Source organism: Thermanaeromonas sp. C210 (genome assembly GCF_013167955.1).
In the GTDB taxonomy this organism is placed as follows: domain Bacteria; phylum Bacillota; class DSM-521; order Neomoorellales; family Neomoorellaceae; genus UBA12545.
The window spans coordinates 749,082-850,082 of sequence record NZ_BLWF01000001.1; the positions used below are offsets into that span (position 1 = coordinate 749,082).

Below are 101,001 nucleotides of genomic sequence, written 5' to 3' on the forward strand. Positions count from 1 at the left end.
TTCACCCAGGGCGAGTAAATGGCTGTCACCCGATATGAGACAATCGGGTTTTCCTGCTTTAATGCATTCTAAAAAGCGATTATCACTTGGGTCAGCTTTAATAACATTAATTTCTACATGGGGCAGAATCAAAATAGTGTTACTAAGAGTGATTAAATCTTGCAACAATTGCTGCCTTTCTTCTAAGGTGCCGACTTTGGCAAATTGTGGTCTAAGGAAGACCCCTATATATTCCGCTATAATCGCTGGGCTAACCACAACTTCGATTTCCCGTCTACCCAGAGATCTACTATACGGCCAGGTGGGCCTGCCGTCGCCAACAGACCTGATATAACTACATTTGTATCCAAAACTACTTTCATTTACCTTCTCTGTACTCCTTAATCTCTTTTTCTATATCTGCCGGAGTTAAATTATTCATAGCAGCTCTGGCTCTAACGTCAGCCAGGGCTGCTTTTAAGGCCAGCCTTTTATTTTCTTCGGCGGATTTCTGCAATAACCGGTATTTTTCGTAATCCATGAGCACAGCTTTAGGTTCACTATTGATCGTAATGATTACGGGCGAGCCATCCTTTAGAGATTCGATGTAGGAAGTAAGTTTAGGCCGAACCTCGTTTATGCCGGCTATGCGTTCCATCTTTACACCCCCTTAATCTTAACATTGACCTTTTCCTTAAGTGTAATATGCATTCTTGAGGTGATCAAGTATGACCAAGGGCCTGCAAAATTTCAGTAGGCAGTGAAAGGAAAAAGGCTAGAGGTAGCGGCCACCTGCCCCTGTGTGGTATAACAGGGGTGGAAAAACCTCAAGAGGTGGAAGAACGGCGAGCAGACACTTCGCCGGCACTTTTTATGCTTCCTTAAGGAAAGGAAGGAATCAATATGTCTACTCGACAACGAAAACTTCTTTTTTTGATGGGGTCATTCTTGCTCCTTAGTATTTTAGTCTTCGGATTAACTCGAGTTAGTGCTAGCAACCCGTATATGAAAATTTTAGTTCATCGCTTGCGGGGTATGGCTGGGGAAGTTCTGATAAAGGAGGGCGGCGGAATTGGGGAGAGAACCATTACAGGGGCTTATGTCCTGGTAGATAATAAGCTTAAAGAAACGCCAACCGAAACGGTTTCCATTACTATTAACAAAGGTAAACCAAACGAATATAGCTTTCAATTAGTGAAAATAATGAAAAACGGCCAGGTTGTCTCGGTTCGCCCGGCCAGAGAAGGCGGCCCTCTTTATCTTACGGTTGGTAAAAAGAGAGTAGTTTTTACGGATCTGGCTCACAAAAGTCTATGGGTAGCTGATCTTGCTACGCTTGATCAACCGAAGAATATTCAGCCCGAAGTCGTAGGCAATATATCCCAGCAAGATTTATATAAAAAGAAAGAGGAGTTGGCCAAGCGGGGAATAGATCCGGACGAACGCATTCTTTACTGGGTGAGCCAACCGATACTTTCGCCTGACGAGAATAACATAGCATTTTCTTCTAACCGGCTTGGCTATCCCGGAAACTGCAACTCGTCTTTATGGCTAACGGACCTGCAGGGCAATACCAGGTTGCTGGTAGACGAAAGGGATAGAGGCTCGATAGTACCGGTGTGCTGGGCAAATTATGAAGTGGTTATATACCAGGGAGCCGCCGGCGAACTGAAAAGTGTGAATGTGAATACAGGGAAAACCGAGGTCTTAGTTAATCATGAAATAATGATTACAGGTGCTTCTCCAGACGGTAAATATATCATTTACAATCCTTCAAAAGACGGGCTAGTTCAACCTGATCATTATGTGTTCAATTTTGAGGAGAGGAAGTCCTATTATATCGCTGTACCGGAAGGATTTAGGACGCAAGGCTTCTACGGATGGGATGAGGATAACAAAAAAGTGGCGTTTTACGTTCAAGATGCCCAGGCCAAGACTAAACTCCTCATTCTTGATTGTGCTTCCATGGCCGTAACTTCGCTGGACGCACCGGAAGGTAAGACTTTTGAGCAAGGTGGGAGCCCCGAGTGGGTAGATGGGAGAGTAATTTTTGCCGCCGGTGGCAAACTATACGCTTACCAAGAGATGGTAAAGGTGTGACTAAGAGGGTTCTTACCGCTTTATGCCTGGTGGAAATTTAGGGTTCTTGGGGTTTGCTACCGGATTACGTAATATTTCAGCCCGGTGATATTTTTACGCCTCAAGGAGGAGTTGTTCTAGGGCCCTCCCATGGACAGCAAAATATAAGGCAATAACGAAGGAAGGAGGTGGATATCTTGCAACCTTGGTATTTAACAGCTTTTATTCAACTCTTAGTCAAACTTTATCCAGTGATTATTGTCGCTGCACTGTTTTTCTGGTCAATAGGAATACTCTTTCCTCCAGAGCAGAAACAAACAACTGCTAGAATGGTCGTATTTAAAGTACTAATTTCCTTGTTACTGGCAATATGGTTCTCAAATTCATTGAACCTTTACCTGGGCCTAAGATAAAGATGTAATCGCATACTAACTTCCACCGCATGTCCAAAGCCAGGAGGTTCCCGGGGTGACTCACGCCATTCCGGGAAGCCGCTCGCCGCCATGAGTATACCGTAGCGGATTTGATGCGGCTTTACCACCGGTATCTTGAGAATGAGGACCATCTTTGGCGTATTCCCGGCTTTCTCTAGGGAAGCCTAATTGGATTTAAAAGCAAGCGAACAAGGGTAAGGGTAGTCAAATAGGCGTCTGATGGTAAAAAGAGGGAACCGCTTTCTAGTAGGAGGCCCGAAAAGACCCGCCGGCAAGACCGCGGGTCGCAAGTTCGACCGGCTTTTCTATTTTACGATCATCACCGAAGTCGCCTTAATCAGGGCAGTAACTCGGTCGCCTACGGCCAGGCCCAAGTCGTTGGCCGCCTCTCCGGTGATGAGCGCGGTTATGCTTTGTCTACCGCCGATGTCGACGACGACCTTCGCCATCAAACCATCGGTTGCGATGTGACGGACAGTCCCTCTCAACTGGTTGCGGCCGCTGATCTTCACCTTTACCACCTCCCTATTCAACAGGTTGCCCGCCTACTCCTTATAGTGTCCTCCTAAAGGCCCCGCTGCATAAGTGCTACGCCCCAGGGCGGGTTGTCGCAGGCCGGAGGTTAGGGTAAAGCATTTAGGGAATTTTTTTAGGTCAGAAGGGGCAAAATGCTAAACGGTGGTAATCCGGACTAAGCGGGAGGTAGGATATGAAGGCGATAATCATGGCCGGGGGCGAAGGCTCCCGGCTTCGTCCCCTGACCTGCCGGCGACCCAAACCTTTGGTTCCGGTAGCCAACCGGCCGGTCATGGAATACTGTGTGGATCTTTTACGCCGGCAGGGCTTTGCCGAAATCGGTGTCACCTTGCAATACCTGCCGGGCCTCATCCAGGAATACTTCGGTGACGGGTCGGACTTCGGCGTTCACCTGCACTATTTCGTGGAGACTACCCCCCTGGGCACCGCCGGGAGTGTAAGAAATGCTGCCCCTTTCCTGGACCAGACCTTTGTGGTGGTGAGCGGAGACGCCCTTACGGATTTTGACCTGCGAGAGGCCGTGGCCTTTCACCGGGAACGGGGGGCCCTGGCCACCCTAGTCCTCACCCAGGTGGAGAATCCCCTGGAATACGGGGTAGTCATTACCGATCCCGACGGTAAAATTAGAGCCTTTCTGGAGAAGCCGAGCTGGGGTGAGGTCTTCAGCGACCGGGTGAATACGGGCATTTATATCCTGGAGCCGGAAGTCCTGGACCTGATACCCCCGGACAGGCCCTTTGATTTCAGCAAGGACCTTTTCCCCCTGTTATTGAAAGAAGCTAAGCCCCTTTATGGCATTACCCTGGAAGGATACTGGTGCGATATTGGCAACATTACCCAGTATTGGCAGGCCCACCAGGACATCCTTTCCGGTAAGGCCAGGGTAAGGATAGTGGGGGAGGACCGGGGCAACGGCCTGGTAGCCGGAGAAGGGGTGGAAATACATCCCATGGCCGAAATCCGGGGGCCGGTCCTTATAGGGGGATTCTGCCGCATCGGGCCGGGAGCCAGGGTGGGTCCTTATACGGTGCTGGGATCATATTGCCGGCTGGGGGAGGGCGCTAGGGCGGAGCGGGCCATACTCTGGGACGGAGTGACCCTGGGCGCCGGAAGCCGGGTAGAGGGTGGCATTCTCCTCAGCCGCGTTTCGGTGGAAGAGGGGGCGCGGGTGCTGGAGGGAGCCGTGGTGGGGGACGCCGGCCGTATCCTGGCCCGGGCCGAGGTACGCCCTCAAGTGAAGGTCTGGCCGGAAAAATGCGTGGGCCAGGACTCCGTCCTGCGGGAATCCCTCGTCTGGGGCCAGGGTACCGGACGCCCCCTGTTCACCGGGAGCGCCGCCCCCGGGTTCTTAGGTGGGGACTTTACCCCCTCCCAGGCGGCCAGGCTGGGGGCCGCCTTCGGCGCCACCTTTAAGCCCGGCGCCACCGTAGGCGTTAGCGCCTTCGCGGGGCCCGCCGGCGATATGCTGGCCAAAGCCGTGGCCGCCGGCCTCATGAGTACGGGAGTCAAAGTAGTAGAAATGGGCCGCCTCCTTATGCCGGTATTCCGCTTTGCCGTGCGCTCCCTGGAGCTTAACGGGGCCTGCCACCTGAAGGAAGACGCCGGAGTGCGGGGTAAGGTGTGGCTGCACCTGGTGAACGGAAGGGGAGCCGACCTTCCCCCGGCAGACGTGCGCAAGGTGGAAAACATCTTCTGGCGGGAAGACGTCCGGCAGGTAGAGGGAGAGGAAATTGCCGAAGCTGCTTACCAGCCGGGCCTGGTGGAGGCCTACCTTGATTATCTGCTGGGCACCCTAGATACGGATAAGATAACCCGCCGCCGGGTGCGAGTGGCCCTGGGCTGCCAGGAAGGGAGCGCCGAAACGGCGTCACGTCTCCTTTCCCGGGCCGGGTGTGAAGTGATACGCCTGGACTTCGCTCCCCGCCGCACTTGGGGCGAGATCCAGCGGGAGCTCCCCTTTTTTGCCCGGGAAATAGGCCGCTACGGCGCCGAGCTGGGCGCCGTCATCGACAAGAATGCTGAAAGGCTTTTGCTCCTGGATGCGGGCGGTTTCCTGGTGGATGAGGCGCGGCGGACTGCCCTCCTGACCCGCATTTACCTGGAGGAAACCGAAAGCAAAACCCTGGCCCTGCCCATGGTGGCTCCCCGGGCGGCGGAGATCGTGGCTGCTGACCTGGGCGGGCGCATCCGGCGAGTCAAGAATCATCCCGGCCTGGTGCACCAGGCCGTACTGGAGGAAGACGGCCCCGGCCGCTACTCCCAGTTCAACCTGCAGTTCGATGCCCTGGCGGCCTTGGCCTACCTGATAGACTGGCTGGCAAGGCATGATCTGTCCTTGGCCGAGGCTGTAGACGGCTTGCCGGCCGTTTATCGAAGTACCAGGCTGGTCCCCTGTCCTTGGCAGGCCAAAGGAAGGGTCATGCGGTCCCTGGTAGGGGAAGAAGATGGGCGCCGGGTGGAGCTGCTGGACGGCATCCAAGTAAGCTATCCCCAGGGATGGGCCCTGGTACTGCCCGACCAAGAAGAACCCTTGTACCGCGTGTACAGTGAGGCCTTCAGCCAGGAGGCCGCCGAGGAACTGGCCGCCTTCTACGAGAAGAGACTGCAGGAGATTATCCGCAGGGGTGAGTCCCCCGGGCTTTAAACCTTAGGTTTCTGGCTTAGCCGGCAACCCGCAACCCGCAACCCCTTCCCCCGGAAACCGGCCGGCCTCTCCCCGGGCTGCCGGCCGCTAGTCTTTCTACCGGCCCGGGTCGGCCCAGAGCCCTTTTCCCGCCCCTCCCGGCTGGAGTATAATAAAGTGAGTGCTGATGAAGGCAAAGTGTGGATGGCACGGGAGAGAAATCGAAGACAAAGGAGGGCGCCTGTGTTGCAGATTCGGTGGCACGGCCGGGGAGGCCAGGGAGTGGTCACCGCCGCGCGCCTGTTGGGGCGGGCGGCGGCGGTTTACGGGGGCAAGTTTGCCCAGTCCTTTCCTTCCTTCGGCACCGAGCGCCGGGGAGCCCCCGTCACGGCCTTTACGCGGCTGGCCGACGGACCCCTCAGGGATCGGAGTCAAATTTACCGGCCCGATTGGGTAGTAGTGCTGGATGCTTCTCTCTTGGGGGGTGGGGATATATGGCAGGGCCTGGGGCCGGGAGGGTGCGCCCTGGTCAACGTTCCTCCCCCTTTAAAGGTTTCTCCTCCCTCCGACGTAAACCTCTACCGGCTGGACGCCGCTGGTATGGCCCGGGAGATCTTGGGGACCTTGCTGGTCAACACGGCCATGGTGGGCGCCCTGGCCGGCCTTACCGGTTGGGTTAATCTAGAGGCGGTCAAGAGAGCTACGGCCGACCTCCTGCCTGCTGCGGCAGTGGAGGAAAACTGGCGCCTGGTGGAAGCCAGCTTCAGGTGGGGAGAGGAAGTAAGGAAAGGCAGGCGGGAGAAATGATTCCGAATTTACCCACACCACATCTTAAGTTTCGTACCGGATCATGGCGGACGGCCCGGCCGGTGCTGCAGGCCGGCAGGTGCAACAACTGTTTAATATGCTGGCTTTTTTGCCCTGAGGGGTGCATTCAGAGAGAAAAAGGGTACATAACTATTGATCTCGATTACTGCAAGGGGTGCGGTATCTGCGCCCACGAGTGTCCGCGCCAGGCCTTGAAGTTGGTAGAAGAAGTTGTACCCGGCGGGGAAGAAGGTGAAACAAGTGCGTGAATACATAAACGGCAACGAAGCGGTGGCGCAGGCCGTACGCCTCGCCCGAGTGGAAGTGGTGGCTGCTTACCCCATCACGCCCCAGTCGCCGGTGGTAGAAGAAATAGCGGCTCAAATTGCCCGGGGGGAATTGGACGCCGAATATATTCGCGTAGAATCGGAACACGCCGCCCTGACGGCCTGTTACGGGGCGGCGGTGACGGGCATGCGGGTCTTCACGGCCACTTCTTCCCAGGGCCTGGCCTATATGTTTGAAATGTTGCACTATGTCAGCGGCAGCAGGGTGCCGGTGGTTATGGCCGTGGCCAACCGCGGCCTGGCCGCCCCATGGACCATCTGGGCCGACCACCAGGACAGTATTGCCTGCCGCGACACAGGGTGGATACAGCTTTATGTGGAAACCGCCCAGGAGGCTCTGGACACCTGCCTCCAGGCCTATAGGATAGCCGAATGCCCGGAAGTCCTGACCCCGGTCATGGTCTGCCTGGACGGCTATGTTCTTTCCCATACCGAGGAAATCGTGGAAATTCCCGCCCAGGAAGTCGTAGATGCATTCCTCCCGCCCTATAAGCCCCGGGAAGTAGTGGAACCCGAACGGCCATTGGTCTTCGGAGTAGGTGCCGGTCCTGATATATATCCCGCCTTCAAGCAGGCCCAGCAGGCGGCCATGGACCGAGCCCGGGACGTCATCTGCCGGGTGGATGAGGAGTTTTATAGAATTTTCGGCCGACGGTACGGCGGGCTGGTGGTTCCCTACCGCTGTCAGGGTGCCGAAGTTGTCCTGGTCACCCTTGGAGCTACCATGGGTACCGTCAGGGAGGTGGTGGACCGGCTGCGGCAGGAGGGCAGGAGGGTAGGTGCCTTGCGCCTGCGGGCCCTGCGCCCCTTCCCGGCGGAAGAGCTGCGGCGGGTTCTGGCCGGGACCCGGGTGGTGGCCGTCCTGGACCGCAACTGCTCTTTTGGCTACGAAGGTGCGGTCTGCACGGAGGTAAAGGCGGCCCTGCTGGGCCTGGAGAAGCCGCCGGCGGTAGCCGGGTTTATACTAGGCTTGGGCGGGCAGGACATCCGGCAGGCCGACATTGAGGATATTTTCCGGCGGTGCCTGGCTGCTAGCTCCGGGGCCGTGCACCAGGTAGCTGCGGCTCAATCCTGAGAGGCTGGGAGGGAAGACGGCGGTGAAAATTACAGAGCTACCGGAAGAAGAGTTGGTCTATGGATCCTTCGCCTGTGCCGGGTGCGGAGGCATCCTGGCCGTCAGGCTGGCCCTGAAAGTCTTGGGGCCCCGGACGGTCATCGTGACCACGCCCAGTTGTCTCCTGGGGGTTACCACCTTTTATCCCCAACTAGCCTTTAAAGTGCCCTGCGTCAACGTGACCTTCCCTAGTACGGCCGCGGCGGTGAGCGGGGTAGCCACAGGTCTCAAACGCCGCGGCAGGGAAGACGTCCACGTCCTGGGCGTGGCCGGAGACGGCGGTACGGTGGATATAGGGCTGCAAGCCCTTTCCGGCGCCATTGAGCGCGGGCATAATTTCATCTTTCTGTGCTATGATAACGAAGCTTATATGAACACCGGCGTACAGCGGAGCAGCTCGACTCCCCAGGGCGCTCGTACCACCACTACCCCTGTAGGGCTTAGAGGAAAGGGCGAGGACCGCGCCAAAAAGGACATGATGCGCATCGTAGCCGCCCACGACATACCCTATGCGGCCACAGCCAGCATAGGTTACCCCCAGGATTACCTGCGAAAAGTACATAAGGCCAAAGAAACAAAGGGGCCCGCTTATATCCACGTCTTGGCTCCCTGCCCGCCGGGGTGGGGCTACCCCAGCCACTTGACCGTGCACCTGGCCCGCCTGGCCGTCCAGACGGGGCAGTGGCCCCTGGCGGAGTATGAAAAGGGGCGTCTGACCCAGAAGAAGATCGATAACCCCCGGCCGATAGAGGAGTACTGGTCCCTCCAGGCCAGATTTGCCCATTTACTTTCTTAACATCATTTCCGCCCGGGCTTCGGCCGCCACCTCGCCGGTGGGCAGTTCGGCCCAGGCTTCCAGTTGGAAAAGGGGCGGTCGTTTCTTAACAAGCCGGCTGAAGAAGGTGAGCTCCTGCCCTATGGGTAGGGGCTTGCGGAAGCGCACCTCCATTCGGGCGGTAACCGCCCAGTAGCCCATCCGGGCCAGGTGGTTGGCCATTAATTCGTCCAGGATGGTGGTGATCAGCCCTCCATGGAGCATGCCGGGATAGCCCTGGTGGAATACGCCCGGGGTGAAACGGGTGCCAACGCAACCGTCTTCCCGGGCGAAAAATTCTAAATGCAGCCCCAGGGGATTATCGGGGCTGCAGCCAAAACAAAGATGCCGCTGGGCAGCCCTTTCGGGAGCACCCATAGGAATTAACCCTTCTTTCCAAGTTATCTCCAGGGAGTGACCTGGTGGCGGTAGAACAGGAGGGGCTTCGGGTCGGGATCCATGTCCGCGGCAACGACCCGGCCTACCACGATGACGTGATCCCCGCTGGTATATTGCCCTGCAACCTTACACTCCAGGTTGGCCAGGGCCCTCTTCAAACGCGGAGTATGTACCTTCCTGGACGGCTCCAGTTCCAGCCCCAGGGCTTTGATCTTGTCCGTATCCCTTCCGGAGCGGGAGCCGCAGAAGCTGGCTATTTCTTCCTGATCATGAGCCAGCAGGGAAAGAACGAATTCTCCCGCCTGCCGGATGAGCTCCAGCACATATCGCTGGGGATGGAGGGCTACGGTGATTTGGGGCGGGTCCATGGATTCCTGCGTAACCCAGGCCACGGTGGTGAGGTCGTGGACCTCCCCTTTTTTGGCCCCTATAACCGCGCAGGGGCACACAAGCAGTCCCAACGCTTCTTCAACACGCGCCTCGCGCATGGTTAGATACCCCCTTGGTAAGTTTTCCTCTACCTTCCTGTATTATTATACCATATGGTCCGACGGCGGGCTGACATTTGCCGACGGGCTGAACCTTTGCGGCCTTATCCCCGTTCCTCGCGCGGAAAGGGCAGACCGCCGCCGAAAAAGCTCTAACCTTGGCAGCAGCCGGACGGGATCAGACCGAAACCGGGACTGCACCCCCCACTTTCTCAGGCCTCGCTGGCGAAGACCCGGTAGTTTAGGTCCGGGAAAATGTTGTCCCTTTCCTCTATTTCCCGCAGCCTTTCTTCGTTTATTTCCTTCCTCTCCATACCGGCCTTTAACTCCCAGAAGTGGAGGAGGTGTTTTTTAGTCCTTTCCACTGCGTACTCCACCATGGTGCCCGTTTTCATGATAAAGGCCCAATCGCTGCTCTGGGCAAGCAAGAGCTCGCGGGCCGCTTGGTTCAAGGCCCGCTCTTCCAGGGGGCTGGGGCGGACATAACGGTTGGCTAAGGTGATCATGGCCTCGGCGGCGTTGTGGAGGTGGCGGTAGATCCAGTCGTTGGAACCGTCCAGCCATACTTCGTTGTAGCCGTGGTTCCCCCAGCTGGACATGCACGGGGTGGCCGGCTGATTCTTGGGGAAGCGCTCCAGGTAGTCGCTGGGGGTAAGAAACCCAAAGGGCCGGTGGCTTAAGCCCGCCACCTGGCGGAAAAGGGATTCCAGCCACTGGGGACCCTCAAACCACCAGTGGCCGAAGAGCTCGGCATCGTAAGGGCAGACTATGAGGGGCGGCCGGTCCATATGGGCGGCCAGGTACCGTATCTGGTGTTCCCGGTTAAAAAGAAAATTGCCGGCATGGATTTGGGCTTTCCGGCTGGCCCACTCGGGAACGTAGGGCTCCTTCAAATTGGTCTTACCTGTGATGCGGTAATACTTCAATCCCGTATCCACCCTCAGACCTGAGGGGTGGATGTAGGGCCTTATATATTCGAAGTCCAGATCATAGCCTATGTCCCGGTAAAACTCGCGATAATCGAAGTCCCCGGGATAACCTTCTTGGGCGCTCCACACCTGTTCGGAAGATTCCAGGTCTCGCCCGAAGGCCGCGACACCGGAAGGGGTCATAACCGGGGCGAAGATGCTGTACCGGGGACGGGGAGTGGCGTAAAGGAGGCCATGGGCATCCACGAAAAAGTATTTCAAGTTGTACCGGCGCAAGATGGCATCGTCTCCCGGGTTGTAGCCGCACTCAGGCAGCCACAATCCCTCCGGGGGCTGTCCGAAAAGGCGGATGTGATTTTGAACGGCCGTTTGGACCTGGGCCCTTACCACTTCCCGCTGCAGCCCGATGAGGGGAAGATAACCGTGGGTGGCAGCACAGGTTATCATCTCCACGGCCCCCGCTTCCTGGAGCTCGCGCCAGGCGGCCACCAGGTTGCCCTTATAGAAGGTGTAAGTACGGTAGGTATCCTCAAACAGTCTTTGATACATGCGGGCCACAACATGGAAGCGGGCATCATTGCGGGTGCGCCAAACCTCCCTGGCGGCCAGCTCCCGCAGGCGTTCCAGATAGGCCAGGTAGCGCCTCTGGATAAAATCGTCGGCCATCATGCTGGCCAGGGGAGGGCTCAAGGAAACCGTCAGCCGGACGGGAACGCGGTCTTCCAGCAGCCGCTGCAGCACCCGGATAAGGGGTACATAAGTTTCTGTAACCGCTTCATGGTACCATTTCTCGGCCAGGGAATATTCTTCTTCGGGATGACGCACATAGGGCAAGTGGGCGTGGAGTACCAGAGCCACGTAGCCTAAGGGCATAACATCACCTTTCTAGGGTACTTAAGACCGGCGGTTAACCAGGGCCGGAGAGCTCAAACCGGCCCCGCCCCTACCCACCGCCTGCCAGCAAGCCTCTATAGGAGGCCAGAGGGGATCGATTACCTGGCTAGGCCGGTCGGCCGGAGTGGTCACGATATTGGACCGAACCAGGACGATAAAGCCGTGCTGTGGGTGGAGGCGACCTAAGTCCACGCAAAAGGTGCTGTTGGGTTTGCCCACCGGGATGTACCAGTTATCGGCGAAATCGGTAATGGCGATTTCAAAATAGGGGGCATGAAGGAAATCGTGAGGATTGCGAGTCAGATCATAAACCCGTAAAACGGGCCTGGATTCCTGCCAAGATCCGGCCCCGTAGAGCCGCTCGAACTCTTCCATTTTATCCCCCGTTATCTCCCAGTAGGCGTAGAGCCAATAGGGATCCTTGACCAGCAGCACGATCTGATCCTTACCGTATTTGCCGGGCAGATCGGCCGGGCGTTCAGGAAGGGAGGGCATGGCCTTGCGGGCTACCGGGCGGCTCCTCATAGCTAAATACCAGAAGGTTCCTGTCAGGGCAATGAGAAGGATTAAGATTAAAGCCACCAGCATATGTTCCTTCCCCTTTACTCCGAGTTGAACTTGCGTCCAGCTCTTCCGCCGTTCAGGCGGCAAATAATCTGCTACCCTTGGTGGAATAATGGCTTAAGGAGTTTAATTCATGCTTATTATGTCCAGAAGGACGAAGTTTATTTTACAGGGGCTGCAAGCATTTTTTGAGACTTTAACCCGGTGGAGGAAAGCAGCATTGCCGCGGGAATTATCCTTGGGAAACGGGCGCTTGTTAATCAATTTCGATGGAAGATTTAATATGCGCGATCTCTACTATCCCTATGTGGGCTGGCCTAACCACATAAGCCATTTGGGCGGGGAAAAAAGCAGGATCGGCCTCTGGATCAATGGCGAGTTTACGTGGCTGGAAGAATCCGGTTGGGAGCTACAGGTGGGCTACAAGCCGGGAACTTTGAACGGACGGGTCCAAGGGGTAAACAAGGCCCTGCAGGTGGCCCTGGAGATAGAGAACGGCGTCCACTACCGCTGGGACGTCTTTCTGGAGAAGGTAACGGTGCACAATCTGGCCCCCATTTACCGCGAAATCAGGTTATTTTTTTACCACGATTTCACCTTGAACGAATCTCCCCTGGGTGATACGGCTGCCTACCTCCCGGACCGGGGGGTAATCCTCCATTACAAACGCGGCCTCCATTTCCTCATTAACGGGCGGGCGGGCAGCGAGGGCTTCTTCCAGTACGCCACCGGCAACAAGCGGTTTCGCGGCGCAGAGGGCACCTGGAGGGACGCGGAAGACGGGCACCTGGAGGGCAACCCCATTCACCACGGCTCCGTGGACAGCACGGCGAGTTTCCGCCTGTACCTGGCTCCGGGGGAAAAGGGAGAAGTGCGCTACTGGATCGCGGCAGGCCGGGATTGGCCCGAAGTAGCGCGTGCCAACGGGGTGGTGCTCTCCGCCGGCCTGGATCGCCTGCTGGCCGAGAACGGGGCCTACTGGCAGGCGTGGGCCCGCAAATACGACCGCGATTTCGGCGACTTACCGCCACCGGTGGTGGATCTGTACTACCAGAGCCTTCTGGTGATCCGCACCCAGAGCGACAGCGGCGGCGCCATCTTGGCTGCCAGCGACAGCGACATTCTGTACGAGGCGCGGGACCACTACGGGTACTGCTGGCCGCGGGACGGCGCCCTGGTGGCGGCGGCCATGGACCAGGCAGGCTACCCCGAAGTCTCTTTTCCCTTTTATTATTATTGCTCCCGGGTCCTGGATCCCAGGGGATTTTTTTATCAAAAATACAATTCCGACGGCACCCTGGGTTCCAGCTGGCTACCGCCGGTACACGGTAAGAAGAGCATTATCCCCTTCCAGGAAGACGAAACCGCTCTGGTCCTCTGGGCCCTAGGTGAAGCCTGGAAAAAGTACCGGGACTGGCGCCTGATTAACGATCTCTACCATACCCTGGTCCGGCCGGCCGCAGAATTTCTCCTGTCCTACCGGGATGCCCGCACCGGCCTTCCCCTGCCCAGCTACGACCTGTGGGAGGAGCGCCGGGGCGTTTTCACCTTTACCGCCGCTTCGGTTTATGCCGGCCTTAAGGCCGCCGGTCTGCTGGCCCATTATGCCGGAAGGCCCGAGGAAAGGGATAAGTACCGGAGGGCGGCGGAACAAGTAAAGAGGGGAATAGGAGAACACCTGTATTCTCCCACCCTGGGACGCTTCGTGCGCGGTATCTATGGAGACGACGAAGGCCGGGCAAAAGTAGATCACGTCTTGGATGCCAGCCTGTTAATCTTGGGAGTCCTGGAGGTCTGGCCCGCGACGGATCCCCGCCTGCGGCGAACCGTCGAGGCTGTGAAACAGGGCCTCAGAGTCAACACCCAGGTGGGCGGTATCGCCCGCTATACAGGTGACTACTATTTCCGCCGCAGCGAAGATCTCCAGACCGTCCCCGGAAACCCGTGGTTCATCTGTACCCTGTGGCTGGCCATCTGCCTGGCCAAGGCGGCCCGGGGATTGGAAGAGCTAGAAGGGGCGCGCGGGATCTTAGAATGGGCGGCCGCCCGGGCCACCCCGGCCGGCATGCTGCCGGAACAGCTCCACCCTTACACCGGCGAACCCCTTTCCGTCTCGCCCCTTACCTGGTCCCACGCCACCTTTGTCAGCGCCGTAGAAACCTACCTGCGCTGCCGGCGGCAGCTCCAGGAAAGCGGCAGCCCCGGCGGTCAGCCCTGATGTATCTCCACTTTTTAGCCGGGCAGATTTAGCTCCCGCTCGCTCCGTGAGCCTCGCGGACCAAACTTGCGCTCAATTTTCGGCCTCCGGCGGGGTTCCCGGCTCATTCGGCTTCCGTGCCTCAGGAGCCAGCCTCGGCCGTCCATGGCCTCGGCCCCGCCTTCGGCCTCAGTTTCGCTAAGTTTGGTCTTCCGCTCGGCTCAAGTCGCTCGCTTAGAGCTAAATCACCCTCATCAAAACGGGGGGACATATAGGGGCCCGCCCGGGTGATTTTACGGTCCCGGTGTGATAGAATACAACTGTATTCATTTCAGCAGCCGAGAACCCGGGAAGGTGAAGAAATGCTGGCCAACCGTAAGCCCCCCTGGAAGTTAAAGGATGCCCTTTTAGTCCTGATCCTCCTGGTCGCCGCCGGGTACGGCTTTAGCCTGTTTTTGAGGTGGGCCCGTCCGTCCCTGTCCCTATCGCGGCAGTTCCTGCTGGCCGGCCTGGTCCAGGCCGTGGCGGTCCTGGGGGGCCTCCATTATGTAGTGCGCGTAAAGTACGGCGGCAGCCTGGCCCAGCTGGGCCTCAAGAGGCACCGGTTTGGACGAGCTTTCTTCCTGGGGGTGGTCGGGGGAACCGTCCTTTTTATCCTAGTGATCCTGGCCGGTGCCCTGCTGCAAAACCTCCTGCCCGACCCGGCTCCCCAGCCCTTTGCCGAACTCGTCCGCCGTGCCCGGAGCTTCAGGGATTTACTGGTACCCCTGTTTCTGGGCGCTTTCCTGGCTCCCCTGACGGAGGAGCTTTACTTCCGCGGCTTCCTTTATCCTATATTAAAGGCGCGGTACGGTCTCCTGGCCGGGCAGATCTTAAGCAGCCTGGTATTCGCCCTCCTGCACTTCGACTGGCTACGGTTTTTGCCCCTGGCCATGGGAGGCCTGGGACTGGTCTACCTCTACGAGCGCAGCGGCTCCCTTATTACCCCGGTGGTGGCCCACGGGACCTGGAACACCATCATGATCTTGATCATTTACGTCTCCCTGCACCTGGCCTGATCCTGTTTCCCCTTAAGAATATCTCCACCATATTATATGGGGGAGGTATTCTTAATGAAGAGGATGCTACAAGAGGAAGCCGGGTGGATCCTGGGGACCCACCAACTTCTTTCCGGAGCTATCGTTACTCGCTATCCGGGGAGGCCGCGGATCGTTCCCTATTTCGCCCACCTCGCTTTATACGGCGTCCTGGCGGCAGGAAATTACGGAGATAGGGTCCGGGCCTACCTTGAATGGTATGTAGCCCACCTGGAGCGCCCGGACCGTTTCGGCCTTTACGGAACGGTTTACGATTACCTTGTCGCGGCCGACGGCCGGGAAATACCCGAGGAAGGGTACGACTCCTCGGATTCCTACGCGGCTACTTTTTTGAGCCTGGTACGGCGTTATTACGAGGCCACCGGGGACCGGGCCTGGGTGCAGGCCCACCGGGAAGAGTTAGAAACGGTGGCGGGAGCCATGCTGGCCACCGAGCAGAAGGACGGCCTCACCCTGGCCCGGCCGGACTGGCCGGTAAAGTACCTAATGGACAACTGCGAAGTATACCAGGGCCTTATGGATTACGCCGCCCTGCAGGAAGAAGTGTGGGGGGATGCAGACCGGGCCGGCTTTTACCGCCGGAAAGCCTCGAGGGTAGCCGAAAGCATCCAGCGTAAAATGTGGGTCGGAGAAGGCTTCAGCCCGGCCCTTTATGCCGCCGGGCTGCGCTTGCGGCCCAACTGGAAGAATTGGTATCCCGATGCCCTGGCCCAGCTGTTCCCCATCACCTGCGGCCTTCTGGAGCCGGGTAGCTCCCAGGCCCGGCAAATTTACCGCTCCTTTTTGCGCAACTACCCTTCCTGGCACCTCGTCCCTTCCTCCACGGCCTTCACCTCTCCCCTGGTGGCCTGGGCGGCAGCCCTGGTGGGCGATGAGGAACGGCTTTCGACATACTTCCGGGAGGTACGAGAAAAAGTTATTGGCGCCGGGCGCCCGTGGCCGTGGCATGCTGCCGAATCCGGCGTTCTTGCCGTGGCCCTCCGCCTGTGCTTGTAAGAGCAGCATACAGTATACATGCGCCCCCTCCGTTGACGGGTTTTGTAGGTTTGTGGTATATTGCTTTCGGCTTGGGAGAGTTCAAGGGGGAAGGGAAGAGCAATGGAGCTATACAATGCAGGCAAAATTTATCGCAATCTTTCGGTAGCCAGATTGGTCGAAGCAGCCCTGGCGAGGGGAGAGGGCATTTTAGCCAGCAACGGCGCGCTGGTTGTCAACACCGGCAAGTACACCGGGCGTTCCCCCAACGACAGGTTCATCGTCGACCTGCCTTCGGTGCACGATAAGATCAACTGGAACAACATAAACCGTCCCTTCGAGGTCGAAAAATACCGCCGCCTCTACCGGCGGCTGACAGCCTACCTCCAGAAGAGGGACCTTTTCATTTTTGACGGGTTTGTTGGCGCCGATCCCCGTTTCCGCCTGCCGGTGAGGGTGATCAACGAACTGGCGTGGCAGAATCTCTTCGTCCACCAGCTCTTTATCCGGCCCACCCCGGAAGAACTGGCCGCCCACCGGCCCCAGTTTACGGTAATCTGCGCCCCGGGCTTTAACGCCGAACCGGAACTGGACGGCACGCGCTCGGAGGCTTTCATTATTTTAAACCTCGAAGAGAAGCTGATAATCATCGGCGGCACGAGCTATGCCGGAGAAATGAAAAAGTCGGTATTCACGGTAATGAACTACCTCCTGCCCCAGCAGGGGGTGTTTCCCATGCACTGTTCCGCCAATGTAGGCGCTGACGGCGACACCGCCCTGTTTTTCGGCCTTTCCGGCACGGGCAAGACTACCCTGTCGGCCGATCCCCAGCGGCGGCTCATCGGCGATGACGAGCACGGGTGGTCGGAGGACGGGATCTTCAATTTTGAGGGCGGCTGCTACGCCAAGTGCATTTGCCTTTCAGCGGAAAACGAGCCCCAGATCTGGAACGCCATCCGCTTCGGTGCGGTTTTGGAGAACGTTGTGGTAGATGAAGAAACCCGGGTGCCCGCTTACGATTGTGCCGACTTCACGGAAAATACCAGAGCCGCGTACCCGGTGGACTTCATCCCCGGAGCCGTGATCCCCGGCATGGGCGGCCATCCCCGGACCATCGTATTTTTGGCGGCTGATGCCTTCGGCGTCCTGCCCCCCATTGCTAAACTTACTAAGGAGCAGGCCATGTACCACTTCCTCTCCGGCTACACCAGCAAGCTGGCGGGGACGGAGAGGGGAGTAACTTCCCCCGAAGCGACCTTTTCCACCTGCTTCGGCGCTCCCTTCTTGCCCCTGGCCCCGGCGGTGTATGCCCGGATGCTGGGGGAAAAGTTGGAGGAGCATAAGACCAATGTGTACTTGGTTAACACCGGCTGGTCCGGTGGGCCCTACGGGGTGGGCCGGCGCATGAGCATAAATTATACCCGCGCCATGGTGACGGCCGCCTTAAAGGGAGAGCTGGAGAAGGTGGAGTTGGAGCCGGACCCCATCTTTAGGGTCCTGGTCCCCGTAAGCTGCCCCGGGGTGCCGCCGGAAATCTTAAAGCCGCGCAATACCTGGCAGGATCCCCAGGCTTACGATGACATGGCCCGCAAGCTGGCCCGGCTTTTTGCCGAGAATTTTGCCCAGTTTGAGGGGGTGGCCCCGGAAGTAGCTGCCGCCGGTCCCCAAGTTTCTTAGAAGAAAGGTATCCCGGTTTTTAGTGGGAGGGCCTGCTGGGCCCTGAGAGCGTGCGCCGGGCAAGCAGGCGAGCTTTAAGACTTTGGATACGCAGTTAGAAAACCCCCTAACCCCCGGGGTAGGGGGTTAATTTCTTTATCCCTGAACATAGAGGAGCGCGGGCCCGGGGGAGGCCTCAACCTCAATGCACCGCATTGGATATGGTAACCACCATGCTTACTTCTCCCGACCTGCTGGCCTCCTCAAACATTTTGCGCAGCCCCTTCCACACTTCCTCCTCAGAACCGTGGAGGTGGGTGCTTAGGGAACCCACGGAGTAATCGATGTTTTCCCGGGCCAGCATCTCAATGGAGGCGTTGATTATTTCGCTGGCCCTGGTAGTCTTTTGGGGGTAGAGACTTACTTCTGCGCAGATCAACCGCGAACCCTCCTTGGCGGATTTTTCTATATAGTTTCTTACGGAGTGGAAAGGTTTATGCAACCGGTAGAGGTGCAGGCTGTTTTGCAGGCCCTGGAACGGGCCTATCCCCATGCGGGACCTCAGCTGAAATTTGAGAACCCCTTTCAACTGCTGGTGGCCGCCATCCTGTCGGCCCAGACCACGGACAAACAGGTTAATAAAGTCACCGCAAGGCTTTTCGCTAAATATCCCACTCCCCGGGATCTGGCCCAGGTTTCCCCGGACGAGCTGGAAGAAGACATCAAGTCCCTGGGCCTTTTCCGCTCCAAGAGCCGCAACCTGGTGGCGGCGGCCAAAATGCTGCTGGCCCAATACGGCGGAGAAGTGCCCCAGAGCCGGGAGGAACTCATGGCCCTGCCGGGAGTGGGGCGCAAGGTGGCCAATGTGGTCTTAAGCCAGGCCTTCGGCAGGGATGTCATCGCCGTGGACACCCACGTTTTCCGGGTGACCAATAGAATAGGGCTGGTCCGGGCCAGGACCCCGGAAGAGGCCGAGGAGCAGCTCACCGCCATCCTGCCCCCCGGTTCCCGGGGACGAGCCCACCACCTTTTCATCTTTCACGGCCGCTACTGCTGCCTGGCCCGCAGTCCCCGGTGCGGGGAATGCCCCGTCCGCGGCTACTGCCGTTACTGCGACGGGCATCACGGGAAAAGTTGATGCAGATCACTTACAGGGAGGCGGAAGGGCGGGTAGAATGGGGGGCGAAAAGCAGCAGAAGGGAGCGGATTTGGCTGTGAAACGTAAGATAGTACGTATCGACGAGGAACTCTGCACCGGGTGCGGCCTCTGCGTTACGCCTTGTGCGGAAGGGGCCATAGAAATAGTCGACGGCAAGGCCAAGGTGCTGCGGGAGGAACTCTGCGACGGCGCCGGCGTCTGCCTTCCCATCTGTCCCGTAGGCGCCCTATCCATTGAAGAGCGGGAGGCGCCTGCCTTTGACCCGGAGGCTGCCGCCGCCAACCTGGCGGCCAAGAGGGCCAGGGGAGAAAGGGTAGCGTGTTTCCGCTGCGGCGCCGGCGAGGAGGAAGCAGTGCTCCTTTTCGCCCGTCACCGCGGGGAGAGCACCTGGGTGTGCACCCGCTGCCTGCCCGTCCTCATCCACGGTTAGGCAGGAGGTGTTGGCTAAAAGGCCGGGGATTTCCCGGCCTTTTGGCGTCTTGGGGGGGCCCTTACCTCACGCCTCCCCGCCCACAGCGAGAATGTGCTGAAAGACGACTTGATCCATCACGCGGGTAAGTGATACACTTGCTTACGTGGAGGTGGAGCATATGGAGTACCAGAATGTTACTCTTTCTCTGCCTAAGGAGGTGCTACGCCGGGCAAAACATATCGCTATCGAGCGGGGAACCTCGCTCTCGGGGCTTCTCACCCAGCTACTCGAGGACCTTACGCGCAGGGAAGACGAGTACCGCAAGGCAAAGGAGTGTCACCTGGCCATGCTGGACCAGTTTGACCTGGCAACGAAGGGAAACGTTACATGGACCAGGAGCGATCTCTATGAGCGGTGAAAATGCCGAACGGCAATTTGTGGATACCAACGTGTGGGTTTATGCCCACGATACTTCAGCAGGAGAAAGGCATGCCCGGGCTAAAGCATTGATTACCGAATTATGGCAATCGGGCAACGGCTGCCTCAGCGTACAGGTATTGCAGGATTTCTACGTGACGGTAACCCAAAAAGTCCGGAAGCCGCTTTCGCCGGAAACGGCAGCACGGATCATTGAGTATCTATCGAACTGGCGCGTGCACACGCCGGATGCCCGTGACGTGCTTGCGGCCATCAATATTCAACAGAGGTACGGGATATCCTTTTGGGACGCCATGATTATTCGGAGCGCTGAGGCACTGGATTGCAGAGTGATTTGGTCTGAAGACTTGAATCCTGGACAGTATTATGGCGAAGTGAAGGTTGTAAATCCCTTTTCTTGTGGAAACACCAAGGGCTCATGAGCCTAGCCGAGCGGTACTTGGAACTTCGTAGCGCCTTATGAACCGCCGTATACGGAACGGTACATATGGTGGGGTGGGGGACGGGGTTAGCCGCCCCCTCCCACCCGATTATAAGTTTTGTTTGGTATAGTTTAAAAGGCCGCCGGCCAGGAGGATTTTCCGCTGGCGCGGTGACAGGCCGTGGCGCACCTGGAAGGAGGTGCCGCGGGTTACATTCCGGACGGTGAGGACCTCGGCTTCCAGCCCGCCGCGGAGGTCGAGGGTCAGCCGGTCGCCCGGAGCTATGCCGTCATAATCCTCTTCGCGGACAAAGGTGAGGGGCAGGATGCCGAAGTTGATCAAATTACTGCGGTGGATGCGGGCAAAGGACTTGGCAATGACGGCCTTGATGCCCAGGTACATGGGGCACAGGGCGGCATGTTCCCTGCTCGAACCCTGGCCGTAGTTTTGCCCGCCTACGATAATTCCCTGGCCTGCTTCCTGGGCCCGCCTGGCGAAGGTGGGATCGATGCCCTCAAAGGCGTGCTGCGCCAGGGCCGGTATATTAGAGCGCAAAGGCAGGTATTTGGCCCCGGCGGGGGAAATATCGTCGGTGGTGATGTTATCGCCCAGCTTCAGCAGCACGGGTGCCGTGACCACTTCCGGCAGGGGATGCGCCGCAGGCAGGGGTTTGATATTGGGGCCACGCTTGATCTCCACCTCCGTCCCGGCGGCCGGAGGGAAGATGAGGAGCGAATCGTCCACGGGAAAGCGCTCCGGCATAGAGATGGAAATCGGAGGCATGCCCAGGTCCCGCGGGTCGGTAAGGACGCCCGTGAGGGCAGTGGCCGCCGCCACTTCGGGGCTGGTCAGGTAAACGGAAGCATCGGCCGTGCCGCTGCGCCCGCGGAAGTTGCGGTTGAAGGTACGTACCGACACACCGCCCGAAGGCGGGGCCTGTCCCATTCCTATGCAGGGACCACAGGTACACTCTAGGATCCTGGCCCCGGCGGCGATGAGGTCGGCCAGGGCACCGTTCTGGGCCAGCAGGTAAAAGACCTGGCGGGAACCGGGAGAAATAACCAGGCTCACCTCAGGGTGCACGCGTCGCCCCTTCAGAATGGCGGCCACCCGCATCAGGTCGGCATAGGAGGAATTGGTGCAGCTGCCGATGGCCACCTGGTCCACCTTGATCGGTCCCACCTCCCGCACCCTGGCCACCCTGTCGGGCATATGGGGCCGGGCCACCAGGGGCTCCAGGCTCCCCAGATCGATATCCAGCACCTGGCTGTAGACGGCATCCGGATCGGGCAGGAGCTCCACCCAGTCCTCCTCCCGTCCCTGGGCCCGCAGGAAGGCCCGGGTCACCTCGTCGCTGGGGAAGATGGAGGTAGTGGCGCCCAGTTCGGCCCCCATATTGGTGATGGTGGCCCGTTCGGGAACCCATAGGGTCTTCACCCCGTCGCCTCCGTATTCGATGATCTTGCCCACGCCGCCCTTAACGCTCAAGAGCCGCAGGACCTCCAGGATCACGTCCTTGGCGCTGACCCAGGGCGACAGGCGGCCGTGGAGGTTGATGCGGATCACTTCCGGCATGGTAAAATAGAAGGGGCCGCCGGCCATGGCTACCGCCACCTCCAGGCCCCCGGCGCCTACGGCCAGGGCGCCTATGCCCCCCGCGGTAGGCGTGTGGCTGTCGGAACCCAGAAGGGTGCTGCCCGGTACGGCAAAGCGCTCCAGGTGAACCTGGTGGCAGATGCCGTTCCCCGGCCGCGAAAAAACAATGCCGTACTTGGCGGCCACACTTTGCAGGAAACGGTGATCGTCGGCATTTTCAAAACCGGTCTGCAGGGTATTGTGGTCCACATAGCTTACGGAGAGCTTGGTGCGTACCCGGTCTATCCCCATGGCCTCGAATTGGAGGTAAGCCATGGTGCCGGTGGCGTCCTGGGTGAGGGTCTGATCGATGCGGATGGCTATTTCCTCACCCGGCACCACCTTTCCTTCCACTAGATGACGGGCGATGATTTTTTCCGCTAGGTTCTGGCCCATGGGCTGCTTCTCCTCTCCTTTCGTCAATAGGATAGCCTAATCCGGAGAGAATGGCAACCCTGGGCCCTGTGCTATCATGACTGGGGAGGAGGGCCGCCATGGTCGTGGGCATCTGCACAATAGAACTCCGGCTTCCCGGGGCCTTGACCTTGAAAGACAAGCGGCGGGTCATAAAAGGGTTGCTGGAACGGGTGCGCCACCGCTATCAGGTGGCCGCCGCGGAAGTAGACCACCAGGGGCACCGCAGCCGCGCCACCTTAGGGATCGCCTGCGTAAGCAATGCCGGGGCCCACGCCGACGAGATCTTGGCCGCCGTGGTGCGCTTTATCGAGACCCAGGCGGACTTGGAACTCCTCGATTACCATACAGAGATATTATAGGAAGGAGCGGCTGTTAAAGGATGCCCTTTCATGTAGTCCTGGTGGAGCCGGAGATACCCCAAAATACGGGCAACATAGCCCGGACCTGCGCGGCTACCGGGAGCGTCCTGCACCTGGTCTATCCCCTGGGCTTCACCTTAAGTGAAAAGCACGTAAAACGGGCCGGGCTGGACTATTGGGGCCAGGTGGTCATCGAGGAACACGCCAGCTGGTCCGCCTTCTGCCGGGCTCATCCCCGGGCCAACTGCTATTACTTTTCCACTAAAGGCAAGCGCCTTTATACGGAGCCCCGCTACCGGGAGGGGGATTTTCTTATTTTTGGCCCCGAGACCCGGGGCCTGCCGGCGGCAATTTTGGAGGGAGCGGGGGACAGGGTGCTGCGCATCCCCATGCGGCCGGGGCTGCGCTCCCTCAACCTGGCCAACAGCGTGGCCCTCGTTCTTTACGAGGCCCTGCGCCAGGTAGGGTTTCCCAGCCTGGTGTAGGTAGATGACCCGGGGCACTTCTTCCTGAACTCTAAATCACACCTGGTTCAAAGTAGGCCGGCTCAGGTGCTTTTTGCGCATTGACAGTCTTCTCCTGTTTAACTACCATAGGTTCAGACCCCCCGGAAAGGAGGAAGCCCGGGCCGGGACGAAGCGCTGTGCTCTTGGCCTGGGAACTGCTTTGCTGCAAGGGTTCAGTTACAACGGTTACGAATTTACTTTCGGCCAGCGAACTTACGTCATGGGCATCCTCAACGTCACCCCGGATTCTTTTTCCGACGGCGGCCTCTATTTTGACTTGGAGAAGGCGGTGGCCAGGGCCCGGGAGATGGCGGCCGCCGGCGCCGACATCATTGATATAGGCGGCGAGTCCACCCGGCCGGGGGCCGACCCCCTTCCCCTGGATGAGGAGCTCCGCCGGGTCATCCCGGTGGTGGACAGGCTGTCCCGGGAGCTCTCCGTTCCCCTTTCGGTGGACACCTACAAGGCCGAGGTGGCCCGCGCGGCCCTGGAACACGGGGCCACCATCATTAACGATATAAGCGGCCTGCGGGCCGATCCGGAAATGGCCCGGGTGGTGGCAGACTTCGGCTGCCCGGTGGTGGTAATGCATATCAAGGGCACGCCTAAAAACATGCAGGACAACCCCACCTATGAGGACGTCATCGGCGAGGTAAAGGACTACCTGCGCCAAGGTGTGGAAATGGCCGTAGAAGCCGGCCTGGCCAGGGAGAAGGTTATTGTGGATCCGGGCATAGGCTTCGGCAAGAACCTGGAGCACAACCTCGAGATCCTCCGGCGGCTGGAGGAATTCAAAGACCTGGGCCAGCCCCTTCTGGTGGGCACCTCCCGCAAGACCTTTATCGGCCGGATCCTCGATTTGGAGCCCAGGGAAAGGGTGTGGGGGACGGCGGCCACGGTGGCCTTGAGCATTGCCCGCGGCGCCGACATCGTTAGAGTCCACGATGTCCGTGAGATGAAACAAGTGGTCCGGATGACCGACGCCATAGTGAGGGGAAAATATGACGGATAAGATCACCTTAAGGGGAATGTCCTTTTACGGGTACCACGGGGTGCTCCCGGAAGAAAAAGCCCTGGGCCAGCGCTTTCTGGTAGACGTGACGGTCCACCTGGACTTGTACGCGGCCGGCCAGAGGGACAGCATCCGGGAAAGCATCGATTACACCAAAATATACGGTCTGGTCAAGGAGATAGTCGAAGGGGAAAAGTTCAACCTCATAGAAGCCCTGGCCGAGAGGATTGCCGGAACGGTACTGGCCAGTTTTAAGAGCGTCCAGCAGGTGGAAGTGACCGTTACCAAGCCGGAAGTGCCCATTGCCGGCATCCTGGCGGGAGTCCAGGTGCAGATTACCAGGCGCCAGCTTACCCGGGTTTACCTGGGCCTGGGCTCCAACATCGAGCCCAAGGAAGAGTATATCCGCCAGGCCGTGCGCCTGCTCAACGGCCATCCCCGGATTACAGTCCGCCAGACTTCTTCCCTCTACTACACGGAACCGGTGGGCTACAAGGACCAGGACTGGTTCCTCAATGCGGTGGTCGCCTGCGATACCGACCTGAGCCCCGTGGAGCTCCTGCAGGAAACCCAGCGTATAGAGGTCCTTCTCCAGCGGGAGCGCAAGATCCACTGGGGGCCGCGGACCATGGACATCGATATTATCCTCTACGGCCAGGAGCGCATCAATTTGCCCGAGCTCATCGTTCCCCATCCCCGGGCCTTTGAGAGGTCCTTTGTTCTGGTGCCCCTGGCCGAACTGACCGACGGCGAGATCTATGCCGGCAAGACGGCCAAGGACTTCCTGGCTCAGCTGAAGGAGCCCAGTAAGGTGGAGTACTATGGGCCATTAAAATATTAAAGTGAGGTCGGTTGGACCATGTTCGACGTACCCAAAATCGAGCAGGCGGTGAGGATGCTCCTGGAAGCCATCGGCGAGGACCCGCAAAGGGAGGGGTTGAGGGATACCCCCCGCCGGGTAGCCCGCATGTACCAGGAGATTTTTGCCGGACTCGAACAGGACCCGGCGGATGCCTTCAGCGTGCTTTATACCGAAAAGCACGAGGAACTGGTCCTGGTGAAGGATATACCCTTTTACTCCATGTGCGAGCACCACCTGCTGCCCTTTTTCGGCAAAGTGCACCTGGGCTACATCCCCCGCCGGGGCCGGGTGGTGGGCCTGAGCAAGCTGGTGCGGGGCGTTGAGACCTTCGCCAGGCGCCCCCAGCTCCAGGAGCGCATGACCAAGCAGATAGCCGATGCCGTCATGGAGCACGTCGGCGCCCTGGGCGTCATTGTGGTCATCGAGGCCGAGCACATGTGCATGACCATGCGGGGGGTGAAGAAGCCCGGCTCCCGGACCATCACCTCCGCCGTGCGGGGAGTCCTCCATGACGACGAGGCTCTGCGGTCGGAAGCCCTGTCCCTCCTTAAGGGTTAAGGCGGCTTTCCCCGCGGTCAGAGAGCCTAGGAACATCACCAAAGAAAAACGGGAGTATCAAGCAAGACCCTCATCGTTCGAAGGTCTTCAGAACATTTTCAGGAAGGGGCGCATCGAAGTCGAGTGCTACTACGATCTTCTCTTTAGCACTGCCCGGAACCGGACTAAGTCAAGGATCGGTATGGATGCCCCAAGGTTTAAGCGGCCCATTCGTTAAGGATAGCCTTCAGCTCGCGAAAGACGGCGGCCTGGCTGCGGCCAAGGATGGCTCTGCGGGACTGTAACCCGTCACCACGTCGACGACGGTGATGGTGTAGGCGAAATGGCCCAGGGAAGAACCGCCATGATGCTCCACCAGGTCGACTTCCAGGGCACCGGGGCGGTTTTCATTCCAAGCATAACATTCAATTGGCACCTTGCTACGAAGCCTGGAGCCGGGTTTTGGGTGGGGCAGGGTACGTTTAGGCTTAGGAGAGCGCCATTTAGCTATTCTTCTAGCCAAAGTAGGGCGGCTAATTCGAGCCAGCTGTTCCCGTATCTGAGGAGTGAGGAGGAGCTCTCCGTGGCTGGCCAGGAGCTCAGCCGTAGAAAGGAGTACTGGATGGAGGCGTTCGGCACAAGGATAATCCAGGGCCTCCCAAACGAGCTGGATGGCCGGGAGTGCCTCCAAATACTTTAATGGTTTAGAACGCTTTTTAGCTGGCTTTTTGGCAGGAATAGGATTATTTAAGACATAGATAGCATACTTACGGTTATAGCCGAGCATCTTGACTACCTCGTCGATAATCTGGGATTTTTCGGTTCGGGAAGCGGCCTGAGAGTAACGCTGGTGCATGTTGTTTAAATACTCACGGCGACTATTTAATGACATCCTCAATACACATCCCCTCGGTAAGATTTCGCCGTGAGTGAGTCGTTCCCCCTTCGGTTATATTTTAAGTGAGTGATCGCGCGTTCTTGACTCCGACCTATTGAGGGCTGTATAATAAAGCTAGCTTCAGGTCGTCGGGGTGTAGCTCAGTTTGGTTAGAGCGCATGGTTCGGGACCATGAGGCCGGGAGTTCAAGTCTCCCCACTCCGACCACTATTCACTAAAGGCAGAAGGCGCAAGTGAAGCGCCTTCTTTCTTTTGGGCATGAAGAAAACCGGGCGCGAGCCCGGTTTTCTTCATGCGCCCGGCAGGCCGTTGCAGACAAAATGCTGCCTTATTGTACCATATTTTACACAAACATTACCTTTAAGCACTAGTCTCGGTAAAGAGAAGATCCAAATAGTCGACCTCACCAAGGTTACCGAAAAATAGAATATGCTTTCTGGCAAACTCTTCGCGCGTCCAATTGCCGTCACCATAGTACTCGCGCAGTGTATCGTAGGGAGTAGCGGATATGATGAACGCATCAAGGGTTACATTCTTTAACTCGCCCCTTGCGGCCCAATCCTGGGAGAGCTTTCGTAGGCGCTCATGCAGCCGGGTTTTGTCGCTGGTCCAGTAAGCCTTTTCATATACCATACCATGTGGCTCAACAAATACGATGCGCTGGGACCCGCCTTCCTTGATCCAAAGGATGAGATCCGGGAAAAACCCCTCGTTCTCGAAAAAACCGATACCCTTACCCCGGGTCAGGTTGCGGAGAAGGAATATCTCTTTTGAGGCCAGCTTTCCGGCCGCTTCCCGCCGTACATACTCGCGCAGGTCTTGAACGAACCGCCGCTCGCTCTCCTTTAGGCCCGGTGGTGTAGTTTTTATTCGAACATCGCGGTCGAGCAGCAACGGCTGATAGAGATGCCGGTCAAAATGTATATTCGGCAACTCGCTGGTTTCTTGCTCGTAAATGCGTTGGCCTTCGTCGATGAGTTGTTTCACAGCAGCAATAAGCTGTCTTTCAGACCTGGGTATCTTGACCGTATAGTCCTGGAAGTTGGGGTGATTTTCCCGGAGCAAGCCGTAGACCATATTCCGGGATTCCCATCGCTCCTGGCAGACACGGTAATACTTCTCAAGGTATTTGCGCAGGATGGAGAGCACAGTTTCCTGAAGCAGTGCCACCTGCTCACAGGACCGCGGCCTAACGACCGTCTCGTCGGCTATGAGCCTATAAAGACGGGGCTCGTCAGCTTCCAGTAACCGCCGGGGGGTCTCCGGTCGCAAAACAAGGTTGGAGAATCTTTTTTGCTCCTTGAACTTCAGCAGCTCTAGATAAACCGTCTGCCAGTCCACCAGATCCAGGCTCTCGCGAGGGATAACTCGCTCCTGCCCGGCCCGTATGGAGGCCGTGACCACTCCGTCCGCCTGGCTACGAATGGCTTCTACTTTCAACGACATATCCACCGTGACGCGGGCGGCAGGATCGGGGGCCAACAGGATCTGGCACTCATTGGTGAAGCTGCGACCCGCCGGGAGCTCCGGCACCACCAGCCCCTTAGCCAGGAAGTCCCGGTTAGGCCGGATCGCTAGTGGTATTTCCACATGCCCCTCAGTTTCCACGCCCTCGCGTTCCAGGTACTCGCGGAACTGGGCCATGTAGTTGGCCCTTACGGCGAAGATGTTCAAGGTCTCCAGTAGTCGGAGATGCTGCGGGTGCTCACCGTCCAGGGCCGAACTGCGTTTAAGGCTGAAATCTCGCCCGCGCAACCGCACTCCCCGGCCAAAGAGCTGAATGATCTGGGAGCCTTCGCTACGGCCAATATTCAAGAGGCCCATGTTGGAAACCCGCCAGCTATTCCAGCCCTCTATGAATTTCTTGGCGCCTATTAGAATGTTGATAGTCGTATTAGAGTCATTGATAGAAGCAAACAGCGAATCGGATATTGCATCGTCTTCCACGACAATTCCGCTGTCGTCTTGTCGCACCAGTTTCTTAAATTCGCTGGTATCGCCGATATAAATTAAACCAAAGTAATCTCCTGACCCGCCTACCTTTAAGCCCAACTCGCCTTCCTGGCCCCGGAGGTCGCAGATGTGCAACGCGCCGCCGGCCGGGGCAAAAAACACTTTTGCCAGCACATCCTGGTAAATGGCCTGCGGGTCAGTGACCAAACCGCGTAGGTAGGCAAACCTCCCGGCAAATAAATCCTTCCCGTCCTGGTCAATGAGACCACTTTGGCCCTGGACAATCTTTTCGATAGTTCTTACCGCCCATCCATCTCGGTTGGTTAGGAAGCGGTGCAGGAAACGCGCCACCGTGAGCACGTCGGAGCGCTTTTGTTTGTTCTCGCTGTAAACCGCGTTCACGCTGCTCCCGACAAAGACCCACAAGGGTTTTTCCAGGTTGTAGGGCCGCAGGGCTTCCTCCTGCTCTAAGAAGCACCGCTGCTGTTCGTAAAAGCATAGCAGGTTGCCTAGTAGCAAGGTGTCGGTGTCTTCTTCGCTGATCTCCTCACGGAGGTTAAGGATCTGGAAGTCCTTGCCGTAGCCGTCGCCGTAAAAATAGCGGTAGGAATAGTCGAAGACGATACTCTTGCCATATTCGGCCGTCAACTCGTCGTCGCGCGCGGCCGTAAGGGCCTGGCCAAAGGTGGCACTGTACTCGAACGTGAAGCCTGTTTCCCCCAGGGCATCACGAAATTTGCGCCAGGCCTGGCCACCAGTGCCCTTGTGGCCCTCGTCTACAAAGATAAGGTTGTTGCCCTGGAAGCACTCTATCGGTACTCTTACCCCCACACCCCGCTTTTCCTCTACCAGCTTGGTAATCTCGATAACGCGGACCGTATGGCGGTCGGTCAAGGACAGCCCGCTCTCCTCCAGACTGAACCGTTTACACGGGATGTTGGAGGCAGCCATCTCCTCCATATGCTGCTCGGTCAACCCTTCGTTGGGCGTGATTAGTAAAATGTTGTCTAGCGGCTCGCGGTTGTAGTGCAGGAATTGGTGATAATTGAGCTGCATAATTAGCGTCTTGCCGCTGCCCGTGGCCATCCAGAAGGCCACTTTGTTCAGGTCGTCCCTGGTGAAAGGCACGTCCGGTGGTTCGCCGGGGGCCTTGCTGGTATTACGGGCCAAGACAAATGCATTTAACCGGCGGAGCAGTTCGCCTGGACGGTTAAAACGCCAATCCAGGAATATCTCGGTGTAAAGCAAGGCCAGGTACTGAAAATACTTCAATGTGACCGGCCTGGACCGCCCCTGGTTGATGGCGGCAAGATGCCGGCGGATGTTATCGTCGTAGCGCTTTAGCTCATCTAACGGGATCTGGAGTTTGTCACCGCGACCCGCTAAGCGGTGGTAAATAAAGCTCCGCCCGTCGGAATCAAAACCTTCACCGGCGTCCTTTAAGTCCGATAACAGTTCCTTATTACTCCGATAGCCAAAAAGGCTGTTCAGCCAAGCCAGCAGGACCAGACGTTCGCGGTAAGAGGACAGTATCAAAGTAGTTGTCCATTTCCACTAAAATGAATTTGCGGTGGCCACCATCTTCCCGGTTTAAATTGATGACTGCATGTCCCGTAGTGCCGGAGCCGGCAAAGTAGTCGAGCACTAAGGATTTCTCCCCGCAGTTTGAGGCCCGTAGGCAGTCTTCCACAAGGTAGATGCTTTTTGGGTAGGAAAAGATTTCTCGCTCTCCGAGCAAGTCTTTGAGCACTTTTGTCCCACTTTCGGTGGCCGAATACTTGGCATCCTCCCACCATGTTCCCGGGAGTGCCCCCTCCTGGTTTGGACGATATTTTCTGTAGACCTGCCATATACCATCAACAAGCTTGGCGGTCAGATTAGTAGAAGCTTCTTCTTGCGCGCGCTCCCACCCCAAGTTCCAAACCCGCTCATTTTCTTCCGAATCAAGCGGGAGTACAACCTCCTCATCTAGCCTGGGCTCTTCAACGGGCACCCACTTTTGATCGTTTTCAGACCAAACCATTGATGGCACGCGGACTGAACCATCTTTTGATACAAAAATAGGGTAAAACAGCTTAGGCCGGTCAATTCTTCTTGAATTAGCGCCTGTTGCTCTAAAGTTAACCCATGTAAAGATTCCGTGCTCGTCCGATTCGGGGTAGCGCGCTTGCTTCTTCTCGTCTCTAGGCAACCGGCCAACATCTGCTTGCTCGGTCTTACCAAAGAATAAAGCGTACTCGTGATTTGGAGAAAAACCGGAGGCCACTGCCCGGCCGTGCGGGTTGCTGCGCACAACCACAGTCGCAAGATGGTTCGTCTCACCAAAAGCCTGCCGAAGGTAATTGGTGAGCAAATGGGACTCGTAGTCGTCTATTGCTATGCAAATAATAGAGTCGTGGCTCATCAGTCTTATGCTATTTTGAATGCGGTCGGACATCATGCTCAACCACGAGGAATGTTTATAATCATTCTTATAGATAATTTGACTTGCTGCTGTGTTAAATGGCGGGTCAATATAGATGCACTTAACCTTCTCCCGGTACTTCTCGAGCAGCAAATTTAATGCCTGGAAGTTTTCGCCGTGGATCAGGAGGCCGTCGGTTTGCCCGTCCAGGTCTTCAAAGCTGGCCAGCAGCCGGTCCACAAAGTTCCCGTCGAAGTACCTGGTATCCAGTACCAGCGTGGGATGGGCCTTAAGAAAAGCCACCCGCTTTTCCTCCCGTGTCTTCAGGGGCACGGTAAAAAGGTTTTGCTCCTCCTCGTCGATGTGGAAGAGTTCCTTCCACTCAGCCCACTGGGCATCGTTCGCGGCGATTTCCTTATAAAACTCCTCTTTAATATTACCCACCGTGATACAGTACTGGGTTTCGGTAACGAATTTTTTCTTTTCGAAGAGCTTTTTCTGGAAGTCTTCGATCTGGGCCAGGAAGGTAATAATTCGCAGCCCGATGGACCGGATTACCCGCATAACCTGGAACCATCCCTCGGCCAAGGTTTCGCCGGCCGCCTCGAGATCGTCCAAATTTAACACCTCGTTCTTCAAATAGAAATCCAGCTCCCGCGTCAAGAAACCTTTCAGGTCCTTGTGGATAAAGAAGTCCGAGGTGTTGCGGCGGGTGTACTGGCGGAGGTGGTGCTCCAGATAAGACACGCTTTTGTCGTCAGGCGTCCGGAGCCGTTCCGCAGTCAAGGCCACCAGGGCGTCATAGTTTTCTTCAAACTGCCGGGGGATTTCCTTCAGGGCCTCGGCGATAATAGCGTCCTGTACGTGGTTGCGGGTGCCGTACTTGACCTTCTCCTGTTCTGTCAGCGGCCGGAACTCGAAGGGAATAGTTATCTCCCTGGCCTGCGGGTCAAAGTTGGATTCCCCGGCCCTGGGGAAGAAGAACCGCTTGTCGCCCTTGTTGTTGTCCTTCTCCAACTGGGCCTCCTTCAGCTTAAAGTGAACGGCCACTCCATTGGGTGCTTGATACCGGTAATCCCTGAAATACTCGGCCGTCTTGACGTAATATTGGTCGCTGTTAGCCCAATATAAATAGACCTCCTCCCCGTTATAGGGGATGGCATATTTCTCCTGCTTGGAATAACGGCGTTTCGAGACGAAGTCGCCGTTGTCGTAGTAGCGGCTAAAGAAAGTATAAAGGTGGTTAAAAATCAAGTTCTCTAGGGCGGCCCGGTCTTTTACACCCACAGCCCGGGCCTGGAGATCAAGGTATTGCCGGCCCAGGGGCGTGCTGTGGAAAGCTTCGGCCAGTCTTCCGTCGCCGTCCAGGGCGTCCTCGCCGAAGGACTCGCGTATTTGCCGGGCTACCCGTTGGACCTCGGCAGCGACCCGGCTCTGCTGGACCAGTATGCCGCTATTGAGCTCGGCAGAAACGGCCTCGACCAAGTCCTTTTCAATAAACCTCTCGATGACTTCCCGCTTGTAATTCATAATGCGGTAAATGCCGAAGTCCAGGTCGGCACAGTCGAACTGAAACAGCGTACGGAGTAGTCCTTTGAGCTTCTCTACAGCCTGTTCCATTGTGGGAACCTCCTAGGATTTTGGCTAAACGGTTACACAGGAAAGGGCGGCCATACATTCCACCGGCTCCGGTTTCTACACTTCTCTGATATTATTCGCCACGGAAAAGGAAGCTCCTACCTCGAGAGCAAGAATTGCCCTAAGGCTCCTCCGGTGGAGCACTCCTACAAGCGAAAAAGGAAAATCCTGCCTCAGTAGGTAGGCAGGAACTCCGGTAGGGTGAATGAACAATAAAGCCCTTGGCCTAAAGTTGTGAGGACCAAGGGCTCGTAAGCTCAGTTATAAGTTTTTGGAACTTAGGGGCCTTATGAACCGCCGTACACAGGCAGGCACCTGTGAGGTGTGAGGAGAGGGAGCCCGCAGCTAAGTACTATCCGATACTTTTCCCCGGACCGTGCTAATGCCGGCCGGTTCCGGCAGACCTTACTTTCCCTCGAAGTAGCGCTTCAGGAGGCCCTCCAGGGCGCGGGCGTGCCTGGCCTCGTCCCGGGAAGACTCATCGAAATAGTCGTGGGCGTGGTCCAGGTTGTTCTCCTTGGCCTGGACGGCGGATTCCCTCTTCCCGTGGTTGGCCTTCCTTTCTCCGGCCAGCATTTTCTCCAGGTTTTCCTTGGTAGAGGAAGAGATCATGCCGTTGAGTTCGGCAAAATGGGCGGCATGCCAGGCCTCATCCCAGGCGATCTTCTCCAAAGCCTCGGCTATCTCCGGATATCCTTCCCTTTGGGCCTGCCGGGCCATGGCCAGGTAAAGGCCGACCTCCATGGTCTCTCCGCGGAAATTGGCCTCCACCGCCTCCTGCAGGGCGGTTCCTTTGGTGACGCCCAGTTGTACTTCATTGATCAGCTCAGACATGGAAACCCCTCCTAATTGTTAATAGTAGTGATTACTAATAAGCTCTGGGATTATTATAGACCCTCTCTTTTCCTTTGTCAACACTTAGACCCCAAGAAAAGAGTTAAATCTTCTAACATGGTTACACTATCTCCGTAGATTATGCATATCGGGAGGGAAAGGCATGGTGAAGGATAATAAAGAATATACACCCTTCGAAGGTGGGCGGACGTCCCCAGGGCAGGGAAGCCCTGCGCGTCGGACAGGGGGAAAAGAGCTCCGGGAACCGGCAATTGCCATGGAGGGCCCGGAGGGTCGGGAGCCCCAGGGGGGAGGCGGTCGCCACCGGCAACCGGCCGACCTTCCCCAGGGTAAAATAGGCTCGGGCTTCATGGTCACGCCCGGCGGGCAGCCGCCCCTGGAGGCAGAGAGCGAAGGGGAAGGATAGGCACAGGGGGGGGTTACGGTGAGAGGTTGGCCTGGGGCTGGGCCTGGACGTGGACGACGACGCGTTCGCTGATGAGCACCAGGGTGACTTTCAACTTAAAGGAGCGGCCGTTTATTTTTACCACCCGGTCGTCCACTAGCCCCGGAACCAGCACGAGGTTGATCTTGGACACTTCCTGCCCCACGAGGGGCGCCATTAACCTTTGCACCTCCTTGGCCAGGGCCAGGGAGATGGCCTGGCCTTCCAGAACGGGGGGCTTGCTGTTGGGGGGAAAAGTTATGATGGGCTCGACGGCGGTAACCACCTGGAGGTGCTGTTGGGCCACCTTCTCCTTTACCTCGGCCAGCTCACATGCGGTGGCGTCCAGCTGCTGGCGCAATCTTTCGCTGGTCAGGTGGAGCCAGTCCAGCTGCTGGGCCAGCCGCACATTGGCCGCGACGGCTCCGACGAGTACCCCCAGGAGGAAGAAGGCCAAGTAGCGGCGGCGGGAGCCCGGCATTTACTTTCCCCCTGCCAGCGAGGTAATTATGAAATATCCCACCTGGGCGCCGGAGAAGGCCCCGATGATCAACAACAGCTGCTTCAGCAGGGCCCGGAACTGGCCCTCCAGCAGGCCCAGCTCCAGGACCTCCAGGGCCGTAAAGGTGCCGCCGATGGCCGCTACCATGGCCCATATCTTGATATCCAGGGCCAGTTGGGCCATGGTCCTTAGCGGGGGCTGCCCTGCCAGAAGGGCGGCCAGAGACCCGACCAAGGAGGCGCCGAGGATCACGCCCAGGGCGGTAAAGAATACCAGCAGCAGCTTGGGGAAAAAACCTTCCATCAGAGCTACTGCACCCTTTCGCGGACTTGGAGGTAAAACGCTACTGACGCCTTCCGGCAGCAGCCCCCTAAATAATATATGGCGGCCGGGTGGGGAAAATTACCCCTGCCGGCTGTTTTCCGGTACCCTTCACGACTGCGCCTGGTGCCCGGGAAGTTTTCCGCCTCCGGCGGAGGAGTTTTGGCGACCGATGTAGAAATGATGCACAGCTATGGACTATAGGCCCTTTGTCCACTTACACGTACATAGCGAATACAGCCTCCTGGACGGCGCCGGCCGCCTTGAAGAGCTGGCGGCGGCCGCGGCCGGGATGGGCATGCCCGCCCTGGCCCTAACTGATCACGGGGTCATGTACGGCGCGGTGGAATTCTACAAGGCCGCCAGGGCCAAAGGGATTAAGCCCATCATCGGGTGCGAGGTCTATGTGGCGCCCCGCGGCCGCCGGGACAGGGAGCCCCACAAGGACGATTTCCAGTACCACCTGGTACTCCTGGTGGAGAACGAAACCGGTTACCGCAATTTGTGCGCCCTGGTGTCGGCCGGCTTTCTGGAGGGCTTCTATTACAAACCCCGGGTAGACCGTGAACTCCTGGCCCGGCACCGTGAGGGTCTCCTCGCCCTGAGCGGCTGCCTGGCGGGGGAGGTACCCGAACTGCTCCTCAAGGGACAGGAGGAAAAGGCCAGGGAGACCGCCGCCTGGTACCGGGAGGTTTTCGGGCCGGAAGGCTTCTTCCTGGAAATACAGGACCAGGGCATTCCCGAGCAGAGGGAGGTCAACCGCCGCCTGGTGGCCCTGGCGGAGGAGCTGGGCATCCCCCTGGTCGCCACCAACGATGTCCACTACGTCCGCCGAGACCAGGCCCACCTCCACGACGTCCTCCTCTGCATTCAGACGGGCAAGACCCTGCAGGAGGAGGACCGCCTGCGCTTTCCCACCCCGGAGTTCTACCTTAAAAGTCCCCGGGAAATGGAGGACCTTTTCGGCGAGTTGCCCGCCGCCCTGGACAACACCGTCAAGATAGCCGAGCGGTGCAGCTTCGATTTTACCCTGGGCCGGCTCCACCTGCCCGAATACCGCCCGCCGGGGGGACAGGATACGGCCGCCTACCTGCGGAGCCTCTGCTTTGAAGGGTTGGAGCGGCGCTATTCCCCGCCCTCGGAGGAGGCCAGGCGTCGCCTGGAATACGAGCTGGACATAATCGAAAAAATGGGGTACCCCGGGTACTTCCTCATCGTGTGGGACCTGGTCAATTTCGCCCGGCGGCGGGGCATACCCGTGGGTCCCGGCAGGGGCTCGGCCGCCGGCAGCCTGGTGGCCTACTGCCTGGGCATAACCAACATCGATCCCCTGCGCTACAACCTCCTCTTCGAACGCTTTCTCAACCCCGAGCGGGTGAGCATGCCGGACATCGACATCGACTTCTGCTTCGAGCGCCGGGAGGAAGTCATCCAGTACGCCCGGGAGAAGTACGGCGAGGAACACGTGGCCCAGATCATTACCTTCGGCACCATGGCCGCCCGGGCGGCGGTGCGTGACGTGGGCCGGGCCCTGGGCTGGCCCGTGGCGGAGGTGGACCGGGTGGCCAAGATGGTCCCGGCCGAACTGGGCATTACCCTGGACCGGGCCCTGGAAACGGCTCCCGACCTCCGCAGGCTCTACCAGAGCAGTGCCAGGGTGCGGGAGCTCCTGGACACGGCCCGGGCCGTGGAGGGCTTCCCCCGCCACGCCTCCACCCACGCGGCAGGTATCGTCATCACCCGGGAACCCCTGATACACTACCTGCCCTTGCAAAAGACGGGCGACGCGGTGACCACCCAGTTCTCCATGCAGGCGGTGGAAGAGCTGGGCCTTTTAAAAATGGACCTTTTGGGCCTGCGGACCCTTACGGTGATCGGCCACACCCTGGATGCCCTCCGCCGGGAGGGGAAAGCCCCGGAGGTGGAGGACTTCCCCCTGGACGACCGGGCCACCTATGAGCTCCTCTCCAGCGGCGAAAGCACCGGCGTGTTCCAGCTGGAGAGCTCGGGCATGCGGTCGATTTTGCGGAACCTCCGGCCGGAGCGCTTTGAGGACATTATAGCCCTGGTGGCCCTCTACCGGCCGGGGCCCCTGGGCAGCGGCATGGTGGAAGACTTTATCCGGCGGAAGCACGGCCTTACCCCCGTCACCTACCCCCACGGGGACCTGGAGCCCGTGCTGCGGGAAACCTACGGCGTCATCCTCTACCAGGAACAGGTCATGCAGATAGCCCACATCATGGCCGGTTACACCCTGGGGCAGGCCGATGAACTCCGCCGGGCCATGGGCAAGAAGAAACCGGAAGAAATGGCCCGCCACCGCAGCCGCTTCATCCAGGGAGCCATGGAGAAGGGGTATGACCCGGAGCTGGCCGCCCGGATCTTCGATCTCATGGAGTACTTTGCCGGCTACGGGTTCAACAAATCCCACAGCGCGGCCTACGCCTTGGTGGCCTACCAGACGGCCTACCTTAAGGCCCACTACCCCGTTGAGTTCATGGCGGCCCTCCTGAGCAGCGTCAGCCAGCACCTGGAGAAGGTGGCCGTTTACCTGGAGGAATGCCGCTGCCTGGGGATTCCGGTGCTTCCTCCGGATGTCAACGAATCGGGCGTGGACTTCAGCGCCGGCGGCGGCCGCATCCGCTTCGGGCTGGCGGCGGTGAAAAACGTGGGCCGGGCGGCGGTGGAGGCCATCATCGCGGCCCGGGAGGCCGGAGGGCCCTTCACCTCCCTCACGGACTTCTGCCGCCGGGTGGACTTGCACACCGTCAACAAGCGGGTCCTGGAAAGCCTCATCCGGTGCGGCGCCTTCGACTCCCTGGGGAAGGGGCGTCGCCAGCTCCTGTCCATTCTGGACGCCTGCCTGGACGCGGCCGGCCGCAGCCAGGAAGACCGCCGCCGGGGCCAGGTTTCCCTCTTTGACATGGTAGAGGCGCCGCCGGACGACCCGCCCCTGCCCCCCGTGGAGGACTTCTCCAAGGCGGAGATCCTGGCCATGGAGAAAGAACTCCTGGGATTCTACTTGAGCGGCCATCCCCTGGAGCCCTTTGCCGGCCTGCTGGAGCAGAAGGTGTCCCACACGGTGGCCCGGCTGGCCGAGGCGGACGACGGCGCGCCGGTGGTGGTGGGGGGGGTGGTGGCGGGCCTGCGCCGAGTAGTCACCCGTAAGGGCGAAACCATGGCCTATCTCCTGCTGGAGGACTTCGGCGGGCAGGTGGAAGTCCTCCTTTTCCCGCGGGTGTATGCCCGCTGCAGGGAGTGGCTCAAGGACGACCTGGTGGTGCTGGTGGAAGGCCGGGTGGCGGTGGAGGAAGAGGGAGTTAAGGTTCTGGCCGACCGGGTGGAGCGGCTGGAGCCCGGGCGGGACGCTCGGCCCCCGGAGGCCGTCCCGCTAGCAGGGGATGACCGGGAGGACGGGGACCCGCCTTCTCCCAAATTGTACCTTAAGGTGGAAAGGGAGGAGGGCCTGGAGGAACTCCGGCGCCTGCTGGCCGCCTACCCCGGACCCCACCCCGTGTACTTTTACTTCCCCCGCAACCGCCGCTGGATCCTGGCCAACCGCCAGCTCTGGGTAAGCATATGCCCCCCGCTGCTCCGCAACCTCATTGATACTTTGGGGAAGGATAGGGTAAAAGTAATAGCAGAAAAATAAGAACGGAAGAAGGTGAGGCAGCAGGAATATGCCGGCCGGGGTGGAATAAGCTTAATTGAATAAGGCCAGTTAAGAACAAGGAGGGGAGGGCGTGTGGACAACACAGTCGTTACAGGTGAATATATAGTAGTCAAGGCCCTGGAAAACGGGGTGACGATTATAGGCCTCACCCGGGGCAAGGACACCAAGTTTCACCATTCAGAAAAGCTGGACAAAGGGGAGGTCATGGTCGCCCAGTTTACAGAACATACTGCGGCCATGAAAATACGCGGAAGGGCTGTGGTGCTTACCAAGTTGGGTAGCCTGGAAGCGGGGGAGTGATGGGGGATGTGGACCGTAATCTATATTGCGGCCAACCAGAAGCTGGCCCAGCGCCTCAAGGACATTTTGACCCAGGAAGGGGTGCTGGTGAAGCTGAGACCGGTGGGAACATCCCAAGGAGAGACCCTCGGAGGCTACGAGATTCTCGTCCCCGAATCCGAAGCTGAAGAAGCCCATGAGATTTTGAGTTCGGCCCTCGCACGCTGAAGTCCAGAAGGCCATAGGGAGTGAAAGCGTGAAGACGATAGGTGTGCTCACCAGCGGCGGGGATGCGCCCGGAATGAACGCCGCCATCCGCGCCGTAGTGCGCAAGGCCTCCAAAATGGAGATGGAAGTTATCGGCGTCGCCCGCGGCTATGCCGGCCTGATCCAGGGGGACTTCCGGCGCCTGGACTCCGGCTCCGTGGCGGACACTATCCACCGGGGCGGTACCATCCTTTTGACGGCGCGCTCGGAAGAATTCCGCACCGAGGCCGGCCGGGCCCGGGCCCTGGAGAACGCCCGGCGGGAGGGCATGGAGGGCCTCATCGTCATCGGGGGCGGCGGCTCCTTCCGCGGCGCCCTGCATCTGCACAAAAAAGGCCTGCCCGTAATAGGGATACCGGCCACCATTGACAACGACATTCCGGGCACCGACTACGCCATCGGCTTTGACACGGCCCTCAACACGGCGGTGGAAGCCATCAACAAGATCCGGGATACGGCCACTTCCCACGAGCGCATCTTCATTATCGAAGTGATGGGCCGCGATTCCGGCCAGCTGGCCCTGGCCGCGGGCCTGGCGGGCGGGGCCGAGACCATCCTCATTCCCGAGATGCCCATCGACTACGACGAAGTGGTCCGCCGCCTGGAGCAGGGGCGGCGGCGGGGCAAGCTCCACAGCATTATCGTGGTGGCCGAGGGAGCGGCGAGCGGCCTGGAAGTGGGGCAGGAGATAGCCCGGCGAACCAAACTGGAGAGCCGAGTCACCATCCTGGGCCACATCCAGCGGGGCGGCATTCCCACCGCCTTTGACCGGATTCTGGCCAGCCGTCTGGGGGCCCGGGCGGTGGAGCTCCTGGCCCAGGGGGTGAGCGGCCGCATGGTAGGCATGCAGGCCAACCGGATTGTAGATATTCCCCTGGAAGAAGTGCTGCAGGGGGAGAAAGGCATCGAGGAGGAGGTTTACCAACTGGCCAATGACCTGGCCCTTTAAACCCGAAAGACACCGTACCAAGATCGTGTGCACCCTGGGGCCGGCCAGCGAGAAGGCGGAGGTCCTCAAGAAAATGATCCTGGCCGGCATGAGCGTGGCCCGCTTCAACTTCTCCCACGGCAGTCACGAGGAACACGGCGCCCGCATGGCGGCCGTGCGGCAGGCCGCGGCCGAGGTGAGGGCCAGGGTGGCACTCCTGCTAGACACCCAGGGGCCGGAGGTCCGCCTTGGAGAGGTGAAGGCGGGGGTAGTCCTACAGGAGGGGCAGGAGGTTATTCTCACCCCCGCTCCCGTGCTGGGAGATGAAAGGCGCCTGCCCGTCAACCTACCGAGTCTTCCCCGGGAGGTGCGGCCGGGCCAGGCCGTCCTCATAGACGACGGCCTAATAGAGCTTGAGGTTTTGAACGTCGGCGGGGAGGAAGTACGGTGCCTGGTGCGCAGCGGGGGAAGGGTGTCCAGCCGTAAGGGCGTAAATCTCCCCGGCGCGGCCGTGGACCTGCCGGCCATGACGGATAAAGACCGGGAAGACATCGAATTCGGCCTGGCCCAGGGCATCGACTTCGTGGCCGCCTCCTTTGTGCGCTCGGCCAGGGATGTTGAAGAAATACGCCGGTTCCTGAAGGAGCGCGGTGCCGGCGTGGGGATCATCGCCAAGATCGAGACCCGCGCCGGGGTGGAAAACATCGACGAGATCGTGGCCGCCGCCGACGGGATTATGGTGGCCCGGGGCGACCTGGGCGTGGAAATACCCGTGGAAGAAGTGCCTCTGGTGCAGAAAATGATCATCCGGAAGTGCAACGAGGCCGGCAAGCCGGTGATAACGGCCACCCAAATGCTGGAGTCCATGATCACCAACCCCCGGCCCACCCGGGCAGAGACGACGGACGTGGCCAACGCCATCCTCGACGGAACCGACGCCATAATGCTGTCCGGGGAAACCGCCGTCGGGCGCTACCCGGTGGAGGCGGTGGCCACCATGGCCCGCATTGCCCGCCGGGCCGAGAGGAGCCTGCCCTACGAAGAGATCCTGAAGCGGAAGGGCTTGGCCGATGAGCGGACGGCCACCGACGCCATAAGCCACGCCAGCTGTACCATCGCCCTGGAGCTGGGGGCGAGGGCCATCATCACCCCCACGGCCTCCGGCGCCACGGCCCGCCGGGTGGCCAAGTACCGGCCGCCGGCGCCGATCCTGGCCACCAGCGCCGACGAAAGGGTTTTAAACCAGCTCTGCCTGGTGTGGGGGGTGGAGCCCCTCCTGGTGGAAAGGGCCCGGGGAACGGATGAGATGGTGCAGGCCGCGGTAAACGCGGCCGTTGCGTCGGGACAGGTCCGGGAGGGCGACCTGGTGGTCATTACCGCCGGCGTGCCGGCCTTTATACCGGGCCGCACCAACCTCCTCAAAATACATATCGTGGGCGAAGCCTGGTACTAACCCCTCGACCGCGCCTTGCGCCTGAGGCCGTTCCGCCTGCTCCGGGAGCGCCCCCCTGCCGGTAAGAGGAACGGCACGGCGGCTTCCCCCGGAGGGGCGCCGTAGGGCTCGATGACAATGCGGCCGCCGTTGAGGCGGGCTATCTCAGGATAGGGCCGTTCCTCGGCCTTCCCGGGCGCCCGGGCCACGGCCCCGGCGATACGGATCTGGGAGGGTTGCATGCGCAAGGCCAGCACCACGGACCCTTCATCCCCCAGGTACCCCGCGTGGGCTACGCCCCTTAAGGTACCCAGGATAAAAATGCTGCCTCCGGCCTTCACAGTGGCCCCCCGGTGGACGTTCCCCAGGAGCACCAGGTGCCCCTCCACGGCCAACTCCTGGCCGGACCGCAGGTTGCGCTCCACCAGGGCGGTGGGCAGGTCTTCCTGCACTGCCTCCGCTGGGGTGCAGGCCGTGGGTGGAGTCCGGCGGGCAAGTTCCTGCTGTTGGGCCGGGATGAGGCCGTGGTGACGGCAGAGCTCTTCCAGCTCGGCCGCCTGGCTGGTGCTCAAGGGGCGGGAAGGGGAAAGAATAAAGGGCGCGCCCTGGAAAAACCCGCGGGCCGCCGCGAATTTAGCCGCCAGGGCTCCCTTGAGCTCTGCAAAGTCGCGGTTGCCATCCAGAAGGATAACCAAGCCCTTGCGCGTACCTTTAATGGTGATGATGTCCTGGGACACCTAGGATAACCCCTTTATCGTCAAAATTTGCCAGCAAAAAAAGAGATTCGCCTTTACACCCCAATTTCCTGCCGGCCTGCAAAAAAATCTTGCTCCTTGTCGTATACCGGCGAAGAAAGAGGTAGAAGGATGAAGCTACGTTTGGGTTCGCAAATCATCCCTTGTCGCGGCATCATTTTCGACAAAGACGGCACGCTCCTTGATTCCTTTGTCATCTGGCCCCGGCTTATCCGCCGCCGGGTGGAGTACCTGGTACGCTACTTTACCCTGCGGCAGGAGGTCAAGGAACTCATCATGCGGGCCATGGGCCTGGGGGAGGACAATACCGTGGTCCGCCGCAGCCCCATTGTCGTGGGCACCCGCTACCAGACCGCCGCAGCCGTGGCCACCGTCCTTTTCCTTTACGAGGGCATCCCCTGGGATGAGGGCCTGCAAAAGACCCTGGCGGCCTTTGCCTCCTGTGATGAGCAGGGCGGGCTGGACTGGCAGGCGGTCCTCATACCGGGGGTTGAGGAGGCTGTAAGGCGTCTCCACGGGGCGGGCTTCCGCCTGGCTGTGGCCACCAACGACGACCGGAAAAGAACCGAGGCGCTCATGGATCTGTGCGGTCTTAAACCCTACGTCTCCGCCTACGCCTGCCAGGACGAGGTGGGCAACAGCAAGCCGGACCCCGAAATGATCTACCTGGCCGCCCGGCGCATGGGCCTGTCGCCTTCCGAGTGCGCCATGGTGGGGGATTCCCTCCTGGACATGGAAATGGGCAAGCGGGCCGGGGTGAAGGTGACGGTGGGCGTCACCAGCGGGGCCTGCAGCGCCTCCGAACTGGAGGGTCTGGCCGATGTCATCCTGCCCGGCGTGGCCGCCATGCTCCCGGCGGGGGAAGCCGCGAGGGAGGGTGGCCGCTGATGTTCGACTTGGACCGCCTCTGGCAGTTGATGGAGGGGCCCACGGCCGTTGTGCTCCAGCGCGCCTCCGGGGTGGCGGCCATCGTCCTGGCCGCCGTGATACTCCTCAAGGTAGCCGACCGCCTGATCACGCGCTTCTTCGACCTGGCCCGGATCGAGGACCACAAAAAGAAAACCCTGGAAACCCTGTTCCGGTCGGGGGCCCGGTATTCCATTTACCTCCTGGCCTTCCTCACCGTCCTCCCCGTTTTGGGGGTAAACGTGACCGCGCTCCTGGCCAGCGCGGGGATCGTCGGCCTGGCCGTGGGCTTCGGCGCCCAGAGTCTGGTCAAGGACCTCATTACCGGCTTCTTCATCATCTTTGAAGACCAGTTCCGAGTGGGAGATTTCGTGCAGATAAACGAAAAGGTGAGCGGCACGGTAGAAGAGCTGGGCCTGCGCATGACCACCATACGGGAATGGTCGGGGGCCAAATATTACATTGCCAACAGCGAGATAAAAACCGTGCGCAATTACAACCGGGAACAGCTCCGGGCCATTGTGACCGCGACCTTCCCCTTCGAGGAGAATCCCCGGCTCATCCGGGAAGTACTGGAACAGGTCTGCCGGGAGGTGGAGAGGGAGTACTACGACGATTTTCTTCCGGGGGAGAACGGCCTGGCCGAGCCCCCGCAAATCTACGGCGTGACCGACATTGATAAATCGGAGAGGGGTGCCCAGTTTACCATCATTGCCAAGACCAAACCAGCCTCTCTGTGGAAAATTGAGAGGATATTGCGGGAAAGGATATGGCTCGCCTGCCAGGAGCGGGGCATCAAGCTGGCCTACCCCAGGAGGATATATGAGGGGTGGAGCGAGGCCGAGGCCGGGAGGCCCTTGCCAGGAGACTGACCTTGTGGTAGAATAATCTCGTCAAAAACGTGCCGAAGTGGTGGAACTGGCAGACGCGCCGGACTCAAAATCCGGTGGGGCTCACACCCCGTGCGGGTTCGACTCCCGCCTTCGGCACCAGTAGGAAAATCAAGGGTTCACGGGTTTGGCGAAAGTTTCCAGAGACACTTTAAAACCGTGAATCCGTTCCCGATGAAAAAGCCTCCTACCGGCCAGAAACGGAAGGGAGGCTTAAACTTTTCTATGCAGGTCGTAAGGCTTAACCCAGCACCCACCACATGGCGGGAGGTACTAGAAGAGTTTATCTTGAGGAAACAGGCCGAAGGTGCCTCCAAGAGGACTCTCGACGATTACCGTGAGCATGTTACCCCCTTCTTCGCCGAACATCCCACATGCTGTGCCTCATTTACCTGCGGGCCTTCTTCCAGTACTGCCTTGAGGAAGGCTACATAAGCACCAACACATTAGCGGGCTTCAAGCGGAAGAAGGTGAGCGACAGGTTTGTCAACCTCGAAGTAGGGATTATAAAGCCTCCAGGAAGTTACCGTACACCGATGAACACCAACGGCCTCCGCAACCTCCTTGTCCGTCTTGCCTAGAACGAGCAGATCTATAGCGTTAAGCTGCTCTATTGAAAGGGCCTCTTTGTGTTGGGTTTTGTTGGACTTTGTAGCCATATTTCACGCCTCCCCGTGAAAATCCGTTTTTTTTACCCCATTTTGTGTGCAAAGCACCGGACCGGCGGTCTAAAGGCCAGGGGTATAAGAGGATTGAAGCCCCTATCCCCCCTTGCCAAAACCTGCGGTCATGCAAAGAAGCCCAGGCCGGCGGTCTACATGCTGGCGGTTCCAGGGATTTTTGCCTCCCCTACCCTCCGGTGACGAAAGACGAAATGATTTCGCTTTTCGCCATGTCAAGGTTGTCAAGGTAAAACCGGCCAGTGTCAAGGTTGACAAGGTTCGCTTGTTGCACTTCCACAGGGTTTTGTTTCTCTTGTTGCACTTCACCCAAAGCCTTCCGGCACTGCCATTTATACCGCCGGTTAGAAGCCACTTTTTTCTCGGTAGCGTAGGGAAGTATCCCTGCAAAGATAGAGGCCACTTGTAGGCTATTTCTAGGCCGTTCTAGAAGGCCTACAGCCCCAACCTATGGGCCAGCAGGACAAGGACTTCCTTCTCGTAGCGGTAGAAGTTGCTTTCGCTTATGCCTAACTCCTGGGCCACCCTCCAGGGTGGTAAACCGTCGAAGAAGTGCAGTTATCCACCAGCACCGGCCGGCCGGTGGCTTCGTCACAGATTTCGGAGACGGGAACACCAAAAAACTCAGCAGTTTTTTTGCGGTAGTGTGGCGGAATATAGTTCTGGCCTCTTTCCATGCGGCAGTACCAGGTTTCGTTAAGGCCGATTTGAGCGGCCATATATTTGAGGGTCAACCCTTTCCGCACCCGTAGGAGCCTAAGGTTAGTGACCATAGAAGCCCTCCTTTCGTTTTGCTCAATGCTATGATAAACTTGGTGCAGAGAAAATCTTCGTGCGACATTTCGTGCGACAGGGAGGTATCGGATTGCCCACGCCAGCGGGTTCAGGTTTGGCTTCCCATGTTCGAGCTAAGCCCCCTTAATGCCGCTTATGCCCGTGATTTACAGCGAGCACAAAAAGAGTGGCGAGGCGAGCCTGTTATTTGGCTGCTCCCTGATATGAAGGAGGTCAAGCGTTGGTACTGGGATTTTCGGAGGTTTAGACTTTGGGAATGCGCAGTGCCCAGCGAAACGATAAACCGGATTCTTGTCCTCCATGTAACCGAAGAGGGGTTTTGCTACCCTCCTGTTGAGATAGGGCTGTCCCAGTCCTGGGAAGGGAAAATACCTGAGGATCTTTTCCGAAAGTGGCTGAATGTGGGCCGGGTGTCTCTAGTGCCTGGCTGCAGAGAAATCAAGATAACGAGGCCGGTTTTTGAAGGCGACAGGGTGAGTTATGAAGAAAGGCTTTTGGAGGTAGAGCCAGGGCAGGTTATGCCTATTGTGTCGCTAGTTGAAAATACGAGGTAGATTACTTTCGCCTGGCCGCCACCTGGAAGCCATCTTCCGCCGCCGGTTAGCCCGGAAACCGAGAGCCAAGAAATATGCGGGCCAGTTGTTTGGGAAGAAAACCCGTTGTCGCCTGAGCTTCCTACCGCTTTAGACCGCTCGGGCAATAGAAGCCTGAATGTTTTGCTGCAGTGGCCGGAACCGAAGCAGGAGGGCAGAGGACAAGCGGAAGGAGAGGGAGAGGCAGAAGCTGAAAGTCTTTTTAAAAAACTCTCCCACTTGAGCAGGATTTTGCCCACAGAAAAGCTAAAACTTACTTAACCAAGGCATACTATGTAAGGGCTGGAATGCGTCTTAGGAGGGAAGAACATGGCCCGCTTCATTGTCTACCTCGAACCCGCCGAGGAAGGAGGCTATATCGCTTCTGTACCGGCACTACCGGGTTGCGTCACCCAAGGGGAAACTAAGGAAGAAGCTTTGGCAATGGCCGAGGACGCCATAAGAGGGTACATCGAGAGCTTAAAAAACATGGGGAGCCGCTACCCTTTGGCTTTTGGAAGAGCAGAAAAGAACGTCTAGTCTAGGGAGGTATAGCAATATGCTTTACCGCTACAAAGTTATCCTAGAGTGGGACGAGGAAGGTAAGGGGTATGTTGTTTCCGTGCCCGCCTTGCCCGGATGTTTCACCCAAGGAGACACCGTTGAAGAAGCCCTGGAGAGGGTAAAAGAGGCTATAGCGGGCCACCTTGCGGCTTTAGCTCAAGAAGGTTTACCCCTGCCTACTAAAGACGTTGAAATAGCTGAAGTGCAGGTAGAGATAGCCTCATGAGCAGGCTGCCCAGGGTTACAGGTAAAGAAGTAGTCAGTGCGTTGAAGAAGGCTGGCTTTGTGGTGGTAAGAATACAGGGTAGCCACCACCATTTGCGGAAGCCGGGTGCTAAAAGTCTGGTTACTGTTCCTGTACATTCTGGTGAAATCCTAAAGCCGAAGCTTTTGAAGAGCATACTGGAGCAGGCCGGACTAACCGTTGAGGAGTTCAAAAACCTTCTTGCTTGAGCAGGATTTTGCGAAAATGTAGCGAGAATCTGATGGAGAGAGGCTAATCCGGTGGTGCCGGCAGGAGGGCCGAAACCGGAGGTTGGAGGCAAGGAAACGCAAGGCCTCCAGCGGTGGGCTTCAGTGGCCTGCAATGCTGGACGCAAAATCCGGTGGGGCTCACACCCCGTGCGGGTTCGACTCCCGCCTTCGGCACCAGTTGGAAAATCAAGGGTTCACGGGTTCGGGCAAATCTTCCAGAGGCACTTTAAAACCGTGAATCCGTTCCCGATGAAAAGCCTCCTACCGGCCAAAACGGGAAGGAGGTTTTAAGTTTTTATGCGGGTTGTAAGGCTTAACCCAGTACCAAAGGTCTGGCAGCACACTAACCCTCCCGTCCGTTTTTCGCCACTTGTACAGGTTTCTAGAAAGCGTTTCTCCCCTCGTGGCATTGCTATAACAGCTCCCTTAGCTCTTCTGGCGATAGCCTGGTACTTTTCAAAATGGCGCTGACCACCTTAGGCGATAGCGTCTCCTTACCGTGTACCGGCACTGTGGCCCAGCGGCTTGGATCTTGTAGGTGGCTCAGGAAGTGGTGGCTTCCCTGAATACGTATCACAACGAATCCGGCTCGCTGTAAGGCCCGTAGCATCTCTTTTCCTGTGACCCGCGGAAGCCTGCTCAAGCCGGTATCACCACTTCGGCTATCGAAATATCTACATCACCCGAAGGAACCGGCTGGCCCGTGACCTTGAGGCCTTCTACGGTCACGGCAATAGCTTCTTTTACTCGTTCTAGGGCCTCCTCCCGTGTCCTTCCCTGGGTGGCACATCCCGGCAGGGCCGGAACAGTAGCCACGTAAACACCTGTTTCCTCATCCCATTCCAATATTACCTTAAAGCGCATTGGTCTCATTCCTCCCTGCTCTTAGCATTCCAATTATCATCCGGCAACATATAGCCTTTGGCAGTTAACAAGCTTGCAATGGTCACTTACTCCTTGGGTACAATTTTACCACAACCAGTGGGCAACATAGGGGGTTTCGCGCGAAATAGTTACCCGGACGCGTGGCTGTAGGCGAAATCTATTAGCCTGCCGCGGTAAAACCTGCCGGCCTTGTCAAGGAAGAAGTGATACCCGATGCCTGTCCATCGGGTGCCGTCGGGCTCTACGCTGTCTAAATGCCACTGGTGGACATCGTATACCGTACACCGGCTGGCGGCCGCGTGGTGCAGGACGATGTATTCGGTACTGCTCCGGCGGGCCGGTTTGTCACGGAAGGCCAGGTGGGTCTCGATGATACGCATAGAGCCCACAATCCTTTGCGGGAGGGACTAAAGTCCGCGGGACCGCTGTCGATATGTTGAAGTGAAGGCACAGCAGGGAGGCGGAATCACTACCAGGGAGGGAGGTGGGAGGAGGTGCTTATAATAACCCGTAAGGAGGGCCAGTCCATCATGATAGACGGCCGCATACGGGTGAAGATAGTCGAGGTAATCGGCAATTATGTCCGGGTCGGCATCGAGGCGCCGGAGGAGGTGCCCGTGAAGCGGGCTGAACTTCTGGAGGGCGCGTGGCCGGCCTCACAGGGCGGGAATGAAGCGGCCTGATACCCGCTCGCAGCAGCTCTAATGAAGTTAACTAATCACAAGGAGGTGGATTTCGGCTTCCCGGCAGGTTACCACCTGCCCTCCGCTGGAAGCGGCAAGGGAAATAGACAGGGCTTCCCAGGGAAGCCGGAGAAGGTATGAGGATTAACCACAATATCTCGGCGTTAAACACCTATCGTCAGTTGTCAATTAACAACATGATGGCGGCTAAGTCGTTGGAGAAATTGTCGTCAGGCCTCCGTATCAACCGGGCTGGGGATGATGCTGCAGGCTTGGCCATCAGCGAGAAGATGCGGGCCCAGATTCGCGGACTGGAGATGGCGTCTAAGAATGCGCAGGATGCTATCTCGCTGATTCAAACGGCTGAGGGCGCACTAAACGAAACCCACTCCATCCTGCAGCGGATGCGGGAGCTGGCCGTCCAATCCGCCAGCGATACGAATACCGCCGTTGACCGGTCGGAAATACAGAAAGAAATAGATCAGCTTGCACAAGAACTTGCCCGGATTGGCAATACTACCGAATTCAACACCCAAAAACTCTTGAATGGCACTTTCAAGGGAACCTTCCACATCGGCGCCAACGAGAACCAGAACCTTTCACTGGAGATAAAGGATATGAGAGGATTCGCCCTGGGTGTAGTAGGTGATGTGACCTATACTGCTACTGGAACGGTTACTAATACAAACAGCAGCTTTAGCGATGGCACCTACACGGTGAAATACGATTCAGCAAGTGGTAAATATCAGCTTGTTGACAGCAACGGTTTAGTAATCGCCACAAGTGCGGATGGTAAGACGTATACTGCCACAGCTGACGCCACCAGTACCGATAAGATTGTCTTCAGCGATAAAGTCATCAGCGGCACTATTACCATTGACACGACCAGCAATGAAGCCACTGGTACCGCCACGGTGGACAACAAGCGTCTGGAAGCTGGAACGTACACTTTGGATGCAGCAAACAAGAAACTGATAGATTCTACTGGCCAGGTTATAGGCACATCTACGGACGGGACGAAATATGTGGATGCGGCTGGAAACGAGCTATTCACTTTGGGTGCGGCTCCTACTGAGAATATCACGCTTGAAGTAAAGGGTATCGATGTGTCCAGTGCGTCCTCGGCCAACAACGCAATTACTACCATTAACAAGGCCATTGAAACCGTTTCGGCAGAACGGTCCAAACTCGGTGCCTACCAGAACCGTCTCGAGCACACTATCAACAACCTCGGCACCGCTGCTGAAAACCTAACCGCAGCCGAATCCCGCATCCGCGACGTGGACATGGCCAAGGAAATGATGGAGTTCACCAAGCTGAACATTCTCCAGCAGGCCGCTACGGCTATGCTTGCCCAGGCCAACATGCAGCCGCAGATGGTGCTGCAGCTCCTGGGCAGGTAAACTGGAGCAGTCACGGCAGGCCTCCCGCAAGCCGGGAGGCCTTTGCATTTTCCGGCACCTACAGCCTCCCTTCCACCTGCTCCCTGATTACCTTGCTCAGCAGCACCCGGCCGCCAGGGAAGTGCACCTCCACTTCCATCAGCAGGCCCGGCGCGGCAGGGTCCTCGGCCGTGGCCACGTACCTCACCACTCGTCCTTCGGCAAAGGTGCATAACCTTTACACCCTTTGCCCGCTGAGGGGATCACCAGCCTGGCCTCAGCGACGGCCGTTAGGTCCACTAGCCGGCCTTCTTCGTCCGTAAGCGTAAACACCTGTTCGACTCCTGGGCTGGCCTCCTTCGCTGCTCTTGCCGCCTGCCTTTAAGCGGGAGTTCAAATACTCCCCACAGTTATCGGAGCGACTTCGCAGAAGAACCACATCCCTGTCTCTGACTATGAGCTAATGGCCTGGCGGAAGGGTTAAATCCTACTCACATGTGAAATAGGGTACAACGACGGAGTGGGAACGGAGGAAAATAAAGGAATCGCGGACTAGGTCTCGTTAAGTGGAATTTAAATCCGGTCCCGCGATGTACATTTCCCAGGGGGGACTTGCCGGTCAGCGCATGGGGAAAGCAGCCGGTCCCCAAGCGTTTTGCTGTGGATTTAGGTGATGAAATTTACGTGGCCCCTCTTCCTTTACCAAGTGGGACTTAAGTCCGTAGGACCTTGGTCGATAATAGCAAATGAAGGCCTTATCGGAAAGCTAAAACATTGCCAGGGAGGAAAGGCGAGGAGCATCCGGTGTACTAAACTGCGCCCTTAACCGAACGGGGAACTCGCCATAAATGACCTCGGTACCGCCTTCGAAAACTTCTGCAGCACCGCGTATCGCATAGGGAAGTTTATAGGCGGTGGAGACGAAGGAGTTCACCAAGCGAATATTTGCGGCAGGCCGCCACAACCGTGTTAGCCCGGACCAACCTGCAGCTGCAGGTGATGCTAGGGCTCCTAGGCCGAAAAGCTGAAAAGACCGTGAGAGCCCTGGAACCGATGACGTTTTTTCTATTCCTTTGGGCAGCATTGAGTGTCCCTAATGAACCTTTTCAGAAAAAGGGGTGGCGCTGTTACCTGAAGAGTGTATTGTATGCGAGTTTTGTTTTCATGGAGTAGGGCACGGGCTTTTCTACACCGGCAAAATCGGCGACTTCAGTTTTGTCTACGACTGCGGAAGCAGTTCACAGCGTAAGATTTTTGCGAAGGCTAAAAAGTTTGTGCGAAAGCATCTTCCTGAAGTAGCGGAACAGGACAGAAGAGTAAAGGTGCTACCTTTTCTTTTCATTTCTCATCTCCATTATGACCATGTTTCAGGCTTGGAAGGGCTTCTTAAGGCAGGAGTGAGGGTGGATTATGCTTTCCTACCGTACCTATCTCCGTGGGAGAGATTACTACTTGCCTTGGTATTACCTCAAGGCATTTACCAGTCCTCACGTTGGTACTTGGACTTGTTATATGACCCCGTAGGTTTTCTAATGGAGCAGGGTGTCAAGAAAGTGATTCTATTAACTAGTAGAGGTTCCGGTCGGACGGGACGTCCTCTTCAATATGACCCCGTAAACATTGAGGGTTTGCCCGGATACCATGTTTACTTAAAGGGCTTAGAGCCATTGGACGAGACCATGGAAAGGAGTATTCTTTCCGAAGAGGATAGTTCCTGGAAAGATTATCGTACGGACGGACGGCTGTGGATTGGTGTACCTACTCCGAACTCCAATGAAGTCAGAGGACCGGTGCTGTGGGAGTTTGTCCTTTACTGCGTTCCTATGTCTGAGAATGAGATTGCCTGCTTTAGGGAGTGGGTAGCAAAGCAGCCTAGTGTTAGGTTAGTTCTCGGGCAACGTGGAGATACTGCCTTGGCACTTCTTTCTGATCCATTTCTTTTGCAGAAGCTGAGGAAGCGCTACAGCAAGTTATTACCAAAAGGAGAAAATTTAAATTTCACCTCATTGCTCCTTTGGCACGCCCCACTGATGGAAAATATATCAGCGATGGAAGCAGGGCACTGCTTGGACTATGGTGGTATCCATGGAAGTTTATACAAAACGCTTGTAGAATGTTGCCCGCAGGACACCTGGTGCGCTTTCCTAAAGCTACTTGGTTGGGAAAATAAGTTAGGGCAGTTTCTCCTTGGGGACTTGAACTATCGGCAGTTGGTTAAAGATGGGGGAATGTACAACCAATTCCGCCAGCACTTTGGCGACAGGCTGAATGCTACCATGGTCTGCCTTTTGCCTCATCACGGTTCAAGAAGGAATTGGGATAGACAGATTCTGGAGGACATGGGGTCGGCAAAGTTTTGGGTGGCGTCGGCCGAGAGAAGAAGGGGCGGCTACCCTCCTCATTGGGAGGTCATTGCTGATATCACTTCTGCAGGAAGGAGTTTCGTATGGGTTGGCGGTACCACTTCCGGCAACGTTAGCTGTGACACGTGTACTAACACTCCGCAGGACACGGACTACGTTGTTGTGTTCACCTTTTAGAAGACATAGGCCCCAGCAAACTCGCCTCTAACTCGAATTTTAATAGGTGGGTCTGGAGTGGAAATGGTTGGTTCATTTGAGAAATAACTTTGTTCTGATGTGCAGTGATATTTCGCAAGCCTGCCGGTTAGTTGCGAGTTAAAAAGTTTGGGTTTGCGTATGGCAAACCGGGCCGGGCAGGAGGTGAGATAAGTGCGGGTGAAAAACGTTAGAGGCCGTTTCCTTCTTCTTGACGGTACTGAGAAAGAAGGAAGAAAAATTATCCGGGAGGCGGGCCTGGGGGAAAGTGAGATTATATTTCCGTTATTTCCTGACGGTACCGGTTCGGGGCGCACTGTATGGTGGGCTAACGCGGCGTTCCATTTCAATCAACTTGTCTCTGCAGTCGCTAATGAGGACAAGGTTTTTTACTGGGGGCCGCGCCGCTTCCTGCGCCTTTTCTTACGGGAGGCCGCCGAGTGGGACGGGCATCAACCGCTCTTCTGGTCACACTGGGAGCGAGTCCGGGAAGAGGGTATGGTGAAGTTTTACGGGGCCCTCGGGGCCTGCCTTCCCGGAGAAGTACCTGTGGGGGTTCTCCCCACTCACCTCGGTAACAGGTTTTTCGAAGAGAGTCTTACAAGGGCCCTTGCTGAGGTGAACTGTAGTTTAGTGCGCTGCGGGAGGCCCTGGCCTACACCGGAGGAGGAACTCCGCACCCCCAAAGGAGCACAGAAGATCACACTGGCGATGATCGTCAAAGATGAGGAGGCGTTCCTTGCCGGGTGCCTGGAGCAGGCCCTTCCCTTTGTCGACGACATTGTGCTGGTCGACACCGGCTCCCAGGACCGTACGGCCGAGGTTGCCGCAAGCTATGGGGCACGCCTCCTGCGCCACGAGTGGAACGTAGACTTCGCCGCGGCGCGCAACGCGTACCTTGAGGAGATACGGGAGGGTTGGGTCCTCACCCTGGACGCCGATGAGTATCTGACCCCCGCGGCAGGAGCCTGCCTGCGGCGTTTGGCCGAGCGTGGGGAGCCGAAGGTATACTACCTCCGTACTTATAATTACCACAATGAGTTCCTGGCGCACTTTACCGACCAGGCGAACATAAGGCTTTTCTGGCGAGCTCCCGACGCCCGGTATGTGGGGGAGATTCACGAGCAACTGGTCACTTCGCTCCCGCGCGAGCTCGTGGGCGGCCCTTACGTTGTGCACTACGGTTATCTGCCGGGTGTAATGGGAAAGAAGCAGAAACGTTCTCGTAACCTTGAAATCCTGAGGCAAGTCACGGCAGAAAGGGAGTCTCCCTTTGACTGGTACAACTACGGTCTATCCCTTCTTGGCAGCGGGCAGGCGGCGGAGGCGTTAGAGGCCCTCGAGCATTACCTAAAGCTCGAGACGCCGGGGGCCGTCGAGAAGCGTCCTTCTGCCTTCTGGCATGCGGCGCGGGCGGCCCTGGCCTGCGGGAAGAGGGAACTCGCCCTCGAGTATGCCGAGAAGGCCTGCGAAGCCCCTCTGCCCGAGTGCCACTTTACCAGAGGGCAGGTCCTTGAAGCCTTGGGCCGTGTTGAGGAAGCCATTGGGGCTTACCGCACGGCTGCTTCCCTGCCCGATCCTCCGGCCAGCCTGTATCAGATATTTAACCAGACGGATACTTCCATCAAACTGTGGCGCGCTCGCCTAGCCGCAGCGTCCCTCCTGGAAAAGGGTAAGAGGTATGCAGAGGCCGAGCAGGAGTACAAGCAAGTCCTTGAAGGAGACTTCGCGAATGTCTTTGCCCTTATGGGTCTTGCTCGGGTAAAGCGCTTGCAGGGAAAGCTCCGCGAGGCCCTTAAGTGGGCCCGCCGGGGCGTTGACTATCTCCCGGATGCCCTCGAACCCCATCTCGAGTACCTGGAAGTGCTCTTGGCCCAGGGAGAGTTAGAAGCGGCACGGGAGCATGTTGCGGGGACGCGGCTTGCGCCTGCCCTGGAGGGCCGATTGTGGCTGCGCCTGGCGGGCAAAGCCGCGGAGGCCGGGGAGTGGACGGTCGCCTTGGAGGCGTCGCAGAAAGTCCTTGAGAACGAGCCAGATAGCACGGCTGCCCTTGTCCTCAAAGCGCGGGCTTTGAGGGGCTTGGGACGGCTGAAGGAGGCTGAAGAAGCACTTCGGAATGTATCAGACCTGCCGGACGTCAGGAACGAGCGCGGCTGCATTGCTCTGGCCCAAACTAGACTTGATGAAGCGGAAGAGATTTTCCGCACAGTGCTGGCCGAAGACCCTGCGCATGCGGCGGCAGCCACCAACCTCGCCCAGGTTCTAGTTCTTCGCGGAAAGGTGGAAGAGGCCCTCGAAGTGTTGAGGCCTTTTGTTGATGGCGGCTCCCTGGACCAGAACCCGCGTTCTGCTCTCCTTGCGGCACGCTGCCTCAACGCCCTCGGGCAGTTTGAGGAGGCGCTTGCTCTTTTGAGTTTCTTGGAACCGGGGTCTCTCCCAAAGTCACTTCAGAGCGAGTTTTACTTAGTGAAAGGAAACTCTCTTTTTGGCCTGGAGGATTGGGAGAGAGCCGGGGAATGTTACTTTGAGGGATTCCGCATGAATCCCGAAGACCATGAACTCTTGATGCGAGTGGGTCTGCTGATGATCAAAGTAGAGCGGTGGGAAGATGCAAAGAACGCCTTTACCCGGGTGCTCATGTTAGATCCCGGCAACAAAGAGGCTGCACAGTTCTTAGAGTTGGCTCAAGCAGCCGCTTGCATAGCGAAGAGGTGAATGCGGTTTGGGGTTCGGCCTGGTAGGTGGGCCCCCCTGAAGGCTGGCCTAACGAAAACGATGCCAGGAAAGCCTTGCGTATTGCTAAACGGGTGCACGCCTATGGAATTATGGAAAGGGAATAAGTGACTGGGAGTGATATAAGTTATGTCCGTTGCCGCTTTAGCCGGCAGCTTTTTATTTAGTGCCCGGGATTCAAGGGCCCCGGTCAAAATTTTCGGGTACCGGGTACTAACCCCGGCGTTGCCCGGTACCCGAAAACCGGAAGGTCTTAAAGTTTTTGTCCGAAAAAGCTCTGCCGCCGGTAAAAAAGCCGGCGCCGCTAGGAGGCATTATGTTTGGGTACGAACGTTGCGCAGGCGGTGTCGTCGGCGTCGGCCGTCATGTAGTCCGGGTCTTTGGGGCGCACGAAGATGCTGGAAGCCCTGCATTCATCGTCCTGGTGGTAGAGGCACTGGGTTACGGAGCACTTAATGCGGGGCAAGGGCTTTCACCTCCTCTGCTGGAGGATAGGGTGCCCCTTGGAAGGCAAATTATGCAAAAAGATGGGCTTTCTGCCAGGTTTAAGCCTCGTCGCCTTCTCCCTTGATGACGGCCAGGGGTTTAAGCCGGACCACAGGGCGGGTAAGGCCGGCGTCCACCAGGGTCCCCACCACTTCGTCGATGTCCTTGTAGGCCAGGGGTGCCTCGTCCAGGAGGGAGCGGAGTTTCTTTGCCCTGAGGAGCACCCCTTCCATGGAGGCGCGCAACTCCTCGACGGACAGGGAGGTCCGTGCTTTTTTGCGGGACATGACCCGGCCGGCGCCGTGGTTTACGGAGTGGAAGGTTTCGGCTATGCGGTCGGTCCCCACCACCACGTAGGAGGCGGTGCCCATGCTGCCGGGGATGATGGCCGGCTGGCCTATCCCGCGGTAGCGGGCCGGGACCTCCGGGTGGCCGACGGGCAGGGCCCTGGTGGCCCCTTTGCGGTGCACCAGGAGCTCCCGGCCCCCGTGCTCTTCGAACTTGGCAATGTTGTGGGCCACGTCGTAAACCAGTTCCAGGCCCATCTCTTCCAGGGGGAGCTTTAATACCTCCTCAAAGGCCTCCCGCACCAGGAAGGTGATGAGCTGGCGGTTGGCAAAGGCGAAGTTGGCGGCGCAGGCCATGGCCGCCAGGTAATCCCGGCCCTCGGTGGAACTGATGGGCGCGGCCGCCAGCCCCTTGCTGGGCAGGCGCAGGCTGTATTTGGCCGCCGCCCGGGCCATCCGGTCCGAATAGTCGGTGCAGATCTGGTGGCCGAAGCCCCGGCTGCCGGTGTGGATGAGGACGGTCACCTTACCCTCCTCAAGGCCCATGATGCCCGCCCCTTCGGGCCAGAAGACTTTCTCTACCCTGCCTATCTCGATAAAATGATTGCCGCCCCCTATGGTGGCCAGCTGGTCGGAGCGCTCCCTGGCCTCGCGGCTGACGGCCTTCAGGCTCGCGCCCGGCAGGGCGCCTCCGGCCTCTATGGCCCCTTCATCTCCCGGCAGGCCGTATCCCTTGCGGATGAAGTAGGCGGCACCCCCGGTGCAGACGGCCTCCAGGTCGGCCTCCCTGAATTCGCGGAACAGGCTGGCCCGGCCCACGCCCGCGGGCACGCGTTTCTCTATGGCGGCCAGCAGCTTTTCCAGGCGGCTCTCACTCAAGGCCGCGGCTTCCAGGCGGGTTCTCAAGAGGCGCACGCCGCAGTTGATGTCCATGCCCACCGCGCCGGCGGACACCACCCCGGACCCGGCGTCGGTGGCCATGACTCCGCCGATGGGTAGCCCGAAGCCGGTGTGGATGTCCGGCATGCCGATGACCGGGGAAACCACCCCTTCTAGGGTGGCGGCATCGGCCAGCTGTTTTAGGGCCTCTGTTTCGTCGAACTGCTGCCGGAGGCTGGGACTTAAGAAAACCAGCACTTCCGCCCGCATGTCCCCCGAGGGCCGCAGGCGGTAGCGGTTCTTGCCGCAGGGTTCGAGGTTCAGTTCCATAAGAAGTTACCCTCCCGGAAACATTGCTGGAAGTGGGCGGAATAGGGTACAATGGATAAAGCCAGAACGCTGAAGGAGCAGTCATATGCGGGGAAAACTGCTTTTGGTGGACGGTAATAGCGTAGCCCACCGCGCCTTTCACGCCCTCCCCCTTTTGAGCAACAGCGCAGGGGCGTTTACCAACGCCGTATACGGCTTCACCCTTATGCTGCAGAAGGCCCTGGAAGAAGCCGGGCCGGATTACGTGGCCGTGGCCTTTGACCACGGCAGGGTGACCTTCCGGACGGAGCTCCTGGCCACCTATAAGGGTCACCGGCCGGAAACGGCGGTGGAACTGCGGCCCCAGTTTGCGCTGATTAAGAAACTCCTCCAGGCCTGGCGGATCGCTACTTATGAGTGCGAGGGATTTGAGGCCGACGACCTCATTGGCACCCTGGCCCGCCAGGCGGAGAACAAGGGTCTGGCCTGTCTAATTTTAACAGGAGATCGGGATGCCCTGCAACTCGTTAGTGAAAAAACCAAGGTCATGCTCATGCGCCGGGGCATATCCCAGGTGGAGGTTTATGATCTGCTGGCGGTGAGGGCCCAGTACGGGCTGGAGCCCCCCCAGCTCATCGATGTTAAAGCCCTGATGGGGGACGCCTCGGACAACATTCCGGGCGTCCCAGGGATCGGCGAAAAGACGGCCGTGCAGCTTGTGCAGCAGTTCGGAGACCTGGAAACCGTGCTGGCCCGGGCGGGCGAGATAAAACGGCGGAAGATGGCGGAAAACCTGCAGGCCCACGCCGACCAGGCCCGCCTGGCCAAAAGGCTCGCCGCCATCGACTGCCGTGCGCCGGTAGAGCTGGACCTGGAGTACTGCCGGAGGAGGAGGCCGGACTACGAGGCTCTGCTCGCCTTGTTCAAGGAGCTCCAGTTCAACAGCCTCTTGAGGGGCGTGCTCAAGGAAATGGAGGAGCTCAAGAAAGAGGAGGGGCGGGTGGAGGTGAGGGGCCTGGAGGCGCCCCGCCCCCTGGTGCTGGAAGGGATCGGGCAGCTTGAGGGGCTGGTGCGGGACCTGGCCGGCCGGGGCGAAGTGGCCCTGGAACTGGAATATACTTCCCCCAACTACATGGAGGCCGACCTGGCGGCCCTGGCCCTGGCCTGGGAGGGGCAGACGGCCGTGCTGCCAGGCGGGTGGCCCCGTCGCGCCGTGGCGGCGGCCCTGGAGCCCCTGGCGGCGGGCAGGGAAGGACTGCTGTTTCACGATGCCAAGGCGGCCATGCTGTGGCTGGCCGAGTCCGGGGCGCGGGTGGCCGACCCGGCGGGCGATACCATGATAGCGGGTTATCTTCTGGATCCCACGGCCTCCCGCCACGACCTGCCCGCCCTCTGCCTGGAACACCTGGACGTGGCCCTGGTGGAGGACCGGGACGAGCCCTTACTTAGTGTTGCGGGCCGCGCCTATGGGGTGCTAAGGCTCCACCGGGTGCTAGCGGAAAAGGTGCGCCTGGCCGCCATGGAAAAGCTCTACAGAGAGGTGGAGCTCCCCTTAAGCCGGGTTCTGGCCGCCATGGAGAGGAGCGGGGTGGCGGTGGACCGCCTTACCCTGGACGTTATGGGAGAAGAGTTCGATAGGGCCCTGCAGGAGCTTACGGAGGAGATATACCGCCTGGCCGGGGAGGAGTTCAACATCAATTCCCCGCGGCAGCTGGCCGCCATCCTGTTTGAGAAGCTTGGCCTGCCGCCGGTTAAGAAGACCAAGACCGGCTTTTCCACCGACGCGGAGGTGCTGGAAGAGCTGGCCGCCAAGCACGAGATTGCCGCCCGCCTGGTGGAATACCGCCAGATTATGAAGCTTAAGTCCACCTATATAGACGGCCTGAAGCCCCTGATCAATCCGCGCACCGGGAGGCTGCATACGAGCTTCAACCAGACGGTTACGGCCACGGGCCGCCTTTCCAGTAGCGAGCCCAACCTACAGAACATACCGGTGCGGCTGGAGCTGGGAAGGCGGCTGCGCAGGGCCTTCGTGCCCCGGGAGGCCGGCCGGGTCCTCCTTGCGGCGGACTACTCCCAAATCGAGCTGCGGATCATGGCCCACCTTTCCGGGGATGAAAAGTTGAGGGAGGCCTTCCTTTTAGGGGAGGATATCCATGCCCGGACGGCCGCGGAGGTCTTCGGCGTCTCCCTGGAGGAGGTAACGCCGGAAATGCGGCGTGCAGCCAAGGCGGTGAACTTCGGGATAATATACGGCATCAGCGACTACGGCCTGTCGCGGGACCTGGGCATTAGCCGGCGGGAAGCCCATGACTACATCGAGCGCTATTTCCGGCGCTACCCGAAGGTCAAGGCCTACCTGGAGGAGGCGGTGAGGGAAGCGAGGGAGACGGGTTACGTTACCACCCTCCTGGGCCGGCGCCGCTACCTTCCCGACCTTTTCAGCCCCAATCATAATATACGCAGTTTTGGGGAGCGCACGGCCAGGAATACCCCCATCCAGGGCTCGGCCGCCGACATTATCAAAGTGGCCATGGTGGGTATTTTTCGTCGGCTGGAGGAAAGGGCTCTTAAGACGGAGATGATCCTCCAGGTCCACGACGAGCTCATCTTCGATGTACCGGAAGGAGAACTGGAACTGGTGGGCGCCCTGGTCAAAGAAGAGATGGAAAATGCGGTGCCCCTGGAGGTGCCACTGAAGGTGGACCTCAAGTACGGCCCCAACTGGTACGACCTTAAACCCCTTCATCTTCCGTGAGATTCCTTAAAGGGTGGAACAGTAATGCCGGAATTGCCGGAAGTAGAAACTATTAAACGGACCCTAAAGCCGAAGGTCGAGGGCCGGGTGATAGAGGGGGTCGAGGTGCTAAACCCGGCGGTGGTGTGCTCCCCTTCCCCGGAGGAATTTTGTTCCCTTTTGCCGGAAAAAAGGATCTTGGATATCGGGCGCCGGGGAAAGTACCTCCTCTGGCAGGTGGACGGGGGTCATGCCCTGGTTTGGCACCTGGGTATGACCGGCCGCCTTACCGTGTCGTCCCCCGGGGTGCCCCTGGAGCCCCATACCCACGTGCTTTTGACCCTGGACGGCGGCCTGCAGGTGCGCTATGCGGACCCGCGGCGCTTCGGAAGGTGCTACCTGGGACCCGTACCAGGGGTTTTCACCCTGGCCGGGCTGGACCGCCTGGGCGTAGAACCTTTAAGCCCGGAGTTCACACCGGAAGGGCTTAAAGGGTTGCTGGCCGGCCGCCGGCGGTGTGTGAAGGAGGTCCTTCTGGACCAGCACTGCCTTGCCGGGCTGGGCAACATATATTGCGACGAGGCTCTGTTTGAAGCCGGGATTCACCCCTTAAGGCCTTCCTGCACCCTTACGGTTGGGGAGGTGGCCCGCTTGCACCGGGCCATCCGGAAGGTGCTGGAGGACGGGATCTGCCACGGCGGCACCAGCATACGCGACTACATTGACGGCGACGGGAAGCGGGGATGCCACCAGGAGTACCTGGCGGTTTACGGGAGGGCGGGCCAACCGTGCCCCCGCTGTGGCGGGCCTGTTGAGCGCCTGGTCGTCGGCGGCCGGGGTACCCATTTTTGCCGCCGGTGCCAGGGTTAGGGCGATGCCCGGCGGCAGGGCCGGGGAGAAAGAGGGCCTTGGCGCCGGCCGGGATGCAAAGAGGGCCTGCCGGGTGCCGGGGGACGTTGTGTTAAGGGCGGCGTTATGAGGTGGAAGGTGCATCAGGGTGAAGGTCATAGGTTTAACCGGAGGCATTGCCTCGGGTAAGAGCACCGTGGCAGGCATCCTGGCCTCTCTGGGGGCCAGGGTGATAGATGCGGATAAGATAGCCCGGGAAGTAGTAGAACCCGGCAAGCCCGCCTGGGAAGAAATCAAGTCTGTCTTCGGGGAAGAATATTTGCGGCCCGACGGTACCGTTGACCGCCGGGCCCTAGGCAGTCTCGTTTTCCAGGACCCGGAGGCCCGGGAGAAACTCAACGCCATTACCCACCCCCGTATTAAGGAGGAAATAGCCCGGCGGCTGGAGGCGTGCCGCCGGGAGGATCCGGCAGGAGTGGTAGTGGTAGAGGCGGCCCTTTTGCTGGAGGCGGGAATGGAGCGGACGGTGGATGAAGTCTGGGTGGTGACAGCACCGGAAGAGGTGCGGTTAAAAAGACTCATGGAGCGGGACAACCTTTCCCGGGAGGAGGCCCGGCGGCGCATAAAGGCCCAGTGGCCTGAGGAAGAGCGACTCAGGTTCGCGTCACGGGTCATAGATACGGGTAAGGATTTGGCTGCGACTGTGCAGGAGGTAAGGGCCCTCTGGCAGCAGCTGTGGGAGCGGAACAAGGGTGAGGGTTAAAGGGCGCGGTTGGATTTTCCTGCTGTTGCTGGCGGTGGTGGCCGCCCTGCTCGCCAAGCCGACGGCCCGGCTGGTGTATCCCTTCCCCTACCGCTCAAGTATACTGCATTACGCCGGGCAGAACGGCCTCGACCCGCTGCTCGTGCTGGCCGTCGTGCGGACGGAGAGTAAGTTTTATCCCCTGGCCGAATCCCTTACCGGAGCCCGGGGATTAATGCAGATCATGCCCGAGACGGCCCGCTGGGTGGCGGGACGCCTCCGGGAGGAATTCGATCCGGAGCGGCTGTTCGAGCCGGAGTATAATTTGCGGCTGGGGACGTGGTATCTGGCCTACCTTATAAGGGAATTCCGGGGCAGCCTGCCGGCGGCCCTGGCGGCTTACAACGGCGGCAGCCAGAACGTGGAGGACTGGCTCGGCCGGGGAGTGTGGGACGGCAGGAGCGCGTCCCTGGATAAAATCCCCTTCCCGGAGACGCGGGAGTTCGTCCGGCAGGTGCTGCGCGACTACCGGATTTATCGATTCCTTTATCCTGAGCCGGGCCGGTGAAATCTTTGGGCCCTGGGAAAGCCTTTGAAAGGTATTTGCCGCTGGAGGGAGAATAATAGAGAAGGGAGCGTGATTTACTTTGGCCCGGGACCTGACTTCCTTGGAACAGGTCCGCCAATTATCCGTGGAGGCGGACAGGACCTTTTTCTCGGCCCAACATGACGAGATCATCAGCGGGGCCACCACCGATATTTACTTTGTGCGCACTTATGAAATCCTTAAGGATTTGGGGCTTTTACATATCGAGGTGACGGCCGAGATTTTCCCCCGGCGGCCGGGCATTATGGCGGGCGTACCGGAAGTCCTCAATCTTTTGCGGGGGAAGAAGGTCGAAATATGGGGCCTGCCGGAGGGAACCCCTTTTGAGGCCAAAGAAGTGGTCATGCGCATCCACGGCCCTTACGGCGAGTTCGGACTTTTTGAGACCACCATCCTGGGGTTTTTGGCCAGCTCCAGCGGCTGGGCCACGGCGGCCAGGGAGATTAAGGAAGCGGCGGGGGATAAACCCTTCATCTGCTTTGGAGCGAGGCATGTTCACCCGGCGGTGGCGCCGGTTATGGAGAGGGCAGCCCTCATAGGCGGCGCCGCGGGGGCGAGCTGCATCCTGGCGGCCAAGATAGCCGGCATTGAGCCTCAGGGGACGGTACCCCACGCTCTGTTCCTCATCATCGGGGATACGGTGGAGGGGGCCGCAGCCTACCACCGGCTGATGCCTCCGGACGCCAAGAGGACCATCCTGGTGGATACTTTTAAAGACGAGGCGGAAGAGGCCCTGCGGGTGGCCGGGGCTTTGGGGGAGGCCCTGGACGGGGTACGGCTGGATACTCCCAGCGAGCGCGGGGGTGTAACCCCGGAGCTGGTGAGGGAAGTCCGGACGAGGCTGGACCAGGCCGGTTTCCACCATGTGCGCATTTTAGTATCCGGGGGCCTGACCCCGGAAAAAGTCCGCCTCCTGGCCGAGGCCGGCGCCGATGCCTTCGGGGTGGGTAGCTATATCTCGGGCGCTCCGCCCATTGATATGACCATGGACCTGAAGGAAGTGGCCGGCCGCCCGGTGGCCAAGCGGGGCCGCCTTCCCGGCATTATTCCTAATCCCAAGCTACAGCGTCTTTATCCTTGACGTCTTTATCCTTGACACGGCCGGCGCCTTTGCATATAATGTAACCAGAAGTAGAAAACGGGTCGGAGTGGCGGAACTGGCAGACGCGTACGTTTGAGGGGCGTATGGGTAATCCCGTGCGGGTTCAAGTCCCGCCTCCGACACCAACGTTATGCTTATCCAGCGAAAGCTGGAATTCTGCCTCTACCCTATCCGGGTAGAGGGTTATTTTTTTACATATGTCTCGACGAATCTTCTAGCTTCGTGAGGTTCCAGATTGGAGGTCGCCGGGTGGAGGGTGTATTGACCGGATTGCGGGTACAAACATAATAAGGAGTGATAAGAGAAGCCCCCGAATCTAACCGGCTCCGGGGGCTTTTTTTGCTTATCACACACAAGAACAGCCCCCTCGAAACGGGGGGCTAAAGGAAGTTTTGAACAGATTTTAGTGATCCCCAAAGAACAGCAGGATGAGGATTAGGAACAGTATAAAAGCAAATTTGCCGTCAAAGAATTTTCCACCAAACATAAAGACCCTCCTATCCCATTTCTTACTGTATTGTATGAAGCAGGCGGAGAAGTGTGAGTGTTATCGCCTAAAATTATGTGGTAAAGCCCGAGATGATTGAGCCGGTGCAATAGGGCGGTACCTGCTAACAAATACTATCGTCTTTCCATACTTTATATTGTAAGAAAAATAAAAGGAGGAAGAGACGATGCGGAGTAATACTGAGATTGTAACTTTTCTTGGCCAATTCGATTATCATAAGCACGTTCACGACCACAGTGGCAAGACCAGCTGCGCTCTCGGCCATGCCCACTTGCACCCCGGAGTGACTGGTTTACCCCTGCCGAAGGATGGCAGCCATATCCACACTTTATGGGGTATTACAACTTTTGACCGCGAGCACACGCATTCTTACTGCGCTACTACCGGTCCGGCCATTAATTTACCTGGGAACCCGCATACCCATTATGTGGACTTTGAAACAAACGAAGTCAATGGACATCGCCATAGAGTTATGGGCTATGTGGTACCATCGAAGGAATAGCTAATCTTTAGAACCTACGCCCCCGGGCTTGCGGGGGACCGCAGGATTGAAGTGAACCCCGTGCAACAGACAGGGGGGAAAAGCCCTGGCGCAGGGTAGCTTAAACTTACGCGAACTGGCACCGTTTTTCATTATATGGGTTAGTACGTTTTGGCAAGTTAAAACCCCCTGGTGTAGTTCTTATCCTACCACAGGGGGCTTTTTTGTCACTGTACGTTTTCACGGGTTGAGTACACTGTCTTGGGCCTTATATTGAAGTCATGCTTCAAGGTTAAGTACCCATCTCGATTGTTTAAAAGCCTGGGATACTTGTTCGTCCGTGTTAGATAGGGGTGGTACCATCCCCTTTTAACCGCAAGGTTGGTTAATGCCTCGTGGGCTAGAGCACACTGGACCGAGTACTCGCGGAGAACTACGCCTCACCTCCGGCGTCGCGGAGAGCAGGTTTGGCCCCTGGTGGCGCCGGTAGAGGGCTCATCCTCCGGAAAGGAGTGGCAGCAGTCTGATCTCGGCCCCGTCGGCTACCGGTGTCTGCGAAAGGAGGTCCGGAGAAATCACTTTCCCGTCTACTACCACCAGGGTCCAGGCATTGGGGGTTTCGCCGGCGGCACGCAGGACGTCGGCTACGGTCATACCGCCTTTGAAATCTATCTCCTTGCCGTTGACGGTGACCATTAGAAGTCGAAGAGCACCTCCAGTTCGTAGTCGTTGATGTCGAACTGGGAACCGGTGGCCACGGAGCGCTCGTGGTAGAAGAAGTCGGGAAGCCGGTCGTCCTCCCTGGTCATCCCGGCCATCTTGTTGAAGGCCCTTTCGGTCAGCAGGGTTTTTACCCCGAGGGTCGTTACCCGGGAGATATCGGCCTCGCCGCCGTACAGGGCGGCCATGAGCTCGGCCAGGAGGGGCAACCCGGCAACGGCATGGGCGAAGGCAAAAATACACATCATGCTGTCGGCAAAGGCTATGGCCACCTGCAGCTTGTTGGAGGCATGGGCCTGGGCGGCCCGGCCGCAGTCGTCGAAGGCACGGCCCATGGTCAGCCCGGCGGTGTGGTCCGCTCCCATGGGGCTCGTAGCATAGGTGATGCCTGTACCCTTGGTATTGCGCGGATCATACGCCGCCATGGCTTGGTGCTTGACTACGGGGATGCGCTTGACACCCAGGTTCTTGCCCACCGCCTCGCAGCCGTCGCCCAGGAGCCGGCCGAAGTCCGTCCCGTCTACCATTTCCTGCAGCAGGGCGAGGACGGCCTCCGCATCCCCCCATTTTATTTTGCCGGCCTCCATGCACATGGCCACGGCATTGGCGGTTTCGATGGTGTCCACTCCCATGTCGTCGCAGATCCGGTCCATACGTGCAATGGCGTCCAGATCGGCAATGTGGAGGTTCGGGCCGAAGAGGGCTATGGTCTCGTATTCGAAGGCGGAAGTGAGATAACTGCCGTCCTTGTCGTTGTATATGTTGGAGCACTGGACCACGCAACCGGGCTGGCAGGGACGCTTGTTCCGGCCGCCGCGAGAAGCCAGGTTGGTCATGAAGGCGTTGGCCCCGACCTTTTGATAATCCCGGAAGAGCCGGCCTGAGAAGTTGTCGACGGGCAGTATGCCGTTGGCTCCGGTTACTTCAATAGTAGCAATGGTGCCGATGTCGTGGAAGGGGTCGTTTTTGGCGCCCTCGGCAATCATGCGGTTCAATTTCCGGCAGGCCTCGTGGAACCTGGCCTCGTCGGCATAGGCAACCTTGTACTTTTCCCGGGGCTTCTCGATAACGATGGCCTTGAGGCCCTTGCTGCCCATCAGCGCCCCCAGGCCCCCGCGGGCCGCCGCCCGGCTGGGATGCCCCGTCTGGAATTCGGAAACCTGGATGGAGGCGGATCGGTAGAGGCGCTCTCCGGCACTGCCTATGGATATGGTAGCGATGTCGCTGCCGAATCTTTCTCGCATTTTTCCGATAAACTCGTAATTGTTGAGGCCCCTGTAGCTCCCGGCGTCCAGGAGCTCACTTTCCCCCTGGTCGTTGATGTGCAAGATCCACAGGCCGTCCCGGGCGGGGATGTCTTTCACCACGATCATTTTCAGGCCATGATCCGCCAGGAGACTCGCAGCATAGCCGCCCACGTTGCTCTCTTTAATGCCCCCGGTTAGAGGGCTTTTTCCCCCTACGGACATCCGGTGGGCGGTAGTTAAGGGCGTTCCGGCAAATAGGGTGGTGCAGAAAATAAGCTGGTTTTCGCTACCCAATGGATCGCACTGGGGAGGTACGTTTTTCATCAAGTACTGGGCAATTAGGGCCCTTCCTCCCAGCTCCCGGTACTGTTCCTCCAGGGGCTCTTTTTCTACAGTAAGGTTTTTCATGTTTACAACGAGTTTAGACCACATGGCCTTGACCTCCTCTGTTCTTGGTTGGAGATAACTGGGGGTTCTTTAGGCGCTGTATGCTGACCGCAGCATCTCGGCCACCTTGGCCGCGGTGATGCGGTAGGGCACCAGGGCAAAGCCGGTGTCGGCCACTACCATGGGCGCCACCCCCAACACATCCTCCAGGGGAATGCCGAGCTGCTGCAGATTGGGGATGTCTACCGATTTAATGAGGGCCCGCAGGGCATCGCGGGCAACGGCTCCGATTTCCTCCGGGGAGGCATTTTCTTCGACCTCTGCTCCCAGGCACTCGCAGATCATCCGCACCTTCTTGTATTCCGTCTTGGCGGCATATTCTATTACCTCGGGCAGGGCTACCCCGCAGGCAACGCCGTGGGGAAGGTGAAAGCTGGCGCCCAGGGTGTGGGCTATAGAATGACCGAGGTGGACCAGGGCGTTGGTGAAGGCCATGCCCGCGAACATGGAGGCCAGCAGCATATTCTCCCTGGCCTCGAGGTTGGAACCGTCACGGTAGGCTATAGGGAGCCATTTGGCGATCAACCTTATGGCTTCCCGTGCCAGGGCGTCGGAAAGGGGATTGGCCTGGCCGCCGGTCATGGATTCCACGGCATGGGCCAGGGCGTCTACGCCGGTTGCCGCGGTCATCTTCGGGGGCAGGCCCAGGGTGAGGTCCGGGTCTAGGATGGCCAGCGAACCCAGACAGACCGGGCTGACTACACTGTCCTTTTTCCCCAGGGAGGTGCAGGAGATGACACACATGTGGGTAACCTCGCTACCCGTGCCGGCGGTAGTGGGAATGAAAACCATGGGTACGCCTGGCTTCAAGTTCTTTTGAACGCCGAAATACCTCATGATGGGAGGCTCGTTGTTCATCAGCACGTTAATGGCCTTGGCCGTGTCCATAGAACTTCCACCCCCCACGGCCACGATGCCGTCTATCTGTTCGCGCCGCGCCATTTCGGCGGCCTGCTCCACCATGGTATCGGGGGGATCGGGAAGTACGCCGTCAAAGCAGACGGTTTCCAGGCCGGCATTTTGAATATTCTCTACAATAGTGCCCGCGATGCCGGCGGCCTCAATACCCTTGTCGTACACTACGAGGACTTTCCGGCATCCCAATTCGCGGACCTTCAGGCCGGTACGCAGGGATGCGCCGCTGCCCATGAGGACGGGAACAAAGATGTTAAATGAGGTGATCATTATTATGCAGCCTCCCCTTTGTAGAATTCGGAAATCACAGGCAGTAATATATATTTGTCCGTTATGTAGGATATCATAACGGTTGCCTGTCGGAATATATTCACCCTTGACAAAAAAGGGCGGGCATATTTGTGCAAGTTGTGCTAATCGCATTGCACGTACCACGTGGCAGATAGTATACTTATTTCAGTAACCGCGTCGTGGCGACAGGGCGGATAAGAAGGGGAAAAACCGGGGGAAGGGGTAGAGGTGCTTTACCGGGAACTGATAGAGAAGCTGCGGGAGAGATACGAAATAGAGCCGGTGGTGGAGGGAGAGGCCCGGTCCGTTACGGATATTCGCCTCCTGGACGGGGAGGAAAAGCAGTGGAATGAATATGTGCTCTATGTGGGGAGCTGTGGGGGGTTGAAGAATCCGCCGGATCGGCCTATTATGTTGCTTTCGGTGGGGGACCCGCCACCCCTTCCCGGGGGAAGCAGTTGCGCCCGCATTAGGGCCGACGATATGTGCAGTTTGTTCAATGCGGCGAAGGACTTGATTTGCGGGGACCTGCGTAAAGAGGCCGTTTTCTTTGAGCTGGCGCAGATGGCCGCCCGGGAAAAGAACGTGGAGCACATCATTAACGCTGCCGCCGCCTTCCTTGGGAACGCCCTGATTTTGGTGGATGCGGGTCAGAGAGTGCTGGCCTATGCGACAAACTACGAGATCGTAGACCCCCTCTGGGCGGAAAACGTAAGGAGAGGGTACTGCTCCTACGAGTTTGTGCAAAGGGTGCGCTCCAGCCGGGACATGAGGGAATGGAGCCGATACGGTAACGAAACGCGGTTGATAACCCTGCCCGTAGACCGGCAGCCGAAGCTCGTGGCGCGGGTTACCCACGAGGACCACGTCATAGGCGCCCTGGTCATGATCGTCCACCACACTCCGGTGGGGAACCTTCACCTCCGGCTACTTCCCCTGATCGGGAAACTCCTCTTTGCCGTCTTAAACCGGGATTCTTCCTACGAACAGTCGTACCATTCTGCCTACGGTGCCATCTTATACAACCTCCTGGACGACGAGAACATTTCCAACACCCTGGAGTACATTGAGGCCGCGGGACTCAGGTTTCCACCGGAAATGCGCGTGGTAGTTGCCCGTTTCCTTCGCATTCCCGAGAACCGCTATTTGAAGCACACTTTCACCCTGCAGCTCAAGCGCATCTTTCCCGAAGGGCATGCCGTGGTTTACAAAAGCTATATAGGGATTGTGGTCCCCTCTGTTTCCGCTGCCCAGAGGGAAGAGCTTATTATGCTGGCCAAGAACGAAGAGGTAGATATAGGCATAAGCTGGCCTTTCTCCGATATTGCAGAATTCAAGAGGCATTTCAATCAGGCGGTGGCAACTATCAAGCTGGCGCACCGCTTCGGCCTGACCGGGCAGGTCCTGGACTACAGCGATTTTTACTACTATGACCTTTTGAACAACTACGCCGGAGGGGTTCCGCTGGAACATTTCTGCCATCCGGCCTTACGGGTGTTGCGCGAGTACGACAGGGACAACAATACAGATCTGTACAGCACCCTGCGGGCCTATCTGGAGTGCAACTTAAACCAGTGCGCCGCGGCGAAAGCGCTGTTCATACACAGAAATTCTCTGATTTATAGGATTAAACGGATCCAGCAGCTCACAGGGCTGGACCTCAATGATCCTAAGGTGGTTCGTTCTCTCATGGACTCCTTCAGGATCGATACCTTTCTTAATTCCGCCACAAGGATTCCCCTTCAGGGCGGGACGCCGCGCTCCTGACTGATCTCCAAGCCCGGGAGGGCCTGTTTCCCCGGCCGCGTTCACCTTAAGGGCTGCCGGTGCAGGCTAATAAACGGTACCGGCCAGGGGAAGGCTAAGTTGCACAAATATTTCTGCCCCCCGCCAAATATATATGAAGGCAGGAGCCATTTAAGGGCCGGAGGGGCAGCGGTGTTGGTTTTCCGAATCCGGGCGGGTCGGGTGGCCCTGGTGGGCTGCGGTTTGTTCCTGTTCGTGTTGGCTATTTTGTTTTTGGCGGCGAGCAAGTCCCGGGTGGGACGCATTTTAACCACGGCCGCCGAACGGGTGGAGGAAGGGGAAACCCTCAGGGACATTACCGCGGTCCGCCGGGAGCTGGAAGATATCTTTAAGTTCCGGGTGCAGGCCCTGGTGGAGGGCGACACCGGCGGCCTGGAGAAATTCTACGATACTTCCGAGACTACCGGGCGCTGGGCCTTAAACCACGAAATCGGCCGCAGCCGGTATGTCCAGGGTTGGCTGGGCAAGCGCGACCTGGAAGTGGCAGGGAAGCTGCTGCACCTTAACATAGTAGACGCCGGGTTTAAGGACGATCAGCATGCCTGGGCTTCGGTGGCCCAGCACCTCATTCTCCAGTATCGGCCGCGGAACACCGGTCAGGCTGTGGTGAGCGAGATGGGCTTGCGGACCATTCACTGGGTAGAGCTGGTGGAGAAGAACAACCGGTGGCTGATCCAGAAGGACTGGTACTGGGACCCCTTTGAGAACGAGTCTCTGACCCCAGACATTGCTCCCCGTCCCGCAGGGGGAGCCGAGACGGCCCGGCCGCCGGACCCGGTCACCCCGGACAGCAGCCGCGGGCAATATAACCGGGAGGCCGCCGTGCGCTACGCGGAGCGCTACAGCGGCGTGCGGATGGGTCCCGGCGACGGGCGGTATAATCCGGCCTACAAGGATTTCACCTATGAGGGGGGCGACTGCGCCAACTTCGTCTCCCAGGTTTTGACGGATAAGAAGGCCGGGGGCCTCCCAACGGACTGGAACTGGTTCTACAGCCGGGGAGAAGGAACGGCAGCCTGGGTCCAGGCCGAGGCCCTGGTCCACCACTTAACCGGCGCCGGGTTGGCCGCCCTCGTCGGGCGCGGCGACCTGGAAGAAGTGTGGGAAGCAGTCGACCTGCTGCAGCCCGGCGACGTGATAGGCTACGAAGAGGATGGGGAGATAGTCCACGTTTCGGTGGTAGTAGGGCGGAACGCCCAGGGGTACGTGGTGGTGAACAGCCATACGGCCGACCGCTACCATGTTCCCTGGGATATGGGCTGGGAGCGGGAGCACCGCTACTGGCTCCTTCATATTACCTATTAGCGTATTGTGAACCAATGATTTCCTTGACTTTTATTCCCTGAAGGGGAAAAATACTTATAGGTGCTAAAAAGACGGGAGGGTCAGCTTATGGAGCTATACGAAGCAATACGCAGACGCCGTAGCATACGGAAGTATAAACCGGATATGGTGCCCCGGGAAACGATAGCCCGCCTCTTAGAAGAGGCCATGTGGGCGCCTTCGGGCCTGAACTGGCAGCCGTGGGAGTTCATGGTAATAACAGGTCCTAAAAAAGACGAGCTTGCCGCCAGCTACGGCCGGATAACGGAATTCGGCTTTCCCCCGGCCGGCCAGCGTTCACCGGCCCAGGAGAACTTCATCCGGTGGGCCAAGACCCTGGGCGGGGCGCCGGTGGCCATTGTGGCCTTGACGCCGGCCTATGGGGATCCGTCCGTCAGGAAGATGAACCTGGAAAGCGTCTCGGCGGCCTTTGCCTACCTGCTGTTGGCCGCCACGGCCGAAGGGCTGGGCACCTGCTGGATGACCGGGCCTTTACGCAACGAAAAGGAAATCAGGCGCATTCTGGAAATCCCTGATGATAAGGAGATTGTAGCCATCACTCCCCTCGGCTACCCGGACGAGGAACCGGCTCCTCCACCGCGGAAGGACCAGCAAGGGAAAATCCAGTGGATCGGCTTCTAGGGTCGAACTCGAGGCACATAACCCCCTTCAGGGCGGGGAATAATGGTAAGAGAGAGCCTGCGCAGAAGGGGGGTAATGTGCTTCCATGGTCGAAGTGGCGGAGATGGGCTGGCAGAAGTGGAAGGATACTCTGGCAGCAGCCATAAATGTGGGAAGTATGATGGGCATTAACGAAGATACTATGGGCAACATCGCCTACCGGATAGGGAACTTTCTGGCCGATAAGGTAGACCCCGCTAACCGGGAGCAAAGGGTGCTCAAAGAGCTATGGGATGCGGCTGATGAGGGCCAGAGGCGTGTTCTGGCCGAGGTTATTACGCAAATGGTGAGCGACGGGCGGCGGGAGAATAAGCTTATGTGAAGGGGAGAGGGGAGCCGTCGGGCTCCCCTCTCCGTGTGCTTGCTCTTAGAGTTCTTTGATGGCCTCGCTGGGGCAGGATTCGATGGCTTCCCGGGCGCAATCCTCGGCATCTTCGGGCACTTCATTGACGATGGCGTGGGAAAGACCCTCATCATTCCAGTCAAAAACTGCCGGGCAGAGGTCGATACACGCTCCGCAGGCAATGCAAAGATCCTGGTCGACGTAAACTTTCATCCTCTCCTACCTCCCACCATATATAGTTTCCAAAAGCATTAGCTATTTTTTGCGGCTCCCAGGGTTTTCATACTCCTACCCCTTCTATGCTCGTTCTATGCTGACCTAATGAGTCGCTTCCTTGGTGCGGGGAGTCTTTACCCACACCTGGGGCTGACGGTTGAGCAGTTTCATGACGGACGCCGCAGTGTAGGGAAGCGGCAAGAAAAAGCTCGCAATGGGCAGGGCCAAAAGCTGCAGGGCTCCCAGGATTTGCTCGTACCAAGGCACGGGCGCCATGAGCCGCCGGAAGTGGAAAAAGACGCAAAAGGTAAAGGCGTAATAGACAAGAACAATGCACTGCAGTCCTTTGCGGACCGCAAAGGGAAGAACCGAAGCATCGAGGTAGCCGTTGATTCCCAGATACAAGAAGATCAGGGGAATCATGACCGCGCTCTGGTAAAGGGTCCATTCTCCCTGGCCCTTCCAGAAGAGATTGTACAACAGGGGCCCCCGCCTCTCCCAGTCATAGTGGTAGGCCAGGCGGAACTTGTCGCAGACCTGCAGGTGGCCGCTTCCCCACCGCAGGCGCTGGCGGTAAAAGGCGTAGAAGGTGGAAGGGGTCTGCTCGGTACTGTAGAAAGGGAAGTACTCGGCCCAGACCCCGGTTTCCAGGTAAGCCCGCACTCCCAGCTCCAGGTCTTCGGTCAGGGCCCGGTGGTCGTAACCTCCGATGCGCTCCAGGAGGCGGCGGCCTACGAAGAGATTGGTACCCCCGACGAAGGGGAGGCGCTTCATCAAAATAGGCATGTACCACTTGTGGGAGATAGCCTGGTAGAGGGCCGCCACCTTGGTTATAAACCCGAGCTGGAAGAAGTTGCGCACCTGGAAGACCGGCCCCTGCCAGATCCTTTCCCGGGGATCCTGCAGGTAAGACCACGCTATGTAGAGGAGCACTTTTTCTTCCGGGTGGCTTTCTGCGTCGTAAAAACCGCAGATTACCGTCCGCTCATCCACTGCGGACAGGCCGTAGTTGAGGGCCCGGCCTTTAGTAGAAGGGACGGATCGCCCTACGCAAAACCCGCGGTAGCGCCCGTCGAAATCGTAGGGCACCGTGCAGTGCTTCAAGCGGGGCACATGGGCGCGTCCGGAGAACTCCCTGATTTTAGCCTCCACCACGTCCTGGGTCGTGGGTTCATCGGTGCCGGCCTCCTGCCGGGCGAGGAGTTCTTTTTCATCGGTGATGACGATAATTTCGTACCGGTCTTTAGGATATTCCAGAGAAGCTAAATGTTCGATGGTGTTGGCGATTACTTCGGCCTCGTTGCGGGCCGGGACCAGGATGGAAATGAAGGGTACCTCCAAACCCTTTTCCCGGGCCAGGGCTTCCACCTTGGCCACGCTGAGCTGAGGCCTCTTGTTCCAGAAGTGTTTGTTAGCATGCCACCGCCAGAAAAAATACCTCACGAACAAGCCGAAGAAAAGCAGATAGAAGCCAACGCCGACTAAGTAAAGGATCTGCGCCCATTCTAGCCCAGTTTCCCAATCCATTTTTTCTCCCCCATTTTCTGGGTATTATTCAATCCCTATAAATTATAACACCCGCCGGGCTTATTACCAATTCCTCAATTTTTCTCCTGGGCCAGTTTTCCCTTTCTGGGTTGATTGTATCCTCCTGTACCCCGGCAATCTCGGAGTTCCTCGGTATCTTGTTCCGTGAGGCCCTTGTGCTGAACCATCACATTCCGGCCCCACCGGGGAGGCCGGAGGAAAAAAAGAAAAGGGCTTAAATGTTGACAAGACATGCCGTTAATATCTATACTGTGTTTGAAAATACTATGGCTTTGCCCCCAAGACAGGTGGTAAACAGCGAAATGCGGGTATGCGGTCCCAAGATAAGGCAGCTAAGGGAAGAGCGGGGTTACTCCCTTCAGGACCTGGCGCGGAGGGCGGAGCTCTCCGTTTCCTACCTGAGTGAAATCGAACGGGGGACCAAGAAGCCCTCCCTGAAAACCTTGGAGCGGATAGCAGGGGCTTTAAACGTTCCCCGGGAACAGCTGGTGGAGGCCGACCACCCCCGGGGTCTGGATTTAGGCCAGCGGCTCCGCCTTCTGCGGGAAAAGGCAGGGCTTTCCCTGACGCAGTTTGCCTCTAAGGTGAACATATCCCCTTCCTACCTGAGCGAAATCGAGCGCGGCAACGTGTACCCGGCGTTGGACACCATTAAAAGGCTGGCCGAAGGGTTAAAGGTACCTTTAAGCGTGCTCTGGGGTCAGGGGGAAACCCTGGGCCAGAAACTGAGGCTGGCCAGGGAGGAACAGGGGTTGACTCAGGCCGAACTGGCCAAGGCGGCGGGCGTTTCGGCCGGCCTGGTGGGGCAGATAGAGCAGGGGAAAGTCCAGCCATCCCTCAAAACCCTGGAAAAGTTGGGCGCCGTCCTGGGGATTTCTCCTTGTTATTTTATTGCCGACGATACCGGAGTGGAAGAAATTTTACACCAGATGAGCGCCGAGGTGCGCTGCCTGCTCATGGATCCCAAAGTCCAGTCCATTTTGCGTATGGTTTGCAATTGTACCGAAAAGGAGTTGAGGTTTATCCTCAACTTCATCCAGCTCTACAAGCGCAGCCATTAATTCTCTAGAGCTTCAACTCTTCGATGACCCGGCGCAGGGTATCGGCTGAATGTTGAAGGGCCAGCCGCTCTCCCGGGGCCAGGGGTAAGGGCAGAACACCCAGGCGCCCCTCCCGGCCTATGATGCACGGGAGGCTTACAGCTACTTCCTCCTGGAGGCCGTAGAGATCTTTGATGACGCTGGAAACGGTGAGGACCCGCTTCTCGTTGTGCAGGATAGCCTCGGTTATGCGGGTTAACGCCAGGGCTACGCCGTAGGAGGTATATCCTTTGCGCCGGATAATTTCGTAGGCGGCTTCACGCACCTGGTGGCTGATCTCTACCTTGAAGAGGTCGCGATCCTGCAAGGTTTCAGGGAGGGGAAATTCGTCCAGGCCTATCCCGGCAATGTTGGTGAGGCTGAAGAGGAGAACCTCTGTATCTCCGTGTTCACCAATTACGTAGCCGTGGATGTTGCGGGGGTCGATCCCTAACTTCAGGCTTAGGAGGTGGCGGAAGCGGGCGCTGTCCAGCACCGTTCCGGATCCCAACACGCGGGAGGGTGGAAGGCCGGAAACCTTCCAGGCGACGTAGGTCAGGACATCCACCGGATTGGTGACCATGAGGATGACGGCCTGGGGACAGTGCTCTAAGATTTCCGGCAGGGCTTCCCGGACGATGGCGGCGTTGCGGTGGACTAAATCCAGGCGGGTTTCCCCCGGCCGCTGGTTGGCCCCGGCGGTAAAGATGATGACCCGGGAACCGGCACAATCCCTGGGCTCGCCGGCGCGGATTTTTACCGGACGAATGAGGGTGGCTGCATGGGACAAGTCGAGGGCCTCTCCCTCGGCTTTGGCTTTGTTAATGTCTACCAGCACTATTTCCCCCACTACACCGCTGAAGATGAGGGCAAAGGCGGTGCTGGTTCCGACAAAGCCGGCGCCAATTATGGCTACCTTACCTGTGCTCTCTTCGAGCATGCCCTCACCCCCCTGGTAACCTGGGCACTATGATCTTAAGTCTTAGTCTAACTTTTTTAGGGCAGGCTATACCGTAAATGAACTTAAACCAGCTAGAAACTTTTGTGGTTACCGTAGAGAAAGGCACCCTTTCGGCGGCTGCCGAAGAGCTGCACCTCACTCAGCCGGCGGTCAGCAAACACTTGAAAGCCCTGGAAGAAACCTTCGGCCTCCGGCTCCTGGAACGTTCGGGCCGGGAGGTGAGGTTGACCGAAGGAGGGCGCATTTTTTATCGCCGGGCCCGCGAGGTCTTGCGTTTGCTGGAGCAGTTGCGGCGGGAACTGGCCCAGGTGAGCAAGCTGGTGAGGGGAGAACTGCTCCTGGGGGCCAGCACCATACCGGGCCAGTACGTGTTGCCCCATGTGATAGGCCGTTTTAAGGGGCGGTATCCCGGGGTGGAGGTAAAGTTGATCATCGGGGGTTCGGAGGATATTCTTCGCCGCCTGGGGGAAGGGGAAATTGAGATAGGGGTAGTGGGAGCCGAGGAGCGGAGGAAGGGCTTTCTTTACCGGCCGTTGGTCAAGGATGAGTTAGTCTTGATCCTACCCCCCGACCACCCGTGGGCCGGCAGGCGTTCCCTGGAGGCGGCGGAGCTGGCCGGCGCTGACTGGGTGTGCCGGGAAGAGGGTTCCGGTACGCGCAAGGTGGTGGAGGAGCGGCTCCGGGACGCCGGCGTGGTTCTGCCGCCGGCCAGGATTGTGATGGAGCTGGGAAGCACCGAGGCCGTCGTAAGCGCCGTGGAAGCCGGGCTGGGGGTTTCCATTGTGAGCCGCTGGGCGGCGGAAAAGTCTTTGAAGCTGGGCCGGCTGGCTACGGTTCCGGTGGCAGGGGTTGATTTGGAACGCCATCTTTTTCTGGTACACCGCGCCCGGGAGCTGAGTCCGGCAGCTTCCGCCTTTTGGGAATTCGTCCTGGGTTCGTTATAAGAGAGGGGAGGCTTTTAGGAGAAGATGCGGATCTTTGAGTTACACCGTCGTCACCGGGGGAGGGAGCAGGAGGCCGCCCTTATCTACCAGGGCCGGGTAATTACCTACGGGGAACTCGACCGCCGGGTCAACAACTATACCGGGTACCTGCAGTCCCTGGGGCTGGCACCGGGTGAAAGGGTGGCCTTGTGCGCCCCCAATTCTCCCCAGTTCGTCTACAGCTATCTGGGGGCCAGCCAGGCGGGAGCGGTGGTCGTGCCCCTGAATCTGATGCTGACGCTGGAAGAAATAGGATACATTCTCCGCGACTCGGGAGCGGGTACCTTGATACTGCACCCGGCGGTCCTGGAGCGGCTGCAGGGCCGGGAGGTTCCCTCACCGCAAGACCTGGGGATTAACCGTTTGATCGTTCTTAATGAAGAAACCTGCCGGGCCATCGCCGCGGCCCCGGATCCCGCAGCCGTGCCGGTTCGGAGCAGCGAGGTGTGCACCTACCTCTATACCTCCGGCACCACCGGACGGCCTAAGGGAGCCATGCTTACCCATGACAATTTGGTGGCTAACGTCCTGGCCCTGGAAGAGGTGTCCCATTTCGGCCCCGAACACAACTTCCTGTGTGTTTTGCCCATGTTTCACAGCTTTTCCTGGACGGTCAACGTTCTGCTGCCCCTCTACCTGGGCGCCCGGGTGACCGTCAAGGAGTCCTTCCAGCCCAAGGACATCTTCCGCACCCTGGTAGAAGAAGACATTACTATCTTTTGCGGCGTGCCGGCCATGTTTACTGTCTTGTGGCGCATGGGGGACAAGGGGCGGTTTAAAGCTTTAAGATATGGTATTTCCGGAGGCGCTCCCCTGCCGCCTAAGGTCCAGCGGGGCTTTGAAGAAAAATTCAGCTGTCCCCTGGTAGAGGGCTACGGACTTTCCGAGGCTTCGCCGGTAGTGGCCTTAAATCCCCTGTACGGGCTGCGCAAACCGGGTTCTATAGGCCTGCCCCTGCCGGGGGTAGAGGTTAAAGTGGTAGATGACAACGATAATGAGGTGCCGCGGGGAGAAGTGGGTGAGCTGGTGGTACGCGGGGCCAACGTTATGCAGGGCTACCACAATCTCCCGGAAGAAACGGCCGGCACCTTAAGGGGCGGCTGGCTACATACCGGAGATCTCGCACGGCAGGATGAAGACGGCTACTTATATGTGGTGGACCGCAAGAAGGACGTTATAATCCTTAGCGGGTTTAACGTTTATCCCCGGGAAATAGAAGATGTGCTCCTCACCCACCCGGCGGTGCAGGACGCAGCCGTCATTGGGGTGGGGGACCCTTTAAAGGGAGAGACCATTAAGGCCTTTATCGTCCTGCGGGAGGGGGCGGAAGTCAGGCCTCATCAGCTCCAGGAGTTTTTAAAGGAGCGGCTGGCGGCTTACAAGATACCCCGTCAATGGGAGTTTGTGGAGGAGCTGCCCAAGAATGCTACGGGGAAGGTGCTAAAGAAGCTGTTACGGGCTAAAGAAACAGGCAGGGAAGGATTGAGCAGGTGAAAGCCGGAGGCATTGCCCTGGCAGGCGGAAAAAGTTCGCGCATGGGTACCAACAAGGCCTTGCTGTCCGTGGGCCGGGAAACTATGCTGGGAACCATTGTATCCGTGTTGAAGTCCTTGTTCCCGGAGACCCTGGTGGTGACCAATGAACCGGAATTGTACCGGGATTTAGGGGTGAAACTGGTAGGGGACATCTTTCCGGGCATGGGGCCTCTGGGGGGAATCCATGCCGGCCTGGTGGCCTCCTCCTTCTGGCATAACTTTGTGGTGGCCTGCGATATGCCCTTTTTGGAGCCCGGGCTGATTGCTTATATGCTGGAGCAGGCTGAGGGCTACGATGTAGTGGTCCCCCGGCTGGGCGGTTACCTCCAGCCCTTGCATGCCGTCTATTCCAAAGGTTGTCTACCGGCCATTGAAGACTGCCTGCGGAAGGGCGTTACCAAGATTATTGCCTTTTACCCCGAGGTGCGGGTCCGCTATATCGAGGGAGAAGTCCTGCAGAGGCACGGGGATCCGGCGGAGATCTTTTTTAACATCAATACGCCGGCGGACCTGGAGTGGGCCCGCAGCCGGGCTAGGGAGGGGGAGGAAAGGAAATGACCGAAGTGCTCCCCTGGGAAGAAGGACGGGCCCTCCTGTTGAGGGAGGCGGCCCCCCTCCCTCCCCTGAAGGTGCCTCTGCGGGAAGCCGCGGGAAGGGTCTTGGCCGAGGAAATTGTGTCCGGGGCTCCTTTTCCTCCCTTTGCCCGCTCCCTGGTGGACGGTTACGCCCTGGGGCCGGCGGCGGCCGGCTACCGGCTGGTAGGAGAGGTGCCGGCGGGAAGCCGCTATCCCGGCAGCCTGGCGGCGGGGGAGGCCGTGCGCATCTTTACCGGCGCCCCGGTACCTCCGGGGACGGTGACTGTCCTGCCCCAGGAGGTGGTGGAGCTCCGGGAAGATGGGAGGCTAGAGATCCCGGCTTCGCCCGTCGGCCTTCCGCCCCGGGGTTGCCTGCAGGTGGCGGGCAGCGAGGTAAGGGCCGGGGAGAAGGTCCTGACCCCGGGGACGGTGCTGGGGCCCGCCGAGATCGGTCTGCTAAGCGCTTTGGGCCGGGAAGAGGTTTGGGTTCACCCGGAGCCGCGGGTGGCCCTGGCGGCCGTGGGTACCGAGCTTAAAGAATTGGTGGACCGGACGGATAGGGAAGGCCTGGTGGCCAGCAATCTGTATGCCCTGGAGGCGGCTTTTCGCCTGGCCGGGGTCGAGGTGCACACCCTGCCGGTACTGCCCGACCGGATGCCGGCCTTGATGGGGGCCCTGGAGCCGTGGCTGGACAAGGCGGATCTGGTAATTACGACGGGCGGGGCAGGAGGAGGCGATTACGATTTGGCCGCCCGTTCCTTCCGAGGGCTGGGGGCCCGCCTCCTTTTTACCCGGTTGAATTACCGGCCGGGAGGGGGAGTAATCGGGGCCCGGAGGGGTCAGACCCTTTTGCTGGGCCTTCCGGGAACCCCCTCGGCGGCCCTGGCAGGCTTCTATCTCCTGGCCAGGCCGGTGGTGGAGGCTCTGGGGGGGAAACCTCCCGGGCCCCGGCGGTGCCGCGGGAAACTGGAGGGGCCCGTCGTCAGGGAGCGCCGCACCCGTACCTTTATTTTTGCAGAGGCACAGAACGACGGGGGCCTCTGGCGGGCTGCGCCGGTAAACGAGGGGCGGGGTCCCCTGCTGGCGGCATTGGGGGCGAATGCCCTTCTCGATGTGCCCCCGGGGAAGGAGCCTATACCAGCGGGGACGGAGGTAGATTTAATTCTTTTATAAGAGGAGTGAGGACATGGTCCCGATTATTTCGGTGGTAGGAAAGTCCGATACGGGGAAAACTACTCTGCTGACCAGATTGTTGCCCGAACTCAAGGCCCGGGGGTACCGGGTGGCCACCATTAAGCATGATACCCACGGCTTCGACATCGATAAGCCGGGTAAGGATACCTGGAAACATGCCGAGGCCGGGGCCGACATCGTAGCAATTTCTTCCCCGTCCAAGGTAGCCCTAATCGAGAAAGTGCCCCGGGAGCTCACGCTGGATGAGGTGGCCGAGCGCATCCGGGGTGTAGACCTCATTATCACCGAGGGGTACAAGCGGGGGAACAAGCCCAAAATAGAGGTTCACCGGGCGGCTGTCGGCGGCGATCTCCTCTGCACTGAAGAAGAGCTCCTGGCGGTGGTGACGGACGAACCGGTACCGGTGAAGGTTCCCGCCTTCGGCTGGGATGAGGTGGCCGGCCTGGCCGACCTCATCGAAGAGAAAATACTGGGCGCCGGTTCCCCTTCTCGGCGGCGGGAAAAAGGAATATAATAAACTAAATGGCAACCCTGCCGGGAGGTGGAGGATGTGGAGAAACCCTTGAGCGCCTACGATCGAGCCATTCTCCAGTTGGAGCAGGATATTATGCGCATGGGGGAGCACGTCCGCTCCAGCGTGGCCCAGGCTATGGAAGCCCTCGTAAAGCAGGATGTGGCCCTGGCCCGGCAGGTCATCGAAGGGGATGTACTTACCGACGACTGGAACTATTCCGTGGAAGAGAAGGCCCTGGAGCTCATTTCTCTGCAACAGCCCCTGGATAGGGATTTGCGCGCCCTGGCCACGGTTATGCGGGTGGGCCGTGAGCTGGAACGGGTGGGGGATTACGCGGAAAATATTGCGGAAACGGCCATCCGGCTGGCAGACAAAGGCCCCTACTTTAAACCCCTGGTGGATATACCGCGCATGGCCGAGTTGGCCCAGGCTATGCTGCACCGGAGCCTAGAGGCCTTCGTGGCCCGGTCTACCTCTACGGCTCGGGAAGTGATTCCTGCTGACGATGAGGTGGACCGCCTTTTTGAGAGCCTGTACGAGGAACTCATAGAGTATATGAAAAAAGGACCCCAATTCGTAGATCAGGCCAGCTACCTTTCCCTGGTCGCGCGCTACCTGGAGCGGATCGCCGACCACGCCGTCAACATCGCCGAAATGGTTATCTTCCGGGAAACGGGCATTCGACGCCCGGGCAGGATTCTCGAGGCCGAAACCCGTGATGCCCATGACCGTCGGAGGTCGTAAGCCAAGGTGGCCGCCTTTCACCTGTTGACCGGCCTGCTGGGGGGGCTGGCTCTTTTTATTTTCGGCACGAATCTGATAAGCGACGGCCTGCAAAAGGCGGCCGCGGCGGAAGTTCAGAAGCTTCTGGCCGCCTTTACCCGCTACCGGATTGCGGGGATGTTGGTGGGGCTCGCGGTAACCGTTTTCCTGCAGAGCAGCGCCGTAACCAGTGTCCTATTGGTGGGCTTTGTCAGTGCGGGTCTGATGAGCCTGGGGCAGGCCCTGAGCGTGATTTTAGGGGCGGCCATCGGTTCCACGGTTACCGTCCAGCTGATTGTTTTCCGGGTGAGCGGTTATGCGCCCTGGGCCCTTATCGGAGGGCTGGTCCCGTATCTCCTCGCTCAGCGCCGGCGCTGGCGCTATTTGGGTCAGGCCATTATAGGGTTTGGGCTGCTCTTTTACGGGGTGGCGGCCATGTCGGCCGCCGTGGAGCCTTTAAAGGATTTTCCCGCCCTGATAACCGGCCTAGAGAGGATGGCCTTCCGGCCGGGGCTCCTTTTTATGGTTTCTTCGTTATTCACGGCGGTGGTCCAGAGCAGCGCCGCGCCCGTGGCCCTGGCCATTTCCCTGGCCGGTCAGGGACTTATAGCCCTGGAGCCCGCCCTGGCCGTAGTCTTGGGCGCCAACGTGGGCACTACGGCCACCGGCCTTATTTCCAGCTTGGGGGCGTCCCGCGAAGCCAAGAGAGTGGCCCTGGCCCATTTCTTTTTTAAAACGGCCGGTGCCCTCCTTTTTTTGCCCCTCCTTCGTTACTTCGCTGAGCTGGCAGCCGCGACGTCACCCCTGGTAACTCGGCAAATAGCCAACGGCCACACTCTTTTTAACATCATCAACATGTTTATGTTTCTACCCTTTACCCCCCAGGTGGCCGGCCTGATGCGCCGGCTGCTCCCGGACGCTCCGCGGGTGGAAAGGGTTGCCAAGTACCTGGACGATAGCCTGCTGGAGGTGCCGGAGCTAGCCCTGGTCCAGGTCCGCTGGGAAATCCTGCGTATGGCGGAGTTGATACGCCAGGAAATGTTTCCCCGGGTTATGCAGCCCCTGCCTTTGCGGGAAGTGGACCTTACGAAGAAGCTCCGCGAGGTGGACAACGTTCTGGATTACCTATACCTGGTCATCGCCCGGTACCTGGCGCGCATGGCTGGCAGCCTGAACGACAAGGAGGTCATGGAGAGAGCGAAGCTTCTGTACGTGGCCAATGACCTGGAACACATCGGCGATATAGTTATCCAGATGGCCCGCCAATGGCTGAAGATAGAAGAAACCGGTATCGGTTTTTCCGAGGAGGGGCAGGCTGAACTCCAGGAAATGTACCGACAAGTGCAGGAGAACTTCGACCAGGCGCTGAAGGCCTTCGCCGACAACGATCACCGCCTGGCCGTGCAGGTGATCAAGCGTCATCCCCATATCCTTAAGATGGAGAAGGCGCTGCGCTTTTCTCATTTTCAACGCCTGCAGCAGGAAAACCGGCTAAGCCTGGAAACTACTTCGGTCCATATGGAACTCATCAATCACCTCCTGCGCCTGAATAGCCACAGCGTAAACATTGCCCAGGCCGTGATGGGGATTATTTAAGCATTGCAATGGTGCCCGGTAAGGTGTATGCTTAACTGGGCGCCAAGGCCTACAAAATATAGACTGAGGGGGTAGAAAGGCGTCAATGCAAGGTCTGTGGGTAACCGAGTTGCAGACACCGAGTCTTGCCCTGTCCTGCCGCGTCATCAAGACGTTGCACCGGGAGAGAACGCCGTACCAGGAACTGGCGGTGGTGGAGACCGAAGCCTTCGGCCGGATGCTCCTGCTGGACGATGTGATCCAGACCACGGTCAAGGATGAGTTCGTATATCATGAAATGATCTCCCATGTGCCCCTCAATACCCATCCCCATCCCCGGCAAGTCCTGGTGATAGGCGGGGGAGACGGGGGAGCCATCCGGGAGGTTATTAAGCATACTGAAGTGGAACGCGCTGTTCTGGTGGAGATCGATGCGCGGGTGGTGGCCAACGCCAGGGAGTATTTGCCGGAGATATCCTGCGGTCTGGACGATGCCCGGGTAGAGATAAGATTTGAAGACGGTATAGAGCACGTCCGGCGGCTCCGGGACCAGTACGATGTGATTATTGTAGATTCCACCGACCCGGTGGGCCCGGCGGTAGGCCTCTTTTCCCGGGAATTTTACCAGAATGTGTATCATGCCCTCAAGGCCGACGGCCTCTTTGTGGCCCAGACGGAATCGCCCTTTTTCAACGCCGCGTTTATACGCCGGGTACAGAGGGACATAGCCAGCGTATTTCCCGTGACCAGGCTTTACCTGGCCACCGTGCCTACTTACCCTGGGGGACTGTGGACCTTCAGCCTGGGCAGCAAGAAATACGATCCTGTGGAGGTGGATCCCCAGACAATTGCCCCCCTTCCCACCCGCTACTATTCTCCGGAAGTCCACAAGGCAGCCTTTGCCCTGCCGCCCTTTGTGCAGGAGATCTTGAGGCCGGGTGAAGAAGAGGAGCTTTTCTAATGCAGGATTTCGGCGGGGGAATAAGGTTCCTGCGCGGGGGGAGTTTCCTCGGAAGTAAGGAAGATTATGCCGGGGCGCGGGCCTGCCTCCTGGGTGTGCCCCTGGATGTATCCACGAGCTTCCGCCCCGGTTGCCGCTTTGGGCCTGCCGGCATTCGGGCCGTCTCCGATGTCCTGGAAGAATTCAGCCCGGCCGTCCGGCGGAGCCTGGGAGAAGTTCCTTTTTGCGATCTGGGTGATCTAGAGTTGATCCCGGGGGATATAGAAGAAAATCTCCGCCGGATAGAAGGGGCGGCGGAGGCGATGTTGGGGGACGGCAAGTTCTTCCTGGCCCTGGGAGGGGAGCACCTGGTAAGCTACCCTTTGATACGCGCCGTGCACCGCCGGTACCCGGACCTGGCGGTCATCCAGCTGGACGCCCATGCGGATCTTCGCGAAGAATACATGGGGAAACGCTACTCCCATGCTACGGTTATGCGGCTGGTGGCCGGGGATATAGGGCCGGCCAACCTGTATCAGTTCGGCGTGCGGTCCTGTACCTGGGAGGAGCTGGCTTACGGCAGCGAGGAAACCAACTTCTTCCTGGACAGGATTTTAGAGCCCCTGACCCGCCTGGTTCCCCAGTGGGCCGACCGCCCCCTGTACCTCAGCGTGGATATCGATGTCGTGGATCCGGCCTTTGCCCCCGGGACGGGTACCCCGGAGCCGGGAGGCTGCCGGCCCCAGGAGGTCTTTGAGGCCATCTACAGCCTGAAGGGAAGCCGGGTGGTGGCCATGGACCTGGTGGAGGTGTCTCCGCCCCATGATCCTGGGGACATCACCTCCGCTCTGGCGGCCAAGATTGTAAGGGAAGCCCTTCTGTGCTTCGGCTAAACAAAGGTGTCTGGGATACACATGGCCTTTAAGCCCGGGAACGGGAGGAAGACCTGGTCTACCCATGTCAGGGGGAGACCGGGTCTTTATTTTTAGTCTGCAAAAGGGTACCACAAAATGCCTGCCCCAAATTAAAATTCCAGAGGGGAAATGGGCGGAGAGGTCTTGCCAAAGAAACTATAAGGTGCTATAAAATACGGCCAGAGGCTGTAGTGGGAGAAGGGGAGGCCGCGGTTTTGAGGTATTCGGTGATTAAAGAAAACGATATTTTCCTGCTCTTTGACCGGCTAGGCGACGTTAGTAAAGCAGAAGAAGCGGGTTTAGGACTGTACACCAGGGATACCCGGTTTCTCAGCCGCATGGAGTGCTACCTTAACGGCCGCAAACCAACACTGTTGGATCTGAAAACCGAAGGAAATAACGAGGCCGTTGTGCTGGCGACTAACCCTGAGCTGACTACGGTCAGTGGTTCGGTATTGCCCCCTAATTCCTTGTTCATCCGGCGGCATTTATTCATTAGCGGGGGAGCCCTTTATGAAAGGATTCTTCTCCGTAACTACCACCGCCAGGAGATCGAAGTAAACCTGGATTTATATGTAGAGGCCGACTTTACGGATATTTTTGAAGTGAGGGGTTGTATTTCCGAGGAAATGGGCCGTAACCCGTCGGTTACCGTGGGCCGCCAGGAAATGGTTTTTCACTACCGGGGAGCCGATGGTTTGGCCCGGCGCACGGAAATAAAACTGGACCCAGCCCCGGATGCGGTGTCAGGGAAGGGAAGGTTGGGGTATCAGGTTAAGCTACCGGTGGACGGCACTTTCGGGATTACGGTCTTTGTGGCTCCTTTAATCGAGGGCGAGCCCCGCCCTTCTGTACAGAACACTACGGCTGTATTACGGTCTATAAAGAAATCCCGGCGGGAGTGGCTCCGGGGTTGTACGGAAATAGTTACCGACAATGCAGATTTTAACGCGTGGATAAAACAAAGTCTTAACGACCTCCGCGCCCTCATGGTCGACTTCGGAGACGGGTTGTTTCCCGTAGCCGGCATCCCGTGGTTTGCCGTTCCCTTCGGACGGGACAGTATTATTACTGCGGTGCAAACCCTTATGCTCAATCCGTCTATAGCCCGGGCCATCATCCGGACTCTGGCCAGGTATCAGGGGCAAAAGGTGGATCCTTGGCGCGATGAGCAGCCGGGTAAGATTCCCCACGAGATCCGGAGGGGAGAACTGGCCAATATCAAGCGGATACCCCACACCCCGTATTATGGGACTGTGGACGCCACTCCCCTTTTTCTGGTCTTGCTGTCGGAGTATTATCACTGGACGGGAGATGAGGCTTTTCTTCGCGAGTATCTCCCGGCAGTTGATTACGCCCTGGGCTGGATCGATCAATACGGGGACCGCGACGGGGATGGTTTCGTTGAGTACTTGAAGGAGTCCCCGGCGGGCATCGAGAACCAGGGGTGGAAGGACTCGGGCGATTCCATCGTCCACAAATCGGGTGCCCTGGCCGAGGCGCCCATTGCCCTGGCCGAGGTTCAGGGATATATATACGATGCCAAGGTAAAATGGGCAGCCATATTGGATAGGATGGGGTATTATGGTAAGGCAGCAGAACTGCGGCAGAGTGCCGGTAGTTTAAAGCAAAATTTCTTGCAGGCCTTCTGGATGGAGGGGGACGGGTTCATCGCCCTGGCTTTAGATAAGAATAAACGCCAGGTGGAGACGGTTGCCTCCAACGGGGGACACTGTCTGTGGTCCGGTTTACTGGACAAGCAGTCGGCCCAACAAGTGGTGAGAAGGCTGCTGGCCCCGGACATGTTTTCGGGATACGGGATCCGTACCATGAGCAGTAAAGCCCGGGCCTACAATCCCATCAGCTACCACAACGGCTCTGTTTGGCCCCACGACAATTCTCTGATCGTGATGGGGCTGGTGCGCTATGGTTTCCGGCAAGAAGCCAACCGGGTGATCGAAGGTTTGTTCCAGGCGGCCAGGTACTTTAATTATCGCCTACCCGAGCTGTTTTGTGGGTTTGCCCGGGAAGAGGGTCGCCCCGTACCCTATCCTGCTGCCTGCTCGCCCCAGGCCTGGGCGGCGGGCACGGTCTTCCTCCTCCTCCAGGCTATTCTCGGCCTGTTCCCCAGGGTAGCTGGGGGGGAGGTATTCCTGGATCCGGTCCTTCCGGAAAGCATATCCTACATGCGGGTAAAGAATCTGCAGGTGGGTTCGGGAACCGTGGACCTTTTGGTGCAGCGGGAGGGCGGCAGCTCTTGCTGGGAGCTGCTGAGGAACAGTTCGGGCCTCCGGATTGTAAGAGGCCTCACCCATACGGCCGCCTGAGGCATAAAATCCTTCGGGCCGCGTGTCAACTCACATAAAAACCTTACCGAAGGGAGAAGGCTCACTCAAATAAAGACCTAACCTAAAGAGCGATAGTAGAAGGGGGTACTATGTTCCATCATCTCCCTTTAGCTTTAGAGGGTATGCTGTATATGGGTCATTGTTTTAATGGACGGCTTGCTTTTGTTGAGAAGGCTCAGTATAACCTTTAGCGAGCAATTCCTCCAGTTGGCGGTGAAGTACAAGGGGATTAATAGCCTGGAGTTGGCGCTGGAATTTAGCGTTAGTATGAGGGTCTAGTATCCCGGCGTCTATTAAACGCTGCAAAGGGGTTCGAGCCGTATCATAGGTTTTGCGCACATAGGCACCTTGACGTTTCTTAGCAACTACTTTACGCATTGGTAAGAAAAGGTTAACATAGATATCCAAGTAGGCGTAGACCTGATTAAGCCAAGTAACGGCGTTAGGGGTGTCATAGCGTTCATAGCCGACGATATGCCGCACGAACTGGCGATTTTTCTGTTCAACATGGGCATTATCATTTTTGCGGTAGGGTTGGCTTCGCGTAAATGTAAGGTCATTTTGCTGGCAAAAACGGAGGAGTTGGTCATTTAAGAACTCACTACCGTTATCGGTATGGATGCCCCAAGGTTTAAGCGGCCATTCGTTAAGGATAGCCTTCAGCTCGCGAAAGACGGCGGCCTGGCTGCGGCCAAGGATGGCTCTGCGGGACTGTAACCCGTCACCACGTCGACGACGGTGATGGTGTAGGCGAAATGGCCCAGGGAAGAACCGCCATGATGCTCCACCAGGTCGACTTCCAGGGCACCGGGGCGGTTTTCATTCCAAGCATAACATTCAATTGGCACCTTGCTACGAAGCCTGGAGCCGGGTTTTGGGTGGGGCAGGGTACGTTTAGGCTTAGGAGAGCGCCATTTAGCTATTCTTCTAGCCAAAGTAGGGCGGCTAATTCGAGCCAGCTGTTCCCGTATCTGAGGAGTGAGGAGGAGCTCTCCGTGGCTGGCCAGGAGCTCAGCCGTAGAAAGGAGTACTGGATGGAGGCGTTCGGCACAAGGATAATCCAGGGCCTCCCAAACGAGCTGGATGGCCGGGAGTGCCTCCAAATACTTTAATGGTTTAGAACGCTTTTTAGCTGGCTTTTTGGCAGGAATAGGATTATTTAAGACATAGATAGCATACTTACGGTTATAGCCGAGCATCTTGACTACCTCGTCGATAATCTGGGATTTTTCGGTTCGGGAAGCGGCCTGAGAGTAACGCTGGTGCATGTTGTTTAAATACTCACGGCGACTATTTAATGACATCCTCAATACACATCCCCTCGGTAAGATTTCGCCGTGAGTGAGCCGTTCCCCCTTCGGTTATATTTTAAGTGAGTGATCGCGGCCGTTGACTCGGACGGTGACCCGTGCTATAATAATTTACGCAGCGCTAGCTGCGGGCGATTAGCTCAGGGGGAGAGCACTTGCCTTACAAGCAAGGGGTCGGTAGTTCAAATCTACCATCGCCCACCAGGCGCGGAGCCGTAGTGTAGCGGTTTAACATGTCGGCCTGTCACGCCGAAGATCGCGGGTTCGAATCCCGTCGGCTCCGCCATTTTGCCCCGGTAGCTCAGTTGGTAGAGCAGTGGACTGAAAATCCACGTGTCGGCGGTTCGATTCCGCCCTGGGGCACCATAAGAACCGTAAAGGGGTTTCAGGTTAGCTGAAACCCCTTTTTTATTTTTTATTTTAGGAAACTAGTGGTGGATTTGTCCCCGGGCCAGGGAGGCGAAAATTCCCCCTACGGAGAAGACGGTGAAGGCGATAAAAGACAGGTTCATGCTTTTGACCAGGAGGTCGGCGTGCTGGGGGGCGATCTGGATACCGCGGAAGTAGAGGTTAAACATGATGGTAACGATGGCCATACTGAAGGCCTGCCCCAGGAGACGCATGGTACCCAGGATGGAAGAGGCTACGCCGTAGTAGGCTCTAGGTGCCGAGCTCATGACGGCATTGGTGTTGGGGGAGGAAAAGAGGGCAAAGCCGAACCCCAGAAGCAGGAGATTGGCCACGATTAGAGGAATCGGAGATTGTAAGCGTAAGGTGGATAAAACCAAAAGGCCCAAGGATGTAAGGCCCATGCCTGCCGAGGCCACAATGCGGGGTTCGACCCGGTCGGAGAGCTGGCCTGCTACAGGAGAAAGCAGTACTTGAACCACCGGCTGGACTAACAGAATTAGCCCGGCGGTTTGGGAGTCTAGGCCCTTCGCCACCTGGAGGTATAGGGAAAGGAGGTAGCCTACGGCATAGGTGGCACTGTAATTGATCAGGGCGGCCAGGTTGGAGAAGGTAAAGGCCGGATTGCCCCTGAAGAGGCGGACGTTCAATAAGGGGAAGGGAGCCCTTGCTTCCTGCCAGACGAAGAGGAGGATTCCCCCCAGGCCTACGAAAAAAAGCCACCTAGACAAGGCTCCCAGGGAAAAGGTAGAGGCCCCGTAAATTACTGCGGCCAGGCTCAGCACCGATAAAAGGGAACCGGCCCAATCGAATTTTTCGCCGTGGGCTCCTACCCATTCTCCCCGAAGCTTTGCCCAGGCGATGACCAGGGTGACCAAGCCCACTAGAGCATTTATACCGAACAGGAAACGCCATCCCAGGTAGTGGGTGATTATGCCTCCTAAAAAGGGTCCTGCAGACAGGCCGGCGTATACCGCCGCCGCATTTATGCCCAGCACCCGACCCCGCGAGTGGGCCGGGAAGGTCGAAATAAGGATGGCCACGGCCGTGCTGAAAATCATGGCACAGCTTATTCCGTGCAGGGCCCGCGCAACGATTAAAAAGGGAAGGGATGGTGCCAGGGTCGACAGGAAGGAGAAAAGAGTGTACCCCGCCAGACCCCCCAGGAACATTTTCCTGCGGCCGTAAAGGTCAGCTAGGCGCCCCAGGGGTAGAAGAAAGGCGGCCGAAGTCAAAAGGAAAGCCGAGACTACCCAATTGAGGCTAAGAGCTTCGGCGTGGAATTCTGCGCCGATGGCGGGGATGGCCAGATTAATAGAACTGCCCATAAAAGGTGTCAAAAAAGAGGCCAGGGTGCATACTAGCAGGGCATAGCTGCGGCTGGATGCAAGTTGTTGGCTTTCTTCCATGCTTTGCCTCTTCCCTTCAGCGTGAGCTTTAAGTGAATTATAACCATATTATATCACCTTCTTTAAAAAGGGAGGCTCAAAGTATGATAAAATACCCCTTGGAAGGGAGGTGTCCGGGAACCGAAGACTTAGCTGTGGTAAGCGGTACCGCCGAAAGGATGAGAACGCCCAAAAGAACATTTCCAGGGTAGAAAGGACGGAGAGTATGGAGTGGGGAGCAAAAGTTGCCGCTTGTATTGAGAGGGTGCGGGAGCGGCGGCCCCTGATCCACCATATTACCAATCTGGTGGTTACTAATGTTACGGCCAACGTTACCCTGGCCGTGGGCGCCTCACCGGTCATGGCCTATGCTCCGGAAGAAGTAGCGGATATGGCCAGACTGGCCCAAGGGGTGGTTTTGAACATGGGCACCCTGACGCAAGAGGTGGTAGAGGCCATGATGCTGGCAGGGAAGGCGGCCAAAGAGGCTGGGATACCGGTGATTTTCGATCCAGTAGGCGCAGGAGCCACTCCCTTCCGCACGTCGGTGGCGCACAGGATAATTGAGGAGGTACCCATCGATGTCCTGCGGGGCAACGCCTCGGAAATAGCCTGTGTAGCGGGATTGGGGGGGCGGACCAGGGGGGTGGATGCGGGAGATTCCCCTTCTGATGATTTAGCAGAGTTGACGAGGGAGATTGCCCGGAAGCTGGAGACGGTGGTGGTGACTACCGGAGCCACTGACTATGTTAGTGATGGGACCCGGCTACTGGCGGTGGACAACGGCCATCCTATGTTGACTCGGGTCACCGGCACCGGATGCTCGGCTACTTCGGTTATCGCCGCCTTCCGGGCCGTGGAGACTGATGGTGTTGAAGCCAGCGCGGCAGCCCTGGCCTATTACGGCCTGGCGGCGGAAAAGGCAGCGGAGGCTGCTGGCGGACCGGGGAGTTTTCAGGTGGCCCTTTTAGATGCCCTGTACAATTTGACCCGCGACGTGCTGCTCCAGGGGGTAAGAATTCGCGAGCCTAGGAGATCGTAGGGGTAAGGAGAGGGAATACGGTGTTTCCGTTGCTGTGGCCCCTGATCTTTCTTTTTGTGATAATACCTTTACTGCTCCTGTCGTTTTTCTTGAACCTGGCGGTGTTTTCCTTTGCCAAGCTGGGTTTATCCCCCCTGGGAGCGCTGCTGTTGCTCCTTGCTTCCCTTGCCGGGAGCCTGATTAACATTCCCGTTTACCGCCAGCGGATATACGACCATTCGCCCTTATGGCATCCCTTTTTCTTTTATTACCCTCCCCAGTTAAATTACCAGGTGGTTTGTATTAACGTAGGGGGAGCAGTAATACCGGTACTCTTTTCCTTATACCTTTTGAGCACCCGGGCGCCTTTCGGTGCCACCTGCCTGGCCGCGCTAATCGTGACCGCAGTTACTAAAGCCATGGCCCGGGTAGTCCCGGGAGCGGGTATTACGCTGCCCACCTTTATTCCGCCTGTGGTGGCCGCCCTGGCGGCCATCTTGATTGCGCCCTACAATGCGCCCCCGGTGGCCTACGTAGCGGGAGCCCTGGGTACCCTGCTGGGAGCCGACATCTTAAACCTGGGGGCCATTCGGAGGCTTAAGGCTCAGGTGGTGAGCATAGGGGGTGCAGGTGTTTTTGACGGCATCTTCCTGGTGGCCCTGGCAGCCGCTTTGCTAAGTTAATTTGCTAAGTTAAAGTGTTCCTGTAAGTGGGAGAATAAACCTGAAAGGTTGTTTCCAGAAGGTCTGCGGAGGAGAAGCTTCTGTGGTGCTGAGGCCCCGCTATGCACACATTCAGAGGCTGCGGAAAATAGCTAATACCCTGGCCAAGCACGGCTTTGGTTATTTCATCGACCAGCTAGGCTTTAGCGGTCTTCTTAACCGGGGTACCGGGGGCGAGAAGGCCCAGCTATCCCGCGGAGAGAGGTTACGCCTGGCGTTGGAAGAGCTGGGGCCTACTTTTGTGAAGCTCGGCCAATTCTTGAGCACCCGCCCTGACATAATCCCCAGGGATATCGTGCAGGAACTGAGCCGGCTGCAGGATAGGGTAGCCCCCTTCGCTACCGAAAGGGTATATGAGATCCTCAGGGATGAGCTGGGGGAAGGCTGGGAGGAGATTTTTGCTTCTTTCGATCCCGAGCCTTTGGCGGCGGCCTCCCTCGGGCAGGTCCACCTGGCCTCCCTGGCCGGAGGTCAAAGGGTGATAGTAAAGGTTCAGCGTCCCGAAGTGGCGCGGCTTATTCATACGGATCTGGAAATCCTCCACTACGTGGCCCAGGTGGCCCAAAGGCACAGCGTTTACGGCCAGATTTATGATTTCGTCGCCATGGCCGAGGAATTCAGCAGGGCGTTAAAGCAGGAGCTGGATTATACGGCCGAAGGGCGTAATGCCGACCGGCTGCGGCAGGCCCTGCGGGGTGAAGAAGGGGTGTATATACCCCGCGTCTACTGGGAGTACACCACGGGCCGGGTTTTGACCATGGAATTTGTGGAAGCGGTTAAGGTCAACGAGTTGGAGGAGCTTGCCCGCCGGGGCTATGACCCCCGGAGAATAGCCGACAATCTATTGCGGGCCTTTTACCGCCAGGTGCTGGTGGAAGGCTTCTTTCACGGGGACCCCCATCCGGGCAACCTGGCGGTCCTTCCGGGAGAAAGGATCGTCTTCATGGACTTCGGCCTGGTAGGTACTCTCTCCGATGAACACCGGCGGGAGATAATCCGCCTGGTCTTGGGGTTGGTAAGACGCCGCAGCCGGGATGTTATACGCGGTATGGTCAACCTGGGGACCGTCCCCTCCGACCTGGATATGAAGGCCTTGCGCCGGGAAATTGATAAGCTGCGCCAGAAGTATTTGGCGGTACCGCTGAAGGATATCAAACTGGGGTCGGCCATAGACGAACTCATTGACGTGGCCTTTCGGTTTCGTATCCGTATGCCGGGCGAATTTACCCTCCTGGTCAAGACCCTCCTCTCCTTGGAGGGCCTCATAACCACCTTAGACCCGCATTTAAGCTTTATCCAGCTTTCTACCCCTTACGTTTGGGAGCTGGTCCGCCGCCAGTACCGGCCGCGGGAAGTGTGGCGGGCGGTGGAGGAGAACCTGGGGGCTTACCTGGACCTTGCCTATGAGCTTCCGGTCCAGGTGCAGAGGATCCTTTCCCGCCTGAGCCGGGGCGACTTGACCATCAAGCTAGAGCACCAGGATTTGCGGTCTTTCTTCCGGCACCTGGAAGCCGCCGTCAACAAGCTGAGCCTGAGTTTAATCCTCTTGGCCTTTAGCATTATTATGGCCGGTTTGATCATCAGCGCGGGGCTGGGGGCCCTTCCGTTGACGGGCAGCCGCTTTTTCTTTCGCCTGCCGGTATTGGAAATAGGTTCGGTGATAGCGGTGGTCCTTTTTAGCTGGCTGTTGCTAACCATTTTCCGGGGAGGAAGATTTTAAGGCCCTTGACGTCCGTGACCGGGGGCGGGTGACCTGCCGCGCAGGAGTAAAGCGGGAGGAGATTGGGGAGCTCACGGCGAAGTAATAGTATAGAGCATCTCTTGGAAACGGGGTTGAGGGATGAAGATTATCATTGTAGGCGGTGGCAAAGTAGGGGCCCAGCTGGCCAAACAATGTCGTCAACTGGGCTACCAGGTGGTCCTTATCGAGTACCAGCGGAGCAGGGGAGAAAGATTAAGGCGGGAATTGGAGGTTCCGGTGGTAATCGGTGACGGCACGGATCCCCATGTAATGAAGGCGGCCGGCGCCGAAGAAGTGGATATCGTAGTAGCCGTAACGGACGATGACCAGGATAATCTCATTATTTGCCAGCAGGCCGAAAGGAGATTTAAGGCCAAGCGTACCCTGGCCTTGGTTAACAATCCGGGAAACGAGAAGCTTTTCAGCTGGCTGGGTGTGAATCAGGTAATCGGTCCGACCTCCTTAATTCTGGGCCTGATCCAGGGAACGGTGGACATGCAGCAGACCACCACCCTGTGGATGCAGGGTATCAAGGATCTAAAGATGATCCAGGTCAAGATAAGCCCCGAGGCTCCCGCGGTCAACTTGCGGGTGAGGGATCTAAAGCTTCCCAACGAATGTATTCTGGTAACCATTGTGCGGGGAGATACGGCCATCGTCCCCGGCGGAAATACGTGCATCAAGGCCGGCGATCTGGTCTTTGCCCTGACACACCCCAGTGTGGAGGCCGAAGTAGAAGCTGTGTTGGCCGGCCCAAAGCCCGTCTGAAAGGGGTCAAAGGGGGGCGGAACCCGTATTTCGCAATTAAGAAAGGGGAGAGGCCTTGAGGAAATATGCAAAACTCTGTATAATCCCCTTAGTCATAATTACCATTTTCTTTTTGCTCCGCGCTTTTCCCATGACGGACGACCCCCCTGGTAGGTGTGCTCTTGATGAACGACGCCCGCGTAGAAAAACTATTGGGTATGCGGGAAGGCCTGGCCCGAATGGGTTATAGCGAAGGGAAAAATATTGATTTCATAACCGCCAACGCCCGCAGCCGTCCGGAAGACCTGGATCGCTTGGCTGCAGAACTAATAGTCCGAAACCTGGTGTTGTAGTGGCCGGCGGGAGGATAGAGGCCGAGGTGCTGGCCCCCCTGGTTCAGCAAGGGCAAATGGTAATGTGCCATAGTTTCGTTCACAAGCATTAAATTTCTGGGGGAGTTATCCCAGGGGATAGTAGAGATATTCCATAAGCAGTCGAGATATAGCGAGACCTGATCTAAGAGGAGTACGGGCATAGCACCGACGGCCGGGTTTATGGCCATACGGGAGGCATGGAGGGCTTGGGCTGGCGTTTGGCCCTTCATGCCTTTTCCGAAGTGAGGGCGTTGATAATTGAAATAGAGGGTCCAGTCCTGGGCCATTTTAAAGAAGGAAGCCCTGGAAGTCACTTTGGCCAGGTTAATGGCATAGAATTCTTCGTCATCAGTACGGTGAGAGCGCTCGACGAAAGTATTGAACTGCTTTTGTCCTGGTGGGATATTAAGCAAAGAGACGTCTAGATGATTAAAGATAAAGTTTTGCATAAGGGTACGTTTTCTAGAGGTAGCTGGTCCACCGAATTCCCCACCATTGTCGGTCTGGAAGAAGAGGTGGTGAAATACACCGAAGGCTCGTAGCCAATAGGCCAGGAGGAGTAAGAAGGTCAGGCCATTGTTGAAGGTGAGCTCGGTAGCATAGGCAATGAACCTTAACCGGGTTTTTATATCGATAGCGGTAAACTGGTATTTAGGCAACTTATTACGCAGAATAGCGGCATAAGCCTTTAGAGGCAAGGCATGCTGGTCGGCTATGTATTTAGTATCGATTTGCCAAAACTGTAAAGGTTTGAAGCAGAGAGGTCTACGAAATAACGTTTTTGACCGTTAAAAGATTTAACTTTACGGCAGTTAACGCGGGCACGGCGTAGGATATTACGGATAGTGTAGGGGGACAGGTAGATATGGCAGGAGGTAGCTAAAGCGACGGCCAGGCGTTTAGGGCCGAAGTTAGTGGCCTTAGCCATTTCCACTACCAATTTTTCGATATGAGAGGGTGTACGGTTAGGCATGGGGTTTTTGGGGCCTCTTTTGAGGATACAAGCGCTAAGATCGTGCCCTGAGTTTCTATAACGGTGGAGGAGCGTATACACCCAACGGACGGAGACCCCAAGGATAGCAGCAACCTCTCTAGGGGAATGATTATTCAACAGGGAGATAATAAGCTGAACTGGTGCCTGAGGGTTTCCAGAAGCTTTAAGTTGTTGGTATAATGTCATTGGGTGGGTGTCCCTCCTTTCGGGGTTTTTGATGACCACTTTGATAATATCCCTGGGATACCCACCCTTTGCAATACCTGTTTGACCCTCTCAAAGTACTGGGAACGAAACTCTGGCCTATCTACAACACTGCCGGAAAAAGACCTTGACGGAGGTAAGGGCTCTATGCTATAATCCTTCGTGCAAGGGTTGTGCGGAAGTAGCTCAGTGGTAGAGCATCGCCTTGCCAAGGCGAGGGCCGCGGGTTCAAATCCCGTCTTCCGCTCCATTTTTTATATTGGGGTTTTTTGAATGAGGCGCGGTGGCGAAGGGGCTAACGCCGCGGTCTGCAAAACCGCTATTCGCCGGTTCAAATCCGGCCCGCGCCTCCAGTACTTAAGGGGGGACCATTTCAGATAAGGAGATGGTCTCCTATTTATATTTGGGGGGTGTTCCCGATTATGGACGGCAGCGCGGCCGGTTTTCCCCGGACCAATCCCTTTATAGAGCTGCTGGACATTGAATTTGTACGTATAGAGCCGGGACAAGCGGAAACCAGGCTTAAAGTGGCCCGTAAACACCTTAATCCGTGGAATTATCTCCACGGCGGCGTATTCGCAGCCCTGGCGGATACTACTATGGGTGCGGCAGTTCGCTCCTCGGCCAAGGTTTATACTACGACTAATCTGGATCTCCACTACATAAAGCCGGTTAAAGAAGGCGAAGAGGTAATTTGCCGCGGTAAAGTAATCCACCCGGGCAACCACATCATCCATGCGGAAGCGGTTATGATGGTGGGAACGCGCGTAGTTGCCACGGCTAGCGCCACCTTCTACGTCCTTAATCCCGGAAGCTGAAACCCGGAATCGGTGTTGAAGAAGTCCTCGAAAATATGTTATAATTGCCTTACGCAATGATTTGCGCGAGAGTGGCGGAACAGGCAGACGCCCGAGACTTAAAATCTCGTGGACCGTTTGGTCCGTGCGGGTTCGAGTCCCGCCTCTCGCACCAGTTGAAAACAGTAGGTTAGCAGGCAGGCCAAAAACTGCAGCGGTAAAATAAAAAGGCTATGTCTTGTTAAGCTTGAATGCCTTGCCTAACCTAACCTTTCGAGACTATATTAAAACAACGTCTCAGGCCTCCCGTACAGCCGAATAAGAAAGTATGGGGGGTTTTGTTTTTATGACTAAAAAAATAGTTAGACTGCGTAAAAATGTTCCTGAATGTTGGAAGGAAACTGTCGAAGAATATCTAATATCTACATCCTGACTTTATCAGATGAGAATCTAGAAGCCGCATAAAATCTAGGAAGATAGAAACCAAGGCGTGCATTTTGCCACTACGCCTGGCCCTGCCAGCGAGAAGCAAACTCTTCTACACGAGTGATATTGGCAGGGGGAGCGATTCGCATCAGGCGCAGGATCTTTTTGCTTAACTCTGTACCCTTGGTCTTAATAAAGAAGGTTTCTCCTTCGATTTCCACCTCGGCAAAGTTGAGGGAGTTTAACGCTTCCCGGATCTCTACCGGCGAGGCGTTTTCTCCAGCTTGCCGGAGCTTGGATTCCAGGGTGCGTTCGAGAAGAAAGGCCAGGAAACAGATTACAAAGTGCCCCTTAATCCGCCTTTCGGTCCAATGGAAAACCGGTCGTACTTCCAGGGTGCTTTTCATGACGCGGAAGGATTCTTCAATCCGCCACAGGTTGTGGTAAGCATCCAGAATGTCTTTGGCGCTCATCTCTTTCTCGTTGGTCTGGATGCCGTAGTAGCCGTCAAATTGTTGGTCCCAGTTAATTGCTTCTTCGTCCAGCACCCAGGTGCCGGTACAATCTACTTCTTTGAGGTATTTCTTGCCGCCGCGTTTATTGCTGGCCCGGATTTTAGCCTTGCTTTCTAAAAGGCTTTGGGCCTTCTCGATTAACCTTTCCCGGTCGGACCGGTCTTTCTCCGCCCGCCGGCTGGAGTAGGTGACGATCAGTTTTTCGGGTAATTGGTATTTTTCTCCTTCAGCGGTGAACTCGTTTATGTATTCGATAACCTTGTAGCGAAGGACTTCTCCTTCTTCGTCGTCCTTGATCTCCTGATAGCCGTCTTCGTCCAGGATCATATCGGTAATCTCTTTCTTCATCTTCTTAATGCGGGCGGCAAAAATGTAGCTGTAGTTACGTTCTACTATGCGCTTTAAATTGAGCTTGCTGTTAATCCCCCGGTCCGCCACGATAATTACCCGGCGCAGGCCAAAACGTTTTTCCAGCTTTTCTAAGGCTGCTTCCAGGGTTTTACCGTCAAAGGTATTGCCGGGGAAAAGCTCATAGCCTATGGGCCGACCTTCGCAATCAATAAGTAAACCCAGTACCACCTGGACTTCGTTGTACTTGCCGTCTTTACTGAAGCCAAAATCTCGTAAAGTATCGGCTTTGACGCTGGCAAAGGAAAAGGTCGTTACGTCGTAAAATACCACATCTACTTTCATGTTGAAAAGGTGGCGGTTCTTCCGGAACATCTCTTCTTCCAGCAATTCTTTGTGCTCACTGAGTAAATCCAGGGAGCGATAGAGGTGGTTCAAAGCCACGTCGGGCAAACTGGCATAACGTTGCTGGTGGTTGTAGGTGCCCAGTTTGCTCCTGGGCTCAAGGAGGTGCTGGACGACCATCAGAAAACTCGCGTCACTTAAGCTGAATTGGACCTTGTGTTTGGCACTAATCTCTTTCAGCAGTTCGGGTAGTTCAAATTGGTTCCAGATCTTCCGGTAGACCACATAACCCCAGTTCTTGATCTGCGCCTCAGAGAAGTTCGCTAAACTGGTCACCTCCCTGGCCTTGGACAATTCTAAAAGGCGCTTTCCCAATCTTTGAAAGCTGGGGTTGTTTTCAATCTCATCCAGGCGGCCGAGATTTAAAAGGACCTTGTGTTTGACAACACCGTTTTCCCGGTAAGACCGAACCAACTGAACGTACTGGTGGTCCCTAGATTTAGTTATCTTGATGAACATGTTTTTATGATACCACTATTTACACCTATTGTCTAGCTATATAACCATTATTACCGCTAATGTTGCCACTACACTTTTCGCTTTCTGACCGGCTTTGAGCCCGCAAACCTAGATTTTATGCGGGTCCCTGTTTCCAAAACGAGTTGTAACTGATAAAGTCAGGATATATTTTAGTAGGCTTTCGTAAAAAGAAAGCGGAAGGCAGAATAGTAGGAAAACCTTTGCAGGTCTTAGAGATTTACACACAAGACCTTAACCCCAAAAATTTATCCAGCAATAAGAAGGAATTCTTGGAGTTATGTTGAATCATTACTATGGTCAAGCAACATAGTTGTGTATTATGCAACATAATGTGCCCGGAGGCGTTGCAAAAGGAGACCGGGCACCCGGTGTACCTGGGGCTCCGGGACCTAAATGAAGTATATATGTGGATAAGATTACCTCCATGAACGGCAGGCGTTCACCCCTTTACTGCACGGGATTGGGAAAGGCCATTTTGGCCTTCCTAAAGAATCTGAAATCGAGACCTTTATCCAAACCTCCAAGCTCAAGAGATTTACGCCTAATACCATTACTGAGCCCGAAGGCCTGAAGCAGGAGGTGAGGCGAATTCGCAACGGGGACATGCCCTGGATCTCGAGGAGCATGAGGTAGGTATACGTTGCGACCCGTGCTGTTCCCAAGTCCTTAAGAACAAGGGGCGACAATTGGCTGTGCTCAAAGGCATAGGGTAGATTGGTTGTGTCGTCCAGGCATGGACGGTTAACCAAGAAAAGTACAGCGTCTTACAATACGAGACAATATTAACAGCTTCACGGTCTCTATTGTTTGGTTTGTCAAGCTTGAGTATTAAAGAGGCATCTGCGTTGTGGCCGATTTTTTAGAAGGCCTTGACATAATCTTACAGAAGCAACCCTATAATTAATAGGGTAGGCGCCTCAGGAATATAAAAAGCCTTAAGGAGATGGCAAGCGTTGGTAAAATAACCCCAAAAAGGGTATATTACTTCTTCTACCACCCTTTATGGTAGTATCTACCACTTAATTTAGGCTGCCTTTACTAAACTGCGTAGGTTTTCTCCTTTCTTTTCTCGTATCCTCCCTAGCGCCATGGCCAGCATCACCGCTAACGCTAGAGCGCATGTTAAACTCATCTTCTTTAATCCTCGAATAAAGTGTTGCTCAAAACCAAAACTCTGGTCTAATCGGCTGTTTACTCGCTCCACCGCTGTACGCTTCTTGTAAAGTTCCTCCCAGCGGTAGCTGGAACGTGCTAGCGGCGTGAACACCCTCCGGTCTTCCTTAAGGGGTATCCGAATACTGCTCTTAACCGGACATTTATCTATTCCCTTGCATCTTAACCCATAATGCCTGGCCGGACAGCGGTATTTTAATGTTTCCCGGTCCTTCTCAAATCCTCCATAGGCCATCTCCCTCTTTATCCCCGTCTCCGGACAGTAACAGTATACTTTCCCCTTATAGTCGTATACTACGCTCTCCTGCCCCGCTATTAGTTTAGTTTCTTCCCCGTCTTTCCATTGGTTCCTTATGTCTATGACCGGCTTTATTTGATACTCTTCCCATAGCTCGATGATTAGTTCTGTGGAGTCGTAGGCCTTGTCTGCTGTAAGATATTTAATCCTTTCAAAGGTCCCCGGTGCCTTCTCTTTTACCCTCTCCAGAAGCTTGGGCGCCTCTTTTACTTCGCTCGCCGACGCCTTGGTAACTTTAAACCCTAGAGGCAGTTCGTATAGGGCATCTACTATTAGGTGCAGCCGAAATCCAAACCATTTCACTACTTTTTCCCACTGGCTGCCGTCTTCCCTCTTACCCCGGTAAACCTTACACCCCCAGTCTGCATCTTGTTCCCGCCGACCGTCAGGTCTAAGCTCCCCCACTTTTTCCTTCTTCCTCCCACGACTTAAGCTCGCCAAGGCTTTGCCGTCTATGGCCGCTACTTCTCCAAAACCCGGTAGTTCCTCCCTTAGCTCCTCTACCAGCCGGTAAAATATTTCTTCGACCTTCTCTTCTTTCTTAAGCAGTTTCCCCAAAAACCGGCTGTATACCCATGACGGCGGTACGGCTTTTTCTCCCTT

General features: G+C 57.6%; 97 protein-coding genes, 9 tRNA genes and 3 pseudogenes (1 of these 109 cut by a window edge). 72 read left to right on the forward strand and 37 right to left on the reverse strand.

Annotation, left to right across the window (positions count from 1 at the left end):
* A pseudogene (locus TAMC210_RS03550) lies at positions 1-362 on the reverse strand (putative toxin-antitoxin system toxin component, PIN family) (it extends 60 nt beyond the left edge of the window).
* The gene (locus TAMC210_RS03555) at positions 359-637 is read right to left on the reverse strand and encodes a type II toxin-antitoxin system prevent-host-death family antitoxin (protein ID WP_173297403.1); all 279 of its coding nucleotides are present in this window, start codon (positions 635-637) and stop codon (positions 359-361) included. The pseudogene TAMC210_RS03550 and the gene TAMC210_RS03555 overlap by 4 nt, the downstream one beginning before the upstream one ends.
* A 377-nt stretch (positions 638-1,014) precedes the next feature.
* Between TAMC210_RS03555 and TAMC210_RS03560 the strand changes: the two genes are divergently transcribed.
* On the forward strand, positions 1,015-2,079 hold the full coding sequence (locus tag TAMC210_RS03560) for a PD40 domain-containing protein (RefSeq protein WP_173297404.1): 1,065 nt from the start codon (positions 1,015-1,017) through the stop codon (positions 2,077-2,079).
* A gap of 718 nt (positions 2,080-2,797) precedes the next feature.
* On the opposite strand, the gene TAMC210_RS03565 is transcribed toward TAMC210_RS03560, so the two are convergent.
* Positions 2,798-3,025 carry a TOBE domain-containing protein gene (locus TAMC210_RS03565; protein WP_217267235.1) on the reverse strand — a complete coding sequence of 76 codons (228 nt, stop codon included), beginning with the start codon at positions 3,023-3,025 and terminating at the stop codon, positions 2,798-2,800.
* A gap of 176 nt (positions 3,026-3,201) precedes the next feature.
* Between TAMC210_RS03565 and TAMC210_RS03570 the strand changes: the two genes are divergently transcribed.
* From TAMC210_RS03570 to TAMC210_RS03590, 5 genes are all read left to right on the forward strand, one after another.
* Positions 3,202-5,673: a sugar phosphate nucleotidyltransferase gene (locus TAMC210_RS03570; RefSeq protein ID WP_173297405.1), complete on the forward strand. Its 2,472-nt coding sequence runs from the start codon at positions 3,202-3,204 to the stop codon at positions 5,671-5,673.
* A 222-nt stretch (positions 5,674-5,895) separates the two neighbouring features.
* A complete protein-coding gene (locus tag TAMC210_RS03575) occupies positions 5,896-6,459 on the forward strand; it encodes a 2-oxoacid:acceptor oxidoreductase family protein (protein WP_173297406.1) in 564 nt (187 codons plus the stop codon).
* Entirely contained in the window at positions 6,456-6,728 is a 273-nt protein-coding gene (locus TAMC210_RS03580) for a 4Fe-4S binding protein (protein WP_173297407.1), read from the forward strand. Before TAMC210_RS03575 ends, TAMC210_RS03580 begins: the two co-directional genes overlap by 4 nt.
* Complete coding sequence (locus tag TAMC210_RS03585) at positions 6,721-7,881, forward strand: transketolase C-terminal domain-containing protein (protein ID WP_173297408.1); 1,161 nt, start codon at positions 6,721-6,723, stop codon at positions 7,879-7,881. The genes TAMC210_RS03580 and TAMC210_RS03585 overlap by 8 nt, the downstream gene beginning before the upstream one ends.
* 22 nt (positions 7,882-7,903) lie before the next feature.
* Complete coding sequence (locus TAMC210_RS03590; protein WP_173297409.1) at positions 7,904-8,716, forward strand: thiamine pyrophosphate-dependent enzyme; 813 nt, start codon at positions 7,904-7,906, stop codon at positions 8,714-8,716.
* Here the strand turns inward: TAMC210_RS03590 and TAMC210_RS03595 are convergent.
* The 4 genes from TAMC210_RS03595 to TAMC210_RS03610 form a co-directional block, all read right to left on the reverse strand.
* The gene (locus tag TAMC210_RS03595; RefSeq protein ID WP_173297410.1) at positions 8,705-9,112 is read right to left on the reverse strand and encodes a PaaI family thioesterase; all 408 of its coding nucleotides are present in this window, start codon (positions 9,110-9,112) and stop codon (positions 8,705-8,707) included. The two genes, TAMC210_RS03590 and TAMC210_RS03595, sit on opposite strands and share 12 nt — an antisense overlap.
* A 23-nt stretch (positions 9,113-9,135) precedes the next feature.
* Entirely contained in the window at positions 9,136-9,621 is a 486-nt protein-coding gene (locus TAMC210_RS03600) for a flavin reductase family protein (RefSeq protein ID WP_173297411.1), read from the reverse strand.
* Between the two features lie 212 nt (positions 9,622-9,833).
* A complete protein-coding gene (locus TAMC210_RS03605; protein WP_173297412.1) occupies positions 9,834-11,423 on the reverse strand; it encodes a glycoside hydrolase family 57 protein in 1,590 nt (529 codons plus the stop codon).
* 21 nt (positions 11,424-11,444) lie between these two features.
* Complete coding sequence (locus tag TAMC210_RS03610; protein WP_173297413.1) at positions 11,445-12,032, reverse strand: DUF4912 domain-containing protein; 588 nt, start codon at positions 12,030-12,032, stop codon at positions 11,445-11,447.
* 196 nt (positions 12,033-12,228) lie between these two features.
* On the opposite strand from TAMC210_RS03610, the gene TAMC210_RS03615 reads away from it, so the two are divergent.
* The 4 genes from TAMC210_RS03615 to pckA all read left to right on the forward strand — a co-directional run bounded on the left by TAMC210_RS03615 (position 12,229) and on the right by pckA (position 17,954).
* A complete protein-coding gene (locus TAMC210_RS03615) occupies positions 12,229-14,226 on the forward strand; it encodes a glycoside hydrolase family 15 protein (RefSeq protein ID WP_173297414.1) in 1,998 nt (665 codons plus the stop codon).
* A gap of 341 nt (positions 14,227-14,567) precedes the next feature.
* Positions 14,568-15,263 (forward strand): CPBP family intramembrane glutamic endopeptidase, encoded by a 696-nt coding sequence (locus tag TAMC210_RS03620; RefSeq protein WP_173297415.1) that lies wholly within the window; start codon positions 14,568-14,570, stop codon positions 15,261-15,263.
* Positions 15,264-15,317: 54 nt separating this feature from the next.
* Positions 15,318-16,298, forward strand: a complete 981-nt coding sequence (locus TAMC210_RS03625) for a hypothetical protein (RefSeq protein ID WP_173297416.1) — start codon at positions 15,318-15,320, stop codon at positions 16,296-16,298.
* A 102-nt stretch (positions 16,299-16,400) separates the two neighbouring features.
* Entirely contained in the window at positions 16,401-17,954 is a 1,554-nt protein-coding gene (pckA, locus tag TAMC210_RS03630; RefSeq protein WP_173297417.1) for a phosphoenolpyruvate carboxykinase (ATP), read from the forward strand.
* 181 nt (positions 17,955-18,135) lie between these two features.
* On the opposite strand, the gene TAMC210_RS03635 is transcribed toward pckA, so the two are convergent.
* Positions 18,136-18,372: a YkoF family thiamine/hydroxymethylpyrimidine-binding protein gene (locus TAMC210_RS03635; RefSeq protein WP_173297418.1), complete on the reverse strand. Its 237-nt coding sequence runs from the start codon at positions 18,370-18,372 to the stop codon at positions 18,136-18,138.
* A 57-nt stretch (positions 18,373-18,429) separates the two neighbouring features.
* Between TAMC210_RS03635 and nth the strand changes: the two genes are divergently transcribed.
* The 4 genes from nth (at position 18,430) to TAMC210_RS03655 (ending at position 20,364) form a co-directional block, all read left to right on the forward strand.
* Positions 18,430-19,071, forward strand: coding sequence for an endonuclease III (gene nth, locus TAMC210_RS03640; RefSeq protein ID WP_173297419.1), 642 nt, complete (start codon positions 18,430-18,432; stop codon positions 19,069-19,071).
* 37 nt (positions 19,072-19,108) lie between these two features.
* Entirely contained in the window at positions 19,109-19,522 is a 414-nt protein-coding gene (locus TAMC210_RS03645; RefSeq protein WP_173297420.1) for an ATP-binding protein, read from the forward strand.
* Positions 19,523-19,682: 160 nt separating this feature from the next.
* Complete coding sequence (locus TAMC210_RS03650; protein WP_173297421.1) at positions 19,683-19,922, forward strand: DUF6364 family protein; 240 nt, start codon at positions 19,683-19,685, stop codon at positions 19,920-19,922.
* On the forward strand, positions 19,912-20,364 hold the full coding sequence (locus tag TAMC210_RS03655; protein ID WP_173297422.1) for a PIN domain-containing protein: 453 nt from the start codon (positions 19,912-19,914) through the stop codon (positions 20,362-20,364). The genes TAMC210_RS03650 and TAMC210_RS03655 overlap by 11 nt, the downstream gene beginning before the upstream one ends.
* Before the next feature lie 108 nt (positions 20,365-20,472).
* On the opposite strand, the gene TAMC210_RS03660 is transcribed toward TAMC210_RS03655, so the two are convergent.
* A complete protein-coding gene (locus TAMC210_RS03660; protein ID WP_173297423.1) occupies positions 20,473-22,395 on the reverse strand; it encodes an aconitate hydratase in 1,923 nt (640 codons plus the stop codon).
* Between the two features lie 98 nt (positions 22,396-22,493).
* Here TAMC210_RS03660 and TAMC210_RS03665 point away from each other — a divergent pair, with 98 nt between their 5' ends.
* The 5 genes from TAMC210_RS03665 (at position 22,494) to folE (ending at position 25,713) form a co-directional block, all read left to right on the forward strand.
* Complete coding sequence (locus TAMC210_RS03665) at positions 22,494-22,775, forward strand: DUF503 domain-containing protein (protein ID WP_173297424.1); 282 nt, start codon at positions 22,494-22,496, stop codon at positions 22,773-22,775.
* Between the two features lie 20 nt (positions 22,776-22,795).
* Complete coding sequence (locus tag TAMC210_RS03670) at positions 22,796-23,260, forward strand: tRNA (cytidine(34)-2'-O)-methyltransferase (RefSeq protein WP_173297425.1); 465 nt, start codon at positions 22,796-22,798, stop codon at positions 23,258-23,260.
* 73 nt (positions 23,261-23,333) lie between these two features.
* Positions 23,334-24,293, forward strand: coding sequence for a dihydropteroate synthase (folP, locus tag TAMC210_RS03675; RefSeq protein WP_277997669.1), 960 nt, complete (start codon positions 23,334-23,336; stop codon positions 24,291-24,293).
* Positions 24,283-25,134, forward strand: coding sequence for a 2-amino-4-hydroxy-6-hydroxymethyldihydropteridine diphosphokinase (folK, locus tag TAMC210_RS13460; RefSeq protein ID WP_173297426.1), 852 nt, complete (start codon positions 24,283-24,285; stop codon positions 25,132-25,134). The genes folP and folK overlap by 11 nt, the downstream gene beginning before the upstream one ends.
* Positions 25,135-25,152: 18 nt before the next feature.
* Positions 25,153-25,713 carry a GTP cyclohydrolase I FolE gene (gene folE / locus TAMC210_RS03685; protein ID WP_173297427.1) on the forward strand — a complete coding sequence of 187 codons (561 nt, stop codon included), beginning with the start codon at positions 25,153-25,155 and terminating at the stop codon, positions 25,711-25,713.
* 226 nt (positions 25,714-25,939) lie between these two features.
* Here the strand turns inward: folE and TAMC210_RS03690 are convergent, their stop codons facing one another.
* Complete coding sequence (locus TAMC210_RS03690) at positions 25,940-26,584, reverse strand: hypothetical protein (RefSeq protein ID WP_173297428.1); 645 nt, start codon at positions 26,582-26,584, stop codon at positions 25,940-25,942.
* Positions 26,585-26,719: 135 nt separating this feature from the next.
* On the opposite strand from TAMC210_RS03690, the gene TAMC210_RS03695 reads away from it, so the two are divergent.
* Positions 26,720-26,797 (forward strand) — tRNA-Pro (locus TAMC210_RS03695).
* Positions 26,798-26,950: 153 nt separating this feature from the next.
* Here the strand turns inward: TAMC210_RS03695 and TAMC210_RS03700 are convergent.
* The 3 genes from TAMC210_RS03700 to TAMC210_RS03710 all read right to left on the reverse strand — a co-directional run bounded on the left by TAMC210_RS03700 (position 26,951) and on the right by TAMC210_RS03710 (position 33,419).
* On the reverse strand, positions 26,951-30,079 hold the full coding sequence (locus TAMC210_RS03700; RefSeq protein WP_173297429.1) for a DEAD/DEAH box helicase family protein: 3,129 nt from the start codon (positions 30,077-30,079) through the stop codon (positions 26,951-26,953).
* On the reverse strand, positions 30,006-32,567 hold the full coding sequence (locus TAMC210_RS03705) for a site-specific DNA-methyltransferase (protein ID WP_173297430.1): 2,562 nt from the start codon (positions 32,565-32,567) through the stop codon (positions 30,006-30,008). The genes TAMC210_RS03700 and TAMC210_RS03705 overlap by 74 nt, the downstream gene beginning before the upstream one ends.
* Positions 32,568-32,990: 423 nt before the next feature.
* Entirely contained in the window at positions 32,991-33,419 is a 429-nt protein-coding gene (locus TAMC210_RS03710; RefSeq protein ID WP_173297431.1) for a ferritin-like domain-containing protein, read from the reverse strand.
* 163 nt (positions 33,420-33,582) lie between these two features.
* On the opposite strand from TAMC210_RS03710, the gene TAMC210_RS03715 reads away from it, so the two are divergent.
* Positions 33,583-33,846: a hypothetical protein gene (locus tag TAMC210_RS03715; protein WP_173297432.1), complete on the forward strand. Its 264-nt coding sequence runs from the start codon at positions 33,583-33,585 to the stop codon at positions 33,844-33,846.
* A gap of 13 nt (positions 33,847-33,859) precedes the next feature.
* Here TAMC210_RS03715 and TAMC210_RS03720 read toward each other — a convergent pair whose 3' ends face one another.
* Together TAMC210_RS03720 and TAMC210_RS03725 are read right to left on the reverse strand one after the other, a co-directional pair.
* A complete protein-coding gene (locus TAMC210_RS03720) occupies positions 33,860-34,345 on the reverse strand; it encodes a hypothetical protein (RefSeq protein WP_173297433.1) in 486 nt (161 codons plus the stop codon).
* Positions 34,346-34,669 (reverse strand): YtrH family sporulation protein, encoded by a 324-nt coding sequence (locus TAMC210_RS03725; protein ID WP_173297434.1) that lies wholly within the window; start codon positions 34,667-34,669, stop codon positions 34,346-34,348.
* A gap of 211 nt (positions 34,670-34,880) precedes the next feature.
* On the opposite strand from TAMC210_RS03725, the gene TAMC210_RS03730 reads away from it, so the two are divergent.
* From TAMC210_RS03730 to pyk, 5 genes are all read left to right on the forward strand, one after another.
* Positions 34,881-38,339 (forward strand): DNA polymerase III subunit alpha, encoded by a 3,459-nt coding sequence (locus TAMC210_RS03730; RefSeq protein ID WP_173297435.1) that lies wholly within the window; start codon positions 34,881-34,883, stop codon positions 38,337-38,339.
* A 93-nt stretch (positions 38,340-38,432) separates the two neighbouring features.
* Positions 38,433-38,660 carry a trp RNA-binding attenuation protein MtrB gene (mtrB, locus tag TAMC210_RS03735; protein WP_173297436.1) on the forward strand — a complete coding sequence of 76 codons (228 nt, stop codon included), beginning with the start codon at positions 38,433-38,435 and terminating at the stop codon, positions 38,658-38,660.
* Positions 38,661-38,666: 6 nt separating this feature from the next.
* The gene (locus TAMC210_RS03740) at positions 38,667-38,867 is read left to right on the forward strand and encodes a putative signal transducing protein (protein ID WP_173297437.1); all 201 of its coding nucleotides are present in this window, start codon (positions 38,667-38,669) and stop codon (positions 38,865-38,867) included.
* A 28-nt stretch (positions 38,868-38,895) separates the two neighbouring features.
* Positions 38,896-39,855 (forward strand): 6-phosphofructokinase, encoded by a 960-nt coding sequence (gene pfkA / locus TAMC210_RS03745; protein ID WP_173297438.1) that lies wholly within the window; start codon positions 38,896-38,898, stop codon positions 39,853-39,855.
* A complete protein-coding gene (gene pyk / locus TAMC210_RS03750) occupies positions 39,839-41,287 on the forward strand; it encodes a pyruvate kinase (protein ID WP_173297439.1) in 1,449 nt (482 codons plus the stop codon). Before pfkA ends, pyk begins: the two co-directional genes overlap by 17 nt.
* Here pyk and minC read toward each other — a convergent pair.
* Entirely contained in the window at positions 41,284-42,003 is a 720-nt protein-coding gene (gene minC, locus TAMC210_RS03755) for a septum site-determining protein MinC (RefSeq protein WP_173297440.1), read from the reverse strand. The two genes, pyk and minC, sit on opposite strands and share 4 nt — an antisense overlap.
* 129 nt (positions 42,004-42,132) lie before the next feature.
* Between minC and TAMC210_RS03760 the strand changes: the two genes are divergently transcribed.
* The 3 genes from TAMC210_RS03760 to TAMC210_RS03770 all read left to right on the forward strand — a co-directional run bounded on the left by TAMC210_RS03760 (position 42,133) and on the right by TAMC210_RS03770 (position 43,919).
* Entirely contained in the window at positions 42,133-42,909 is a 777-nt protein-coding gene (locus TAMC210_RS03760) for an HAD family hydrolase (RefSeq protein ID WP_173297441.1), read from the forward strand.
* Positions 42,909-43,799 carry a mechanosensitive ion channel family protein gene (locus TAMC210_RS03765; protein WP_173297442.1) on the forward strand — a complete coding sequence of 297 codons (891 nt, stop codon included), beginning with the start codon at positions 42,909-42,911 and terminating at the stop codon, positions 43,797-43,799. Before TAMC210_RS03760 ends, TAMC210_RS03765 begins: the two co-directional genes overlap by 1 nt.
* A gap of 31 nt (positions 43,800-43,830) precedes the next feature.
* A tRNA-Leu gene (locus TAMC210_RS03770) sits at positions 43,831-43,919 on the forward strand.
* Positions 43,920-44,263: 344 nt separating this feature from the next.
* On the opposite strand, the gene TAMC210_RS03775 is transcribed toward TAMC210_RS03770, so the two are convergent.
* On the reverse strand, positions 44,264-44,476 hold the full coding sequence (locus TAMC210_RS03775; protein ID WP_173297443.1) for a helix-turn-helix domain-containing protein: 213 nt from the start codon (positions 44,474-44,476) through the stop codon (positions 44,264-44,266).
* A 530-nt stretch (positions 44,477-45,006) separates the two neighbouring features.
* The gene (locus tag TAMC210_RS03785; protein ID WP_173297444.1) at positions 45,007-45,270 is read right to left on the reverse strand and encodes a helix-turn-helix domain-containing protein; all 264 of its coding nucleotides are present in this window, start codon (positions 45,268-45,270) and stop codon (positions 45,007-45,009) included.
* 126 nt (positions 45,271-45,396) lie between these two features.
* Between TAMC210_RS03785 and TAMC210_RS03790 the strand changes: the two genes are divergently transcribed.
* The 4 genes from TAMC210_RS03790 (at position 45,397) to TAMC210_RS03805 (ending at position 46,881) form a co-directional block, all read left to right on the forward strand.
* A complete protein-coding gene (locus TAMC210_RS03790; RefSeq protein WP_173297445.1) occupies positions 45,397-45,846 on the forward strand; it encodes a hypothetical protein in 450 nt (149 codons plus the stop codon).
* Between the two features lie 348 nt (positions 45,847-46,194).
* Complete coding sequence (locus TAMC210_RS03795) at positions 46,195-46,404, forward strand: type II toxin-antitoxin system HicB family antitoxin (RefSeq protein WP_254388486.1); 210 nt, start codon at positions 46,195-46,197, stop codon at positions 46,402-46,404.
* Between the two features lie 19 nt (positions 46,405-46,423).
* Entirely contained in the window at positions 46,424-46,654 is a 231-nt protein-coding gene (locus tag TAMC210_RS03800; RefSeq protein WP_173297446.1) for a type II toxin-antitoxin system HicB family antitoxin, read from the forward strand.
* The gene (locus tag TAMC210_RS03805; protein ID WP_173297447.1) at positions 46,651-46,881 is read left to right on the forward strand and encodes a type II toxin-antitoxin system HicA family toxin; all 231 of its coding nucleotides are present in this window, start codon (positions 46,651-46,653) and stop codon (positions 46,879-46,881) included. The genes TAMC210_RS03800 and TAMC210_RS03805 overlap by 4 nt, the downstream gene beginning before the upstream one ends.
* Positions 46,882-47,314: 433 nt before the next feature.
* On the opposite strand, the gene TAMC210_RS13870 is transcribed toward TAMC210_RS03805, so the two are convergent.
* The 3 genes from TAMC210_RS13870 to TAMC210_RS03820 all read right to left on the reverse strand — a co-directional run bounded on the left by TAMC210_RS13870 (position 47,315) and on the right by TAMC210_RS03820 (position 48,167).
* Positions 47,315-47,512: a type II toxin-antitoxin system HicA family toxin gene (locus TAMC210_RS13870; protein WP_373996436.1), complete on the reverse strand. Its 198-nt coding sequence runs from the start codon at positions 47,510-47,512 to the stop codon at positions 47,315-47,317.
* A gap of 29 nt (positions 47,513-47,541) precedes the next feature.
* A complete protein-coding gene (locus tag TAMC210_RS03815) occupies positions 47,542-47,766 on the reverse strand; it encodes a type II toxin-antitoxin system HicB family antitoxin (RefSeq protein WP_173297449.1) in 225 nt (74 codons plus the stop codon).
* A gap of 149 nt (positions 47,767-47,915) precedes the next feature.
* A complete protein-coding gene (locus TAMC210_RS03820; protein WP_173297450.1) occupies positions 47,916-48,167 on the reverse strand; it encodes an N-acetylmuramoyl-L-alanine amidase in 252 nt (83 codons plus the stop codon).
* Positions 48,168-48,281: 114 nt separating this feature from the next.
* On the opposite strand from TAMC210_RS03820, the gene TAMC210_RS03825 reads away from it, so the two are divergent.
* On the forward strand, positions 48,282-48,470 hold the full coding sequence (locus tag TAMC210_RS03825) for a carbon storage regulator (protein WP_173297451.1): 189 nt from the start codon (positions 48,282-48,284) through the stop codon (positions 48,468-48,470).
* 137 nt (positions 48,471-48,607) lie between these two features.
* Positions 48,608-49,873, forward strand: a complete 1,266-nt coding sequence (locus TAMC210_RS03830; protein ID WP_173297452.1) for a flagellin — start codon at positions 48,608-48,610, stop codon at positions 49,871-49,873.
* 58 nt (positions 49,874-49,931) lie between these two features.
* Here TAMC210_RS03830 and TAMC210_RS13630 read toward each other — a convergent pair whose 3' ends face one another.
* Together TAMC210_RS13630 and TAMC210_RS13635 are read right to left on the reverse strand one after the other, a co-directional pair.
* Positions 49,932-50,060: a hypothetical protein gene (locus tag TAMC210_RS13630; protein WP_256366472.1), complete on the reverse strand. Its 129-nt coding sequence runs from the start codon at positions 50,058-50,060 to the stop codon at positions 49,932-49,934.
* Complete coding sequence (locus tag TAMC210_RS13635) at positions 50,057-50,185, reverse strand: hypothetical protein (RefSeq protein ID WP_256366473.1); 129 nt, start codon at positions 50,183-50,185, stop codon at positions 50,057-50,059. Before TAMC210_RS13635 ends, TAMC210_RS13630 begins: the two co-directional genes overlap by 4 nt.
* A gap of 785 nt (positions 50,186-50,970) precedes the next feature.
* Here TAMC210_RS13635 and TAMC210_RS03835 point away from each other — a divergent pair.
* On the forward strand, positions 50,971-52,392 hold the full coding sequence (locus TAMC210_RS03835) for an MBL fold metallo-hydrolase (RefSeq protein ID WP_173297453.1): 1,422 nt from the start codon (positions 50,971-50,973) through the stop codon (positions 52,390-52,392).
* 636 nt (positions 52,393-53,028) lie between these two features.
* On the forward strand, positions 53,029-55,125 hold the full coding sequence (locus TAMC210_RS03840; protein ID WP_217267236.1) for a TPR domain-containing glycosyltransferase: 2,097 nt from the start codon (positions 53,029-53,031) through the stop codon (positions 55,123-55,125).
* Between the two features lie 322 nt (positions 55,126-55,447).
* On the opposite strand, the gene TAMC210_RS03845 is transcribed toward TAMC210_RS03840, so the two are convergent.
* Both TAMC210_RS03845 and TAMC210_RS03850 read right to left on the reverse strand, forming a co-directional pair.
* A complete protein-coding gene (locus TAMC210_RS03845; protein ID WP_173297455.1) occupies positions 55,448-55,609 on the reverse strand; it encodes a DUF1540 domain-containing protein in 162 nt (53 codons plus the stop codon).
* Between the two features lie 79 nt (positions 55,610-55,688).
* Positions 55,689-57,125, reverse strand: coding sequence for an RtcB family protein (locus tag TAMC210_RS03850; protein WP_254388487.1), 1,437 nt, complete (start codon positions 57,123-57,125; stop codon positions 55,689-55,691).
* A gap of 85 nt (positions 57,126-57,210) precedes the next feature.
* Between TAMC210_RS03850 and polA the strand changes: the two genes are divergently transcribed.
* The 7 genes from polA to TAMC210_RS13875 all read left to right on the forward strand — a co-directional run bounded on the left by polA (position 57,211) and on the right by TAMC210_RS13875 (position 64,151).
* Positions 57,211-59,862: a DNA polymerase I gene (polA, locus tag TAMC210_RS03855; RefSeq protein WP_173297456.1), complete on the forward strand. Its 2,652-nt coding sequence runs from the start codon at positions 57,211-57,213 to the stop codon at positions 59,860-59,862.
* Positions 59,863-59,886: 24 nt separating this feature from the next.
* On the forward strand, positions 59,887-60,711 hold the full coding sequence (mutM, locus tag TAMC210_RS03860) for a bifunctional DNA-formamidopyrimidine glycosylase/DNA-(apurinic or apyrimidinic site) lyase (RefSeq protein WP_173297457.1): 825 nt from the start codon (positions 59,887-59,889) through the stop codon (positions 60,709-60,711).
* A gap of 127 nt (positions 60,712-60,838) precedes the next feature.
* Complete coding sequence (gene coaE / locus TAMC210_RS03865; RefSeq protein ID WP_173297458.1) at positions 60,839-61,453, forward strand: dephospho-CoA kinase; 615 nt, start codon at positions 60,839-60,841, stop codon at positions 61,451-61,453.
* Positions 61,443-62,000, forward strand: a complete 558-nt coding sequence (locus TAMC210_RS03870) for a lytic transglycosylase domain-containing protein (protein ID WP_254388488.1) — start codon at positions 61,443-61,445, stop codon at positions 61,998-62,000. The genes coaE and TAMC210_RS03870 overlap by 11 nt, the downstream gene beginning before the upstream one ends.
* Positions 62,001-62,079: 79 nt before the next feature.
* Complete coding sequence (locus TAMC210_RS03875) at positions 62,080-63,120, forward strand: nicotinate phosphoribosyltransferase (protein WP_173297459.1); 1,041 nt, start codon at positions 62,080-62,082, stop codon at positions 63,118-63,120.
* 61 nt (positions 63,121-63,181) lie between these two features.
* Positions 63,182-63,266, forward strand: a tRNA-Leu gene (locus TAMC210_RS03880).
* 549 nt (positions 63,267-63,815) lie between these two features.
* Positions 63,816-64,151, forward strand: coding sequence for a YmaF family protein (locus TAMC210_RS13875; protein ID WP_173297460.1), 336 nt, complete (start codon positions 63,816-63,818; stop codon positions 64,149-64,151).
* A gap of 474 nt (positions 64,152-64,625) precedes the next feature.
* Here TAMC210_RS13875 and thiS read toward each other — a convergent pair whose 3' ends face one another.
* From thiS to TAMC210_RS03900, 3 genes are read right to left on the reverse strand one after another with little or no spacing between them, the layout of a single operon-like run.
* Positions 64,626-64,826, reverse strand: a complete 201-nt coding sequence (gene thiS, locus TAMC210_RS03890) for a sulfur carrier protein ThiS (protein ID WP_173297461.1) — start codon at positions 64,824-64,826, stop codon at positions 64,626-64,628.
* Positions 64,826-66,529 carry an aldehyde ferredoxin oxidoreductase C-terminal domain-containing protein gene (locus TAMC210_RS03895; RefSeq protein WP_173297462.1) on the reverse strand — a complete coding sequence of 568 codons (1,704 nt, stop codon included), beginning with the start codon at positions 66,527-66,529 and terminating at the stop codon, positions 64,826-64,828. Before TAMC210_RS03895 ends, thiS begins: the two co-directional genes overlap by 1 nt.
* Positions 66,530-66,574: 45 nt before the next feature.
* Positions 66,575-67,729, reverse strand: coding sequence for an iron-containing alcohol dehydrogenase (locus TAMC210_RS03900; RefSeq protein WP_173297463.1), 1,155 nt, complete (start codon positions 67,727-67,729; stop codon positions 66,575-66,577).
* Between the two features lie 249 nt (positions 67,730-67,978).
* On the opposite strand from TAMC210_RS03900, the gene TAMC210_RS03905 reads away from it, so the two are divergent.
* From TAMC210_RS03905 to TAMC210_RS03920, 4 genes are all read left to right on the forward strand, one after another.
* Complete coding sequence (locus tag TAMC210_RS03905) at positions 67,979-69,517, forward strand: PucR family transcriptional regulator (protein WP_173297464.1); 1,539 nt, start codon at positions 67,979-67,981, stop codon at positions 69,515-69,517.
* A gap of 171 nt (positions 69,518-69,688) precedes the next feature.
* Positions 69,689-70,861, forward strand: coding sequence for an amidase domain-containing protein (locus TAMC210_RS03910; RefSeq protein ID WP_173297465.1), 1,173 nt, complete (start codon positions 69,689-69,691; stop codon positions 70,859-70,861).
* A gap of 87 nt (positions 70,862-70,948) precedes the next feature.
* Positions 70,949-71,521 carry a nitroreductase family protein gene (locus tag TAMC210_RS03915; RefSeq protein ID WP_173297466.1) on the forward strand — a complete coding sequence of 191 codons (573 nt, stop codon included), beginning with the start codon at positions 70,949-70,951 and terminating at the stop codon, positions 71,519-71,521.
* An 85-nt stretch (positions 71,522-71,606) separates the two neighbouring features.
* On the forward strand, positions 71,607-71,882 hold the full coding sequence (locus TAMC210_RS03920) for a DUF3243 domain-containing protein (protein ID WP_254388489.1): 276 nt from the start codon (positions 71,607-71,609) through the stop codon (positions 71,880-71,882).
* A 45-nt stretch (positions 71,883-71,927) separates the two neighbouring features.
* On the opposite strand, the gene TAMC210_RS03925 is transcribed toward TAMC210_RS03920, so the two are convergent.
* Complete coding sequence (locus tag TAMC210_RS03925) at positions 71,928-72,116, reverse strand: ferredoxin (RefSeq protein WP_173297467.1); 189 nt, start codon at positions 72,114-72,116, stop codon at positions 71,928-71,930.
* 105 nt (positions 72,117-72,221) lie between these two features.
* Positions 72,222-73,646, reverse strand: a complete 1,425-nt coding sequence (locus TAMC210_RS03930) for a glycosyltransferase (RefSeq protein ID WP_173297468.1) — start codon at positions 73,644-73,646, stop codon at positions 72,222-72,224.
* 323 nt (positions 73,647-73,969) lie between these two features.
* Between TAMC210_RS03930 and TAMC210_RS03935 the strand changes: the two genes are divergently transcribed.
* The gene (locus tag TAMC210_RS03935; protein ID WP_173297469.1) at positions 73,970-74,728 is read left to right on the forward strand and encodes a helix-turn-helix domain-containing protein; all 759 of its coding nucleotides are present in this window, start codon (positions 73,970-73,972) and stop codon (positions 74,726-74,728) included.
* A gap of 4 nt (positions 74,729-74,732) precedes the next feature.
* On the opposite strand, the gene TAMC210_RS03940 is transcribed toward TAMC210_RS03935, so the two are convergent.
* The gene (locus TAMC210_RS03940; protein WP_173297470.1) at positions 74,733-75,686 is read right to left on the reverse strand and encodes an L-lactate dehydrogenase; all 954 of its coding nucleotides are present in this window, start codon (positions 75,684-75,686) and stop codon (positions 74,733-74,735) included.
* Between the two features lie 77 nt (positions 75,687-75,763).
* Here TAMC210_RS03940 and TAMC210_RS03945 point away from each other — a divergent pair, with 77 nt between their 5' ends.
* From TAMC210_RS03945 to TAMC210_RS03990, 10 genes are all read left to right on the forward strand, one after another.
* Positions 75,764-76,651, forward strand: a complete 888-nt coding sequence (locus TAMC210_RS03945) for a selenium metabolism-associated LysR family transcriptional regulator (protein WP_173297471.1) — start codon at positions 75,764-75,766, stop codon at positions 76,649-76,651.
* Between the two features lie 24 nt (positions 76,652-76,675).
* Positions 76,676-78,184 carry a long-chain-fatty-acid--CoA ligase gene (locus TAMC210_RS03950; protein WP_173297472.1) on the forward strand — a complete coding sequence of 503 codons (1,509 nt, stop codon included), beginning with the start codon at positions 76,676-76,678 and terminating at the stop codon, positions 78,182-78,184.
* A complete protein-coding gene (mobA, locus tag TAMC210_RS03955) occupies positions 78,181-78,783 on the forward strand; it encodes a molybdenum cofactor guanylyltransferase (RefSeq protein ID WP_173297473.1) in 603 nt (200 codons plus the stop codon). The genes TAMC210_RS03950 and mobA overlap by 4 nt, the downstream gene beginning before the upstream one ends.
* Complete coding sequence (locus TAMC210_RS03960) at positions 78,780-79,973, forward strand: molybdopterin molybdotransferase MoeA (RefSeq protein WP_173297474.1); 1,194 nt, start codon at positions 78,780-78,782, stop codon at positions 79,971-79,973. Before mobA ends, TAMC210_RS03960 begins: the two co-directional genes overlap by 4 nt.
* Positions 79,974-79,986: 13 nt before the next feature.
* Positions 79,987-80,508: a molybdopterin-guanine dinucleotide biosynthesis protein B gene (mobB, locus tag TAMC210_RS03965; RefSeq protein ID WP_173297475.1), complete on the forward strand. Its 522-nt coding sequence runs from the start codon at positions 79,987-79,989 to the stop codon at positions 80,506-80,508.
* 36 nt (positions 80,509-80,544) lie between these two features.
* Complete coding sequence (phoU, locus tag TAMC210_RS03970) at positions 80,545-81,252, forward strand: phosphate signaling complex protein PhoU (RefSeq protein ID WP_173297476.1); 708 nt, start codon at positions 80,545-80,547, stop codon at positions 81,250-81,252.
* 6 nt (positions 81,253-81,258) lie between these two features.
* Entirely contained in the window at positions 81,259-82,866 is a 1,608-nt protein-coding gene (locus TAMC210_RS03975) for a Na/Pi cotransporter family protein (protein ID WP_173297477.1), read from the forward strand.
* 85 nt (positions 82,867-82,951) lie between these two features.
* A complete protein-coding gene (gene speE, locus TAMC210_RS03980; protein ID WP_173297478.1) occupies positions 82,952-83,806 on the forward strand; it encodes a polyamine aminopropyltransferase in 855 nt (284 codons plus the stop codon).
* Positions 83,806-84,678, forward strand: coding sequence for an agmatinase (gene speB / locus TAMC210_RS03985; protein ID WP_173297479.1), 873 nt, complete (start codon positions 83,806-83,808; stop codon positions 84,676-84,678). The genes speE and speB overlap by 1 nt, the downstream gene beginning before the upstream one ends.
* 236 nt (positions 84,679-84,914) lie before the next feature.
* A complete protein-coding gene (locus TAMC210_RS03990; RefSeq protein ID WP_173297480.1) occupies positions 84,915-87,026 on the forward strand; it encodes an amylo-alpha-1,6-glucosidase in 2,112 nt (703 codons plus the stop codon).
* Positions 87,027-87,191: 165 nt separating this feature from the next.
* Here the strand turns inward: TAMC210_RS03990 and TAMC210_RS13465 are convergent, their stop codons facing one another.
* On the reverse strand, positions 87,192-87,530 hold the full coding sequence (locus tag TAMC210_RS13465; RefSeq protein WP_254388490.1) for a hypothetical protein: 339 nt from the start codon (positions 87,528-87,530) through the stop codon (positions 87,192-87,194).
* A 176-nt stretch (positions 87,531-87,706) separates the two neighbouring features.
* On the reverse strand, positions 87,707-88,351 hold the full coding sequence (locus TAMC210_RS13265; RefSeq protein ID WP_173297428.1) for a hypothetical protein: 645 nt from the start codon (positions 88,349-88,351) through the stop codon (positions 87,707-87,709).
* 135 nt (positions 88,352-88,486) lie between these two features.
* Between TAMC210_RS13265 and TAMC210_RS04000 the strand changes: the two genes are divergently transcribed.
* From TAMC210_RS04000 to TAMC210_RS04010, 3 genes are all read left to right on the forward strand, one after another.
* Positions 88,487-88,561, forward strand: a tRNA-Val gene (locus TAMC210_RS04000).
* A 5-nt stretch (positions 88,562-88,566) separates the two neighbouring features.
* Positions 88,567-88,643 (forward strand) — tRNA-Asp (locus TAMC210_RS04005).
* A gap of 4 nt (positions 88,644-88,647) precedes the next feature.
* A tRNA-Phe gene (locus tag TAMC210_RS04010) sits at positions 88,648-88,723 on the forward strand.
* 62 nt (positions 88,724-88,785) lie between these two features.
* Here TAMC210_RS04010 and TAMC210_RS04015 read toward each other — a convergent pair.
* Positions 88,786-90,174, reverse strand: coding sequence for an MFS transporter (locus tag TAMC210_RS04015; protein WP_173297481.1), 1,389 nt, complete (start codon positions 90,172-90,174; stop codon positions 88,786-88,788).
* A gap of 205 nt (positions 90,175-90,379) precedes the next feature.
* Between TAMC210_RS04015 and thiM the strand changes: the two genes are divergently transcribed.
* The 5 genes from thiM to TAMC210_RS13470 all read left to right on the forward strand — a co-directional run bounded on the left by thiM (position 90,380) and on the right by TAMC210_RS13470 (position 94,737).
* Positions 90,380-91,195, forward strand: a complete 816-nt coding sequence (gene thiM / locus TAMC210_RS04020) for a hydroxyethylthiazole kinase (protein ID WP_173297482.1) — start codon at positions 90,380-90,382, stop codon at positions 91,193-91,195.
* A gap of 20 nt (positions 91,196-91,215) precedes the next feature.
* Entirely contained in the window at positions 91,216-91,857 is a 642-nt protein-coding gene (locus TAMC210_RS04025) for a DUF1614 domain-containing protein (protein WP_254388491.1), read from the forward strand.
* 82 nt (positions 91,858-91,939) lie between these two features.
* On the forward strand, positions 91,940-93,616 hold the full coding sequence (locus TAMC210_RS04030) for an ABC1 kinase family protein (protein WP_173297483.1): 1,677 nt from the start codon (positions 91,940-91,942) through the stop codon (positions 93,614-93,616).
* Positions 93,617-93,736: 120 nt separating this feature from the next.
* Positions 93,737-94,405 carry a potassium channel family protein gene (locus tag TAMC210_RS04035; protein ID WP_173297484.1) on the forward strand — a complete coding sequence of 223 codons (669 nt, stop codon included), beginning with the start codon at positions 93,737-93,739 and terminating at the stop codon, positions 94,403-94,405.
* A 164-nt stretch (positions 94,406-94,569) separates the two neighbouring features.
* The gene (locus tag TAMC210_RS13470; protein WP_254388507.1) at positions 94,570-94,737 is read left to right on the forward strand and encodes a hypothetical protein; all 168 of its coding nucleotides are present in this window, start codon (positions 94,570-94,572) and stop codon (positions 94,735-94,737) included.
* 59 nt (positions 94,738-94,796) lie between these two features.
* Here TAMC210_RS13470 and TAMC210_RS14040 read toward each other — a convergent pair.
* A pseudogene (locus TAMC210_RS14040) lies at positions 94,797-95,938 on the reverse strand (helix-turn-helix domain-containing protein); the annotation flags it as partial.
* A 193-nt stretch (positions 95,939-96,131) separates the two neighbouring features.
* Between TAMC210_RS14040 and TAMC210_RS04045 the strand changes: the two are divergent.
* The 4 genes from TAMC210_RS04045 to TAMC210_RS04060 all read left to right on the forward strand — a co-directional run bounded on the left by TAMC210_RS04045 (position 96,132) and on the right by TAMC210_RS04060 (position 96,928).
* Positions 96,132-96,206 (forward strand) — tRNA-Gly (locus TAMC210_RS04045).
* A 27-nt stretch (positions 96,207-96,233) separates the two neighbouring features.
* A tRNA-Cys gene (locus TAMC210_RS04050) sits at positions 96,234-96,309 on the forward strand.
* 69 nt (positions 96,310-96,378) lie between these two features.
* Entirely contained in the window at positions 96,379-96,774 is a 396-nt protein-coding gene (locus tag TAMC210_RS04055; RefSeq protein ID WP_173297485.1) for a PaaI family thioesterase, read from the forward strand.
* A gap of 65 nt (positions 96,775-96,839) precedes the next feature.
* Positions 96,840-96,928, forward strand: a tRNA-Leu gene (locus tag TAMC210_RS04060).
* 328 nt (positions 96,929-97,256) lie between these two features.
* Here the strand turns inward: TAMC210_RS04060 and TAMC210_RS04065 are convergent.
* Positions 97,257-98,906, reverse strand: a complete 1,650-nt coding sequence (locus TAMC210_RS04065) for an IS1634 family transposase (protein WP_173297029.1) — start codon at positions 98,904-98,906, stop codon at positions 97,257-97,259.
* A 445-nt stretch (positions 98,907-99,351) separates the two neighbouring features.
* Between TAMC210_RS04065 and TAMC210_RS13890 the strand changes: the two are divergent.
* Positions 99,352-99,560, forward strand: a pseudogene (locus tag TAMC210_RS13890) (IclR family transcriptional regulator domain-containing protein).
* Between the two features lie 391 nt (positions 99,561-99,951).
* On the opposite strand, the gene TAMC210_RS04075 reads toward TAMC210_RS13890, so the two are convergent.
* Positions 99,952-101,001, reverse strand: a 1,050-nt coding sequence (locus TAMC210_RS04075) for a transposase (protein WP_173297487.1), incomplete at its 5' end; no start/stop codon positions are given.

Excerpts from the sequence above, each read along its gene's own strand:
- TAMC210_RS03655 (WP_173297422.1), top strand. The coding sequence starts at position 19,912 with ATGAGCGGTGAAAATGCCGAACGGCAATTTGTGGATACCAACGTGTGG.
- TAMC210_RS03960 (WP_173297474.1), top strand. The coding sequence starts at position 78,780 with ATGACCGAAGTGCTCCCCTGGGAAGAAGGACGGGCCCTCCTGTTGAGG.
- speE (WP_173297478.1), top strand. The coding sequence starts at position 82,952 with ATGCAAGGTCTGTGGGTAACCGAGTTGCAGACACCGAGTCTTGCCCTG.
- TAMC210_RS03665 (WP_173297424.1), top strand. The coding sequence starts at position 22,494 with ATGGTCGTGGGCATCTGCACAATAGAACTCCGGCTTCCCGGGGCCTTG.
- TAMC210_RS13265 (WP_173297428.1), bottom strand. The coding sequence starts at position 88,351 with ATGTCATTAAATAGTCGCCGTGAGTATTTAAACAACATGCACCAGCGT.
- TAMC210_RS03800 (WP_173297446.1), top strand. The coding sequence starts at position 46,424 with ATGCTTTACCGCTACAAAGTTATCCTAGAGTGGGACGAGGAAGGTAAG.
- mutM (WP_173297457.1), top strand. The coding sequence starts at position 59,887 with ATGCCGGAATTGCCGGAAGTAGAAACTATTAAACGGACCCTAAAGCCG.
- TAMC210_RS03795 (WP_254388486.1), top strand. The coding sequence starts at position 46,195 with ATGGCCCGCTTCATTGTCTACCTCGAACCCGCCGAGGAAGGAGGCTAT.
- TAMC210_RS03560 (WP_173297404.1), top strand. The coding sequence starts at position 1,015 with ATGGCTGGGGAAGTTCTGATAAAGGAGGGCGGCGGAATTGGGGAGAGA.
- TAMC210_RS03920 (WP_254388489.1), top strand. The coding sequence starts at position 71,607 with ATGGTCGAAGTGGCGGAGATGGGCTGGCAGAAGTGGAAGGATACTCTG.
- TAMC210_RS03660 (WP_173297423.1), bottom strand. The coding sequence starts at position 22,395 with ATGGGCCAGAACCTAGCGGAAAAAATCATCGCCCGTCATCTAGTGGAA.
- TAMC210_RS04035 (WP_173297484.1), top strand. The coding sequence starts at position 93,737 with ATGAAGATTATCATTGTAGGCGGTGGCAAAGTAGGGGCCCAGCTGGCC.
- TAMC210_RS03605 (WP_173297412.1), bottom strand. The coding sequence starts at position 11,423 with ATGCCCTTAGGCTACGTGGCTCTGGTACTCCACGCCCACTTGCCCTAT.
- TAMC210_RS03610 (WP_173297413.1), bottom strand. The coding sequence starts at position 12,032 with ATGCTGGTGGCTTTAATCTTAATCCTTCTCATTGCCCTGACAGGAACC.
- TAMC210_RS03555 (WP_173297403.1), bottom strand. The coding sequence starts at position 637 with ATGGAACGCATAGCCGGCATAAACGAGGTTCGGCCTAAACTTACTTCC.
- TAMC210_RS03715 (WP_173297432.1), top strand. The coding sequence starts at position 33,583 with ATGGTGAAGGATAATAAAGAATATACACCCTTCGAAGGTGGGCGGACG.
- TAMC210_RS03650 (WP_173297421.1), top strand. The coding sequence starts at position 19,683 with ATGGAGTACCAGAATGTTACTCTTTCTCTGCCTAAGGAGGTGCTACGC.
- thiS (WP_173297461.1), bottom strand. The coding sequence starts at position 64,826 with ATGGTCACCGTCAACGGCAAGGAGATAGATTTCAAAGGCGGTATGACC.
- TAMC210_RS03740 (WP_173297437.1), top strand. The coding sequence starts at position 38,667 with ATGTGGACCGTAATCTATATTGCGGCCAACCAGAAGCTGGCCCAGCGC.
- TAMC210_RS03805 (WP_173297447.1), top strand. The coding sequence starts at position 46,651 with ATGAGCAGGCTGCCCAGGGTTACAGGTAAAGAAGTAGTCAGTGCGTTG.
- TAMC210_RS03720 (WP_173297433.1), bottom strand. The coding sequence starts at position 34,345 with ATGCCGGGCTCCCGCCGCCGCTACTTGGCCTTCTTCCTCCTGGGGGTA.
- TAMC210_RS13470 (WP_254388507.1), top strand. The coding sequence starts at position 94,570 with ATGAACGACGCCCGCGTAGAAAAACTATTGGGTATGCGGGAAGGCCTG.
- TAMC210_RS04055 (WP_173297485.1), top strand. The coding sequence starts at position 96,379 with ATGGACGGCAGCGCGGCCGGTTTTCCCCGGACCAATCCCTTTATAGAG.
- polA (WP_173297456.1), top strand. The coding sequence starts at position 57,211 with ATGCGGGGAAAACTGCTTTTGGTGGACGGTAATAGCGTAGCCCACCGC.
- TAMC210_RS03570 (WP_173297405.1), top strand. The coding sequence starts at position 3,202 with ATGAAGGCGATAATCATGGCCGGGGGCGAAGGCTCCCGGCTTCGTCCC.
- TAMC210_RS03580 (WP_173297407.1), top strand. The coding sequence starts at position 6,456 with ATGATTCCGAATTTACCCACACCACATCTTAAGTTTCGTACCGGATCA.
- TAMC210_RS03815 (WP_173297449.1), bottom strand. The coding sequence starts at position 47,766 with ATGCGCTTTAAGGTAATATTGGAATGGGATGAGGAAACAGGTGTTTAC.
- TAMC210_RS03950 (WP_173297472.1), top strand. The coding sequence starts at position 76,676 with ATGCGGATCTTTGAGTTACACCGTCGTCACCGGGGGAGGGAGCAGGAG.
- TAMC210_RS03830 (WP_173297452.1), top strand. The coding sequence starts at position 48,608 with ATGAGGATTAACCACAATATCTCGGCGTTAAACACCTATCGTCAGTTG.
- thiM (WP_173297482.1), top strand. The coding sequence starts at position 90,380 with ATGGAGTGGGGAGCAAAAGTTGCCGCTTGTATTGAGAGGGTGCGGGAG.
- TAMC210_RS03785 (WP_173297444.1), bottom strand. The coding sequence starts at position 45,270 with ATGGTCACTAACCTTAGGCTCCTACGGGTGCGGAAAGGGTTGACCCTC.
- TAMC210_RS03945 (WP_173297471.1), top strand. The coding sequence starts at position 75,764 with ATGAACTTAAACCAGCTAGAAACTTTTGTGGTTACCGTAGAGAAAGGC.
- TAMC210_RS03935 (WP_173297469.1), top strand. The coding sequence starts at position 73,970 with ATGCGGGTATGCGGTCCCAAGATAAGGCAGCTAAGGGAAGAGCGGGGT.
- TAMC210_RS03625 (WP_173297416.1), top strand. The coding sequence starts at position 15,318 with ATGAAGAGGATGCTACAAGAGGAAGCCGGGTGGATCCTGGGGACCCAC.
- TAMC210_RS03670 (WP_173297425.1), top strand. The coding sequence starts at position 22,796 with ATGCCCTTTCATGTAGTCCTGGTGGAGCCGGAGATACCCCAAAATACG.
- TAMC210_RS04015 (WP_173297481.1), bottom strand. The coding sequence starts at position 90,174 with ATGGAAGAAAGCCAACAACTTGCATCCAGCCGCAGCTATGCCCTGCTA.
- TAMC210_RS03765 (WP_173297442.1), top strand. The coding sequence starts at position 42,909 with ATGTTCGACTTGGACCGCCTCTGGCAGTTGATGGAGGGGCCCACGGCC.
- pyk (WP_173297439.1), top strand. The coding sequence starts at position 39,839 with ATGACCTGGCCCTTTAAACCCGAAAGACACCGTACCAAGATCGTGTGC.
- mobB (WP_173297475.1), top strand. The coding sequence starts at position 79,987 with ATGGTCCCGATTATTTCGGTGGTAGGAAAGTCCGATACGGGGAAAACT.
- TAMC210_RS03900 (WP_173297463.1), bottom strand. The coding sequence starts at position 67,729 with ATGATCACCTCATTTAACATCTTTGTTCCCGTCCTCATGGGCAGCGGC.
- pckA (WP_173297417.1), top strand. The coding sequence starts at position 16,401 with ATGGAGCTATACAATGCAGGCAAAATTTATCGCAATCTTTCGGTAGCC.
- folK (WP_173297426.1), top strand. The coding sequence starts at position 24,283 with ATGACGGATAAGATCACCTTAAGGGGAATGTCCTTTTACGGGTACCAC.
- speB (WP_173297479.1), top strand. The coding sequence starts at position 83,806 with ATGCAGGATTTCGGCGGGGGAATAAGGTTCCTGCGCGGGGGGAGTTTC.
- TAMC210_RS03940 (WP_173297470.1), bottom strand. The coding sequence starts at position 75,686 with ATGCTCGAAGAGAGCACAGGTAAGGTAGCCATAATTGGCGCCGGCTTT.
- TAMC210_RS03725 (WP_173297434.1), bottom strand. The coding sequence starts at position 34,669 with ATGGAAGGTTTTTTCCCCAAGCTGCTGCTGGTATTCTTTACCGCCCTG.
- TAMC210_RS03775 (WP_173297443.1), bottom strand. The coding sequence starts at position 44,476 with ATGGCTACAAAGTCCAACAAAACCCAACACAAAGAGGCCCTTTCAATA.
- TAMC210_RS03915 (WP_173297466.1), top strand. The coding sequence starts at position 70,949 with ATGGAGCTATACGAAGCAATACGCAGACGCCGTAGCATACGGAAGTAT.
- TAMC210_RS03705 (WP_173297430.1), bottom strand. The coding sequence starts at position 32,567 with ATGGAACAGGCTGTAGAGAAGCTCAAAGGACTACTCCGTACGCTGTTT.
- TAMC210_RS03820 (WP_173297450.1), bottom strand. The coding sequence starts at position 48,167 with ATGCGTATCATCGAGACCCACCTGGCCTTCCGTGACAAACCGGCCCGC.
- TAMC210_RS03850 (WP_254388487.1), bottom strand. The coding sequence starts at position 57,125 with ATGGAACTGAACCTCGAACCCTGCGGCAAGAACCGCTACCGCCTGCGG.
- TAMC210_RS03600 (WP_173297411.1), bottom strand. The coding sequence starts at position 9,621 with ATGCGCGAGGCGCGTGTTGAAGAAGCGTTGGGACTGCTTGTGTGCCCC.
- TAMC210_RS03645 (WP_173297420.1), top strand. The coding sequence starts at position 19,109 with ATGGGGGGCGAAAAGCAGCAGAAGGGAGCGGATTTGGCTGTGAAACGT.
- TAMC210_RS03595 (WP_173297410.1), bottom strand. The coding sequence starts at position 9,112 with ATGGGTGCTCCCGAAAGGGCTGCCCAGCGGCATCTTTGTTTTGGCTGC.
- TAMC210_RS03760 (WP_173297441.1), top strand. The coding sequence starts at position 42,133 with ATGAAGCTACGTTTGGGTTCGCAAATCATCCCTTGTCGCGGCATCATT.
- TAMC210_RS04065 (WP_173297029.1), bottom strand. The coding sequence starts at position 98,906 with ATGTTCATCAAGATAACTAAATCTAGGGACCACCAGTACGTTCAGTTG.
- TAMC210_RS03730 (WP_173297435.1), top strand. The coding sequence starts at position 34,881 with ATGGACTATAGGCCCTTTGTCCACTTACACGTACATAGCGAATACAGC.
- TAMC210_RS03690 (WP_173297428.1), bottom strand. The coding sequence starts at position 26,584 with ATGTCATTAAATAGTCGCCGTGAGTATTTAAACAACATGCACCAGCGT.
- TAMC210_RS03895 (WP_173297462.1), bottom strand. The coding sequence starts at position 66,529 with ATGTGGTCTAAACTCGTTGTAAACATGAAAAACCTTACTGTAGAAAAA.
- TAMC210_RS03710 (WP_173297431.1), bottom strand. The coding sequence starts at position 33,419 with ATGTCTGAGCTGATCAATGAAGTACAACTGGGCGTCACCAAAGGAACC.
- TAMC210_RS13875 (WP_173297460.1), top strand. The coding sequence starts at position 63,816 with ATGCGGAGTAATACTGAGATTGTAACTTTTCTTGGCCAATTCGATTAT.
- TAMC210_RS03930 (WP_173297468.1), bottom strand. The coding sequence starts at position 73,646 with ATGGATTGGGAAACTGGGCTAGAATGGGCGCAGATCCTTTACTTAGTC.
- nth (WP_173297419.1), top strand. The coding sequence starts at position 18,430 with ATGCAACCGGTAGAGGTGCAGGCTGTTTTGCAGGCCCTGGAACGGGCC.
- TAMC210_RS03620 (WP_173297415.1), top strand. The coding sequence starts at position 14,568 with ATGCTGGCCAACCGTAAGCCCCCCTGGAAGTTAAAGGATGCCCTTTTA.
- TAMC210_RS03790 (WP_173297445.1), top strand. The coding sequence starts at position 45,397 with ATGTTCGAGCTAAGCCCCCTTAATGCCGCTTATGCCCGTGATTTACAG.
- folE (WP_173297427.1), top strand. The coding sequence starts at position 25,153 with ATGTTCGACGTACCCAAAATCGAGCAGGCGGTGAGGATGCTCCTGGAA.
- TAMC210_RS03925 (WP_173297467.1), bottom strand. The coding sequence starts at position 72,116 with ATGAAAGTTTACGTCGACCAGGATCTTTGCATTGCCTGCGGAGCGTGT.
- TAMC210_RS13870 (WP_373996436.1), bottom strand. The coding sequence starts at position 47,512 with ATGCTACGGGCCTTACAGCGAGCCGGATTCGTTGTGATACGTATTCAG.